Origin of the sequence: Vreelandella gomseomensis (genome assembly GCF_031451645.1) — a bacterium.
In the GTDB taxonomy this organism is placed as follows: Bacteria; Pseudomonadota; Gammaproteobacteria; order Pseudomonadales; family Halomonadaceae; genus Vreelandella; species Vreelandella gomseomensis.
In genome coordinates this window covers 1-115,343 of record NZ_JARWAI010000005.1, presented here as the reverse complement: position 1 = coordinate 115,343, position 115,343 = coordinate 1, and the positions used below count along the sequence as shown (strand labels likewise).

General features: G+C 58.2%; 105 protein-coding genes, 1 tRNA gene and 1 pseudogene (1 of these 107 running past the window's edge). 42 read left to right on the top strand and 65 right to left on the bottom strand.

The annotated features are described in order from the left end of the window. Nucleotides 1-805: the 3' portion of a diaminobutyrate--2-oxoglutarate transaminase gene (gene ectB / locus QC815_RS07980; protein WP_230448084.1), read on the top strand. 464 nt of this gene lie to the left of the window's left edge; 805 of the gene's 1,269 nt are visible here — the last part of the coding sequence; its start codon lies off the left edge, out of view; its stop codon occupies nt 803-805. 61 nt (nt 806-866) lie between these two features. After that, complete coding sequence (locus QC815_RS07975) at nt 867-1,259, top strand: ectoine synthase (protein ID WP_027335748.1); 393 nt, start codon at nt 867-869, stop codon at nt 1,257-1,259. A 104-nt stretch (nt 1,260-1,363) separates the two neighbouring features. Here QC815_RS07975 and QC815_RS07970 read toward each other — a convergent pair whose 3' ends face one another. Next, entirely contained in the window at nt 1,364-1,903 is a 540-nt protein-coding gene (locus QC815_RS07970; RefSeq protein WP_230448085.1) for a DUF3833 domain-containing protein, read from the bottom strand. Between the two features lie 225 nt (nt 1,904-2,128). Between QC815_RS07970 and QC815_RS07965 the strand changes: the two genes are divergently transcribed. From QC815_RS07965 to yidD, 6 genes are read left to right on the top strand one after another with little or no spacing between them, the layout of a single operon-like run. Then, a complete protein-coding gene (locus QC815_RS07965; protein ID WP_230448182.1) occupies nt 2,129-2,968 on the top strand; it encodes an ATP-dependent zinc protease family protein in 840 nt (279 codons plus the stop codon). Nucleotides 2,969-3,004: 36 nt separating this feature from the next. Beyond that, a complete protein-coding gene (locus QC815_RS07960) occupies nt 3,005-4,528 on the top strand; it encodes an inactive transglutaminase family protein (RefSeq protein ID WP_309767969.1) in 1,524 nt (507 codons plus the stop codon). After that, entirely contained in the window at nt 4,525-5,523 is a 999-nt protein-coding gene (locus QC815_RS07955) for an alpha-L-glutamate ligase-like protein (RefSeq protein WP_230448087.1), read from the top strand. The genes QC815_RS07960 and QC815_RS07955 overlap by 4 nt, the downstream gene beginning before the upstream one ends. 49 nt (nt 5,524-5,572) lie before the next feature. Then, entirely contained in the window at nt 5,573-6,022 is a 450-nt protein-coding gene (locus QC815_RS07950; RefSeq protein WP_230448088.1) for a transcriptional repressor, read from the top strand. A 1-nt stretch (nt 6,023) separates the two neighbouring features. Then, nucleotides 6,024-6,494, top strand: coding sequence for a phosphoribosyl-AMP cyclohydrolase (gene hisI, locus QC815_RS07945; protein WP_230448089.1), 471 nt, complete (start codon nt 6,024-6,026; stop codon nt 6,492-6,494). Next, nucleotides 6,491-6,832, top strand: coding sequence for a membrane protein insertion efficiency factor YidD (gene yidD / locus QC815_RS07940; protein ID WP_230448090.1), 342 nt, complete (start codon nt 6,491-6,493; stop codon nt 6,830-6,832). Before hisI ends, yidD begins: the two co-directional genes overlap by 4 nt. Here the strand turns inward: yidD and QC815_RS07935 are convergent. Together QC815_RS07935 and QC815_RS07930 are read right to left on the bottom strand one after the other, a co-directional pair. Next, nucleotides 6,829-7,248 (bottom strand): SufE family protein, encoded by a 420-nt coding sequence (locus tag QC815_RS07935; RefSeq protein WP_230448091.1) that lies wholly within the window; start codon nt 7,246-7,248, stop codon nt 6,829-6,831. The genes yidD and QC815_RS07935 overlap by 4 nt on opposite strands. Nucleotides 7,249-7,284: 36 nt before the next feature. Beyond that, nucleotides 7,285-8,442 (bottom strand): tyrosine-type recombinase/integrase, encoded by a 1,158-nt coding sequence (locus QC815_RS07930; protein ID WP_230448092.1) that lies wholly within the window; start codon nt 8,440-8,442, stop codon nt 7,285-7,287. 272 nt (nt 8,443-8,714) lie between these two features. On the opposite strand from QC815_RS07930, the gene QC815_RS07925 reads away from it, so the two are divergent. Further along, nucleotides 8,715-9,755, top strand: coding sequence for a DNA-binding protein (locus tag QC815_RS07925; RefSeq protein WP_309767964.1), 1,041 nt, complete (start codon nt 8,715-8,717; stop codon nt 9,753-9,755). An 89-nt stretch (nt 9,756-9,844) separates the two neighbouring features. Here the strand turns inward: QC815_RS07925 and nfuA are convergent, their stop codons facing one another. Continuing rightward, a complete protein-coding gene (gene nfuA / locus QC815_RS07920) occupies nt 9,845-10,468 on the bottom strand; it encodes a Fe-S biogenesis protein NfuA (protein ID WP_230448094.1) in 624 nt (207 codons plus the stop codon). A gap of 292 nt (nt 10,469-10,760) precedes the next feature. Between nfuA and metH the strand changes: the two genes are divergently transcribed. The 4 genes from metH to QC815_RS07900 all read left to right on the top strand — a co-directional run bounded on the left by metH (nt 10,761) and on the right by QC815_RS07900 (nt 18,093). Then, a complete protein-coding gene (gene metH, locus QC815_RS07915; RefSeq protein WP_230448095.1) occupies nt 10,761-14,456 on the top strand; it encodes a methionine synthase in 3,696 nt (1,231 codons plus the stop codon). A gap of 56 nt (nt 14,457-14,512) precedes the next feature. After that, nucleotides 14,513-15,781: an MATE family efflux transporter gene (locus QC815_RS07910; protein ID WP_422828686.1), complete on the top strand. Its 1,269-nt coding sequence runs from the start codon at nt 14,513-14,515 to the stop codon at nt 15,779-15,781. Between the two features lie 124 nt (nt 15,782-15,905). After that, entirely contained in the window at nt 15,906-17,561 is a 1,656-nt protein-coding gene (locus QC815_RS07905) for a nitrite/sulfite reductase (protein ID WP_309767957.1), read from the top strand. Beyond that, nucleotides 17,551-18,093 (top strand): DUF934 domain-containing protein, encoded by a 543-nt coding sequence (locus tag QC815_RS07900; protein ID WP_309767955.1) that lies wholly within the window; start codon nt 17,551-17,553, stop codon nt 18,091-18,093. The genes QC815_RS07905 and QC815_RS07900 overlap by 11 nt, the downstream gene beginning before the upstream one ends. Before the next feature lie 66 nt (nt 18,094-18,159). Here the strand turns inward: QC815_RS07900 and smrA are convergent, their stop codons facing one another. Next, nucleotides 18,160-18,750, bottom strand: a complete 591-nt coding sequence (gene smrA / locus QC815_RS07895; protein WP_230448099.1) for a DNA endonuclease SmrA — start codon at nt 18,748-18,750, stop codon at nt 18,160-18,162. A gap of 133 nt (nt 18,751-18,883) precedes the next feature. Here smrA and QC815_RS07890 point away from each other — a divergent pair, with 133 nt between their 5' ends. The 4 genes from QC815_RS07890 to pdxH all read left to right on the top strand — a co-directional run bounded on the left by QC815_RS07890 (nt 18,884) and on the right by pdxH (nt 21,272). Continuing rightward, complete coding sequence (locus QC815_RS07890; protein ID WP_309767953.1) at nt 18,884-19,354, top strand: gamma-glutamylcyclotransferase family protein; 471 nt, start codon at nt 18,884-18,886, stop codon at nt 19,352-19,354. A 38-nt stretch (nt 19,355-19,392) separates the two neighbouring features. Further along, on the top strand, nt 19,393-20,016 hold the full coding sequence (gene wrbA / locus QC815_RS07885) for an NAD(P)H:quinone oxidoreductase (protein WP_230448101.1): 624 nt from the start codon (nt 19,393-19,395) through the stop codon (nt 20,014-20,016). Further along, nucleotides 20,013-20,408 (top strand): DUF2069 domain-containing protein, encoded by a 396-nt coding sequence (locus QC815_RS07880; protein ID WP_230448102.1) that lies wholly within the window; start codon nt 20,013-20,015, stop codon nt 20,406-20,408. The genes wrbA and QC815_RS07880 overlap by 4 nt, the downstream gene beginning before the upstream one ends. A 219-nt stretch (nt 20,409-20,627) precedes the next feature. Next, nucleotides 20,628-21,272, top strand: coding sequence for a pyridoxamine 5'-phosphate oxidase (gene pdxH / locus QC815_RS07875; RefSeq protein ID WP_230448103.1), 645 nt, complete (start codon nt 20,628-20,630; stop codon nt 21,270-21,272). Between the two features lie 65 nt (nt 21,273-21,337). On the opposite strand, the gene QC815_RS07870 is transcribed toward pdxH, so the two are convergent. Next, the gene (locus QC815_RS07870) at nt 21,338-24,085 is read right to left on the bottom strand and encodes a bifunctional acetate--CoA ligase family protein/GNAT family N-acetyltransferase (protein WP_230448104.1); all 2,748 of its coding nucleotides are present in this window, start codon (nt 24,083-24,085) and stop codon (nt 21,338-21,340) included. Between the two features lie 104 nt (nt 24,086-24,189). On the opposite strand from QC815_RS07870, the gene QC815_RS07865 reads away from it, so the two are divergent. Then, the gene (locus QC815_RS07865) at nt 24,190-25,131 is read left to right on the top strand and encodes a histone deacetylase family protein (RefSeq protein ID WP_230448105.1); all 942 of its coding nucleotides are present in this window, start codon (nt 24,190-24,192) and stop codon (nt 25,129-25,131) included. Nucleotides 25,132-25,177: 46 nt separating this feature from the next. Here QC815_RS07865 and QC815_RS07860 read toward each other — a convergent pair whose 3' ends face one another. The 5 genes from QC815_RS07860 to QC815_RS07840 all read right to left on the bottom strand — a co-directional run bounded on the left by QC815_RS07860 (nt 25,178) and on the right by QC815_RS07840 (nt 27,467). Then, the gene (locus QC815_RS07860; protein ID WP_230448183.1) at nt 25,178-25,504 is read right to left on the bottom strand and encodes a TusE/DsrC/DsvC family sulfur relay protein; all 327 of its coding nucleotides are present in this window, start codon (nt 25,502-25,504) and stop codon (nt 25,178-25,180) included. An 88-nt stretch (nt 25,505-25,592) separates the two neighbouring features. Beyond that, nucleotides 25,593-25,883: a sulfurtransferase complex subunit TusB gene (gene tusB, locus QC815_RS07855; protein ID WP_309767949.1), complete on the bottom strand. Its 291-nt coding sequence runs from the start codon at nt 25,881-25,883 to the stop codon at nt 25,593-25,595. A gap of 8 nt (nt 25,884-25,891) precedes the next feature. Next, entirely contained in the window at nt 25,892-26,257 is a 366-nt protein-coding gene (locus QC815_RS07850; RefSeq protein WP_309767947.1) for a DsrE family protein, read from the bottom strand. Between the two features lie 8 nt (nt 26,258-26,265). Continuing rightward, entirely contained in the window at nt 26,266-26,658 is a 393-nt protein-coding gene (gene tusD / locus QC815_RS07845; protein ID WP_230448108.1) for a sulfurtransferase complex subunit TusD, read from the bottom strand. Nucleotides 26,659-26,786: 128 nt separating this feature from the next. Continuing rightward, on the bottom strand, nt 26,787-27,467 hold the full coding sequence (locus QC815_RS07840) for a Bax inhibitor-1/YccA family protein (protein ID WP_230448109.1): 681 nt from the start codon (nt 27,465-27,467) through the stop codon (nt 26,787-26,789). Between the two features lie 178 nt (nt 27,468-27,645). Between QC815_RS07840 and QC815_RS07835 the strand changes: the two genes are divergently transcribed. Then, nucleotides 27,646-28,404 carry a dienelactone hydrolase family protein gene (locus QC815_RS07835; protein WP_309767945.1) on the top strand — a complete coding sequence of 253 codons (759 nt, stop codon included), beginning with the start codon at nt 27,646-27,648 and terminating at the stop codon, nt 28,402-28,404. Here the strand turns inward: QC815_RS07835 and QC815_RS07830 are convergent. The 3 genes from QC815_RS07830 to QC815_RS07820 all read right to left on the bottom strand — a co-directional run bounded on the left by QC815_RS07830 (nt 28,376) and on the right by QC815_RS07820 (nt 30,957). Then, nucleotides 28,376-29,410 (bottom strand): hydrolase, encoded by a 1,035-nt coding sequence (locus QC815_RS07830; RefSeq protein ID WP_309767943.1) that lies wholly within the window; start codon nt 29,408-29,410, stop codon nt 28,376-28,378. The two genes, QC815_RS07835 and QC815_RS07830, sit on opposite strands and share 29 nt — an antisense overlap. 76 nt (nt 29,411-29,486) lie before the next feature. After that, nucleotides 29,487-30,173: a LuxR C-terminal-related transcriptional regulator gene (locus tag QC815_RS07825; protein WP_230448112.1), complete on the bottom strand. Its 687-nt coding sequence runs from the start codon at nt 30,171-30,173 to the stop codon at nt 29,487-29,489. Nucleotides 30,174-30,363: 190 nt separating this feature from the next. Then, nucleotides 30,364-30,957 carry a response regulator gene (locus QC815_RS07820; RefSeq protein WP_230448113.1) on the bottom strand — a complete coding sequence of 198 codons (594 nt, stop codon included), beginning with the start codon at nt 30,955-30,957 and terminating at the stop codon, nt 30,364-30,366. A gap of 240 nt (nt 30,958-31,197) precedes the next feature. Here QC815_RS07820 and QC815_RS07815 point away from each other — a divergent pair, with 240 nt between their 5' ends. Further along, nucleotides 31,198-33,009, top strand: coding sequence for a putative bifunctional diguanylate cyclase/phosphodiesterase (locus tag QC815_RS07815; RefSeq protein ID WP_230448114.1), 1,812 nt, complete (start codon nt 31,198-31,200; stop codon nt 33,007-33,009). Nucleotides 33,010-33,169: 160 nt separating this feature from the next. Then, nucleotides 33,170-34,885, top strand: a pseudogene (locus tag QC815_RS07810) (methyl-accepting chemotaxis protein). Between the two features lie 200 nt (nt 34,886-35,085). On the opposite strand, the gene QC815_RS07805 reads toward QC815_RS07810, so the two are convergent. From QC815_RS07805 to QC815_RS07795, 3 genes are all read right to left on the bottom strand, one after another. Beyond that, nucleotides 35,086-35,238 carry a hypothetical protein gene (locus QC815_RS07805; RefSeq protein WP_230448116.1) on the bottom strand — a complete coding sequence of 51 codons (153 nt, stop codon included), beginning with the start codon at nt 35,236-35,238 and terminating at the stop codon, nt 35,086-35,088. A gap of 502 nt (nt 35,239-35,740) precedes the next feature. After that, nucleotides 35,741-35,831 (bottom strand) — tRNA-Ser (locus QC815_RS07800). 48 nt (nt 35,832-35,879) lie between these two features. Continuing rightward, entirely contained in the window at nt 35,880-37,586 is a 1,707-nt protein-coding gene (locus QC815_RS07795; protein WP_230448117.1) for a potassium/proton antiporter, read from the bottom strand. 223 nt (nt 37,587-37,809) lie between these two features. Between QC815_RS07795 and QC815_RS07790 the strand changes: the two genes are divergently transcribed. Together QC815_RS07790 and QC815_RS07785 are read left to right on the top strand one after the other, a co-directional pair. Next, entirely contained in the window at nt 37,810-38,877 is a 1,068-nt protein-coding gene (locus QC815_RS07790; protein WP_230448118.1) for an ABC transporter substrate-binding protein, read from the top strand. 12 nt (nt 38,878-38,889) lie between these two features. Next, on the top strand, nt 38,890-40,278 hold the full coding sequence (locus QC815_RS07785) for a 3'-5' exonuclease family protein (protein WP_309767938.1): 1,389 nt from the start codon (nt 38,890-38,892) through the stop codon (nt 40,276-40,278). 4 nt (nt 40,279-40,282) lie between these two features. Here the strand turns inward: QC815_RS07785 and QC815_RS07780 are convergent, their stop codons facing one another. The 3 genes from QC815_RS07780 to QC815_RS07770 form a co-directional block, all read right to left on the bottom strand. Continuing rightward, entirely contained in the window at nt 40,283-41,089 is an 807-nt protein-coding gene (locus QC815_RS07780) for an alpha/beta fold hydrolase (RefSeq protein ID WP_230448120.1), read from the bottom strand. A 29-nt stretch (nt 41,090-41,118) separates the two neighbouring features. After that, nucleotides 41,119-41,787 (bottom strand): 7-cyano-7-deazaguanine/7-aminomethyl-7-deazaguanine transporter, encoded by a 669-nt coding sequence (locus QC815_RS07775; RefSeq protein ID WP_230448121.1) that lies wholly within the window; start codon nt 41,785-41,787, stop codon nt 41,119-41,121. A 120-nt stretch (nt 41,788-41,907) separates the two neighbouring features. Beyond that, nucleotides 41,908-43,821 (bottom strand): propionyl-CoA synthetase, encoded by a 1,914-nt coding sequence (locus QC815_RS07770; protein WP_230448122.1) that lies wholly within the window; start codon nt 43,819-43,821, stop codon nt 41,908-41,910. Nucleotides 43,822-44,109: 288 nt separating this feature from the next. On the opposite strand from QC815_RS07770, the gene QC815_RS07765 reads away from it, so the two are divergent. Continuing rightward, nucleotides 44,110-44,427: an ArsR/SmtB family transcription factor gene (locus QC815_RS07765; protein WP_230448123.1), complete on the top strand. Its 318-nt coding sequence runs from the start codon at nt 44,110-44,112 to the stop codon at nt 44,425-44,427. A gap of 65 nt (nt 44,428-44,492) precedes the next feature. Here QC815_RS07765 and sohB read toward each other — a convergent pair whose 3' ends face one another. Then, on the bottom strand, nt 44,493-45,524 hold the full coding sequence (gene sohB, locus QC815_RS07760) for a protease SohB (RefSeq protein WP_230448124.1): 1,032 nt from the start codon (nt 45,522-45,524) through the stop codon (nt 44,493-44,495). Between the two features lie 177 nt (nt 45,525-45,701). On the opposite strand from sohB, the gene QC815_RS07755 reads away from it, so the two are divergent. Continuing rightward, nucleotides 45,702-46,013: an SCP2 sterol-binding domain-containing protein gene (locus QC815_RS07755; RefSeq protein ID WP_230448125.1), complete on the top strand. Its 312-nt coding sequence runs from the start codon at nt 45,702-45,704 to the stop codon at nt 46,011-46,013. A 21-nt stretch (nt 46,014-46,034) separates the two neighbouring features. On the opposite strand, the gene nudC is transcribed toward QC815_RS07755, so the two are convergent. The 4 genes from nudC to QC815_RS07735 all read right to left on the bottom strand — a co-directional run bounded on the left by nudC (nt 46,035) and on the right by QC815_RS07735 (nt 48,823). Beyond that, nucleotides 46,035-46,814, bottom strand: a complete 780-nt coding sequence (gene nudC, locus QC815_RS07750) for an NAD(+) diphosphatase (protein WP_230448126.1) — start codon at nt 46,812-46,814, stop codon at nt 46,035-46,037. Next, the gene (gene dnaQ, locus QC815_RS07745) at nt 46,807-47,538 is read right to left on the bottom strand and encodes a DNA polymerase III subunit epsilon (protein ID WP_309767934.1); all 732 of its coding nucleotides are present in this window, start codon (nt 47,536-47,538) and stop codon (nt 46,807-46,809) included. The genes nudC and dnaQ overlap by 8 nt, the downstream gene beginning before the upstream one ends. Nucleotides 47,539-47,547: 9 nt before the next feature. Then, complete coding sequence (gene rnhA, locus QC815_RS07740; RefSeq protein WP_230448128.1) at nt 47,548-48,009, bottom strand: ribonuclease HI; 462 nt, start codon at nt 48,007-48,009, stop codon at nt 47,548-47,550. A 67-nt stretch (nt 48,010-48,076) separates the two neighbouring features. Then, complete coding sequence (locus QC815_RS07735; protein ID WP_230448129.1) at nt 48,077-48,823, bottom strand: methyltransferase domain-containing protein; 747 nt, start codon at nt 48,821-48,823, stop codon at nt 48,077-48,079. Nucleotides 48,824-48,925: 102 nt separating this feature from the next. On the opposite strand from QC815_RS07735, the gene gloB reads away from it, so the two are divergent. Genes gloB through QC815_RS07705 form a run of 6 tightly spaced genes read left to right on the top strand, consistent with a single transcriptional unit; the run spans nt 48,926 to nt 56,621 of the window. Continuing rightward, a complete protein-coding gene (gene gloB / locus QC815_RS07730; RefSeq protein ID WP_230448130.1) occupies nt 48,926-49,693 on the top strand; it encodes a hydroxyacylglutathione hydrolase in 768 nt (255 codons plus the stop codon). 26 nt (nt 49,694-49,719) lie between these two features. Continuing rightward, the gene (locus tag QC815_RS07725) at nt 49,720-50,934 is read left to right on the top strand and encodes a transglycosylase SLT domain-containing protein (protein WP_309767929.1); all 1,215 of its coding nucleotides are present in this window, start codon (nt 49,720-49,722) and stop codon (nt 50,932-50,934) included. A 33-nt stretch (nt 50,935-50,967) separates the two neighbouring features. Next, nucleotides 50,968-52,866, top strand: coding sequence for an extracellular solute-binding protein (locus QC815_RS07720; RefSeq protein ID WP_309767927.1), 1,899 nt, complete (start codon nt 50,968-50,970; stop codon nt 52,864-52,866). A 20-nt stretch (nt 52,867-52,886) separates the two neighbouring features. Next, complete coding sequence (locus QC815_RS07715) at nt 52,887-53,960, top strand: microcin C ABC transporter permease YejB (protein WP_309767925.1); 1,074 nt, start codon at nt 52,887-52,889, stop codon at nt 53,958-53,960. 2 nt (nt 53,961-53,962) lie between these two features. Continuing rightward, nucleotides 53,963-55,036 carry an ABC transporter permease gene (locus QC815_RS07710; protein WP_230448134.1) on the top strand — a complete coding sequence of 358 codons (1,074 nt, stop codon included), beginning with the start codon at nt 53,963-53,965 and terminating at the stop codon, nt 55,034-55,036. Continuing rightward, nucleotides 55,029-56,621, top strand: coding sequence for an ABC transporter ATP-binding protein (locus QC815_RS07705; RefSeq protein ID WP_309767923.1), 1,593 nt, complete (start codon nt 55,029-55,031; stop codon nt 56,619-56,621). The genes QC815_RS07710 and QC815_RS07705 overlap by 8 nt, the downstream gene beginning before the upstream one ends. Nucleotides 56,622-56,826: 205 nt before the next feature. Here QC815_RS07705 and QC815_RS07700 read toward each other — a convergent pair whose 3' ends face one another. Then, nucleotides 56,827-57,531, bottom strand: a complete 705-nt coding sequence (locus tag QC815_RS07700) for a pseudouridine synthase (RefSeq protein ID WP_230448136.1) — start codon at nt 57,529-57,531, stop codon at nt 56,827-56,829. Further along, nucleotides 57,531-58,346, bottom strand: a complete 816-nt coding sequence (locus QC815_RS07695) for an amidohydrolase (protein WP_230448137.1) — start codon at nt 58,344-58,346, stop codon at nt 57,531-57,533. The genes QC815_RS07700 and QC815_RS07695 overlap by 1 nt, the downstream gene beginning before the upstream one ends. Nucleotides 58,347-58,417: 71 nt before the next feature. On the opposite strand from QC815_RS07695, the gene rarD reads away from it, so the two are divergent. Then, complete coding sequence (gene rarD / locus QC815_RS07690; protein ID WP_230448138.1) at nt 58,418-59,326, top strand: EamA family transporter RarD; 909 nt, start codon at nt 58,418-58,420, stop codon at nt 59,324-59,326. Here rarD and QC815_RS07685 read toward each other — a convergent pair. Next, entirely contained in the window at nt 59,297-60,946 is a 1,650-nt protein-coding gene (locus QC815_RS07685; RefSeq protein ID WP_230448139.1) for a methyl-accepting chemotaxis protein, read from the bottom strand. The two genes, rarD and QC815_RS07685, sit on opposite strands and share 30 nt — an antisense overlap. Before the next feature lie 245 nt (nt 60,947-61,191). Here QC815_RS07685 and QC815_RS07680 point away from each other — a divergent pair, with 245 nt between their 5' ends. Then, nucleotides 61,192-62,895: a SulP family inorganic anion transporter gene (locus tag QC815_RS07680; protein ID WP_230448140.1), complete on the top strand. Its 1,704-nt coding sequence runs from the start codon at nt 61,192-61,194 to the stop codon at nt 62,893-62,895. An 18-nt stretch (nt 62,896-62,913) separates the two neighbouring features. Here QC815_RS07680 and QC815_RS07675 read toward each other — a convergent pair whose 3' ends face one another. The 10 genes from QC815_RS07675 to QC815_RS07630 all read right to left on the bottom strand — a co-directional run bounded on the left by QC815_RS07675 (nt 62,914) and on the right by QC815_RS07630 (nt 75,459). Continuing rightward, on the bottom strand, nt 62,914-64,779 hold the full coding sequence (locus QC815_RS07675) for a protein kinase domain-containing protein (protein WP_230448141.1): 1,866 nt from the start codon (nt 64,777-64,779) through the stop codon (nt 62,914-62,916). Nucleotides 64,780-64,791: 12 nt separating this feature from the next. Continuing rightward, nucleotides 64,792-66,060: a 2-oxo acid dehydrogenase subunit E2 gene (locus QC815_RS07670; RefSeq protein ID WP_230448142.1), complete on the bottom strand. Its 1,269-nt coding sequence runs from the start codon at nt 66,058-66,060 to the stop codon at nt 64,792-64,794. Nucleotides 66,061-66,098: 38 nt separating this feature from the next. Beyond that, nucleotides 66,099-67,076 (bottom strand): alpha-ketoacid dehydrogenase subunit beta, encoded by a 978-nt coding sequence (locus QC815_RS07665; RefSeq protein ID WP_230448143.1) that lies wholly within the window; start codon nt 67,074-67,076, stop codon nt 66,099-66,101. A 1-nt stretch (nt 67,077) separates the two neighbouring features. Then, nucleotides 67,078-68,280, bottom strand: coding sequence for a thiamine pyrophosphate-dependent dehydrogenase E1 component subunit alpha (locus QC815_RS07660; protein ID WP_230448144.1), 1,203 nt, complete (start codon nt 68,278-68,280; stop codon nt 67,078-67,080). Nucleotides 68,281-68,414: 134 nt separating this feature from the next. Continuing rightward, complete coding sequence (locus QC815_RS07655) at nt 68,415-69,191, bottom strand: ABC transporter permease (RefSeq protein WP_309767914.1); 777 nt, start codon at nt 69,189-69,191, stop codon at nt 68,415-68,417. Next, nucleotides 69,181-70,146 carry an ABC transporter ATP-binding protein gene (locus QC815_RS07650; RefSeq protein WP_309767912.1) on the bottom strand — a complete coding sequence of 322 codons (966 nt, stop codon included), beginning with the start codon at nt 70,144-70,146 and terminating at the stop codon, nt 69,181-69,183. The genes QC815_RS07655 and QC815_RS07650 overlap by 11 nt, the downstream gene beginning before the upstream one ends. Next, nucleotides 70,143-71,360, bottom strand: coding sequence for an ABC transporter permease (locus QC815_RS07645; RefSeq protein ID WP_309767910.1), 1,218 nt, complete (start codon nt 71,358-71,360; stop codon nt 70,143-70,145). Before QC815_RS07645 ends, QC815_RS07650 begins: the two co-directional genes overlap by 4 nt. Nucleotides 71,361-71,362: 2 nt before the next feature. Then, a complete protein-coding gene (gene osmF, locus QC815_RS07640) occupies nt 71,363-72,277 on the bottom strand; it encodes a glycine betaine ABC transporter substrate-binding protein OsmF (protein WP_309767907.1) in 915 nt (304 codons plus the stop codon). 89 nt (nt 72,278-72,366) lie between these two features. Further along, on the bottom strand, nt 72,367-73,767 hold the full coding sequence (gene cysS / locus QC815_RS07635; RefSeq protein WP_309767905.1) for a cysteine--tRNA ligase: 1,401 nt from the start codon (nt 73,765-73,767) through the stop codon (nt 72,367-72,369). Between the two features lie 12 nt (nt 73,768-73,779). Beyond that, complete coding sequence (locus QC815_RS07630) at nt 73,780-75,459, bottom strand: glutamine--tRNA ligase/YqeY domain fusion protein (RefSeq protein ID WP_230448150.1); 1,680 nt, start codon at nt 75,457-75,459, stop codon at nt 73,780-73,782. 155 nt (nt 75,460-75,614) lie between these two features. Here QC815_RS07630 and QC815_RS07625 point away from each other — a divergent pair, with 155 nt between their 5' ends. Both QC815_RS07625 and QC815_RS07620 read left to right on the top strand, forming a co-directional pair. Then, a complete protein-coding gene (locus QC815_RS07625) occupies nt 75,615-76,115 on the top strand; it encodes a peptidylprolyl isomerase (protein ID WP_309767902.1) in 501 nt (166 codons plus the stop codon). Nucleotides 76,116-76,129: 14 nt separating this feature from the next. Then, complete coding sequence (locus QC815_RS07620) at nt 76,130-76,903, top strand: UDP-2,3-diacylglucosamine diphosphatase (RefSeq protein ID WP_309767899.1); 774 nt, start codon at nt 76,130-76,132, stop codon at nt 76,901-76,903. Nucleotides 76,904-76,966: 63 nt separating this feature from the next. Here QC815_RS07620 and QC815_RS07615 read toward each other — a convergent pair whose 3' ends face one another. The 6 genes from QC815_RS07615 to tig form a co-directional block, all read right to left on the bottom strand. Beyond that, on the bottom strand, nt 76,967-78,787 hold the full coding sequence (locus tag QC815_RS07615) for a SurA N-terminal domain-containing protein (RefSeq protein ID WP_230448153.1): 1,821 nt from the start codon (nt 78,785-78,787) through the stop codon (nt 76,967-76,969). A 113-nt stretch (nt 78,788-78,900) separates the two neighbouring features. Then, nucleotides 78,901-79,173, bottom strand: coding sequence for a nucleoid-associated protein HU-beta (gene hupB, locus QC815_RS07610; RefSeq protein WP_230448154.1), 273 nt, complete (start codon nt 79,171-79,173; stop codon nt 78,901-78,903). A gap of 186 nt (nt 79,174-79,359) precedes the next feature. Beyond that, the gene (lon, locus tag QC815_RS07605; RefSeq protein ID WP_309767896.1) at nt 79,360-81,771 is read right to left on the bottom strand and encodes an endopeptidase La; all 2,412 of its coding nucleotides are present in this window, start codon (nt 81,769-81,771) and stop codon (nt 79,360-79,362) included. 175 nt (nt 81,772-81,946) lie between these two features. Next, a complete protein-coding gene (gene clpX / locus QC815_RS07600) occupies nt 81,947-83,227 on the bottom strand; it encodes an ATP-dependent Clp protease ATP-binding subunit ClpX (protein WP_230448156.1) in 1,281 nt (426 codons plus the stop codon). 74 nt (nt 83,228-83,301) lie between these two features. After that, nucleotides 83,302-83,919 carry an ATP-dependent Clp endopeptidase proteolytic subunit ClpP gene (clpP, locus tag QC815_RS07595; RefSeq protein ID WP_309767894.1) on the bottom strand — a complete coding sequence of 206 codons (618 nt, stop codon included), beginning with the start codon at nt 83,917-83,919 and terminating at the stop codon, nt 83,302-83,304. A 62-nt stretch (nt 83,920-83,981) separates the two neighbouring features. Beyond that, nucleotides 83,982-85,334: a trigger factor gene (gene tig / locus QC815_RS07590; RefSeq protein WP_309767892.1), complete on the bottom strand. Its 1,353-nt coding sequence runs from the start codon at nt 85,332-85,334 to the stop codon at nt 83,982-83,984. A 262-nt stretch (nt 85,335-85,596) separates the two neighbouring features. Here tig and QC815_RS07585 point away from each other — a divergent pair, with 262 nt between their 5' ends. Further along, nucleotides 85,597-88,089, top strand: a complete 2,493-nt coding sequence (locus QC815_RS07585; RefSeq protein ID WP_309767890.1) for an EAL domain-containing protein — start codon at nt 85,597-85,599, stop codon at nt 88,087-88,089. On the opposite strand, the gene QC815_RS07580 is transcribed toward QC815_RS07585, so the two are convergent. From QC815_RS07580 to QC815_RS07515, 14 genes are all read right to left on the bottom strand, one after another. After that, on the bottom strand, nt 88,076-88,453 hold the full coding sequence (locus tag QC815_RS07580; RefSeq protein WP_309767888.1) for a hypothetical protein: 378 nt from the start codon (nt 88,451-88,453) through the stop codon (nt 88,076-88,078). The two genes, QC815_RS07585 and QC815_RS07580, sit on opposite strands and share 14 nt — an antisense overlap. Before the next feature lie 11 nt (nt 88,454-88,464). Next, nucleotides 88,465-88,932 carry a flavodoxin domain-containing protein gene (locus tag QC815_RS07575; protein ID WP_230448160.1) on the bottom strand — a complete coding sequence of 156 codons (468 nt, stop codon included), beginning with the start codon at nt 88,930-88,932 and terminating at the stop codon, nt 88,465-88,467. Nucleotides 88,933-89,138: 206 nt separating this feature from the next. Next, nucleotides 89,139-89,441, bottom strand: a complete 303-nt coding sequence (locus QC815_RS07570; protein WP_230448161.1) for an integration host factor subunit alpha — start codon at nt 89,439-89,441, stop codon at nt 89,139-89,141. A 59-nt stretch (nt 89,442-89,500) separates the two neighbouring features. Beyond that, the gene (pheT, locus tag QC815_RS07565; protein WP_230448162.1) at nt 89,501-91,882 is read right to left on the bottom strand and encodes a phenylalanine--tRNA ligase subunit beta; all 2,382 of its coding nucleotides are present in this window, start codon (nt 91,880-91,882) and stop codon (nt 89,501-89,503) included. A 26-nt stretch (nt 91,883-91,908) separates the two neighbouring features. Beyond that, nucleotides 91,909-92,928: a phenylalanine--tRNA ligase subunit alpha gene (pheS, locus tag QC815_RS07560; protein WP_230448163.1), complete on the bottom strand. Its 1,020-nt coding sequence runs from the start codon at nt 92,926-92,928 to the stop codon at nt 91,909-91,911. A 158-nt stretch (nt 92,929-93,086) separates the two neighbouring features. Further along, complete coding sequence (gene rplT / locus QC815_RS07555; RefSeq protein WP_009097607.1) at nt 93,087-93,440, bottom strand: 50S ribosomal protein L20; 354 nt, start codon at nt 93,438-93,440, stop codon at nt 93,087-93,089. A 58-nt stretch (nt 93,441-93,498) separates the two neighbouring features. Then, nucleotides 93,499-93,693, bottom strand: coding sequence for a 50S ribosomal protein L35 (gene rpmI, locus QC815_RS07550; RefSeq protein ID WP_009724291.1), 195 nt, complete (start codon nt 93,691-93,693; stop codon nt 93,499-93,501). An 81-nt stretch (nt 93,694-93,774) separates the two neighbouring features. Next, a complete protein-coding gene (infC, locus tag QC815_RS07545) occupies nt 93,775-94,266 on the bottom strand; it encodes a translation initiation factor IF-3 (RefSeq protein ID WP_230448164.1) in 492 nt (163 codons plus the stop codon). A 60-nt stretch (nt 94,267-94,326) separates the two neighbouring features. After that, nucleotides 94,327-96,249, bottom strand: a complete 1,923-nt coding sequence (gene thrS / locus QC815_RS07540; RefSeq protein WP_230448185.1) for a threonine--tRNA ligase — start codon at nt 96,247-96,249, stop codon at nt 94,327-94,329. A 206-nt stretch (nt 96,250-96,455) separates the two neighbouring features. After that, nucleotides 96,456-97,334 carry an OmpA family protein gene (locus QC815_RS07535; RefSeq protein ID WP_230448165.1) on the bottom strand — a complete coding sequence of 293 codons (879 nt, stop codon included), beginning with the start codon at nt 97,332-97,334 and terminating at the stop codon, nt 96,456-96,458. A gap of 289 nt (nt 97,335-97,623) precedes the next feature. Next, a complete protein-coding gene (locus QC815_RS07530) occupies nt 97,624-98,091 on the bottom strand; it encodes a DUF2489 domain-containing protein (RefSeq protein WP_230448166.1) in 468 nt (155 codons plus the stop codon). A 130-nt stretch (nt 98,092-98,221) separates the two neighbouring features. After that, a complete protein-coding gene (locus QC815_RS07525) occupies nt 98,222-99,343 on the bottom strand; it encodes a COX15/CtaA family protein (protein WP_309767856.1) in 1,122 nt (373 codons plus the stop codon). A gap of 35 nt (nt 99,344-99,378) precedes the next feature. Beyond that, nucleotides 99,379-99,894, bottom strand: a complete 516-nt coding sequence (locus QC815_RS07520) for a hypothetical protein (protein ID WP_309767854.1) — start codon at nt 99,892-99,894, stop codon at nt 99,379-99,381. Beyond that, on the bottom strand, nt 99,881-100,636 hold the full coding sequence (locus tag QC815_RS07515) for an SURF1 family protein (protein WP_230448169.1): 756 nt from the start codon (nt 100,634-100,636) through the stop codon (nt 99,881-99,883). The genes QC815_RS07520 and QC815_RS07515 overlap by 14 nt, the downstream gene beginning before the upstream one ends. On the opposite strand from QC815_RS07515, the gene QC815_RS07510 reads away from it, so the two are divergent. After that, nucleotides 100,596-100,787 (top strand): DUF2909 domain-containing protein, encoded by a 192-nt coding sequence (locus tag QC815_RS07510; RefSeq protein ID WP_230448170.1) that lies wholly within the window; start codon nt 100,596-100,598, stop codon nt 100,785-100,787. The two genes, QC815_RS07515 and QC815_RS07510, sit on opposite strands and share 41 nt — an antisense overlap. Before the next feature lie 4 nt (nt 100,788-100,791). Here QC815_RS07510 and QC815_RS07505 read toward each other — a convergent pair whose 3' ends face one another. The 5 genes from QC815_RS07505 to QC815_RS07485 form a co-directional block, all read right to left on the bottom strand. Further along, entirely contained in the window at nt 100,792-101,652 is an 861-nt protein-coding gene (locus QC815_RS07505) for a cytochrome c oxidase subunit 3 (RefSeq protein ID WP_230448171.1), read from the bottom strand. A 1-nt stretch (nt 101,653) separates the two neighbouring features. After that, nucleotides 101,654-102,235, bottom strand: coding sequence for a cytochrome c oxidase assembly protein (locus QC815_RS07500; protein WP_230448172.1), 582 nt, complete (start codon nt 102,233-102,235; stop codon nt 101,654-101,656). A 39-nt stretch (nt 102,236-102,274) separates the two neighbouring features. Beyond that, nucleotides 102,275-103,909 carry a cytochrome c oxidase subunit I gene (ctaD, locus tag QC815_RS07495; RefSeq protein WP_230448173.1) on the bottom strand — a complete coding sequence of 545 codons (1,635 nt, stop codon included), beginning with the start codon at nt 103,907-103,909 and terminating at the stop codon, nt 102,275-102,277. 43 nt (nt 103,910-103,952) lie between these two features. Next, nucleotides 103,953-105,029: a cytochrome c oxidase subunit II gene (gene coxB / locus QC815_RS07490; RefSeq protein WP_309768073.1), complete on the bottom strand. Its 1,077-nt coding sequence runs from the start codon at nt 105,027-105,029 to the stop codon at nt 103,953-103,955. A gap of 242 nt (nt 105,030-105,271) precedes the next feature. Continuing rightward, entirely contained in the window at nt 105,272-105,445 is a 174-nt protein-coding gene (locus tag QC815_RS07485; RefSeq protein ID WP_081817462.1) for a DUF2970 domain-containing protein, read from the bottom strand. Nucleotides 105,446-105,615: 170 nt separating this feature from the next. Between QC815_RS07485 and QC815_RS07480 the strand changes: the two genes are divergently transcribed. Continuing rightward, a complete protein-coding gene (locus QC815_RS07480) occupies nt 105,616-105,825 on the top strand; it encodes a hypothetical protein (RefSeq protein WP_230448174.1) in 210 nt (69 codons plus the stop codon). Between the two features lie 5 nt (nt 105,826-105,830). On the opposite strand, the gene hrpB is transcribed toward QC815_RS07480, so the two are convergent. Together hrpB and QC815_RS07470 are read right to left on the bottom strand one after the other, a co-directional pair. Beyond that, nucleotides 105,831-108,275, bottom strand: a complete 2,445-nt coding sequence (gene hrpB / locus QC815_RS07475) for an ATP-dependent helicase HrpB (protein WP_309767848.1) — start codon at nt 108,273-108,275, stop codon at nt 105,831-105,833. A 12-nt stretch (nt 108,276-108,287) separates the two neighbouring features. Then, nucleotides 108,288-108,947 carry a TetR family transcriptional regulator C-terminal domain-containing protein gene (locus QC815_RS07470; protein ID WP_230448176.1) on the bottom strand — a complete coding sequence of 220 codons (660 nt, stop codon included), beginning with the start codon at nt 108,945-108,947 and terminating at the stop codon, nt 108,288-108,290. Between the two features lie 199 nt (nt 108,948-109,146). Between QC815_RS07470 and xdhA the strand changes: the two genes are divergently transcribed. The 4 genes from xdhA to guaD are packed head-to-tail and all read left to right on the top strand — an operon-like array spanning nt 109,147 to nt 115,195. Then, nucleotides 109,147-110,601, top strand: coding sequence for a xanthine dehydrogenase small subunit (gene xdhA, locus QC815_RS07465; RefSeq protein ID WP_309767845.1), 1,455 nt, complete (start codon nt 109,147-109,149; stop codon nt 110,599-110,601). Further along, the gene (gene xdhB, locus QC815_RS07460; RefSeq protein WP_230448178.1) at nt 110,585-113,008 is read left to right on the top strand and encodes a xanthine dehydrogenase molybdopterin binding subunit; all 2,424 of its coding nucleotides are present in this window, start codon (nt 110,585-110,587) and stop codon (nt 113,006-113,008) included. Before xdhA ends, xdhB begins: the two co-directional genes overlap by 17 nt. Continuing rightward, nucleotides 113,005-113,877 (top strand): xanthine dehydrogenase accessory protein XdhC, encoded by an 873-nt coding sequence (gene xdhC, locus QC815_RS07455; protein ID WP_309767842.1) that lies wholly within the window; start codon nt 113,005-113,007, stop codon nt 113,875-113,877. The genes xdhB and xdhC overlap by 4 nt, the downstream gene beginning before the upstream one ends. A gap of 1 nt (nt 113,878) precedes the next feature. After that, entirely contained in the window at nt 113,879-115,195 is a 1,317-nt protein-coding gene (guaD, locus tag QC815_RS07450; RefSeq protein ID WP_309767840.1) for a guanine deaminase, read from the top strand. The last annotated feature ends 148 nt before the right edge of the window (nt 115,196-115,343 follow it).

Sequence of the window (115,343 nt, the reverse complement as noted above, 5' to 3'; positions counted from 1 at the left end):
TGAAGCCACCGGCGGCATCCCGACCCAAGGCGCCAGCTTCCTGCCGTTTGATGGCTACATGGGTGAGCACGCCGACACCCTCGACTATTTCGAGAAGCTGCTGAATGACAAGTCGGGCGGCCTGGACGTGCCTGCAGGCGTCATCGTCGAAACGGTGCAAGGCGAGGGCGGTATCAACGTTGCCGGGCTGGAATGGCTCAAGCGGCTGGCCGATATCTGCAAGGCGCACGACATCCTGCTGATCATTGACGATATTCAGGCAGGCTGCGGACGCACCGGCAAGTTCTTCAGCTTTGAGCATGCAGGCATCAAGCCGGACATGATCACCAACTCAAAGTCGCTGTCAGGCTTCGGCATGCCGTTTGCCCACGTGCTGATGAAGCCCGAGCTTGATCAGTGGAAGCCAGGGCAATACAACGGCACTTTCCGTGGTTTCAACCTGGCCATGGTGACGGCCACCGCAGCCCTCAAGAAGTACTGGACCAACGATACCTTCGAGCGCGACGTGCAGCGTAAAGCACGCATCGTGGAAGAGCGCTTCAAGTCGTTAGCCACTATCCTGACAGAAAACGGCATGCCGGCGACCGAGCGTGGGCGAGGCCTGATGCGTGGCATCGACGTCGTTTCGGGCGATATTGCCGACAAGATTACCGGCATGGCGTTCGAGCATGGCTTGATCATCGAGACCAGCGGCCAGGATGGTGAAGTGATCAAATGCCTGTGTCCGCTTACCATCAGCGATGAAGACCTGCTGGAAGGGCTGGATATCCTGGAAAAATGTGTCAACGCTGTCGCTAGCCAGTAACAACGCGCTAGTATGTCATCATGGGTGGCCTGATGGAGGCCACTGCTAAAGGAGCTTGAATATGATCGTTCGCAACCTGGAAGAAGCACGCAAGTCAGACCGTCTAGTGACTGCCGAGAACGGCAACTGGGACAGCACGCGCCTGGTGCTGGCTAACGATGGCGGCAATTTCTCGTTTCACATCACCCGTATCTTTGAAGGCACCGAAACGCATATTCATTACAAGCACCACTATGAGTCCGTGTTCTGCATTGAAGGTGAAGGCGAGGTAGAAACCCTTGCCGACGGTAAAATCTGGCCGATCAAGCCGGGTGATATCTATATTCTGGACCAGCATGACGAACACCTGCTGCGTGCCCACAAGACCATGCATCTGGCATGTGTGTTCACGCCGCCGATCACGGGTAATGAAGTCCACCGTGAAGATGGCTCCTACGCGCCGGCTGACGAATAAAGCCGACGCTTGATGCCGTCAGTGTGCGAGATACAAAACAGCCTGCTGAGAAGCAGGCTGTTTTACATTGTCATCGAGCCAATCATAGGGATTGTCAGCGCTGATCAGGAATTGTCCTGTTCGAAGACTAGGGTAATCTCACCCAGGGTTAACCCAAATTTCTTCATGGCGGTTCGGTTGATCAGGCGTCCATCGGCCTGCAGGTACATCCAATCGTCCATGGTGAAGTTGATCGTTCTATCCCCGATTTCAACGTCCAGCGGGTAATTCATGTGGAAGACATGGCCATACTGGCGCGCCTCGACGGTGCCTTCAACGTCATTGGCGGTACCCACCCAGCGATGCTCGTCAACCCGCTCAAAGCGCCAGATGCGACGGTCGGTTTCGCCGTCGGCAAACGCGAAGGCTTCATCCAGCGTCAGCGTGTCGTCCTCGACGCTGCCTTCGATGGTAACGGTGAAGCGACGCTGAACCTCGCCGCTGTAATCCTGTACCATGCCCCAAGCGCGGGTCGTGCCAGAGAAATAGTCGGCGATATCCAGGCGCGGGTCGCTGTCGGCGTAATCTTCAACGTCGACACTTGAGCATCCCGCCACCAAAAGGAGTAAGAGGGCGGAGACAATCGCTAAAACAGGGGTTTTCATTGAGCATTTCCTTTATGGTCAAGTCGGCTCGTATAACCACTGTCGAGTTTATCCCAGGAGTGGCACCCGACGCCAATCGATATCTGCTGGCAATGCCTTAAGTTCGCATAATATATATTATGTTAAATAAAGGGTGTCGACAGTGAAATCATCAAGCGGTGTTGGACAATGGGTCTGACTACTCCTTATCATTCGTCTTCTTATTGTTGAAGGATATAGCGAATGATGCGCCCAGGTGTTGTATGGCTGCTGGCAGGTTTGGCGGTAATGGTGACTGGCTGTGCAGTACCAACCTCTGCGCCCGATGAGCCCCCTCCTCTTGATGAAGCCACTTTCGACATGCGGATGGACACGCTAGCGGCCCAGCTATCCCAGCAGTGCGGTGAAACCAGCGCCTTGCAGCAACGTCAACTGGATCAGCAACAGGTATTTACCGCCGATGTGCGCGAAGTGGGCAGCCTGCTTCGACACTTGCGAAGCGACGTCCAGGCGCTCGGCGCGCGCAGCGATGAGCCAGTGATTATTCGTGAGGAATGCCAGGCCGATAACGGCCTGCTGGAAGGCAAGACCCTGCTCGGTCGCAATGAATGGGTGGGCTTGCCGAGTATCGGCACCTACCTCCAGGCGCGCATCGACTCAGGCGCCAATACCTCCTCGCTGTCCGCCCGGGACATCACGCCCTTTGAGCGCGACGGAGAAGACTGGGTGCGCTTCAAGCTGGCCCTCAACGACGATGATGTGGTCGTCGACCATATCCGTGATGAGTGGATCGAGGCCCCCGTTGAACGCCGCGTGCGCATCTTGCAGGCGTCCGGGGACGACTCCCGGCCGGTGATTACACTGCTGCTGACGCTGGGGCCGCTGAGAGAAAACGTGGAATTCACTCTCAACGACCGCAGCCATCTGGATTATCCCGTTCTACTGGGGCGGCGCTTTCTGCTGGATATTGCCCTCATCGATGTGGCTGAAACCTACCGCTTTGAGCGCCCGGAGTTCCCCGGTGGCGAATCCGCTGATCAGGCCGCCGAGGACGAAGCGGCCGACGCGGACGACAGCGAAGAATAACGACGGCGACCGCCGTCACTTTTGAAAGGAATCTGAATGTCTCGGCTACCGTTTTATTTTATTGTCGGCCTTATGCTCGTCGCGGGTATCGCGATGAGCGTTCATCGCCACCTGCAGTTTGAAATACCCTGGCTGCCCGGTGAGCAACGCAAGGTCTGGGAAATCGAAGCCGTCATTACCTTCGATGCGCTGGGCGGCCCGATTCAGGTCGATCTTGCCCTGCCCACCCATCAGGCCGGTTATCGTGTGCTGACCGAGAATACCGCCTCTTCCGGCTATGGACTGGCTTATCAGGCCGGCGATACCGGACGGCGCGCCGAATGGACCATCCGCGAGGCGGAAGGCAGCCAGCAGCTCTACTACTCTGTGCAGATGCTGGTATCGCCCGATGCCCAGGCGCCGGTGCAAACGGCGCCCGAGCTGCCACCCGCCGTGGAGTGGGAAAGTCCTTTTGACTCCGCCGCTGAACAGCTTATTGACGAAGCCTGGGAGCGCAGCGCCAACAACGCCACCTTTGCCCGTGAGCTGATCCGTGATGTGAACGGCGAGCGGCAGGATGAAAATGCGCGTCTACTGCTTGGTGAGCTTGATCCGGCCCCGCTGATAATTCGCCTGCTCAATCAGGCCGAGGCAAAGGCCCGGGCGGTCAGTGGCCTATTGCTGGAAGATGGCCGCCGTCGGCAGACGCTGAGTAGCTGGATTCAGGTGTTCGACGAAAACGACGAAACCTGGTCGCTCTTCCATCCGATAACTGGCGCGCAAGGCAAGCCCGATAACCTGCTGCTCTGGGAAACCACCGGCGACGCCGTGCTCGAAGTCCAAGGCGGCACCAATTCGCGGGTCAGCTTCTCGATGTTGACGCATCACCAGCCCGCGTCGGCGGCGGTGCGTAACCACAACTCCAATGACACCCTGCTGAACTTCTCGATTCATAGTCTGCCACTTGAGGAACAGGCGCTGTTCCAGACCATCCTGCTCATCCCGATCGGCGCGCTGGTCGTGGTTTTCCTGCGGGTTTTCGTCGGCATCAAGACGTCGGGCACCTTCATGCCGGTGCTGATCGCCCTCGCCTTCATCCAGACCAGCCTGGCCACGGGGCTGATCGGCTTCCTGCTGATCGTGGCGGTGGGTCTGGTGATTCGCAACTATCTGTCGTATTTGAATTTGTTACTGGTGGCCAGGGTATCGGCGGTGATCATCACGGTGATAGGCATTATTTCGTTGTTTTCGGTACTGGCGTATCGGATGGGCTTGAATGCCGGGCTGACTATCACCTTCTTCCCGATGATCATTCTCGCCTGGACCATCGAACGGATGTCCATCCTGTGGGAGGAGGAAGGCCCCAAGCAGGTGCTGATTCAGGGCGGCGGCAGCCTGCTCACCGCGGTGATTGCCTACCTGGCCATGAACAGCCCGTGGGTGCGCCATATCACTTTCAACTTCCTGGGCGTTCAGTTCATCCTGATGGCGTTGATCCTGTTGCTGGGTAACTACACTGGCTACCGTTTGCTGGAGCTGCGTCGCTTCAAGCCCATTACCGAGGATGATAAGCCCTCATGAGCTGGCTGAGTGATTGGACATGGCCGTCACGGCTGCGCGACAAGGGCATCATCGGCATGAATCGTCGCAATATCCGCTACATTGGCCGCTATAATAGCCGGCGGCTTTACCCGCTGGTCGATGACAAACTCAAAACCAAGCTGCTCGCACAGCGCTACGGCATCACCACGCCGGCGCTGATCGGCACGGTGACCACCCAATTTGGCGTCAAGCACATCGGCGAGATGCTGGGCGGCCACCATGGCTTCGTCATCAAGCCGGCCAAGGGCAGCGGCGGAAAGGGTATTCTGGTGATTGAAAGCGTCGACGGCGACGAATTCATCAAGCCTAGCGGCGCCCGTCTCCTGGTCACCGATATTGAACGCCACGTGTCCAACATTCTGTCGGGGCTCTACTCTCTCGGCGGCTCGCCGGACGTGGCGGTGGTCGAAACGCTGATCAATTTCGATGAAAGCCTGATGGCCTACACCTACGAAGGCGTGCCCGACATCCGTGTCATTGTCTTCAAGGGGTATCCAGTCATGGCCATGATGCGGCTTTCCACGGCCGCCTCGGACGGCAAAGCCAATCTTCACCAGGGCGCTGTCGGTGTGGGGCTGAACATGGCAACGGGCGAGGCCCTGCGGGGCGTCCAGTTTGATCGCCCCTGCTATGCCCATCCGGATACCGGCCACGACCTGGCGAGCCTGAAGGTACCGCAGTGGAAAACCCTGCTGGATCTGGCGGCGGGCTGCTATGAAATGACGGGGTTGGGCTATCTGGGCACCGATATGGTGCTCGACCGTAAGCACGGCCCCATGCTGCTCGAGCTCAATGCCCGCCCTGGCCTGGCTATTCAGATGACCAACGGTGAAGGACTGCGGCGACGGCTGGACCTTATCGAACGGCAGCCCGACGGCGTCTCCGTGGAAAAGCGCGTGGCCTTTGCCCAGCACCACTTTGCTCGCACAAGCGAGTTGACGGACGCGCCTGACACGCCGCCAGCAACCGCGTAAACTTTATCTTTCAAGCGTTAACTGCGCTCACAATGTCAACGAGACCTCTATGACAAACGCCAATGCGCTGGTTCAGCAGGCTGAATCGCAATGCCATACGCGTGGCGTGCGGTTTACTCCCATCCGACGGCGGGTGCTGGAGCTGATTGCGCGGCATGGCGGCGGGCTGAAAGCCTATGACCTGCTTGATCAGCTTTCCACAGAGCACGCAGCGGCCCGGCCTCCCACGGTCTACCGCGCACTCGAGTTTCTAATCGAGCAGGGACTTGTCCATCGCATCGAGTCGCAAAATGCCTACGTTGCCTGTGCATGCCCGGAACACGCCCACGGGTTTCAACTGCTCATCTGCCGGCATTGCGGCTATGTAGAAGAACTCCACCTGGATGAAATAAGCGATCAACTGGCCGGACTGGCACAGCGCCAGGGCTTCAAGGTGGAAAGGCAAACGATCGAATTGCTGGGCCTCTGCCAGCGCTGCCAACCCCAAAGCGAGTCGTAACATGTCCTCAGTGAATCAGCAGGCGAATCAACAGCTCTTCAAGGACCTTGAAGCCGCCTCTCCATCCGACGCCCTGCCCGCATTAGCCACGGTACTCGACGCGGTGCAGTTCAATGCAGACGGCTTGCTTCCGGCCATTGCCCAGCAGCACGACACTGGCGAGGTGCTGATGATGGCGTGGATGAACCGCGAAGCGCTTGAAGAAACGCTACAAACGCATCGCGTATGTTACTACTCGCGCTCCCGGGACAAGCTGTGGCGCAAGGGAGAGTCTTCCGGCCAGCAGCAGCACCTGAAAGGCGCGTCGCTGGACTGTGACGGTGACACCCTGCTGCTCCAGGTCGAGCAGATCGGGCCTGCCTGTCACACCGGACGGCGAAGCTGCTTTTATCTGTCGCTGACGCAGGAAGACGTGTCGATCAACAGCGCACCGATCATCGATCCTGCCGATCTTTACGGCAAGCCGTCGTGAAAAGCCGCTGCCAGGCGCTGATTCGGTGGCCTCGCTGGTTGGCTAGCCACGTCTTGGTGGGGCTGGTGCGCGTCTATCAGTACACGCTAAGTCCGTTACTTGGGCCTCGCTGTCGCTTCTGGCCAAGCTGTTCGGCGTATGCCGTCGAGGCAATACAGGTTCACGGCCCGCTTAAAGGCACCTGGATGGCCATTAAACGCATACTGAAATGTCACCCCGGCAGTGAAGGCGGCATGGATCCGGTTCCCGGCGGGCGTAGCGAAGCACTTTGTCGGGAAGACGACGAAGGTGACCATCACGCTTGCCCTCGCCCCCCTTCTACGGCTACCCGCGACTAGGTCGACTGCTGAGCCACCTGGTAGATGCGCTCCAGCATCGCATTCAGCCCGTTGCTGCGCGTCGGCGAAAGGTGTTTATCCAGGCCCAGGTCCGCCATGAAATGCGGCTCGGTATGGCGGACTTCGTCCGGGGTTCGCTCGCTGTAGATACGCAGCAATACGGCAATCAACCCGGAGACAATCGCCGCATCGGACGTGGCCTTGAAGATCAGCTTGTCGCCCTGGGCTTCATGGTGCATCCAGACGTTGGACTGGCACCCCTGAATTTTCGTCTCTTCGGTTTTCCATTCGTCCGGGAAGTCGGGTAGCTGTTTGCCCATGTCGATAATGTATTGATAACGATCCATCCAGTTATCAAACATGTCGAATTCTTCGATCAGTTCCTGCTGGGCGAGTTCGGCACCTGACGTACTCATGGTAATTCCTTTAGCGTTAGGCGTGAAATATCGCCATTATAACGTGTCAGCGTCGTCTTGGGTGGCCTTGGGCGCAATCTGATGGCGCTGTTGTTCATGGTGCCACTCGATGGCTTCATTATGCAGATAGCGCGCAGTGGTATCCAGGCGCGAGTGGCGTGCGCTATCGGCCAGGTGTCGCAGGCTGATGCCCGCCTGGGCCTGATGGGTAATCGAGGTGTGGCGTAACCAATGCGGGGTGGCCTTGCGCAGCGCGGCGACATGCGCGGGATTGCCTTCGGCGGTTTGCAGCGCGTCGGCCGCCTCATTGAAGGTATCGCGTATCAGCCGGTAAAGCTGGTTGTGGCCAATGCCGCGCTGCCCGTCCAGCGCGCGAATAAGCGGTGTGTCGTCATGATGCGCGGGCATCCCATGATGACCCAGGGCGTGTCGCCACTCGATGAGACACGCTTGCATATCCGACGGTAGCGGAATGCGCGCGATCTTGCTTCCTTTGCCAACCACCGACCACCACCAACGCCCCTCGCTTTGCTGGAAATCGCCCATGCGTGCCTCGGCCATTTCACTCACTCGGGGGGCTAGCAGATAGGCAAAACCAAAGATAAACCGTCGCCGGCCGTGTTCGTAAGCTCCGCGTTCGCCCTGCCCTGCTGACTGGTTCAACCACTCCCAGAACCACTCCCACAGCTCGCGCTCCAGGTAGCGTTCAATTCGCTGTGTCTGATTGTTCAATCGGCGTGATTTATCGCGCATCAAGCGAAACGGGTTATGGCGTACCCAGCCGGCTTCGACCAGCCAGCTGTAAAGCCCCTGCAGAATAATCAGGCTTTGCCGGCGGCTGCTGGGCGAAAGCCCACCGCGAAACGGCCGCCATTGAGGATGCTGGCGTGGCTTGGTGGGCCCCACCCACTGGGCGCTTGGCTGAGGGTCGGCCAAAAACTGCTCGAAGTCGCGTAGTACCTCGCGATTGACCTGCCCAAGCGTCAACCCCTGGTGCGTCAGCCAGAGTAACAGCCGCTCGGCCTCCCGACGGTAGCATTTCCAGGTTTGTGGACTTTCCTGGTACTCGGCAAGCCACGCCGCCACCGCCTCCACGTCCGTGTTGGCGGTAATCTGTGGCAAAACCGGCGACTCGCTGAGGCTTTCCAGCGGCGATATCGCGTTGGCGATAGCTGTATGATCCCGTGTTCCCATTGGCGCCTTTCTCCTCTCTGCCTTCTGCTATTTTCCCTCTTCCCTCTTCCCTCTTTCCTCCTCCCTCATTTTCTACTTATTTATTCGATCCATTGGTTGGCGAGTGCGCTAAGTCTGCCTTGCACCACCAGTAAATTCAAGATAAGGCGGGTAATCTTGAATTTATATAGTTTAAGATAAATAAATTACATTTTACGTATTACGTAATATTGCCTCTTGAAGTGAATAGCGGCACAATCACCACCATCAACCCCCGCAACAGGAGCCTCTCCATGGCGCGCAGCGGCATTCAGTATTCCGATGTTCAGCAGGCCATCGATACGCTGCTCACCCGGGGCGATACCCCGAGCGTGCAGCGCATTCGGGAAGTGCTGGGTACCGGCAGCTACACCACCATCAGCGAGCATTTCCGCCAGTGGCGCATCGAGCGGGACAACAACCGGGACGTGCCGCCGCCCAAGGGCGTGCCCGAAGCCGTCGCCAGCCTGGCCGGCGAGCTCTGGAAAGAAGCCCTGGAGGCTGCCCAGCAGGCGCTACATCACTATCGCGAAGAAGCCGACCGACAGGTAGAGGTTGCCCGACGCGAGGCAAGCGACGCTGATCAGCGTGCCGCCAACGCGGAGCAGCGCGAATGCGCCCTGGCCGAACACCTGCGGCATACCGAAACCCGAGTGGAAGCGCTCAGCCGTGACCTTGCCGCCAGCCAATCGGACGGAGCCCACTGGCGGGCGCAGTCTGATGAAGCCCGTAGCGAAGCGGCCAAATCGCAAGAAGCCTATGAGCGGATCCAGCAGCAGCTGGCCGAACGTGAGGCAAGCCATGCCGAGCAGCTGAATCGCCAGCAGGCCGAGTGGGAGACGCGTCTGGCTCAGGAAGAGCAGCGCCACGAAGCTGCCGAAGATCGCCTGATGGGCTTGCTGGATAGTGCCCGACAGGAGCGCGCGCAGGAAGAAGCCGCTTATCAGCAGCGCTTGAAGCAGGCCGATAAGCGTAATGAGACGCTGGCTGGCGAGGTAAAAACCCTGGAGCGCACGTTGCATGAACAGCAGTTGGAGGCCCAAGCTCAACGTCAGGCGCAGACCCGCCTAGAAGAAACGCTGGAAACCCTACAGAAGCGCCTTGAGGAAGTTACCCAGCAACGCGAGGCAGCGGAAGCGTCGCTCGCCAGACAGGCACAGCAGCATGAAACACGGGAAAGCGCCTGGCAGGAACAGCTGTGGTCACGCATGGACGCCATGCAGCAACAATTGACGAACCTGCCCGCGTCGCTGTCGCATCAAAAGGAAGACGGTTCGGGCAATCAGCCGGACTAGAGGGGGGCATAAAGATAAGCTGCCAAAAGGGCTGATACAAAAAAGCCCAGCGTTTGCTGGGCTTTTTTGAGGTGTATAACCGGCAAGGATCAACGATAGTAGGCGTTGGTCGTATCCGAGTGATCGGTGACATCGCGGATGCCGGCCAGCTCGGGAATACGCTCCATCAGCGTTTTCTCGACGCCGTCCTTGAGGGTCAAGTCCACGGCCGCGCAGCCCTGACAGCCACCGCCGAAGGCAAGCACGGCCATTTTCTGCTCGGTGAGCTCAACCAGCTTGACTTCGCCGCCATGAGAGGCAAGGCCAGGATTGATTTCGCTGTACAGCACGTAGTTGACGCGGTCTTCCATCGGACTGTCGGCATTGACCTTGGGCATCTTGGCGTTGGGCGCCTTGATGGTCAGCTGGCCGCCCATACGATCGGCGTTGAAATCGACAACGGCTTCTTCCAGGAACGCCAGGCTATTCTTGTCCAGGAACACATTGATCTTGTCGAGTTCCAGCTTCTCGTCGGTGGGCTCTTCTTCCCCCGGACGGCAATAGGCCAGGCAGGTTTCCGCGTAGGGAGTCCCCGGCTGGGTAATGAAAATGCGCACGGCAATACCTTCGACGTTTTGCTTTTCCAGCAACTCTGCCAGGTAATCCTGTGCGCTATCTGTAATATCAATACCTTGGGTATCGACGTTGGTATCGGCTTCGGTAGTCTCGGTCATGAGGGGTATCTTCCTCCCGTGGCAGTGGCGTAGCCACTTCACATGTCATTTGTGTCTATGGTAAGCAAAACCGGCCGCCGACACAATCCCGACTGTTTTACTGGGCTATTCACCCTGTCTGGCCGATAATACTCCCTTTCTTTCGCCAATGCCGCCCTGCATTCGAGACAATACATTGCTGCCCCGCCTGAGTCGCTTTGTTATGATAGTGCGCCGCTGACCCGTTGGGACTTGAAGTAACGACGATAACAACCCCCCTTTTTGACTGAAACGCTGGAGAGCTTCCCCCGCCATGGCTGCTAGTGATTTGATTGCGACCCTGACCCAACGCCTGACTCAACGCATCCATATTCTGGATGGCGGCATGGGAACCATGTTGCAGAATGCCGAGCTCAGCGAGGAAGAGTTTCGTGGCGAGCGTTTCAGCGACTGGCCGTCGGATCTGAAAGGCAATAACGACCTGTTGGCGCTGACCTGCCCCGAGATCGTCAGCCGTATCCACCGGGACTATCTCGAAGCCGGTGCCGACATTATCGAGACCAACACCTTCAACAGCACGCGTCTCTCCCAGGCCGACTACGGCATGGAAGCCATCGTGGTCGAGCTCAACCGCGAGTCGGCCCGGCTGGCCCGGGACGTCTGCGATGCTGTCGCCAAGGAAACCGGCGTGCCCCGCTACGTCGCCGGGGTGCTGGGCCCCACGTCGCGCACGGCGTCGCTGTCGCCGGACGTCAACGACCCCTCCAAGCGTAACGTCACCTTTGATGAGCTGCGCGACAATTACTACGAAGCGGCCCAGGCGTTGATCGATGGCGGTGCCGATCTCATCATGATCGAAACCATCTTCGACACCCTCAATGCCAAAGCGGCGATCTACGCACTTGAAGAGCTGTTCGAGGATCTCGGTCAGCGGCTACCGGTGATGATCTCCGGCACCATCACGGATGCCTCCGGCCGCACGCTGTCGGGGCAAACCACGGAAGCCTTCTGGAACTCCATTCGCCACGCCCAGCCGTTTTCCGTGGGGCTTAACTGCGCCCTCGGCGCTGAAGAACTGCGCCCGTATCTGGAAGAGCTTTCCACCAAGGCGGATGCGTTCGTATCGGCGCACCCCAACGCCGGTCTGCCCAACGAATTTGGCGAATACGACCAGACGCCCGAGGAAATGGCGGCGATTGTCGGCGAGTTCGCCCAAAGCGGCCTGGTCAACATCATTGGCGGCTGCTGCGGCTCGACGCCGGAACATATTCGCGCCGTGGCGGACGCCGTTCACGGCCTGGCGCCCCGCAGCGTGCCCGAGCGCGCCCGCGCCTGCCGCTTATCCGGGCTCGAACCGTTCAACATCGAAGCCGACTCGCTGTTCGTCAACGTCGGGGAGCGTACCAATGTGACCGGGTCGGCACGTTTCAAGCGACTGATCGTCGAAGAAGATTTCACCACCGCCCTGGAAGTCGCCCTGGAACAGGTGGAAAACGGCGCCCAGATCATCGACATCAACATGGACGAAGGCATGTTGGAGTCTCAGGAAGCCATGGTGCGCTTTCTGAATCTTATCGCCGGTGAGCCCGATATCGCCCGCGTACCGATCATGATCGATTCCTCCAAGTGGGAGATCATCGAGGCGGGCCTCAAGTGCGTTCAGGGCAAGGCCGTGGTCAACTCCATCTCGCTCAAGGAAGGCGAAGCGGCCTTCCGCGAGCAGGCTACCAAATGCCGCCGCTTTGGCGCCGCCATTGTGGTCATGGCGTTCGACGAGGAAGGCCAGGCCGACACCTTCGCGCGCAAGACCGAGATCTGCGAGCGCGCCTACCGCCTGCTGGTCGATGAAATCGGCTTTCCGGCGGAAGATATCATCTTCGACCCCAACATCTTTGCCATTGCCACGGGGATCGAAGAGCACAACAACTACGCCGTCGACTTTATTGAAGCATCACAGTGGATTCGCGAGCACCTGCCCCATGCCATGCTTTCCGGCGGCGTATCCAACGTGTCGTTTTCCTTCCGGGGTAACAACCCGGTTCGCGAGGCGATTCACTCGGTCTTCCTGTATCACGCGATTCGTGCCGGCCTGACCATGGGCATCGTCAATGCCGGCCAGCTGGCGGTCTACGACGACCTCCCTGCCGAGCTGCGCGAGGCCGTGGAAGACGTGGTGCTCAACCGCCGCGACGACAGTACCGAACGGCTGCTGGAGCTTGCCGACAAGTACAAGGGCGACGGCAGTGGCGCAGCAAAGAAGGAAGACCTGGAGTGGCGCAGCTGGCCGGTCAAAAAGCGTATCGAACACGCGCTGGTCAAGGGCATTACCGCCTACATCGAGGACGATACCGAACTGGCCCGCGCTGAAGCGGAACGCCCTATCGAAGTCATCGAAGGGCCGTTGATGGACGGCATGAACGTAGTGGGCGACCTGTTCGGGGCGGGCAAGATGTTCCTGCCCCAGGTGGTCAAGTCCGCCCGGGTCATGAAACAGGCGGTCGCCTACCTGATTCCCTATATCGAAGCGGAAAAGAGCGAAGATACCCAGGCCAAGGGCAAGATCGTCATGGCGACGGTGAAGGGCGACGTGCACGATATCGGCAAGAATATTGTCGGCGTGGTTCTGCAGTGCAACAACTACGAGGTCATCGACCTTGGGGTCATGGTGCCCACCGACAAGATCCTTCAGGCCGCCCGGGATCACAACGCGGACATCATCGGACTGTCCGGCCTGATTACGCCGTCGCTGGATGAAATGGTTCACGTCGCCAAGGAAATGAAGCGCCAGGGTATGGAGCTGCCCTTGCTGATTGGCGGTGCGACCACGTCGAAAGCGCACACGGCGGTCAAGATCGAGCCGCAATACGACCACCCTGTTATTTATGTTACCGATGCTTCCCGGGCCGTTGGGGTCGCGGGCCGGCTGCTGACGCCGGCGCTCAAGACGCCTTACGTCGCCGAGATTCGCGAAGAGTACGAGAAGGTTCGCGAGCGCAACGCCAAGCGACGCCCCAAAGCTGCCGACCTGGACTATACCCAGGCGCGCAAACGGCGCTTCCGCACGGACTGGGCCAGCTATACGCCGGCCAAGCCTCACCAACTGGGGCTCACGACCTTCGACAACTACGACCTCGACGAGCTGGTCGAGCGCATCGACTGGACGCCGTTTTTCATGAGCTGGCAGCTGGCGGGCAAATACCCCAAGATTCTTGACGATCACGTGGTCGGCGAAGCAGCCCGCAACCTGTTTGAAGATGCTAAGCAGATGCTTGGCAAGCTGGTCGATGAAAAGCGCATTCAGGCCCGTGGCGTGATCGGCCTGTGGCCCGCCAATACCGTCGATGATGACGTCATTGAAGTATACGCCGACGAGTCGCGCAGCGAAGTGGTCGAACGGCTGCACCATATTCGCCAGCAGACCACCAAGGGACGCGATGGCATCTGCTACAGTCTGGCGGACTTCATTGCCCCCAAGGACAGCGGCAAAGCCGACTGGATTGGCGGCTTTGCGGTGACCACCGGGCACGGCGTCGACCAGCTGACCAAGGCCTATGAAGCCGCCGGCGATGACTATAACGCCATCATGGTTCAGGCGCTGACGGATCGCCTGGCTGAAGCCTTCGCCGAGCGCATGCACGAACGTGTGCGCAAGGAATTCTGGGGCTATGTACCCCAGGAATCCCTCGACAACGAGGCGCTGATCGCCGAAAAATACCAGGGCATCCGCCCGGCGCCGGGCTACCCGGCGTGCCCCGACCACACCGAGAAAACCACCCTGTTCCGGATGCTCGATGCCACCGCTAACACCGGGCTTGCGCTGACCGAGAACTTTGCCATGTGGCCGGCCGCTGCGGTATCGGGTTGGTATTTTTCGCACCCCCAATCCAAGTATTTCTCAACCGGCAAGATCACCCAGGACCAGGTCAAGGTATTGGCAGAGCGCAAACAGATGCCGCTTGAAGAAATGGAACGCTGGCTGTCTCCGGTGCTGTCTTACGACCCGAGCTAACGGTGTCGTACGTCGCCCGCCGCCACGGTAAAGTGGTTCGTCTGGCCTGGCCCATCATGCTGGGCATGCTGTCGCAGAGCATGCTCAACCTGGTCGATGCGGCAATGGTCGGCCGCCTGGGTGAGACCGCCTTGGCGGGCGTCGGACTTGGCGGCTACGCCATGTTCATGATGACGGCATTGGTGTTCGGTCTTTCTTCCAGCGTTCAGTCGCAAACCGCGCAACGCCAGGGGGCCAGCGCTTCCCTCACCTCCCCGCTTTATGCCGGGCTATGGCTCGGTTTGCTAAGCGGGATGCTGGTGACCTTGCTGGCTTGGTGGCAGGCGCCCTGGCTTATGCAGTGGCTATCGCCGGCGCCGGACGTGCATGACGTGGCCATCGACTACTTTCGCTGGCGCGTGCTTGCGCTGACGGCCATCGCCCTTACCCTGTGTTTCAGAGGGTATTGGAACGGCCGTCAGCATACCCAACTGTATTTGCGTATTATCGTCGCCGTGCATCTGCTCAACGTACTACTCAGCGCCGGCTTGATTTTTGGCCTCGCAGGGCTTCCTCGATTGGGCGCTACGGGCGCGGGAGTAGGCACCACGCTGTCGATCATGGTCGGGCTTCTGCTTTGGGTATGGGTGACCCTGCGCCGTGACGCTTATGCGCGGTGGCGTCAATTACGCCCCGACAGTCAGATACTACGCGCCACCGCCCGGCTAGCGCTGCCGCATTCGGCCCAGCAGCTCTGGTTCGCGGCCGGCTACGCGGTGCTGTTCTGGCTGTTGAGCCAGCTCGGCACGGCAAGCGTTGCCGTGGGGCACGTCTTGATCAACCTGTCGTTATTATTGATCCTTCCTGGCGTTGGCGTCGGGGTGGCGGCCATGAGCCTGGTCGGCGAAGCGCTTGGCCGAGACGCCGAACAAGAAGCCCACCGCTGGGGAATGGACGCGCTGTGGGTGGCGTGGCTACTGCTCGCCGTGTTGGCGCTGCCGATGCTGTGGGTGCCTGAATGGGTGCTGGCGCTGTTTTTCAGCAGCCCTGAACTGATTGACCTGGGGACGCTGCCGCTGCAGTTGACCGGCCTGATGATGATAATCGACGCGGCGGCGCTGGTGCTGGCCCAAGCGCTGATGGGTGCGGGTGCTCAACGCACCGTGATGATCGTCACGCTTGGCATGCAGTGGCTGGTCTTTTTACCGCTGGCATGGTGGGTCGGGTTGAAGCTTGGCCATGGCCTGCTCGGCATTTGGCTGATGCAGCTGCTTTACCGGCTCATCAATTCAACTGGTTTTTTGTGGATATGGCAACGCCGCCAATGGGCGTCGTCGCCGGCTTAAATGCTATTTTGAGATAAAAAGATAATTATATATTCTTTTGTAGAATATGACGCCCGCGTTAAGGTGGCGACACTGATTCGTCCCGTTGCAACGTGACAACTTCGCTTTAGCAGGACCGTGCCCCATGTACCGTTATGATATTCACGACCAAACGCTGGTAGATGAGCGTGTCGCTCAGTTCCGCGATCAGATGGATCGTTACCGCGCCGGGCGTTTGGGAGAGGAAGAATTTCGTCCACTGCGTCTGCAGAATGGACTCTATATCCAACGACATGCGCCGATGCTGCGCATCGCGATTCCCTATGGCATGCTCGCCGGCTATCAGCTGCGCGCACTGGGCGACATCACCCGCCGCTATGATCGCGGCTATGGTCACTTCACGACGCGCCAGAATCTGCAGCTTAACTGGCCGGCGATCGAAGACGTGCCGGACATCCTGGCAGACCTTGCCAAGGTGGAGATGCATGCCATCCAGACCAGCGGTAACTGCATCCGCAACACGACCAGTGACCAGTTTGCCGGTATCGCCAACGACGAAGTCGAAGACCCGCGCCCCTGGTGCGAGCTGATTCGTCAATGGTCGACCCTGCACCCGGAGTTTGCTTACCTGCCGCGCAAGTTCAAGATTGCCGTGAGCGGCGCCGCGCAGGATCGTGCGGCCATTCAGGTTCACGATATCGGCCTGCGGCTGTGGTACAACGACGCAGGCGAATTGCGCGTCAGGGTACTCGCCGGTGGTGGCCTGGGCCGCACGCCGATGATCGGCGATGTGGTTCGCGACGACCTGCCCTGGCAGCACCTGCTGACCTACCTGGAAGCCTGTGTGCGGGTGTACAACCAGTTTGGCCGCCGTGACAACAAGTTCAAGGCGCGGATCAAGATCCTGGTCAAGGCGCTGGGTATCGAAGAATATCGCCGCCGCGTCGAGGAAGAGTGGGCGCACTTGAAAGACGGCCCGCAAACGCTCAATCAGGCCGCCGTGGATGCGGCGAAAGCCCACTTCCTCGAGCCTGAGCGTCGCGAGGTGGGCGAAGCTGCCGTGGCGGCGTTCGAGCGCCTACGCCAGGATGATCGTGGCTTCGCGCGTTTCGTGACCAATAACGTCACCGACCACAAGGTGTACGGCTACAAGGCCGTGACGCTGTCGCTGAAACGCCGCGAACACGCCCCGGGGGATGTCACGGCCGACCAGATGGATGCGATTGCCGACCTCGCCGACCGCTACAGCTTTGGCGAAGTCCGCGTGACCCACGAACAGAACCTGGTTCTTTCGGACGTACCGGTGGATGAACTCAAAGCGCTCTGGAAGGAGCTAGACGCCCTGGGGATGGCCAATCCGACGGTGGGCACGCTCAACGATATTATCTGCTGCCCCGGCGGCGACTACTGCAGTCTGGCCAATGCCGTGTCGATCCCCATCGCTCAGGCTCTGCAGGAACGTTTTGAAGACCTCGACTTCCTCTACGACCTGGGGCCTGTGGATCTCAATATTTCCGGCTGCATGAATGCCTGTGGCCACCACCACGTGGGCCATATCGGCATCCTGGGCGTCGACAAGAAGGGCGAGGAGTACTACCAGGTATCGATTGGCGGCAACGCCACCGACGACGCCTCATTGGGTAAAATCCTTGGCCCGTCGTTCTTCCGTGAAGACGTCCCCGGTGTGGTCGAGAAAGTCCTCCAGGTATATGTATCACAGCGTCACGAAGACGAGCGCTTCCTGGATACCTATCGCCGCATTGGCCTGAAACCCTTTAAGGAGCACGTTTATGCCAAGTAATGCCACGGCGGGCGATGCGCCATCAATGGCTCCGGTGCACGTCGACCATCTGATCGCCGACGGTGAACTGGCGGCGGAAAACGCCTGGTGCGTGTCCTACGATGCAGAGGCGCTCCCCGAGCAGCGCCCGGCGTTTGTCCCCCTGGCGCTCTGGGAGGCCAATCAGGAGGATACCGAGCTGGCACCGCTGCTGCCCAGCGACTGCGAATTGACCGCCGAACTGGTCAAGAGCATCAGCGCGGCCCCGGCGATCGCGATTGATTTTCCGGCGTTCACCGACGGCCGTGGCTACTCCATCGCGCGCCTGCTGCGCGAGCGGTTTGGCTATCGCGGTGAAATCCGCGCGGTGGGTGATGTGCTGGTCGACCAGTTGAATTACATGCAGCGCTGCGGTTTCAATGCCATGGCCCTGCGCGACGACCAGCACCCTGACGATGCCCTGCGCGCACTTAATGCCTTCAGCGTGCGCTATCAGCCTGATGTCGAAGAGCGCCAGGCGCTGTTTGAAAAGCGCCTGAACGCCGACAGCTAAGCAGCGCAACCGTGGTCATTCCCCCCAAAAAGGGCCGCCTAAATGGCGGCCCTTTTGCGTCAGCGGTCAGCCCCGACGTTTCTGCTGGCGTTCGCGGTTATTGGCTTTGGCTCGGTCGCTCTTGCGCAACATGACCCAAGTCGCGCCCAGCCCGCCGTCAGAGGGCTGGGCGGAAATGTAGGCCTGCACCTCATCAAACTGAAGGAGCCATTTGGCAACGTAGGAGCGCAGCACATTGGGCGGGCTGTCGATATCACGCCCGCGCCCGTGAACGATGAGTACCGAACGCAAGTCGTTGGCGTAAGCATCCTGAATGAAAGGGAAAATCAGCCCTCGGCATTCTGCAAGGGGACGCCGCAGCAGATGCAGCTGAGCCTGAACCGGGTAGCCGCCGTGCTTTAATTTATCGACCACCCCCTGTTGAATGCCTTCGCGGCGAAATTCGATGGGATCGAAGGCCGGCACGAGATCGACAAAATCATCGGACAGAAAATTACGCTCTTCAACTGCCGATTCGGCGCGCTCGCGTCTGGCCAGTTGCGCCTCGGAGGGTTGCTGGCGCCGGGGGCCTGTATCCGCACGATTATGCCGGGGGAGCGGCTTAACGTCGCCGACGAGCGCGCTAAAATCCATCTCATCACGAAGTTGCTGATTCATGGCAGGCTCTCCGATTGGATAGGCAATACATCGTAACAAACCCATATCGATTGCTTAAGCATATTGTTACGCTTGTCTTCCACGCAATGTCACGCCACGCTAGTCGCCTTACGAGTCGCATAAGGACATCACCATGGCTTGGGCCAAACGCCTGTTAGCACTTTGTGCAATACTGCTGCTGGGACTCGCGGGCTGGCTGTGGCTGACCATGCTCAGCCCCTGGTTTTATGAGCGACCCGACGAGCTTGCCGATATCGAGCAGCGCGAACACCAAGTGTTTGTCTATGGCACGCTGCGTTATGCGCCGGTTCGTTGGGTGGTGATGGGCAGCTCGGGCGACCCCCAGTCGGCCACGCTTGAAGACCATCAGCGCAACGGGCTCGATTTATCGCCTTCGCCTGGCAGCCAGGTGGAAGGCCTTCGCCTGAGCGTCACCGCCGACCAGCTCGCCCGCCTCGACCGTTACGAGCGCCTGGGTATTCGCTACGAGCGCGTCGAAAAGCAACTGGCTGACGGCAGCCGCGCCTGGGTATATCAGCGGTTGCCTAATGCACAAGGCCTGCGCGTGCCATTACCGGCTGCCTACGTTGCTCTGGTACCCTAAGGCCATCTCTCGTTTGGCGTTACTATTTTGGAGCTACTATGTCCGGTTCATTACCTTATGTGTTGATACTCTATTATTCGCGCTCGGGTGCCACCGCCACCATGGCGCAGCAGATGGCCGCGGGTGTCGAACAGGTAGCCGGCATGGAAGCTCGCCTGCGTACCGTTCCATCGGTGTCGCCCACCAGCGAGGCGACAACGCCCGAGATTCCCGACGAGGGGGCGATTTACGCCGAGCTTGACGACCTGCGTCACTGCAGCGGCCTTGCGCTGGGCAGCCCCACTCGGTTTGGCAACATGGCCGCGCCGCTGAAGTATTTTCTCGACACCACCAGCAGCCTCTGGGTCAACGGCGCCCTGATCGACAAACCAGCGAGCGCCTTCACCTCCAGCTCCAGCCTGCACGGCGGTCAGGAAAGCACGCTGCTGACCATGCTGGTCCCCCTGCTCCACCATGGCATGGTGTATGCAGGTGTTCCCTACAGCGCGACGGAACTGCTTGCCACGCAAAGCGGCGGCACGCCCTACGGCTCAAGTCACCTTGCCGGGCCGCGCAGCGACCGCTCGGTGGATGAACACGAACGTGCCCTGTGCGTTGCCCAGGGCAAACGACTGGCCAAGCTCGCGTTGGCCATGCAGAAGATGCGCGAGGAGGCGTCATGAGGCAGTGGCTGGAGCGCTTTGAGCAACGCCACGGTATCGACCTGCTGACGCTGAGGGCCAGGCAATGGGTGCTGACTAGTTTTGGCCTGTTGCTGGTGATGATGTTGCTTCGCGGATTCATGGTGCAGGGCGACGTCTTCAACTGGCGGCCGATGATTGCGTTTGTGCTGCCGCTGGTGCTGTTTCTACCGTCCATTCTTGGCAAACGCCCGCGCGGGCATGCATGGCTGGCCTTTGTCAGCCTGTTGTATTTTAGCCAGGGCGTGATGGTGGCCACGCTGCCCACACAGGTCATGCGCGGGGTTGCCGAAGCGCTGCTGTCGCTTGCCTTGTTTACTGGCTGCATGGCGTACGCGCGATTTCGCAGTCGCCAGCTTCGCGCGCCGCAGTGATGTGTATCAACCAGCGCCGAGAAATAGCCACAACAAACACCAGGATCGACAGCGCGACCCACTGATTTCCATTATGATGAGAGGTAGGCACTGGCATAACGTTTTGGTTGGCTGGGTGTATAACGCATTGAAACGTTATGTTTTATTGCAATGCTTGCTACTTGAGCTTTGTCAGCACACCCGCCACCATGGTAAAAATTCTTGACGGAGAGCCTAGCAATGGCACGCGACATAGCGGATATCAGGCGTGATTATGAAGGAGGTCGGCTCGACGAGTCCCAGGCCCCTGATGATCCATTAGACCTGTTTGATGAGTGGTTCACCCTGGCACTCGAGCAGGAAGGCAAAGACGGCAACGCCATGACGCTGGCGACGGTGGATAGCCAAGGCCGTCCCCATGCGCGTGTGGTCTTGCTGAAAGGGTTCGACGAGCACGGCATGGTCTTTTTCACCAACTACCATAGCCACAAGGGCAGCGAGCTCAGCAACGTACCCTATGCAGCCCTCACCTTCTGGTGGCCTTCCATCTCCAGGCAGGTACGCATCGAAGGGTCGGTGGAACAAGTCGCTGGAGAAGAGTCCGATGACTATTTCGCCAGCCGCCCCCGGGGTAGTCAGCTGGGCGCCTGGATTGCCACCCAAAGCGTGGTAATACCCAACCGCAACTGGATCGAAGAGCGTCAGAAACGCTTCGAGCAGGCCTACGAGGGGCAGGATATCCCACGCCCTATTCATTGGGGCGGCTACCGCGTCTCGCCTGACATGATCGAATTCTGGCAGGGCCAGCCCAGCCGCCTCCACGACCGCATCCGCTACGAACGTCGCGACGGCGGTGAATGGAGTTCTTTCCGCCTGGCTCCCTGACGCGCTGCCCGCCGCTTGTGCTTCATTGCTGGTTCTATCAATGGCCAGCGGCGGGCAAAACGGCTTCAGTCAGGCAGGCTTTCCAGGCGATGGCGTTGCCATTCGCTCTCGGGCTCGTTGAGCCGCATGATGGCATCGATCACCTGTTCTTCCATGTTATAGCGGCAGGTGAAGCCCAGGTGCTTCATCAATGCCCGCATGGGGTGATTGTCCGCCATGATCTTGCCCACCATTTCCAGCGTACCGATGCTGGTGCAGTAGTCGATCATTTTCTTCATCAATAGACTGCCGATCCCCAACCCCTGAAGGTCGTCGCGGATGATCACCGAAAACTCCGTGCGGATGTTATCCGGATCGTTCCACACCCGCACCACGCCCAGCATCTCCTTACTGCCATCGTCGCGCTGGTGTTCTGCAATGAAGGCCATCTGGCGGTCGTAATTGATATGCGACAGCACCGATAGATCGCGCTGGGTTAGATTCGACTTGTTATGAAAATAGCGAAAACGGATGCTTTCTTCAGACAGCTGGCGGTGGAAATTGGTGATCAACGGCGCGTCCTCGGCGCGGATGGGACGTACCTCCACCTGCCAGCCGTTCTTCAGCGTGACCCATTCGCGCAGCTCTTCCGGATAGGGCATGATGGCAAACCGCGCCGGCGGCCCCAAGTCCATGGCGAAGTCGACCGCGACGATGCCGTCCCGGTTGAGCAGCAAGGGGTTGAGCTCCAGCCCGCGCAGCTCGCCAAGGTCCGAGGCCATTTGCGAGAGTTTCACCAGCAGTTGGCATAAATGTTGGGTATCACGGTCAGGGTCTGACGAATGCTCGCGTATCAATGAAGCTGCATGGGTGCGATTGACCACGTCGGCGGCCAGTCCCATGTTGAGCGGTGGTAATGCCACCTGCCGGTCAGCAAGAATGTTAACCTTGTAACCCCCGATACCAAACACGATCAGCGGCCCGAATACCGGATCCCTCGTGATGCCCGCGCATACCTGCATGGAATGCTTGCCGCGCTGCATGGGCTGCAAGCAATACTCATGAATGGCATTTTCAGGGAATTTTTCGTTGACTTTTTCGCCCAGCCGGCGTACTCCATCTGCCACCTGCTCGGGGGTTTCCAGATCCTGGAGCAGCCCTGCCGATATTTTATGCGGGTGCTTGCGATAGCGATAAGGCCGACAATTTCCTTCGTGAACGACCTTCAACGCTTTGGGGCCTTCAATCCGAGTGGCCGCCTCCAGCGCCTGTTCGGGACGGGTAAGGTAAATGCTCGTGGCGGCTGGAATGCCGTAGGCCTCGAGCACCTGGGCGGTTTCCGAGTGGCTTAACGTCTGCCGCCCCTCGGCCTTGGCGTCACTGATGAGCGTACGGCATTGAGCGCGGATTGTGGCGCTGGTGGTAAATGGCAGGCTGGGGGGCGTTTCCTGGAGCAATTGCTGCACGCGCTGGTAATCCACCATGTGCATGAAGGCTTTGACCGCCTTTTCGGGCGAAATATAGGTAGGAATGCCCGCCAGGTTGCATTCGTGGCGGGCATTCAACGCCTCCTTCAATCCCATCCAACTGGTCAACAGGTTACGCCGGAACGACTTGCGGTTGGCTATCAGCGCCTGGGCGGTCACCAGCGAAGGGGCGAGTCGCGTCGGCGCATGCACCACCAGAACCGCATCCACATTGGTGTCGGCGGCCACGATTCGCAGCGCTTCGACAAATCGCTCAGGGGTGGCATTGCCGCCGAGATCAACGGGATTTTCCCCCGGTTTGCTGACCTCGATCTCGCTCTTGCGCAGTGCCTGCTGAGTATCGTCGCTGAACTCCGCCAGTTTGCCCCCGGCGCTGATCAGTTTGTCGATCGCCAGCATGGCTGGGCCTAAACCGTTGGACACCACCGCCAGCCGATCGCCGCGCAGCGGTTTCATGCGCGACAGCGTTTCCAGGGCGTCGAGCAGCTCGTCGGAGTCGTCGACGCGCACCACGCCAGCGCGGGAGAAGGCCGCATCAAACACCACGTCGCGATTGGCGATGCCGGGGGTCGGTGCCATCCCGGAGATGTCCGAGGCAAAGGTACGCCCGCTTTTAATGGCCAGCACGAGCCGATTTCGGGAAGCGTCTCGCACCGCTGTCATGAAATGCTGCGCGTCGGATATTCGCTCAAGGTGGAGCAGTATTGCCTGGGCCGGCGAAAATTGGTTCACGTAATCGATCATATCCGGCAGCAGGACATCAACGCTGTTGCCCACGGTAATCAGGTGGGAAAACCCCACATCGCGCCCGGCGGCCCAATCGATCATGGCATTGGCGAGCATGCCCGACTGCCCTAGATACGCCACCCGTCCTGCCTTGACCGGCTGGCTGGCATAGGAGGCGTTGAGTTTCTTGGCGGGCACGATCAAGCCCATGCATTCAGGGCCCAGCACCCGGATGCCGGATTCGCGGGCCGCGCTCAGCATGCGCTCGCGGATCGATCCCTTGTTGCCCTTGTCGCGATCCAGGTAGGCACCGCCGGACAGTACCAGCGCCGCTTTCACACCAAACTTGCCAAGCTGTTGAATCAACTTGGGCACGCCCTCGATGGGCGAACAGATGATGGCAAGGTCGGGAATCTCGGGAAGGTCGTCGACGCGTTTGACACAGGGGTCACCAAATACCTGATCATAGCCTTTCAGGTTGACCGCCCAACGCTGTCCCTTGAAGCCACCTTCATGGATGTTGCGCAGCACCAGGCCGCCTAGCGAGGCCGGATTCTCCGACGCGCCGATAACGGCCAGCGAGCGGGGTTCAAAAAAATGGTGCAAGAAACGTGTGCTCACGTTTGCCTCTCCTTGAGCGGTGCCGCGCGATGTAAGACTTATGGACACTGTCGCGCATCAGCGTGTCGCGATTAAGGTGATGCTACCCATCCTGGAGCGCTTGAATGATCACTGCCTACCTTACCCATCCAGACTGCTTATTACATCACATGGGACCGGATCACCCCGAAAACCCTCAGCGACTGGAGGCCATTCGCGCGCGTCTGTCGTTGTCAGGCCTATTACAGCAAACCATGCAGGCCGATGCCAAGGAAGCGGATGAGGCCTCGCTTGGCCGGGTTCACGCCAAGCGGCATCTCAACGCCCTGACTAAATGCCTGCCTGACGAAGGGATTGTGCCGCTGGATAACGACACCTTCATGAATCCTGACAGCCTGAAGGCCGCACGGCTAGCCGCCGGTGCGGTTATCAAAGGCATTGATCAGGTATTCAAGCGCCAGGCGGACAACGTATTCTGCGCGATTCGGCCACCCGGACATCATGCTGAAGCGGCTGAAGCCATGGGGTTTTGCTTCTACAACAACATTGCCGTGGGGGCGGCTTACGCCAAGGAGCGCTACGGTGCCCAGCGGATTGCCGTGCTGGATTTTGACGTACACCAGTGCAATGGCACCATCGATATCTTCAAGAATGACCCCAGCGTGCTGATATGCACAAGCTTCCAATACCCGTTCTATCCGTGGCGGTATTTGCGCAGCGAATGGCAGAACGTGGTCAACACGCCGCTGGAAGTCGGCACTGAGGGGCCCGAATTCCGCCGCCTGATCGAAAATCAATGGCTGCCGGCGCTGCACCGCTTCAAGCCTGACCTGGTGCTGATATCCGCGGGCTTTGACGCTCACCGCGACGACCCCATGGGCGATATCTGCCTGACCGACGAGGATTTTTACTGGATCACCCACATGGCAATGGAAATTGCCACGCTCTACGCCGATAACCGGCTGGTATCGTCACTTGAGGGCGGCTACAACCCTACCTCGCTGGCCAGTGGCGTAGAGGCCCATCTGAAAGCACTGCTTGGCCTACCTTATGCGGTGGCATCATAACCCGGGTACAGCATATGGTGCCAAACCACAGCGATGCCTGGCGCCGTCAAAGGCAGTTGGTCGGTTTGGGCAGGCCGGCAACTCGGGCCACGACTTTGGCAGTACTGCCTGGAAATAGCTGCATCAAATAAATCGAGCGCCCTTTTTCACTGCCCAGCGCCTGCTGTGTGGCTTTGACGAGGGGGCGCATGGCGGGCGCCATTTCGTAGCGTGCGTAAAAGTCTCGCACCAGGCGGATGATTTCCCAGTGGTCGGGCGTCAGCTCGACCCCTTCATCATCGGCGAGCTGTTCGGCAACGGCTTCAGACCAGTCATTCAGGTCGGCAAGATACCCTTCCGGATCAAGTGGTACCTGTACGTCGGCGTTTTCCATCGGTGTATTCACGGGTTAGCCCTTTCTTTCATGACGATAGGTTCATGTCGATCGGTACACCAAGGTCTTTTTGACTGGCACAGGTGGCTCAATACCAGGTGACCGACTGTTCATGCTGCTCGGTCAAGGCGACAAACCCGTCCATGTTGACGGTCGCCAATTGATGCTTCTTGGCAATGTTCCCAAGGCCTCGGGCCACCAGATCTTCCTCAAGCAACCATACCGTATACGCAGGTTGTGTCCAGCAGTTCAACTGGGGGTCGAGTGCGGCGGTGACGGCTGCTTCGATCAGCAGCAGGGTATCGCCTGCATTGAGAGCCTGTTCGACCTGCCGGGCGGGGTCGCTGTTGGGCGCAGTTGTCAGAATATGCAGGGTCATGAGGCTCTCTAGAAGTTGAGTATCGGACGGTTCTGGCTGAACAGCGCATTAACCTGGGCGTCGGTCAGCGTTGAGACGCCATCCACCAGCGATTCCAGCCCGATGTTCAGCTCGTCGAGCGTTCGCTCGGGGACATTCAATTGATCGATATCGTACATCTCAAGCATGTCGATTGTCGGCAGACTGGCTTTTTGCCCCGGCGCGCCGGCCTGCTGTGCCTTGCACAGCGCCAGTGCGCCCTCGCCCATGAACAAAAGCCTGACGGATTGCCCGAAGGCGGCGGCCACCAGGGCGGCGTCCAGGCCTTCGCGGAGCCAGCTGGCGTTATGCGGCGCGTGGCGGATGATTACCAGAAAATCTTCGGATGCGTGCATGGGCGGCCTCAACTGGCAAAGGTAATCAAGCGGTCACAGCGCTGCTGTAGCGTTAACAGCTGCCCTAATCCGGTTAGCTCAAACGGCGCTTCCAGATTATAGGCGCTGTGCCCGTGACGCGCTGCTTCGGCCTCGCTGACGATACCACGCCGCAACGCGGCGGCAATACATACATCCAGCGGTACGCCGTGGCGTTCGTTAAGCGCCTTCCAGGCTTTGCGCAGGTTGAGCTCGTCCTGCGGCGGGGTCATAAGCGACGATGCGTTATGCACGCCGTCATGATAAAAGAAAACGCCTGTCAGTCGATGCCCTCTTGCCAGCACTGCCTCGGCAAACCGCAACGCCGAATGAGGTGCCGGGTCGCTATAGGGGGCGCCCATTACTAATAGTCCATAGTCCATCTTGCTCACCTATCGCTGATCAGTGGTTACCTGCCTGGTGACCCTGCCCTGACGCCCAGAATAAAAAAAGCAGACCCTAAATGAATAGGGTCTGCCGCGATATTACGTTTTGTCAGCACATCAAGCCATTAGTCGCTGCTCATGAACCCGAGCAGCGATAGCAAGCTGATGAACAGGTTATAGATGGACACAAACAATGTGATGGTGGCCAAGATATAGTTGGTCTCACCCTGGCGGTGAATGATTTCGCTGGTTTGATAAAGAATCGCCGCAGACGAAAACAGTACAAAGCCAGCTGACACCATCAGCGACAGCGCGGGGATATTAAAGATCAACCCTGCGACCATCGCGAGCACCAGCACAATCGCACCGGCCACCATGAAGTTGGCCAGGAAGCCAAAATCTTTCTTGGTTATCAAGGCAACAGCAGAAAGGCCGATGAAGGTGACGCCGGTCATTGCCAGGGCATTCATGATCAACGCGCCGCCGTTGGGCAACGCCAGGTAGGCAGAAAGTATCGGCCCCAGCGTGAAGCCCATAAAGCCTGTGAAGGCAAAAGTGGCCAGCAGACCCATCGCTGAATTGGCGGTTTTATGGACCAGGAACATCAACCCATAGGCACCAATGAAGAACACGAAGATGTTCATTTGCTGAACGCCCATCGCGACGGCGGCCCCTGCAGCGGCTGCAGAGAACAGTAGCGTCATCGCCAGCAACGCGTAGGTGTTACGCAGCACTTTGTTGGTGCTAACCGAATTGGCTACACCGCCAGAGGCTGATTGCGCAATATGTGAGTCGTTGTAACTCATGTGTTCATGCTCCGTAATGATCTGTCGAACAGTGGACAAGCATGCCGTTAGCGAGTTCCAGACGCAAGCTTTTGTCTTCTACGCTGATACAATTTCAACGTTGTATCACTCTTGCAACGCTGTATCAGTTTATCAAGAGTGACTATGCTTGCTGGACACCCTATAGGACAACAATACCATGAAAAAGATTCTGCTCCCCACCAGCACTATCGCCATGCTATCCCTCGCCCAGGCGGCGCTGGCGTTTTCTCCCGCCGGGCAAGATATTGCGTACAACGTGTATGACGAAGATTTCCTGGGTTATTTTGTTTCAGGTGGTGGCGACGCCAAAGGCAGTGTGCTGATTGTTCACGATTGGGACGGATTGGATGATTACGAGCGTGAACGCGCCGATATGCTGGCCGATGTAGGCTACGATGTGTTTGCTGTTGACCTGTTTGGCGAAGGTAACCGCCCCCAGGCGGTTGAGGATAAGCGCGCCGCCACCCACCGTCTCTATGAAGATCGCGAACGCATGCGCGCCCTCACTCTCGGTGGCCTGGCGCAAGCCAGGAAAGAAGGTGCAGCCGAACAGACGGTCATTGCGGGTTACTGCTTTGGCGGTGCGGTCGCGCTGGAAATCGCCCGTTCCGGCGAAGCAGACGGCATTGCCGCCTATACCAGCTTCCATGGCGGATTGACGACGCCCGACGGCCAGACTTATTCAAGCGATACCGCGCCTATCCTGATCGCCCATGGTGGAGCCGACACGTCAGTGAGCCTTGAGGATGTGGCCACGCTGGCTGAAGAGCTTGAAAGCGCTGACGTTACCTACGAAGTCGGTATTTATTCCGGCGCGCCCCATGCCTTCAGCGTGTTTGGAAGCGATGCCTACCATGAGCGTGCCGACGAACGCTCTTGGGCAGCGTTCACCGCCTGGCTGGAAGAGAGGCTCTAGGCGCAGGTTCTCCATTTTTTGCGGTCAACGGCGACGCTGACAGCCACGCGGGCAGCCGCTTTTCCAGGTAGTACCCGGGCGACCAAGGTGCGCCTTCAATGAAGCCCACATGCCCCCCTTTGGGGTGATATTCCAGGGTTACATCGTCTGGTAAATCCGAGGGCTTAGGGGCACTGTGCGGGTACACAAACGGATCGTCCTGGGACTGGACGATCAGCGTCGGCACACGAATCGAAAACAGGAAATACAGGCTGCTGCAGCGCTGATAGTAATCGCTGGCGCTGGCATAGCCATGCAGCGGCGCGGTTACCCGGTCATCGAAATCCCACAGGGTTGTCATCCCCTTGAGCGCCCCCAATTCAAGCAGTTTTGTGTACTCGTCGGGGTCGCCGTTAATGGCGAACTGGTGACGCTTGTTGGCCATATAATGTCGTAGGTCACGCAGGAAGCGTGCCTGATAGAGTCGCGACATCCCCTGGCTGATGCGTTCGGCGCTGTGGTCGAGACGAAACGGCACCGATACCGCAGCAGCCGCCATCAATGGCGTAGCACCGCCCTGTTCACCCAGATATTTCAACAGCACATTGCCACCCAGCGAATAACCAATGGCCGCCAGGGGTTGGGCGGGTCGGCGTGCGGCCAGCACGTCGACCACTTCGGCTAGATCTTCACTCACCCCTGAGTGATAGCCTCTGGCCAGACGATTAGGCGTGCCAGAACAGCCACGCCAATTGACCGCGACGCTCTGCCACCCCTGCAAGGTCAACGCTTGCTGCTGACCCAGAATATAACGCGAGGACGAGCTGCCGGTGAGGCCGTGCAGCAGTATCACGCATGGCGTGTCGTCATTGGCCTCGCCCAGCCAGTCGAGATCCAGAAAGTCGCCATCCTGGAGCGTCAACCTCTCGCGTTGCCGCGGCAGGGAGAGCGCAGGTCGAAGAAGCGGGCTATACAGCGTTTGAAGATGGCCGCCGGAGAGCCCGTGCGCAACGTGAAATGAAGGCATTAATAACAGTCATGATCATGAAGAAGTGGATACGATATCAATACATTGCATTGGGGAGATATACAAAGGCATTCGCTCACTCAGCTTCATCTTTTTCGTTCGGTGAAACCATCAAGCCAAGCCGAAGAGCTTCGTGAACAAGCCCTGCCGTATGCCGAACCCCCAGACGGTGCATGATATCGGCGCGGTGGGTTTCGATGGTTTTTATACTGACATTTAGCTGATCGGCAATGGCCTTGCTTCTGAAGCCTTTGGCCACCAGTTCCAGAACCTCACTTTGACGGGGTGTAAGGGGATTATCTCGAATGATCGAGCTCTCCTTGGCGGGGGCTGCTGCGACAAACGGCTCAGGCTCCATAGGAGTAAGCACAAAACGCTCCCCCGATGCCGCTTTCTGAATGGCCATTTCGAGTGCATCAACGTCTGCATTTTTATGAAGGAAACCAGCGACGCCCTCTTCGAAAAGTCGTCGGATGAAAGAGTCGCTGGAGTAATCCGACAGAACCACGATGCGACCTTTGGGGAGCAGGTTTCTTATCCGGCTTAAAGACGACATACCCTCCAGAGAAATCACCATGGCATCAATCAGTGCCACATCGACATCGTTATATACCCCGTCGGCGTCCAGGAGATGCCGCTCAGAAACCACTTCAGCGATAACGGTCATGCCGTCGAAGGTTTCGATCAGGGAACTAATGGCAGAGAGAATCAGCTGATGTTCATCCGCCAACAGTACCTGAATGGTGTTATCTTTATATTTCATGGGATTATGCTGTAAACTTTGACAGGGTGCAGCCTAAAATCGGCCTTCTCTCTTGAGGACGGGCCCGATCGTGCACAATGGAGTCATTAGGCGCTTCGCTTCGTTCCTGGGAAAGTCGTAAATCCAGAAGCACACTCGATGCCGCAAGGTAACTCACTGAATGACAAAGCAGTATACGTAAAAACCCTGATCAATAATCTTGATGCAGGATACCCAAGCGCAGTGCCTCGAGAAGCAGATCATCGATCGAATCGCGGTTCTGCGGCATACGGGTATAAGTGTTGACGTCTTTCAGAAAACCGTCGGCATCATGCAGACGTTTAATTAGGGTTGGGCACAGGAATATTTCACTCTCCGCCGCTGCGTACAGCGCTAATTCAAGGTCGCTGATGCCAGCGTCCCGCAGCAGGAAACCGCTTGCTCCCGCCTGGAACGCTCGCCTTACATCCGCCAAACTGGGGTTCACCGATAAGATGACGACCCTTACCTCAACACCACTTTCGTGAAGGCTTCGAGCGGCATGAAACCCCGTTTGGCTGGGGTATTGTGAGTCGATCAGAGCAACATCGACCCGCAGATCTTCCGCGATCTCTATCAGGTCATGAGCGAAACAGGTGCCTCCAACGACCTCGACTCTCCAGAAACGCTCGATGACCCTGCAAAGCCCCTCGCGGATGAAGCCGCTTTCATTGATGACCAGCACCCTTATCGTTGAGCCGGAAACGTCTTGTGGATCCACTTCGCGCACCTCTGCTAATGCCTGTGTATCGGTATATTCGGTCAATGGTGGGCGCGGCTCTTTGTCAACGGGTATCTTAGGACTTTTTAATGAGAATGATCATCGCTTATGTTAACGCCAGCATGATTTTACGCGCCGCCATGAGCTAGCATATACAAAGAAACCACTAGACGTTGTTTGAAAGATATCAGCAGAAATGATTAGATCATTCCACATTGTTTAAAACACGACTGGCGACGCCCTTCCAGCTGTTTTTTACGTGCTCAACATTATCAGGCACGCCTTATGGAAGAAGACCGTCATCCTCTGGACCCTTTGCAAGAGGACACGACCCAGCTCGCCGCGTCTCGCTCGTGCTCGACCCAGAAGGCTGCTCCCGCTGCACATTTCGACTGTTACATCCGCCTGGTTTCACAGGTCTTCAACACTTCCATCGTTTTCATCTCGTTATTCGATGATGGAAGCCAGCGAATAGTATCGTCCGTCGGGCTGGACGGCATGGAACTCCCATATGAATGCCCCTGCGGGACAAAAGATTTAGAGCAAGATTATTTTGAGGTGTCCGACACGCAGGAAATTGATCTGCTCGATACCTGCCAAAGCTTGATTTCATGTTCCTGTAATCGTTTCTACGCGGGGATCGTGTTGCGAGATCCTTGCCATAATGCTATTGGCACCCTCTGCATAAGCGATACGGCACCAAGATCGCTCAACGAGGTCGAGCGATCTTGGCTGAAAGCGTTTGGCAATATTGTTGAAGAGCAGCTCAACCTCAATTCGCAACTTCTTGATATGCGACATCGTGCCAGCCGTGTCCACCAGCGGGATACACGGACGGGGCTTCCCGATGAGACCCTCCTGGGAGAAACTCTGGACAATCTCGTCCAGCTTGCTGAGACAGAGTCATACCACCTGGTGGTCTTGCATCTTCGAGTGAACAACCTCGATGAAATTAGTCGCCTACATGGACGTCGATACCGCAACGCGATTCTCAAATGCCTCGCCGAGCGACTTACAGCCCCTGACGTCGGTATTCTGACCGCTGGCAATATCGATATTGATCGCTTTGGCGCGGTGGTTTCCATCTTCTCATTGCGCGACCTCTTTGGCGTCATCAAGCCCGTCATCAACAAGCTGAATGCTCCCATCGATCTTCATGGTCACACTATTAATCCGAACATTGATGTCGGGGTGAGCGTGTCGCCCGATGACGGGGTCAACCCTGATGACTTGCTGGAGAGGGCTAGAACGGCTCTGAAAGCCCCCAAGACCTACGACAGCATTCATGTCTTCACTCAGCGTACAGAAGAAAGCGCGTTACGCCGGCACAAGGTCGAGCAGCGCCTGGACGCGGCGCTTTCTGCTAACCAGCTGTATCAACACTATCAGCCGCTGGTGCTTGCCGACGGCAGCAAGGTCACAGGTTTTGAAGCACTAGCACGCTGGCAAGACAGCGAGCTGGGTATCATCAGCCCTGGCGAGTTTGTTCCCATTGCCGAAAAAAATGCTCGGCTGTCACGATTACTTACCGAGTGGTCGCTTGGGTGTGTATGTGAAAAAGCGTTTCATTGGCCCATCAAGCCTAGCGACCCTCCGTTTAAAATCGGGATCAACATTCCCGCTAACCAGTTTTATCAACCCAATTTTGTTGATCAGATTCTTCATACGCTTGATGAGCACAGCTTGCCTCCAGAGCGATTGACGCTAGAGCTTACTGAAGAGAGCCTGCTGACCGATATCGATCAGGCTATTTTGACCATGGAAAAGCTGCGAGAGCGCGGCATTTCTCTGGCATTGGACGATTTTGGTACTGGCTATTCTTCGCTGAATTATCTCAAACGCCTGCCGGTTGACATGCTTAAAATCGACAAGAGCTTTATCGATGATCTGCCTCATGATGAAAAAGCCATAAACTTGGTGAGCGGCATTATTCGGATTGCTCACGGCCTCGGCCTGACGGTGGTAGGCGAAGGCGTCGAATACCAGGAACAACAAAAGCTACTTTACATGCTTGGCTGCGATGTTCTCCAAGGCTACCTGTTCAGCCGTCCAGTTGATGCCTACCAAGCACTACATTTTTTAGAGACGTGGCCTTAGAGGCCTCGCCCCGCAGTGATATGGCAACCAGACACTTCAGCATAGCAACCAGCCTGTAAATCAGTACCCTCGGCATACCCTCAATATATGTGGCATGCCAGTCTAGTACATGAGTACTGCTTAAAACGGCATTGACACACCAAACGATAAAGCGCCTGACATGGCGCTTAAGGAAAACATAGTGGCATCTTCATTCAAGGCCAATGCGAAAATTAGTACTCGATTGGCGATTGGCTTTTCCACCCTGCTCACTCTGCTAGTGGGTCTGGTCGTGGTCGGGATTTATCAGGTGAATCAAATTGACCGTGATTTAACCATGATTAATGACGTGAACGGCAGCAAGCTGGGTTTTGCGGTAAATATGCGCGGTAGCGTGCATGATCGCGCCATCGCCCTGCGCGATATTGTGCTTACCCAAAACGAGGATCGGTTGGGCAGCTTACTTGCAGAGATGGATCGTCTGGAAAGTGATTATACGGTTGCGTCCGAAGGTGAGCACCAGGTGGCTGAGGAATACTCGTCCGGCCAAGATGAGCAGACCCTACTTGCCAACATCGACGACCAGGCCGCAACGGCTCTATCACTAACACAGCAAGTGATTAGTGACCGCCAAGCGGGTCGATTGGACGATGCTGAAACCTTGCTCCGTGAACAAGCGGGCCCTGCCTACGCCGAGTGGCTCAATCGCATCAATCAATTCATTGGCCTTCAGGAGCAATTGAATGATGTGACCACCGCTGACGCACGTGACACGGCGTCAGGTTTCCAGATGCAAATGCTGGGACTCACGCTCTTCGCCCTGCTCCTTGGGGGTGGCATCGCCTACTGGTTAACCCGCCAACTACTGAGGGAGCTAGGCGCCGAGCCCTACGAAGTCAAAGCCTTTGCCGAGGCCATCGGCCGTGGAGAGCTAGCCATTCAGGGACGCCTCAAAAAGGGCGATACCCAAAGTATCATGGCGTCGCAGGTGGCCATGGCTTGCCAGTTACAGGACATCGTCGCAAAAGTGCGCGCATCGGCCGATGCTGTTGCCAGCAACAGCGAGCAAATCGTTGAAGGCAATAACGACCTCTCTTCGCGCACTGAGCAACAAGCCAGCGCGCTTGCCGAAACTGCTTCGGCAATGGAAGAGCTTAACAGCACGGTTAAACTCAACGCAGAAAACTCCGAGCAGGCCAGCCAGGAAGCTTCACGGGCATCTAAAACGGCCACTCAGGGCGGTGAAGCAGTTCATCAAGTCGTCGCCACAATGAACGATCTCAACACTAGTTCGAAAGAAATTTCCGGCATCATATCAACCATTGATTCCATTGCTTTCCAAACTAATATTCTAGCGCTTAATGCCTCTGTTGAGGCTGCTCGCGCTGGCGAACACGGCTGAGGCTTTGCGGTGGTAGCTGAAGAGGTGCGTAAGCTGGCCCAACGAAGCGCCGATGCGGCAAGCGAGATTAATAAACTAATTTCCAGTAACTTAGAGCGTGTCAATCACGGCAACGAGCGTGCTGAAGAAGCAAGTAAATCAACCGAAGACATTGTTGCCGCTATTTCAAGCGTTACCAACATTATGAAGGAAATTAGCCACGCCAGCGCTGAGCAGAGCGCGGGCGTGCAAGAAGTCGGTCAGGCGGTGACTGAGATGGATCAGGTGACCCAGCAAAATGCCAGCCTGGTACACGAAAGCGCGGAATCGGCGGGAAACCTACAATTAAATGCCAAGCGTCTGCTAGAAGCGATGGAAGTCTTCAAGCTGCCCGATGCTGGTCAAAATCGACAACAGGCACAGCCCGTATCAACGCCAGCTTCAGCACGCTTATCCAAGCCGCAAAGCCCTTCTCAATCTATGACGCAGTCTCAACCGGAGTGGGAAAGCTTTTAAGTTAAACTCGCAAGTGCTTACGTGGCTACATCTCCAAGTCTTCCGACACCATAGGAGTTGTTCGCCTATCACGCCAAGGTGCCAGTGACACTCGTGTTTCGCTGTAAGCAGCCCTGACCCTGAACGCGGTTTGATTCACCGGCGTCGAGCGCTGAATGTGTTCCGGGTTGGCTTTCTCAGCTAGCGGTGCCAGGGTACCTTCACCTCCCCCGCGCAGACCCGGGACTCAGCGCCACCGCATACAATGCGATGCCGACTGCAGACAGAAGAAATCTTGCAATGAGGAAATCCTGAGTGGTGATGGCCAGCAACAGGGCAATCGTTCCCAGTATCAGGACAAAGACGGATTTCATAACGGTTTCCTTGCAGAGGAATCGAGGGACTGCTGAATATGTATGTCGTTTAGAGGGTAAAATTGGCGACGCCGCTTACTTCCAGCGCGCTGGCCAATACGTAATAAAAGTCGATGGCTCATACAGTCGACAACTGTCAGGCGAATCATTGAGAACAGCGGGTCTTCAACGCCCGGAACAAAACGCGAAGCGAATAACGAGATATTATTAAACCAGCGGTCTACTATCAGAAAGGGGCGCTGCAGTCCTTGCAGCGCATAGCGCAACGTCCCTGTTCAGGCATTTCCTTTGCCACGCTCACCGACAGTATGGTCATTAGTGCGAGCCCTCATCGTTCGCTGGCGAACGTAGCGTTGAGCTATGGTCTTAATGATGCATCAGTGGTTTTTATATGCTGGCGTTTTTAACACAACCGCCGGAAAGATCGACTGGCGATTATTGGATAAATTAACTCCCAGACAATAAAAAAGCCCCTGACGAATCAGGGGCTTTTTTATTGAGGTGGCGGAGGGACAGGGATTCGAACCCTGGAAAGGCTATTAACCTTTGCCGGTTTTCAAGACCGGTGCATTCAACCGCTCTGCCATCCCTCCGGCTTACGGATGCATATACTACCAGCTTTTCCTTGGAAGTCAACGCCTTTAGTATAATCTTAGCCCGACGCGTGTAATCTTGCCGCCTTCCATATTACTGACCACCCAGTGGATGCCGTGCCAATCAACGTCGTCACCCACCACAGGGTGCCCGCCTACCCGTAGCGACACGAAATCGGCCAGGGTCATTTCCTTTTCGCCAGGGCTCAAGGTCAAGCCGTAGGCCTGGGCAATATCTTGCATCTGCGCACTGCCATCAAGCGTAAAGGTACCAAAGAAGGCCCGTTCCCGCTTGAGCTTGGAATCGCCGTTGAATAACCGGTTGAGCGCGTTGAGGTCTTCCGAGCGACCAATGACGCAGATCACATCGCCAAGCTTGAGGCGCGTGCTGCCTTTGGGGTGCAGCATGGCGTGTTCGCGGAACAGCGCGGAAATCAGCGCCCCGGATGGAAACCGCAGCAGACGGATCGGCACGTCCTCCAGATCCTTGTTTTCAACCGAGTAGACGAACATCTCGTAGTCGTTTTCGGGCAGTATACCGAGCGGCCCGCGCCGGTCGGGTGTCGTACCTGCTGGCACCTCAACCTTGAGCCACCGAGCCATCAGGGTGAGTGAACCGCCCTGGATGAGCAGCGACATCAGCACCACCGCGAAGGCCACGTTGAAATAAAGCGACGCGTCCTCTACCCCGCCAATCAGCGGAAAAATGGCCAGTACGATCGGCACTGCCCCGCGCAGCCCCACCCAGGCAATGAACCAGGTTTCCCGCCAGCGAAACTTGAAAAACGGCTTGATGGTAATCAGCACGGCCAATGGCCGGGCGATAAAGATCAGCGCAAGTGCCACTAGCCCTGCGGGCAGCGCCACTTCCCAGAGTTCACTGGGGGTAACCAGAAGCCCCAGCACCAGGAAGAGCCCGATCTGGCTGAGCCATGCCAGGCCATCGTGTACCGGCAATATAAAGTTGAGGTGACGCCCGGGTTGATTGCCGATCATCAGGCCCGCCAGGTAGATGGCGAGGAAGCCGCTGCCGCCCAGCACGCTGGTCAGGCCGAACACGCTGAAGCCCAGCGCAAGGGCCAGCATGGCGTACAACCCCGGCGCCAGGTCTAGCCAGCGCAGCAGCTTGCCGCTCAGCCAGCCCCCGCCGATACCGACTACCAGGCCTATACCGAACTGGCTGAGGAAAAACAACAGCGTCTCGAGCGGGCCGCCAATATCGCCGACCAGAATATCGACCAGCATCAAGGTCAGGAAAATGGCCATCGGATCGTTGGTACCCGACTCGATTTCTAGCGTCGCCCCCACCCGCTCGTTGAGGTTGACACCACGCCCGCTGAGCATCGAAAACACCGCTGCCGCATCGGTAGAGCCCACAATGGCACCGACCAGCAAGCCTTCCACCAGGGTTAAGTCGAACACCAGCATCGCGATGCCGCCGACAATGGCGCTGGTAATGAACACCCCGAAGGTGGAAAGCGAAAGCGCCGGCCTGAAACCGACGCGGAAGGTTTTGAGGCGTGTGCGAAGACCGCCATCGAGCAGGATCATCGCCAGGGCGAGATGGCCGATCGTGAAGGCCATGAAGTAGTCGTCGAACTCGAGTCCCAGCAGCCCTTCTTCGCCGGCCACCATTCCCAGCCCCAGGAAGATAAGAAGAAGTGGCACGCCCATCATGGCGGACAGGCGACTCCCCAGAATGCTGAGCGCCATCAACGAACCGCCGATCAAAAAAAACGTATAGATTGCGTCCATGTCTCTCCGTCTCTTCTCAAAGCGTTTCCATTATTGCATGGCACCGTTGAATTTACTGCGTTATGGCCGTGCACAAGTCGCAACAGAAGGCTAGTCAGATGCTTTGCGTGCCAGATACACTTCGATGTCTGTATACGGGGAGTTATTGACGATGCTGACTTGTTTGTGCCGCGCTCGGTATTTTTCATTGCTGGTAATGGTTGCATTATTATTTGTAACATCAATGGCCTATGCAAATGAGTCGGCGGCACAGGAAAATACCAGCGCCGACCCGCTGGAACTGAACAGCGAGGTGATGGTGCCTCCTGCCTGGTGGGCCTCGGATGCAGAATCGGAAGCGCCCGAACAGGAAGCGCCTACCACTGCCGTGACCCCTCCGCCGCCTCTTGAGCCACCGCCGCTTCAGCAGATCAGTATCATGCTGGACTGGTTTTTGAGTCCGCAGCACGCGGGCTTGATCATCGCACAGCAACGCGGTCTGTTTGCTGCCCAGGAAATACAGGTCGAGTTCCAGACGCCGGCAGAACCCAGCGTGGCGGTGAAGTTGCTCGCGGCAGATGAAATCGACTTTGCCCTGAGTCGCCAGCCGACGCTGCACCTTTATGTACACGATGGCGCCCCTATCGTGCGCATCGCGACACTGATCGAAACCCCATTGACCGCGCTAGTCATTAAGGGCGAACAGGAAGAACCTGCTCATGACAAGCTGGCAAGACTGCGCTATGGCTATTCGACCCGCGAGGGCCGCGAGGTATTTATTCCTTACCTGATACCTGAGTCACTGACGCAAGCAGGCAATGTGGCTCCCCCGGTCAATCTCAATTTTGATACCCGGCGAGGCTTCGCTGAGGATCAGGTCGACGCGGTGGTCGATGCTCCCTTTCGTTCATTTCCCGAACGGATGGCCAGCGAAGGGATCAAGACTCAGGTAATTCGCCATGAGACGCTGGGCATTCCCCGTTACGATGGCCTGGTGCTACTTGCCAACCGGGATGGGGCGGCACGCCGTGCCAGCACCTGGGTGCACGTGGTGGCTGCGCTGGAAGAGGCGCATCACTGGATGCTGGAAAACCCCGATGCGGCGTGGGAGCTCATGGTCAGCGCCGAGCCGGTACTCGACAACCCCATCAACAAGGCCAACTGGCCGGATTTGCTCAGGCGAATTGCGTTGTCACCTGGCGCAGTGGATCATCGCCGCTATCAGGCCTTTGAGGAATTTCTACTCAAGCAAGGAATCAGCAAGGCGGTGTTACCGGTCTCGCGTCTGGCCGTTGATCCCCATGCTCTGTAGCAAGGCCACTGCATGAGTCAGACGACGTACGTCATCATGGATGTCGAAACCACGGGAACACGCGCAACGCGGGACCGGATTACCGAAGTCGCCGCGATCAAGATCGTTGAGGGTCGGCCCACCGATCGCTGGTCGAGCCTGATTTACCCTGAGTGCCGTATCCCCTTTCCCGTGACCCAATTGACCGGCATCGATGACGACATGGTGCGCGAAGCGCCGCCTTTCGCGGAGATGGCCGAGTCGCTTCACGCCTGGCTTGGCGATGCGGTTCTTGTCGCCCATAACGCGCGCTTCGACGAAAGCTTTCTGCGTCATGAATTTCAGCGCTGTGGTATCGATTACCGTCCCTCCCAGCTGTGTACGCTGCGTTTATCGCGACGCATCGAGCCCGGTGCGCAGCACCATCATCTGGGCGCCCTGCTGGATCGCTACCAGATCGAAACGCCGGGCCTGCACCGCGCCGAGCACGACGTGGCCGCGCTGTGGCAGGTCTGGCAGACCTGGCAGCAGCGGTTTACCGCCAACGTGTGGCAAACCCTGCTGGATGAAGAGCGCAAACGTGGCCAGCTGCCCAGCCATCTCGATAACAACATACTCAACCAGCTGCCGACGGGGCCTGGCGTTTATCTCTTTTACGGTCATAACCGGCTGCCCCTTTACGTGGGCAAAAGCGTCCGGCTGCGCGACCGGGTGCGTGACCATTTCCAGCGCGCCCGCCAGGATGACAGGGAAATGCGCCTGACCGAGCAGATACAGCACGTTGAATGGGAAGAAACCGCAGGCGACCTGGGCGCCCAGCTGCGGGAAGCACAGTTGGTAAAGACGTTGCTGCCGATCATGAATCGCCAGTTGCGCAAGCAGCGCAAGCTGACGACCTGGCACTGGCCGGATGACGGCACAAAGCCCGAACTGCTGAGTGGTGCCGCCCTCGATCAGCCAGCGTCAGGCGCTTTCTACGGGCTGTTTCGCAATGCCCGGGATGCCAGGCAGGCGCTACGCACGCTGGCCGAGACGCACCAGCTTTGCCCTCGGGTACTAGGCCTTGAAAACGGCAAGGGCCGCTGTTTCAGCAGTCAGGTAGGCAAGTGTCGTGGCGCTTGCTGGGGGAATGAAACGCTGTCCGAACATACCCGGCGAGCACAGGCGGCGTTGCATCCGCAGCAGGTGAACACTTGGCCGTGGCCGGGGCGTATTGCCATCCGGGAAGCATCAAAAACCGGCGAAAAAGTCGCCTGGCATGTGGTGCATCAATGGTGCTATCAGGGCAGTGCCGCAACGCTTGATGAAGCGCAACGCCTTGATCCAACAGCGACGAGCTTCGATATCGACAGCTATCGCATCCTGCAACGCTTTTTGCGCGATCCGGACGCTCACGGTCTGTCGATAACGCCCCTCGACTGAGTTGTCAGGTACGTTGCGCGCTGAGGAACACATCCACCGACTGCTGAAAGGCAGCGGGCTGGTCGGCGTGCAGCCAGTGACCGGCCTGTTTTAACGTCACCACGCGCGCGCTGGGCAGTATCTCGCGCAGCGTCGGTAGCATCGCATCGCTGACGTAGGGCGATTCATCACCGCGTAATACCAGCGTGGGCCCCTGGTACGCAGCGTCCCCCGACGGCAGACCGATGATCGCGTCGTAGTCGTTACGGATCTGATCCAGCCCGACACGTAACGTCAGACCGCCCTGCTCGCTGCGCACCAGGTTGGTGGCGAGAAACAGCCGGGTCGGCCGCGAATCGACATGTTCCGCCAGCAGGTCATCGGCTTCACGGCGGTTAGCCGGTTGGCCTTCCTTCACCCGCGCAAGAGCCGCAAACACGTCATCGTGGCCGTGCTCGTAGGCTACCGGGGCAATATCGGCCACCACCAGTGACGCCACCCGCTCGGGGTTTTGCCGGGCCAGGCTGATCGCCACCTTCCCGCCCATGGAGTGTCCCAGTAGGTGGACACGGGAAAGCGATAGCTTGTCCATCAGCGCAAGCACGTCAGCACTCATTTGCGCGTAACTCATGCCTTCGGCATGGGGCGAGCGGCCATGATTGCGCAAATCGATGGCGATCACCCGGCGCGAGGTTTGCCACACTTTAAGATGGGAGCGCCAGTTGTCGGCGCTACCCAGCAGCCCATGGATCACCACCAGGGGAATGGCGTCGGGGTGCTCATCCGATGGCTGGTCCAGGTACTGCAATTCGACCGGTGCGGGATCTGTCATCTGGTCTCCTCGTCACTCAAAGTGGGGAATTAGGCGGTCCGCGGTTCAGCGTCGGACTGATCCGTCCAGACCACCAGTCGACGCGTCAACCAGGCTAGCAGCAAGCCATAAAGCGGCAGGAAAAACATCAGGCTGATGGCCAGCTTGATGGCATAATCAACGGCGGCGATTTCCACCCAGTGGGTGGCCATGAACGGATCCGGGCTTTGATAGAACGCCACCGAGAAAAACGCAAAAGTATCCGCCAGGTTGCCCAGCACCGTGGAAAATACCGGCGCGACCCACCAGACCCATTGGCGCAAGCGGTCGAACACCTGGACATCGAGTAACTGACCAATGACGTAGGCCAGAAAGCTCGCCAGCGCAATCCGCGCGACAAACAGATTGCCCTCGCCGAGCGCTTCGAGCCCGGCATAGCGTCCCTGAGGAAAGACCACCGACACGACGTAGGAAACCACCAGCGCGGGCAGCATTACCCGCAGCACGATGGCACGCGCGGGCTCCTTGCCAAACAGCCGGACGGTCAGGTCGGTGGCCAAGAAGATGAACGGAAAGCTGAAGGCGCCCCAGGTAGTATGGAAACCAAACAGGGTAAACGGGAGCTGAACGAGGTAGTTGCTGGCAGCAATGATGCCGATATGAAACGCCACCATGACGGTGAGACAACGGCGGTGCTGAGCATCGCTTAAAACAAACATGCGGCTGGCCTTTTTATGTTGACGAGGGGTTAGGGAACCCTCAACGCATGGCGCACCCAGGTGCGGTGAGAGGCGCATTATACGCCTTCTCGACCGCATTGAAAGTGGTTGCGCCATCGCCTAGATCACCGGCGGCGCCTTGTTGGCACTGCCGATCTGGTGCTCGCACATGGCGCGATGCACGTCATCCACGCTGGTCGGGTCATCGATGGTGGAGGGTATGCCCACTTCTTGACCGTCGGCGAGATTGCGCAGCAGCTTGCGCAATATTTTCCCCGAGCGCGTCTTGGGCAGGCGATCGACCACAATAACCTGCTTGAAGCAGGCTATCGGGCCGATTGTCTCCCGCACCCGGGCAATCAATTCGGCCTCAAGGGTTTCAGGCGCCTCGCGATAGCCATCCTTGGGGATCACCAGGCCGACGGGTAACTGTCCCTTTAAGTCGTCGTGAATGCCAATCACCGCACACTCGGCAACCGCCGGATGCCCGCCGAGCACTTCCTCCATTTCCCCGGTTGAAAGCCGATGACCCGCCACATTGATGACGTCATCCGTGCGACCCATGATGAATAGATAACCCTGCTCGTCAAAATAGCCGCCATCGCCGGTCAGATAGTAGCCAGGGAACGCCGCCATGTAGGCTGAGTGAAAACGCTGGGGATCACCCCAGACGCCGGTCAGGCAGCCCGGCGGCATCGGCTGCTTGATGACCACGCTGCCCTGCTCCAGCGGGCCTGCCTGTTCGCCGTTACGATCAAGCACCTGCACATTGAAGCCGGGCACGGGCACGGTGGCCGAACCGGCCTTGGTGGGCATGGGCTCAATGCCCGGCAGATTGGCCGCGATAGGCCAGCCGGTTTCGGTTTGCCACCAATGGTCGATCACCGGTACGTCGAGCAGGTCGTCCAGCCAATGGTAGGTTGGCGGATCGAGCCGCTCACCGGCCACATAAAGGTGCTTGAGGCTGCTGATGTCGTACCTTTCAAGGCACGTTGCTTCCGGGTCTTCTTTCTTGATGGCCCGGAACGCCGTGGGCGCCGTGAAGAAGCTGGTCACGCGGTACTGTTCGATAATCCGCCAGAAGCTCCCCGCATCGGGGGTTTTAACCGGCTTGCCTTCATAGAGGACGGTGCTGCACCCATGCAGCAACGGGCCATAAACGATGTAAGAATGCCCCACTACCCAGCCGACATCCGAGGCGGTAAAGAACACATCGCCAGGTGCCAGGGCGTAAATGGCCTCCATCGAGTACGCCAGCGCCACGGCGTAGCCGGCGGTATCACGCACGATGCCTTTGGGTTTTCCCGTGGTGCCCGACGTGTAAAGGATATATAGCGGGTCGGTGCCTTTGACGGCGACGCACTCGGCGGGTGACGCCTGGCTGACCAGCGTTTCCCAGTCGTATTCCCGCTCGTTGAACTCAACCGTGCATTCGGGGCGCACCTTGATCACGCAGGCATCGGGACGGTGTGGGCTTTGCGCAAGCGCTTGTTCAATAATGGGCTTATAAGGCACCACCTTGCCAGCTTCGATGCCACAGGAAGCCGCCACGACCACCTTGGGGGCTGCGTCTTCAATCCGAGCGGCAAGTTCGTGGGGTGCAAAGCCACCGAAAACCACGGAATGTATCGCCCCAAGCCGCGCGCAGGCGTACATGGCGACCACCGCTTCCGGGATCATCGGCATATAGATGACGACCCGGTCGCCCTTTTCAACGCCTAGCTGCTGGAGCGCGCCGGCAAAGGTCGCCACTCGCACCAATAGCTGGCGGTAGGTAATGGTCTGCTGTGTCTGGGTAACCGGCGAGTCCCAGTAAATCGCGGCCTGTTCGCCACGACCCTGTTCCACGTGGTAATCCAGCGCGGCATGACACAGGTTCATCTCGCCATCTGAAAACCATCGCGCATGCTGTTGGTCGTCGTAGCTCAAGATGGTTGTAGGTGGCGTCAGCCAGGGAATTCGCCTGGCCTGTTCGGCCCAGAATGCTTCAGGTTGGTCAATCGACTGGTGGTATGTCTGCTGATAAGGGCGCATGGGAGACCTATCGTTATTGTGATTGGGTAAGGCTTCAACGATTGTTGACACTGTAAGCGTAAAGCAAGCGAATTTCCCTCATACCATGGGCTAAATATGCCATTAATCCGCATTTCCTCGAATTTATTGTCAACAAAGCGCGCTGATTACCATTGACTAACCGTTAAACAATGACTTGGACAAACCCCACTAAATTACTGATCATTAAATAACCAGACCCTACAGCGCAACAATGCCTTCAATAACCGATAACAACGCTACCCCAACAAGGTAGGCCAGGAGACCTCCATGACCGTTTCTACCAGTGCTGCACGCCTGCTTGACCACAACGGTCGCGCAATTGAGGCGGGAACGAACTTGTTAAAAGCCTTGGCCAATGAAAAGCGATTGCAGATTTTGTGCTTGCTTGCAGGGAATGAGCTGTCGGTCACTCAAATCAACCAGCAGCTGGCGCTAAGCCAGTCGGCGCTGTCACAGCACCTGGCGATTTTGCGGCGTGACCAGCTCGTCGAGACACGGCGGGAATCACAAACGATTTATTATTCGTTGAGCAGTGACAGCGCCAAGGCGATCATTACTACCCTGGCAGCGCACTTTGCCGCATGACAGCGTCTGCTGCATGCGGCTGACAATCCATATGACAACGCTAAGGGGCTGAAGCCTGCACGCGATCAGCGGCGGTGCCAACCAGAGGCTTCCAGCATGCTCAACCCCTTCAGCACGGCGTTTTCCACGCCGCTTGCAGCGGCCAGGCCGAACTTGCGGCCCATTGTTTTCGGCGGTTCCAGCTTTACCCGGTAGACGTGGGTCTGGGCAATGCGCTCCATCAGGTAGGCCTCGCTGGTGCCGACGCTATCCACCAGCTTGCGAGCCACCGCTTCACTGCCGTACCAGATCTCGCCGGTGGCCAGGGCGTCAATGTCCATATCCGGGCGACGCTCACCCACGTACTGCTTGAATAGCCGATGGGTGTTCTCGAGATCTTCGAGGAATTTATCACGTCCCTCCTCGGTATTTTCCCCTAAGACGGTCAGCGTGCGCTTGTACTTGCCTGCGGTCAGCATCTCGACATCGATATCGTTGCGCTTGAGTAAGCGGTGGATGTTCGGCACCTGCGCGACAACCCCGATAGAGCCAATGACCGCAAATGGCGCCGCCTTGATGTGATGCGCCGTGCAGGCCATCAGATAACCGCCACTCGCGGCCACCTTATCCACGCAGACAGTCGTCGTCAGGCCGGCGTCTCTCAGGCGGTCGAGCTGAGCGGCGGCGAGCCCATAGGCGTGCACCAGACCGCCAGGGGATTCGAGACAGATCACCACCTCGTCGTCGGGCTTGGCCACTTCGATAAGCGCTGAAATTTCCTGGGCGAAATGCTCGGTCGCCGAGGCTTTCATGTCGCCCTTGAACGTCAGCACCCAGACATTGGGCGTTTCGGCTGCCGAAGTCTGCTTGCTGCGGTGCTTATCCTCCTTGCGGAAGGTCTTGAGAAGTTTTTTGCGAATGCCTGCAGGGGTGGCGGCCAGCTTCAAACGTCGCGCACGGCGACGGCGGCGCTCGTGAAGCGGTTCCACCTGCAGGGTCAAGTCGCGATCACCGTCTGATTTCGCACGTGCAATCAGTAGAATACCAATCCCTATGACCGCCACGACGATGAACACCTGTACAATAAAGGTACCTATCTCTACTACCCATTCGTTCATCTGCATCTCCTTGAATCGATTGGCGTCTGGCAGGCACCGTTGATGCATGCATTAAAAACGGCGCTTGATGTGATACATGCGTTTGAAATATTCTTCCACCAAGGGCGAGAAATTGTACAATGGTACGATGTTCCACGCCTTCCCTTTATTCCATACCGCATTTAACGGAACGCTATTATGTCAACGAACACCCTTGAAAAGCTGCAGGCCCGCTTCGACCCCCAGGCGGCCCAGGGAATGAACGAGATTTTCCAGTTCCACTTTTCGGATGCCGGTAGTCACTACCTGGACATTCAGGATGGGACGCTGGGCATTCATGAGGGTGAGCATGATGATCCGTCTGTAAGCCTGAGCATGAGCACCGATACCCTGAAAGGCATCATGACCGGCGATATCAACGGCATGACGGCGTTCATGACGGGCAAGCTGAAAGCCACCGGCAACGTCATGCTGGCCACCAAGCTGACCAGTCTCTTCCCCGGCGAGTAGATCGCAATCCCGCCCGACGGATTATCGCCAGCGCGCGAGATGGGTTTCGATCAGCTCGCGGGAAATCGAATAAACCGGTGGGAGTACGGGTAGCTGGCGTGGCGAGAACCACGCCGCATCGCTGATTTCCACGCCATCAATGCGTATACGACGGGTGGTGGCTTCGGCGAAAAAGCCCAGCATCAACGAGTGCGGGAACGGCCACGCCTGGCTCTGGTAGTACTTGAGCTGACTGACATGCACCCCCACCTCCTCGAAGACCTCCCGATGTACCGCCTCCTCTGCCGTTTCTCCCGGCTCGATGAACCCGGCGAGAGTGGAATAGCGACCCGGTGGAAAGCGCGGGCTGCGCCCCAGCAGCATGGCTTCGCCGCTGGTGACCAGGGTAATGATACACGGTGAAATCCGCGGGTAGTTGCGGTGTCCACAAGCGTGGCAATGCATGGCAAATTCAGTGGAAAGCTTGGTCGCTTCAGCACCACAACGGCCGCAGAAACGGTGATTCTCCAGCCAGGCGCCTACCTGCAGGGCCGTGGACAGTAGCGAGTACCAGTCCACCGGCAACTCCCCCATCCACTGGCGACCGTCTATCCACTCATCACCAGGGGTGCTGGCCAGTTGCAACGCGACCGGCTCATCGTGCCAGTAACATAGCGGCTGCATATCGCGGGTCCACGGCTGCCAGGGGTGAAGCGGTGTCAGCGCCTGCTCATCTGACAGCGGTGCGGGCGCCAGGCGGCTACGTGAAATGTAAAGAACACGCCCTTCGCGCGCCTGATGAGGAATCTCGCGTTTAAGCATCGTGCGCGGCTTCCTCGAACCAGCGCAGCTGATGCGTGGCGCATTTTGCCTGATGCGCCTGGCGCTCTTGCTCGTTGGGCGCAATGACCCTTAGCTGCCCTGGCGTGAGCGTCATGCGCTGGATGGACAGTCCGGAGGTTTCCTGGGTATCGCTGCGCTGGTTCTGGCTCGCGTCGGCATCGAGGGTCAGCGCGGTTTGCCCGCCGGTCATGGCCAGGTAGACATCGGCCAGAATTTCGGCGTCCAGCAGGGCGCCGTGGAGAACCCGGTGGCCGTTATCGATAGCGTAGCGCTTGCACAGCGCGTCAAGGCTGTTGCGCTGGCCCGGATGCATTTTTCTGGCCATGACCAGCGTATCGAGGATGCGGCAGTGATCGGCGACAGGGCCAAGCGGCTGCGCACGCCCCTTGAGCATTTTCAGCTCGTGATCAATGAACCCCACATCGAAAGGCGCGTTGTGAATGACCAGTTCCGCGCCTTCGATGAACGCCCAGAAGTCATCGGCTACCTGGGCAAACACCGGCTCATTGGCCACTTTAGCGTCATCAATCCCGTGAACCGCGACCACTTCTGCATCGATGTGGCGCTCGGGATTGATGTATTGATGGTAGGTGCGGCCGGTAAAACGCCGATTGACCATTTCCACGGCGCCGATTTCAACCAGCCGGTGGCCGTCTCTGGGGTCGATGCCCGTCGTTTCCGTATCCAATATGACTTGGCGCATCCTGGTCTCCTATGCGTTCTGCACTGCTTCGTCTATGGCCTGATTGGCAAGCGCATCGGCCCGTTCATTACCGGGGTGTCCGCTGTGGCCTTTCACCCAATGCCACTCGACCTGGTGCCGCTGGGCTTCGGCATCCAGCTGCTTCCACAGCTCGGCGTTCTTGACGGGCTGCTTAGCCGCCGTTTTCCATTGACGTTTCCGCCAGTTATGGATCCACTGGGTGATCCCCTGCCGGACGTATTGGGAATCTGTCCAGATGGCCACCTGGCAGGGCGTATTGAGGGTGCGCAGCGCCATGATGGCGGCCATCAGCTCCATCCGGTTGTTGGTCGTCTGGGCTTCGTACCCGTACAGCGTTTTCTCATGCTGCCCGCTTGCCAACACAACGCCCCACCCTCCAGGGCCAGGATTGCCCCGGCAGGCGCCATCGGTATACACGGTTACTTTTGGCAACCGGTCAGTGTCTGTCACGTCGTGAATCCTTGAATCAATGATGTGGCGTCATTCTCGTCGGTTACGCTTGCCCCCAATACGGCGTTTAATCGCTTTCGTTGCGCGTGGCGCCAAGCGAGTTTGCCGTGACGGGCGCCTTGAGGCCAAACTTGATACGCTGCGTGGGCGCACGGCGCTGGCGGCGCTTGGCCACGATCATATAGCTTTCCCCCAACGGGCAGTTATAGCGCCGCCCCAGGGACTCCCAGCGTTCGACGCAGTGCCCGCTCGGCCAGCTTCTGAAGCAGCAATAGTCTACTCGCTCGACCTCAAAGTCGACAAATGCCAGCCAGTCCTCCATTCGCCTGGCCGTGCGCCACTGGCCGTCCCATGGGTACTGGCCCTGACGTTTGCGCCATTGTTTCAACATTCCGCTGACGCCGACGGGATTAAAGCCGAACAGTACCAGAAGGCCGCTGTCGGACGTGACCCGCGCGGCGTCCTGCAGCACATGATGGGCATCGGGCATCTGTTCGAGCCAGTGATGCACCACGACCACATCCAGACACCGATCAGGCAGCGCCAATCGCTCAGCCGGGCACACCAGCGTCTGCTCGTGAGGGGAGCTGGCACGGGTGGGCGCCCATTGCAGAGTGTGGGCAATCCCCGACATCGACATCATGGCGGGCCCCATACCGATCTCGAGGCTGTGGCCACCCGAACGCGCATCGACCAGAGGCCCGAGGCAGGCCCGCTGGGATTCCCACAGCGACCTGCCTGCCTCGGATGCCCAGTAGGCGCGACTCGCATACAGCTTCTTGGCGAGTGTCTCTGCCGCTGTTGAATTTGACATGTACCGCTCGACCCTCCAGAGTAACGGCTTTTTGACGTCTTGAATCAAATCCGAAAGCGCCATTAATGATGAGCGCCCCTTCATCGTTAAAGGATTTCGCCTATGCTGAGCGTGACACCGATTCCCGCCTTAAGCGACAACTATATTTGGCTGCTCCGCCAGGACACCAGCCAGGAAGTATGCGTTGTGGATCCTGGTGAAGCGCTTCCGGTTATCGAGTTCCTTGAGCGCGAATCGCTGTCTCTCGGCACCATCCTGATCACCCACCATCACCCTGACCATACTGACGGGTTGGGAGAATTGATCAAGCGCTACGCGCCTCGGGTGATTGGTCCTGACAACCCTTCCATTTCGGGCGTGGACGAACGAGTGGGCGATGGCGACGAAATCCGCGTGATGGGACGTCTCTTTGAGGTCTTCGAAACCCCCGGCCACACGTTAGACCACATCAGCTACTTTACACCAGGGATTCCCCCGCTGTTGTTCTGTGGGGATACCTTGTTCTGCGCCGGCTGCGGTCGCCTTTTCGAAGGCACGCCCGCGCAGATGCACACGGCCTTGCAGCGCCTGGCTACACTGCCCGAAGAAACCTTCGTATTTGCCGCCCACGAATACACGCAGGCCAATCTTCGCTTTGCCAGTGACGCTGACCCTGACAATGACGACGTCAAACACGCCTTGTCGGAATGTGAAAAGGCACGGGCGCTAGACCGCCCCACCCTACCCAGCACGATAGGACGCGAGCTGAAGATCAACCCCTACCTGCGCGTGGATACCGAAAGTGTCCGCGCCGCAGCGAGCCAGCAGGGATCGGTTGATGATGACCTCGCAACGTTCGCCACTCTTCGCGAGTGGAAGAACCGTTACTAAACGCTATCGCAATGACGTAAACCATTATGACCTATCGCACGATTCGCCAACGCTTTTTATTGAGCGCCGGCAGCACGGTGATCATGAGTCTGTTATTGGCCGCCGCCGCCAACTCGCAGGCGTCGACCACCGACTACGGTTCGTCGCCGCGTGCGGCTTCCAGCGCTAACGCAGCGCCTGGCAGCAACCGTGATACCGACGTCCAGATGCATTTCTGGGAACAACTGACGCTCGAACCCAAGGACGCTTGGAGCCAACTGCGTGACAGCTTCCAGTGGCGCGAGCAATCACTTTCCGCCAAGGCTCAGGCGCGCGTGGACGAGTGGATCGATTACTACCTGGAAAGTCCCGAGAATATTGCCGCCATTACCCGGAGAGCCACCCCCTGGCTGGCCTGGATCACCCAAAAGGTGACGGAACGTCGTTTGCCTGGTGAACTGGCCTTGATTCCGTTTGTAGAAAGCTCTTTCGACCCCGGGGCGCGCAGCCACCGGGGCGCGGCTGGCCTTTGGCAATTCATGCCCCGAACGGGTGATGCTCTTGGCCTGGTACGCAACGGCCACTACGATGGTAGGCTCGATGTCATTACTTCGACCAAAGCCGCGCTCGACTACCTCGAAATGCAGGCCGACCAGTGGTATGAGGGTGACCTGGAGCTATCCCTGGCGGCCTATAATGCGGGCGCCGGCACAGTGAACAAAGCCAAACGGCGCGCCGAACGCCAGGGACTGAAAGGCGAATACTGGGATTTAAGCCTGCCCCAGGAAACCATGCAGTATCTGCCCAAGCTGCTTGCCATCGCCACCATCATCGACACGCCGGAACGCTACGGCGTCAGTCTGCCGGACATCCATTCAGAGCCCGCCTTTGCCAAGGTGAAGCTCGATCATTCGGTCACCCTTGCCGAGGCCTCCCGCCTGCTGGAGGTCGACAGGTCGGCGTTGGCCGAGCTCAATCCCGGTCTGCTTAATGGCACCCTTAATGCCCCAAGCGCCCAGACATTGCTGGTGCCTGAAGACGTCGATCAACAGGTGCTCGCGGAACTGTCAAACGGTGGCAATGACCGCCGGACGGTTGCCGACGGCAGCGCACCGGCCACCTATCGCGTCGAAAGTGGTGATAGCCTGTCCGTCATTGCCAGCCGTTATGATCTCAGCGCGCAAGAACTGATGCGGTTGAATGCCATCGAGCGTCCGGAGGCTTTACAAGCGGGTCAACTCCTGACACTTTCAGAGCGTTAATATTAACCGCCTTGTTAACAGGAAAACTGCCCCATGCACTGTGGCGTTATCGCGCGTCCCGTTCTAAGCATTGCCCGTCACGCACTGCTTGTGCTGTCGTCACTGGCAAGCCCTTTCGCCAACAGCGGTACAGATATTGCCCCAACGGCCACGGACGGCACGTCGCCTATCGAAACGGTTCATGCACTTTCGCTTTACGGCTCCCCGGCGCTGGATGACGATTTCGAGCACTTTTCGCACGTCAACCCAGACGCGCCCAAAGGGGGCAGTATCAAGCACACAGCCGTGGGCAGCAGTTTTGACTCGACAAACCCTTTCATTATTCGCGGCACGCCGGCAACGGGCGTGTCACGGATTTATGACACCTTGATGGCGAGTAACCCCAACGAGCCTTTCAGCCTTTACGGCCTGCTTGCAGAAGGCGTGCGCCTTGACCCCGATCGCGAATGGATCGAGTTCGATATGCGCCCGGAAGCGCGTTTCCAGGACGGCGAACCGGTCACCGCCCACGATGTGGTGTTTTCGCTGAACCTGTTGCGCGAGAAAGGCAACCCCTTCTACAGCAGCTATTATGCGGGGGTAGATGAGGCCATCGCGCTCAATGATCATCAGGTACGCTTCACGCTGAACGACACCGAATCCCGGGAGCTGCCGCTCATCGTGGCCCAGTTGCCCATCCTGCCGCGACACTACTGGGAGCAGCACGACTTCAGCGCTCCCACACTGGCCGCTCACCCCGGCTCCGGCCCCTACAAGATCGGCGAAGTGGATCCAGGGCGGCGAATCGTCTATCAGCGCGACGCCAACTACTGGGCAAAAGATCTGCCGGTCAACGTGGGTCGCCACAATATCGATCGGGTGATCTATGATTACTATAGAGACCGGGATATCGCCTGGGAAGCTTTCAAGGCCGGGCTGACGGATTTTCGCACCGATGCCCGCGCCGCCACCTGGGCCGTTGGCTACGACTTTCCTGCCTATGAAGAGGGTCTGGTCAAGCGCATCACGGTACCCGACGTGAATCCTTCCATGATGCAGGCATTCGTGTTCAACCTGCGCAAGGAGAAGTTCCAGGATCCTCGGGTGCGCGAGGCGCTTAGCCTGACGTTTGACTTCCCCTGGCTGAATACCAATATTTTCTACGATACCTACCAGCGAACCGAGAGCTTTTTCCAGAACTCCGAGATGGAAGCCAAGGGCCCACCCAGTGAGGCCGCCCTCGAGCTACTCGAGCCCCATCGCGAAGCACTGCTGGAGGCCTTTCAATCCGACCGCCTGTTCACCGAGCCCTTGCCGATCGATCATCCCAATGACCTTCGCGAACGGCTACGGCTTGCGCTCGATCTACTTCGCGAGGCAGGTTATCGAGTGGAAGACGGCGTGCTGGTGCATCAGGACACTCAGCAGCCACTGAGTCTGGAGGTTCTGCTCTACGATTCGGGGCTTGAACGGGTGGTGCAGCCGATGCTGCGCAACATGGCCCGCCTGGGTGTGCAGACATCGTTACGCATTGTCGATATCAATCAGTACCTCAACCGTCAGCGCAATTTCGACTTCGATATGGTGATCAGCCATTTCCCGCAGTCCAATAACCCCGGTAACGAGCAGCGCGACTTCTGGACCAGCCAGGCGGCTGAATCGCCCCAGAGTCGCAACCGTATGGGGCTGGCAAACCCGGCGGTCGATGACCTGGTCGAGCAGCTTATCCGCGCCGACGACCGTGAATCGCTCAATACTATCGCCCGGACGCTGGATCGGGTGCTGCGCTGGGGATTCTATGTCATTCCCCACTATCATTCAGGCGAGACGCGGATCGCCATCTGGGATAAATTTGGTTACCCCGAGCCCTTCCCTGAGTACGCCATGGATCTGGACGCGTGGTGGGTAGATCCCGAACGTGAGGCCGCACTGCAGCGTCAATCCCGACGCTGAACGGCTGCAAGGAGAACGCTGTGGCGCGCTATACCCTACGTCGACTGCTGCTGATGATACCGACACTGATCGGTATCATGCTGCTCAATTTCATCATCGTTCAGGCCGCCCCTGGCGGCCCCATCGACCAGATGCTGGCGCGCTTCGAAGGCGCCGATGCCATGGCCAGTACGCGCCTGGATATGGGCGGCGCGGACGTCCAGGTTAACGACGAGTCGCGGGGTGCCCGGGGGATCGACCCTCGCTTCATCGAGCAGCTCGAGCAGCAGTTCGGCTTTGACAAGCCGGCCCATGAGCGCTTTCTGGGCATGATGGGCGACTATCTGACGTTCGACTTTGGCACCAGTTTCTTCCGCGACCGCCCCGTCACCGAGCTGATGATCGAGCGTCTTCCGGTATCGATATCACTGGGACTCTGGACGACGCTGCTGGTGTACGTGATCTCGATTCCACTCGGCATTCGTAAAGCGTTACGCCACGGCTCGCGCTTTGACGTCTGGACCTCTGGCCTGGTGGTCGTCGGCTATGCCATTCCCGGGTTTTTATTCGCCATTTTGCTGATTGTGCTGTTTGCCGGGGGCACGTACCTGGACTGGTTTCCGCTCAGGGGGCTGACATCGCCGGATTTCGACCAGCTTTCCAACTGGGGCAAGATCAAGGATTATTTCTGGCATATCACCCTCCCCGTGATTGCCGCGGCGATCGGCAGCTTTGCCACCCTCACCATGCTCACCAAGAACAGCTTTCTGGATGAAATCCATAAGCAGTACGTACTGACTGCCCGTGCCAAGGGCGCCGACGAGCAACGGATTCTTTACGGTCATGTGTTCCGTAATGCCATGCTGATCATTATCGCCGGCCTGCCCTCCGCCCTGATCGGCATCTTCTTTACCGGCTCGCTACTGATCGAGGTAATATTCTCCCTCGACGGCCTTGGCCTGCTGGGGTTTGAAGCGGTCATGCAGCGGGACTATCCGGTCATCTTTGGCACTTTGTTTCTCTATACGGTGATTGGGTTGCTGCTCAAACTGGTGTCGGATCTGACGTATGTGTGGGTAGATCCACGCATCGACTTTGCAACACGGGAATCGTGAACATGGCTGCCTTTTCGTCTCGATTTTCACCCATCACGAAGCGTCGTCTGGCGGCATTCAGGTCGAACCGGCGTGCCCGGGTATCGCTATGGGTATTTGGCGTACTGTTTGTGCTGAGCCTGTTTGCCGACCTGATCGCCAACGACAAGCCGATCATCATGCAGTACGACGGCCAGTGGTACGTGCCGCTGCTGGTCGACTACCCGGAAACCGAGTTCGACGGCTTTCTGCCCACTCGCACCGATTACCTGGATCCCTTTGTCCAGCAGCAGATCGCGGATAACGGCTGGGCGCTGTGGCCGCTGATCCCGTTTTCCTACCAGACCCTCGACATGCAGATGACCAGGCCTTCCCCCGCGCCCCCTGACGGCCGTCACTGGCTGGGCACCGATGACCAGGGGCGCGATGTGCTTGCCCGGGTTATCTATGGGTTTCGCCTCTCGGTGGCCTTTGCCCTGGTGTTAACCGCCGGCTCGCTGGTCTTGGGGGTGGTCATAGGCGGCGTTCAAGGCTACTTCGGCGGCAAAGTCGATCTGGTAGGCCAGCGAATCACCGAAATCTGGTCGGGGCTTCCGGTGTTGTTTTTATTGATTATTTTAGCCAGCTTCGTGCAGCCCGGTTTCTGGTGGCTGCTGGGCATCATGCTGCTGTTTTCATGGCTCGGGCTTGTTGATATCGTCCGCGCAGAGTTTCTGCGGGCGCGGAATCTTGAGTATGTACGTGCCGCCAAGGCAATGGGGCTGCCGTCTCGGCTGATCATGTGGCGGCACGTCCTGCCCAACGCCATGGTCGCCACCCTGACCTTCATTCCGTTTCTGTTCACCGGGGCGATTGGCACCTTGACCGCGCTGGACTTTCTCGGCTTTGGTCTGCCACCGGGGGCGCCCTCGCTGGGCGAGCTTGCGGCACAGGGCAAGAATAACCTGCATGCGCCCTGGCTGGGGATAACCGCTTTCATGACGCTAGCCATCATGCTGTCGCTGCTGGTATTCATCGGCGAAGGACTGCGAGACGCCTTTGACCCCCGTCACGTTCAGCAGCACGCCTCTCCTGCCAAGGACATTCCCCATGCATGAGCCGCTACTTCGCGTCGACAACCTGAGCGTCGCCTTTGACGGCAGCCCGGTGGTCGAGTCGCTTTCTCTGTCACTTCACGCGGGCGAAACCCTGGCGATTGTCGGTGAATCAGGTTCGGGTAAATCCGTCTCGGCATTGGGGCTGGTGAATCTGCTCCCTGCCAACGCTCAGGTCAGCGGCGAGCGTCGCTTGAACGGCACGCTGCTTAACACGCTCAGCAAGGCCGAGTGGAATGGTTTGCGCGGCAATACCGTGGGGGTTGTCTTTCAGGAACCCATGACGTCGCTCAACCCGCTCCACCGCATTGGCAAACAGATTGGTGAGTCGCTGCGCCTGCATCAGGGGCTCCGCGGCAAAGCCGCACGGGCGCGAGCCAAAATCCTGCTCGAGCAGGTGAAGCTGCCCCGTGCAGAAGAGCTACTCGATGTGTGGCCCCATCAGCTGTCGGGCGGGCAGCGTCAGCGGGTCATGATTGCCATGGCCATCGCCAACCACCCATCGCTGTTGATTGCCGATGAGCCCACTACGGCACTCGATGTCACCGTTCAGCAGGAAATCCTGGCCTTGCTCAAGGATCTGCGCGACGAACACGGCATGGGCCTGTTGCTAATCAGCCACGACCTGAATCTGGTGCGCCGGCACGCCGACCGGGTGTGCGTCATGTTCCAGGGCAAGATTCAGGAAACCGGACCTGTCGATCGCGTCTTCGCGCAGCCCCAGAGTGACTATACCCAACGGCTATTGGCGGCTGAACCTGAAGGTCGACCGTCACCGGTCACCGCAAGCCCGCCGCTGTTGACGGTCAAGCAGCTGAAAGTCAGCTTCAAGCGTCCCAAAGCAGGCTTATTCAAGCGACAGCCGCCAGCGTTCGAAGCTGTCAAGGCCACCGATTTAAGCATCGCCCCGGGTGAAACCTTGGGCATCGTGGGCGAATCGGGCTCGGGGAAAACCACCCTTGCCTCCGCCATCATGCGGATGGTCGCTAGCCAGGGGGATATCACCCTGGGCGACGCACCGTTGAGCCAACTGAGCGGTAACGATTTACGCCGCCAGCGCCATCGGCTGCAAATGGTGTTCCAGGATCCTTACGGCGCGCTGTCACCGCGCATGCCGGTGTTTGATATCGTCAGCGAAGGCTTACGCTTCCACTACCCCCACTTGTCCGCTGACGAGGTTACCCAACGCGTGCATCAGACGCTAAGCGAAGTCGGCCTGCCGGAAAGCTGTGCGGCGCGCTACCCGCACGAATTTTCCGGCGGCCAGCGCCAGCGGATCGCGGTGGCGCGAGCGATCATCCTGGAGCCTGAACTCCTGGTGCTCGACGAGCCGACCTCGGCGCTGGATCGCACGGTTCAAAAACAGCTGGTGACGTTGTTGCGTGAGTTACAGGCGAGGCGCCAGCTGAGCTATCTGTTCATCAGCCATGATCTCGCCGTTGTGCGCGCCATGGCCCATCGCATCATGGTGCTCAAGGACGGCGAGGTCGTCGAGCAAGGCCCGTGTCTGGACGTGCTTGCCTCCCCTCAACACCCGTATACCAAGGCACTGATTGCCGCTGCGTATCTAAAGAAATTTGCAGGCTAGCTCTTTTTTATCTCAATTCAGGAGCTTGATCTGATGTGCAAGGTAAAAAAGATAACGGTATAAATATTTAGCCATGTGAAATAGTAAAACGGAAGCATGGCAGAGCAGTTGAATGAGCCGGTCTTGAAAACCGGCAAAGGTTAATAGTCCTAGTAATCCCGAGGTGACTGCAGGACATGCCACCTCGGTAGATCATTATCTCTAATTAGAAACTGGCGATTTCGTCAGGAGTAAGTTCGCGCCATTCGCCGGGCGCCAGCGCTTCGGTCAGCACCACATCGCCAATGGAACGTCGATGCAGCGAGACAACGTGGTTGCCGAGTGCCACGAACATGCGCTTGACCTGATGGTAACGACCTTCGGTGATGGTCAGCTCGGCCTGCTGGGGTGACAGGAAGCGCAACGTAGCGGGCTGTGTCGGCGTTTCTTCGCCGTCGAGCGTGATGCCTTCGGCGACTTGATTGATCGCCCATTGAGCCGCTTCACCTTCCATGGGCTCGTCCAGCTCGGCGATATACACCTTTGCGCATCGATGGCGTGGCGACGTGACGCGATGCGACCACTGGCCGTCGTCGGTCAACAGCAACAAGCCCGTGGTATCGACATCCAGCCGCCCGACGGGTTGCAATCGCTCCGCCTTGGGCAGGTCGATCAAGTCAACCACTCGCGGGTAGAGGCCGCGCCGAGCGGTGCACTCTACATCGGCCGGCTTGTGCAGCATGATATAGCGAAGCCCGACCAGCGCCAGCTGTGCGCCGTTGAGCACCACCACATCAGTATCGGTATCGATGTGCGTGGCGGGCTGTTTAATCGGCTCGCCGTTCAAGGTGACCTCGCCATTTTTCAGCGCGCGTTTCGCCAGGCTACGCGTCAACGGGGTCGTTTCACTTAAAAAGCGGTCAAGACGCATTATTGGCCGACTCCTGGCTGCAGCGAAAAACGATCGGCATCTTGCCAGGCTGGGAATTTTTCTCGAAAAGCATCTAAGTCCGTTTTATTGAGGCATCCCGTTTCAACGAACGGCGTATGCGCTGAATGATCGATAAGTGGCTCGCCCTTGAAGTCCACCAGCATGGAGTCGCCGCTGTAGGCCAGCCCTTTGGCATCTTCGCCGACACGGTTGACGCCAATCACATAGGTGAGGTTTTCAATCGCGCGGGCCTGCAGTAGCGTCCGCCAGGGTTGACGACGAGGTGCCGGCCAGTTGGCCACGCACAGCAGCGCATCATACTCGAAATGTTCGTCCTGTGCCGGCTGCTGACGCAGCCAGACCGGAAAACGCAGGTCGTAGCAGACCGTCAGCAGAATCTTGAAACCGTTCAGCTCGACGATCTCGCGGCGCTCGCCCATGCCATAGCGTTCGTGCTCGCCGGCCATGCGGAAAAGATGCCGTTTATCGTAGTAAATGAGTTCGCCTCGAGGGGTCACCCAGATTAGTCGATTGTAGAACTCACCGTCTTGCTTGATAGCAACGCTGCCGGTAATCACGCAGTCACGGGACCGCGCCTGATCCAGCAGCCACGCCACACTTTCGCTTTCCTCCATGGGCTGCGCCATTTCACGCGAGTTCATCGTGAAACCGGTGGCAAACATCTCAGGCAGTACGATCAGATCGGTATCTCGGCTATCAAGCTCACCGAGGAAGTGCGCCAGATGCTCGTGATTGGCCTGGGGGTTTTCCCAGCGCAGATCGCATTGCACCAGGCTTGTTCTGAGTTGGCTCATGGAATCACTCCTTACGCCGCTCTCGTTGTCGCGGTTGTGTTAGATTAACCTTTTTAAATAATGAGGCTGCCATGCTTCCTACTTCACCACGCGATCCAGAAGCCGTCAAAGGGGTAGGCTTTGGTTTGACGGCCTACATCATGTGGGGCTGTTTTCCGCTTTTTTTTGCACTGTTTGATGGCGTCCCCGCCATCGAGGTGCTTGTTCACCGTATTCTCTGGTCGTGCCTGTTTCTGGTAGGCCTGATCAGCCTGTTACGGCGTTGGCCACCGGTCGTCGCCGCGCTGGTGGAGCCCAGGCGTCTTGGCCGTGTGTTGGCCTGCGCCGTGCTGATTGGCTTCAACTGGGGGTTGTACATTTATGCGGTGGAAACCCAACAGGTACTGCAGGCCAGTTTAGGCTATTTCTTGACGCCGCTGGTGAACATAGCGCTGGGCATGCTGGTGTTACGCGAAGTCATGGCGCGGCTGCAGCTGGTGGCGCTAGGGTTGGCCAGCCTTGCCATTGCCATCCAGTTTTTCATGTTGGGAGAGTTGCCATGGATAAGCCTGGCGCTGGCATTGAGTTTCGGCAGCTACGGGCTGTTCAGGAAACAGGTGCCACTTGATGGTCTTTCCGGGCTCTTCGTGGAAACCCTGCTGCTATTTCCGATAGCGCTGATCGCGCTGGCAGGCTTCAGCTGGTATGGCGCCTCGCACTTCCTGGGCGATACGCAAACAACGGCCTTGCTGGTGGCCAGTGGCGTTATCACCGCCCTGCCCCTCATGGCCTTTGCGGGTGCCGCACGGCGTCTGCGTCTCGCCACGCTGGGGTTCTTGATGTACATCAACCCAAGCATCCAGTTTCTGATTGCCCTGACGGTGTTCAACGAGCCGCTAAGCCCCATTCAGCTGACCACCTTCGTGATGATCTGGACAGGGCTTGCGCTTTACTCCTGGTCGGCCTGGCAGTCACGTCCTCGCCAGTTGGCCGCCGGGTAGCGACAGCGCTGCCTGATCGTCCGGCAGCGGTTCTGGCGACGCTTCTCGCTCGGGCTGATAGCCGATACGGAAGCCACCCCAGTGCCGACCATTGATATAGATGGGGACGGACAGGTCATGCATGATTTCGCCGGTATCGCGCTTGTAGGTTTGCAGCAGCAAGGGCTTTTCGTGGGCACCGCAGCGACGCCCGGTGGGATCATCGAAGATGCGTTTGCTGCGGCAGAATTTTAGATCGTGATCGTAATCACCGGTGGGCGGGCGGCTGACGGCCTTATTATGCGTCGGCACGTAGCCTTTCCGATCACAGGTGATCGCATAGCCCAGATCGAACCGCGTCAGCAGCGGTTCCTGGAGGTCGGGCAGGTACTTGTCGGTGAAACCGTCAAAGGACGTTCGGTAAAGCGGCGGGCGGGTATCGGGAACCTGCTGATAGTCGGGCTGAAATAGCGCGGCCTCGCTCAGCTCGCCTCTCTTGAGCGCGCTTTCAAACAGCTTGCCGATCCGATCCGCCGTTTGCCGCGCCGCATGAAACACCTGCTGATGACGGCCGTTGAGCCGCTGCTGCGCCAGCTCACCGTCGACGCCTTCGGCCGCGTCCATCAGGGCGCGCGCCTGGTTGGCCAGATCGTGCATGTCGCGATTGCCCTCATCCACGTCGGCTTCCAGCTGATCCAAGGTGTCGGCAACGGTCTGGCTATGCTCCCGGGTGTTGTCGATGGCCTGGGCGACGCTACTGATTTCGCTTTGTACCTGGTCGAACTCCTGGGTGATGGTGCCAAGACTCTCGCCTACTTGCTGCATATCTGTCGAACGATGGCTGATACGGCTCATCAGGATGCCCATTGAGGACACCACATTCTGACCGCTCTGGTGCATGTCCTTGACCAGCTCATCGACGCTTTGGGTCGCCGTCGAGGTCTTGTGCGCCAGATTACGCACCTCGCCCGCCACCACGGCAAACCCGCGCCCGTGTTCACCCGCACGAGCGGCCTCGATGGACGCATTGAGCGACAGCAGGTGCGTCTGCTCGGCGATGTCCTCGATCATCGACGTGACGTTACGCACGCGCTCGATCTTGTCGTTGAGCGCGGTCAGCATCTCGAGCGACTGCTGGGATTGCGCAGACACCTCGCTCATCTCGTTGATGATGTCGGTCAGGGCTGCCTGGTTATGGTGACTGGATTCCCGCGCGCTTTCCGCAAGCGCGGCCACCTGGGAAGCACTGGCGCTGACCTGCATGATGGCCGTGTTGATCGCGCCCATGCTCGCCGACGAATCGCGGGCCATCTTCTCCTGCTTGCTCAGGCGCTGATCCATCAGGTCGGCATAGTGAGAGACTTCAGCCGAGGCGATGGCGGTGCTGCTGGCGCGACGCATCAGCCGGAACGCCATGGCCCTCAGTGAGGCATAGTCCGCCATCAGACGAAGGCCTGTGCGCCTGCCCTCGAGCTGCTGCTGATCAGCCTGGTAAAGCGACCACCACGGGTTCAAGACACACAGCGCGCCCGCCAGCGCCGCCAGGCCAATTGCGATATACCCTCCCAGCGTGCTGTAGGACACCAGCCACCCGGCAAGTGCCAGCAGCACTACGGGAACTAACCATCGAAGGACACGCATCATCATTACTCTTGTTATTGACGTGATAAAAAGCTCCCAAGCCATTGATCAGGCTCAAGGTTAGCTTACCCGTTCATTAGCGTTAAATAAGTAACACTTTGGGAGAAGACCATGAGAACAGATGAAATCAGTGTCAGGTGCCGTAATTTTGCTTATAACACGTTAATATAATGACTTGCGTTCGTGTTAGGCCATTGCCCTAGCTCATCGACCTGCTGATTGACGGCGAATCGCCACGGGAGCCCATGCTAAAGCGCTATTTGCCTATCCTGTCCTGGCTGCCTTACTACCATAAACGGTTACTCGGCGCGGATTTACTTGCAGGCCTGATTGTCACCGTCATGGTAATCCCGCAGTCGCTCGCCTACGCGCTCCTCGCTGGACTGCCCGCAGTGGTGGGATTGTACGCCAGTATCCTGCCGCAGCTGGTGTACACCCTGTTTGGCACCAGCCGCACCCTGGCCGTCGGCCCGGTGGCCATCATTGCCCTGATGACCGGAGCCGCCCTTTCCTCGGTGGCCGCTCCCGGCTCAGAAACTTATCTGCAAGCGGCCCTCGTGCTGTCGCTGCTTTCCGGGCTCATGCTGGTGGCCATGGGGCTGCTGAAAATGGGCTTTTTCAGCAATTTCCTGAGCCATCCGGTCATATCCGGCTTTTTAACCGCCTCGGGGATTCTGATTGCCGTCAGCCAGCTCGGCAGCCTGCTGGGCATCGAGAGCAGCGGATTTACGCTCGTCGAGCGCCTGGTGTCACTCGTTCCCAACCTGTCCGCTGCCAACCTGCCTACCTGTATGCTAGGCGTCGGTACGCTGGCGTTTCTGGTCTGGCTGCGCCGGCATGGCAAATCGACGTTGCGGCGGCTGGGGCTGCCCAGCAGCATCGCTGACCTGGTCGCCAAGGCAGGGCCGGTGATCGCAGTGGTAGCCACGACCCTGACTACTTGGCATTGGGGGCTCGCCGACCAGGGTGTCAACGTCGTGGGCGATGTTCCCGCCGGGCTGCCTGCTTTTAGCCTGCCCTGGGCGGACGCCTCGTTATGGCGGGCGCTGTTCATCCCCGCCTTGCTTATCAGCCTGGTCGGTTTTGTGGAGTCTGTTTCCATGGGGCAAATGCTGGCGGCGAAACGCCGTCAGCGTATTTCACCCAACCAGGAACTGATTGGCCTGGGCGCTACCAACCTGGCGGCCGCCGTATCCCATGGCATGCCGGTCACCGGCGGTCTTTCGCGCACCGTGATCAATTACGATGCGGGAGCGCAAACGCCGGCGGCAGGCGCCTTTGCCGCACTGGGGATTGCGCTGGTCACCATGGCCTTTACCGGCTGGCTTTATTACCTGCCGATTGCCACCCTGGCGGCCACCATCACGGTATCTATCCTCACCCTGGTGGATATCCCCATGCTGCGCCAGACGTGGCGCTACTCGCGCAGCGATTTCTCGGCCATGGCGTTGACCATCGTGCTCACGCTCGTCGAGGGAATAGAGGCAGGCATCCTGGGGGGGGTCACCCTGTCGATTGCGCTTTATCTTTACCGCACCAGCCGTCCGCATAGCGCGCTGGTCGGCCGAGTGCCTGAGACCGAGCATTTTCGCAACGTCGAACGTCACGATGTCGAAACCGTCAGCCGCGTGGCGCTCCTGCGGATCGATGAAAGCCTTTACTTTGCCAATGCGCGCTACCTGGAAGATACGCTGTACAACCTGGTGGCCAGCCGCCCCGAACTCGAGCACGTGGTGCTGATCTGCTCGGCGGTCAACCTGATCGACGCCTCGGCGCTGGAAAGCCTGGATGCCATCAATGCCCGCCTCAAGGATTCAAGCGTCAAGCTGCACCTTGCCGAAGTCAAAGGGCCGGTGATGGACCAGCTCAAGAAAAGCGACTTTCTTGACGCCCTCACCGGGCGCGTGTTTCTCAGCACCTATGCCGCGTGGCGTGAGTTTGCCCAGTGAACTCACGCAAGATGGCGCCTACTGGCGTGATTGCCTGATGTGTTCCCGCGGGTCGCGGGGATAGTAGCGCTCGGGCTGCCGTTCAAGATGGGTGAAGTAACGCGTGTCCTTGTAAGGCATTTTCATGAAGCCCGACACCCCCAGCCCTTCGATCTCGCATACCGAGGCCAGCATCTGTGCCAGCAAACGGCGAAATTCCTGCTCCCGGGAAGGGTCTAGCAGGCGGTAGTAGCTATGGATCTTGAGATGTTCGGGAAGCGCTTCAAAAATGATCATGCCGGTGTGGTGAATCTCGTTAAGCTGCTGCAGCACCTGCATGATCGAATCCGGCAGGGCCAGCAGCTCCTCGGGGTCGGGGCCGTCTTCAAAATAGCTGTGTTGCCGGGTGCGATCCTCGAGCTCTGGAACGGCGCTCATTTCATAGCTGATGGCCATGCCGGGAGCGCAGTAAAACGACGCCTCGGCGGAACGACGCTCAAGGTGCAGCGTTTGGCGGGCGTTGAACAGACAGCTTTTGAAGACGCCCTGACGATGGATCGCCCGCGCCAGGTGCACCATATTGTTGACCGCTTCGATAAAGGCGGGCTTGAGCAACGGGTCGTGCAGGTTCAGGGAGGAGTCGATGTACACCCCTTCCCGCTCCCAGCGCACGGCCAGGCCGCCCACTACGGGATACTTACCGAGTCGACTCACCGACGCCAGAAAGGCCTTTTCCGTCTCGCCCATGCCCTGCATGAACTGCTTGTAGTAACGGTCGAGTTGCACATCGTTGACGTCGTTCAGGGTCTCGGGCGCATTGGCTTCGCGCAGGAAGGCCTTGCGCGAACTGTACACCACCGTATCGATTTCCTGCTCGGCAGGACGAACCCACACCGGCACCAGCGGTGATTGAGCGTGGCCGGGCAGATCAAGCATCACGACCTTGGCCATGCGCGGCATCGCCTGTAGGAAGTAGTCACCGGCCCGGCGGCGCAAGTGCGGGTCGGGATCCAGCATGCCGTCGAGGGTGCGCGCAAACTCCATGGGCAACCCCAACGAACTGGCCGGAATCGCACGGTGGCCAAAACGGCAGGATTGCGCCGAGGCCAGTGCATAAAGCGTGCCCGCCACGCCCTGCTCATCGAACCGCGGCGAGGAAAGCGCGCCGTTCAGCTGTTCCTCGCCGATAAAGTACACATCGCCCAGGCGGGCGTTGGTTTGCTGAAGATTATCCGACATCAGCTCCATCACGTTAGCGCCGACGAACTGCAGCTGGGCATCGAGCTGGGCAAACACCGCCGAGCCCCAGTCGATCAGCGCGATGGATTCATGGTTCGGATCGAACACCAGGTTGGAGGGCTTGATATCGCCGTGCACCACCGGCCGCGCCTGGGGGCCCGACTCGCAGCGCAGGGCGGTGAGGATATCCGCAAGCTGAGCGGCAATGCGCATGATCAGGCGGGGCGACAATCGCCCTTCCCTGAGAGAGATCTGCTCCAGATTCCAGCCGGGCGCGCGTTCCATGACCAAAATGGACTGCCCGCGGGACCGCTGGTAGGTGATCAGCTTGGGGATACGCGGATGCGCGACCTGATCGAGCATGAACGCCTCTTCTTCAAGACGCTCCTGCAGATGGGTCGGCAAGGTAATACGGGAAAATTTAAACACATAATGCACGTTCGGCCCCGGGCCGCGGGTGTCGCCACCCACCGCTGGCGCGCTGCCGGCGAACACGAATCCGTAGGCCCCCTTGCCGATCAATTCGATGTCCTGATAGCCAAGCTGGGCGAGCTGCGCCTGGCACAGCGCCACCCAGTCCTTGAGTTTTCGGGCATCGTGATGGCTCAGCAGATAGACCGACTGTTCTTCGGGGATATAGAACTGCTGAAGCGGTGCCTGGGCCATAGGTTGCCTGCGTTAGCCTAGATGGAGAAGCATGGTCTCCGGGGCTTCGAGGAACGCTTTCCAGGCGTTGCAGAACCGCGCGATGGTGCCGCCATCGATAAACCGGTGGTCTCCCGCCCAGGTGATGGTCATGATCGCGCGACGCTGCACGTCGCCCCGTTCATCAAAGCGGGGCAGCCACTGGGTTTTGCCAATGGCGACGATGGCCGCTTCCGGCGCATTGATGATGGGCGCGGCGTAAGTGCCACCCAGCGCGCCGATATTGGAAATACTGATGGTGCCACCCTTGAGATCGGACTGATCGACCCGTCCCTCGCGAGCGGCGTTGGTCAAGCGGCCGACTTCCCGGGCAATCTCCAACAGCGTCAGGCGTTCGACGCCTTTAACATTGGGCACCATCAACCCCGCCTTGCTATCCACCGCCATGCCAATATTGCACTGCGGGTAGTAATGCAGCTCATCGCCGGCCTTATTCAGCTGCGCGTTGACGATTGGCTGCTCCGCCACAGCCAGCGCCATGGCCTTCATGAAAAACGGCATCAAGGTTAAACGCTCGCCCTGGGCCTCGGCCAAGGGCTTCAGGCGCTCGCGCATTGCCAGCAGTGCCGTCACGTCGATCTCGTCGCCGTAGTGAAAATGCGGAATGGTGGTCGCCGCCTCCACCATGCGCTTGGCCATGACCGCCCGCATGCCGCGTAGCGGCTCAACCCTGGGCACATTCTCGCCTACCTTGGCCCCCTCGATTCTCGGTGTCTGCTGGCCCACCTCGGCAGGCTGATCAAGGTGTGCCAGAACGTCTTCCTTGAGTATCCGGCCGTCTTTGCCGCTGCCGTCAATATCCGTCAGGTTAAGGTGATGCTCGCGCACCAGCCTTCTCACGGCGGGGCTGGCGGGCACTTTACCTTGCCCTTTTGCGGACGCTGGTGCTGGCGACGTTACCTCCGACGGCGCCGCGGTTGTTTCGGTGCCGGAGGCGCGAGCGGCCTGTGAATCGCCGCCACCCTCCCGCGAGGCGCTGGTTTCGCCTGCTTCGCTGGTCGCTTCGCCTTCGGCCTGGTAGGCGTAAAGCGGCGCGTGCACTTTGGCAATCTGCCCCTGCTCGACATACAGCTTGGTCACCACCCCCGCTTCAGGGGCGGTAATTTCTACCAGCGCCTTGTCGGTCATCACCTCGACAATGGGCTGATCTTCCTCGATGCGATCGCCTTCCACGACGCGCCACTCGACCACTTCACACTCGACAATGCCTTCGCCGATATCCGGCAGCATAAAATCGCTCATTGTTCTTCTCCCCGTGCGTGCTTGGGCGTTATACGCCGCTAGAAATTGACGCTTTCGCGAATCGCTTCAAAGATTTTGAGATGATCGGGCAGATACTCTTTTTCCAGCACCAGCGGGAAAGGCGTATCCAGCCCGGTCACCCGTGCAATGGGCGATTCCAGGTAGAGAAAACAACGTTCCTGTATCGTCGCGGCGATTTCACCGGCAAAGCCACCGGTCAGCGGTGCTTCATGGCTGACCACCAGGCGGCCGGTCTTGAATACCGATTCAGCCACCGTATCGGCGTCCCAGGGCAGCAGCGAACGCAGGTCGATCACCTCACAGTTGATGCCCTGTTCTTCCGCCAGCTCCACCGCCTTGCCGATCACTTCCATCTGCGCGCCCCAACCCACCAGGGTAACGTCGCTACCTTCCTTGATGATCTCGGCGTCGCCAATGGGTAGCTGGTAATCGTCTTCCGGCACCTCACCCACTGCCGCGCGGTAAAGCCGCTTGGGTTCGAGAAACAGCACCGGATCGGGATCGCGAATCGCCGCCAGCAACAAGCCCTTGGCCTGATAGGGATTACGCGGCACGACGACTTTCAGTCCCGGCGTGTGGGTGAAATACGCCTCGGGGGATTGCGAGTGATAAAGCCCGCCGGAGATACCGCCGCCATAGGGAGTGCGGATGGTCAGACCGCCGACGTTGAACAGATCGCCCGAGCGATACCGGAATTTGGCGGTCTCATTTACGATCTGGTCGAAGGCGGGAAAAATATAGTCGGCGAACTGAATTTCAGCGACAGGTACCGAACCTTGAGCCGCCAGGCCGTTGGCAAAGCCAATGATGCCCTGCTCAACCAGCGGCGTATTGAAACAGCGGGCTTTGCCGTATTTTTCCTGGAGATGGCTCGTGGCACGAAAGACACCGCCAAAGATCCCCACGTCTTCCCCAAAGCAGATGACTTTCTCGTCTTCCGCCATGGCAATGTCGAGGGCGTTATTGATCGCCTGGAGCATATTCATTGTAGCCATGTTACGCCTCCCTTTGTGAGTCGCTGTCCGTGCTTACGCCAAGGTCCAACGACTTGGCGCCTCGGGGATAGGCTTCCGGGTAACGGCGAATATGCTGCTTGAGCTGATCGAATTGACGCTGCAGTGCCGGCGTGACATCCGCATAGACATCGCTGATCAAGGAATCGAGCGGCGGTGGCGAGCGTTTTTCAGCGCGCTTCATGGTATCCAGCACGTCGCGACGCAGGCTTTCCTGCTCGCGGGTTTCCTCGTCCTCGCTCCACCAGCCTTTGGCCAGCAACCACTTCTGCATGCGCAACAGCGGATCCTTGATGCGCCAGGCTTCTTCCTCATTTTTGGAACGATAGCCTGACGGGTCATCGGAGGAAGAGTGCGCAGCCAGCCGATAGGTCATGGCTTCAATGAGTACCGGTTGATTATGCTCTACCGCTAACTTGCGTGCCTGACGGGTGGCTTCATAGACCGCCAGCACGTCGTTGCCGTCGACCCGAATGACATGCATATGATAGCCAAACGCCCGCGGCGCAATGCCGTCGGCGGCAAATTGCTCAACCGCCGGGGTCGAAATCGCGTAGCCGTTGTTGCGGCAGAAGAAAATCACCGGCACCTGATGCACCGAGGCCATATTGAGCGCCGCGTGAAAATCGCCTTCCGACGCGGCGCCCTCGCCAAAGAAAGTCAGCGTGCAGTGGCCGTCTCCGGCCATTTTCTGGCCGTAGGCATAGCCAGTGGCCTGAGGAATCTGGGTGGCGAGCGGCGATGAGATCGTCATGTAGTGGAGCTTGCGCGAGCCATAATGAATCGGCATCTGCCGGCCCTTGCCGTAATCCAGCTCGTTGCCGAACAGCTGATTCATGAACTCGTCGATGGAGAACCCCCGGTACATCAACGCGCCCTGTTCACGGTACTGGGCCATGATCATGTCGGCATCGTCGAGTGCGGCAGTCGCGCCCACGACGGCGGCTTCTTCACCGGTGCACTGCATGTAGAAACTCAGCCGCCCCTGCCGCTGGGCCGCCAGCATGCGTTCATCGAGGATACGCGTGGCCAGCATGGCGTGGTAGATACGCCGGGCATGGTCATGTTCCAGGTGCGGCGCATCCGCCTCGCTGTAGAGCTCGCCCTCGGGGCTTAACAAACTAAAGGTAGGGATCGAGAATTCATCACCTGTCAGAAAAACAGGCTGGTGCGATTGCTGTGTCATCATTATTGTCCTTGTCGTACCCCTTTTGAGGGCAGTGTTGTCGGTGATGACCTTTTATGCCAGTGGATTTATCTGGCAATGGTCAACGCAACACCTGCGACAGTAACGCAGCCGGGACACATTAGGCATTCGACTTAAGATGTAAACAGACGCGAGCGCAGACGTTCCTGAAGCCGCTCGAACAGACTGTCGACGGTCAGCGCCAGCAGCGCAATCGTCAGTGCCCCCTGGATGATATATGCCATATTGCCGTTCACGATGCCGGCGATGATGGGGTCGCCCAGATTGCGCGCCCCCACCGTCGCGCCGATGGCGGCCGTCGAAATATTGATGGTGATGGAAGTGCGTATGCCCGCCAGAATTATCGGCGCTGCAAGCGGCAGCTCTACCTGACGGAGCACTTGCCAGGGCGTCATGCCCATGGCGGTGGCCGCGCTTTTGATGTCTTTATCGACATCCTGCAGCCCGCCCAGGGTGTTACGCACGATGGGAAGCATGCCATACAGCACCAGCGCGACAATGATCGGCAAGGTGCCAAAGCCTAGCGCCGGTACCGCCAGCGCAAGCACGGCCACCGGTGGAAAGGTCTGCCCCAGCGAGGCCACCTGCGCGACCATGGGTAAAAAGTCGCGGCCCCATTCGCGGGTCACCGCAATAGCCGCGAGAACGCCCCCCACGATGGTCACCACGGCGGCCACGCTGACCACGAAGAGATGCTTTAGCAATAGCGAGGCCAGACTCGCCCGCTGGTAAACCACCTGGTTGGCGTCGGGTTCGAGCACCCGCAGCAAACCGTCGGCGTAGGGGAAACCCCATACGCATAGCATCAAGAGTACAAACCATGTTGCTGGCCATATCGCGCGGCTGGCACCCCGCGATGCAAGGGAGCGACGCACGGCGCTAGGACTCACGCACTTTTCCTTGTTCGGGCTGGGCTTCCTTGACGATCTTGCGCAGCGTCAGCTCGCCCACGGGCACATCGTGCTGATCCACCACGGTAAGACGATCGGTGTGATCACGGAGCATCATGGAAAGCGCCTGTCGCAGCGAGAAAGCAGCCGGGATACGCGAGTGGGCAGGAAGCGTTGGCCCCATGGGGGACATATGGTCTTTGATCCGCGTCAGTGCCGCCTGCTTGAGCCCACGCTCGAGGCCACCGAGCAACGACTCGACGAACGAATCGTTGGGGTGCTGCAGAAGCGAAAGGGGCGAGCCCTGCTGAACGATGCGTCCGTCGCGCATCACCACGAGGTGGTCCGCCAGCCTCAGCGCTTCATCCATGTCGTGGGTCACGAACACCACGGTTTTATGCAGCCGGGCCTGTAGCCTGGAAAGCTCATCCTGGAGCTTTTCCCGGGTGATAGGGTCCAACGCGCCGAAAGGCTCGTCCATCAACAGAATATCCGGGTCGGCGGCCAGCGCCCGGGCCACGCCAACGCGCTGCGCCTGGCCGCCCGAAAGCTGGTGAGGGTATTTGGTAGCAAACTCGCCCACCGGAAGTCCCAACAGCGTCATCAGCTCCTCGACCTTGGCCTGAATATCCGCCGACGACCATTTAAGCAGGCGCGGCACCAGGCCAATATTGCGCGCCACGGTCCAGTGCGGAAACAGCCCTGTATGTTGAATGACGTAGCCGATACGCCGACGCAGCTTGACCGGGTCGTAGGCGGCCACCGGCTGGCCGTCGAGGATGATGTCACCGTCGCTGTGCTCGATAAGCCGATTGATCATGCGCAGCGTCGTCGATTTACCACAGCCCGAGGTGCCCACCAGCGCACAAAAGTTGCCTTTTGGAATATGCAGCGAAATGTCATCCACTGCCGCAACGTCACCGAACCGTTTGGTCACGTGGGCAAGTTCGATCATGGGGAGTCTCCAGACTGCACGCTATCGTTAGGCCGCAGAATATCCGCCAGGGCACCGAGACCGGCGTCGGCAATGAGCGCCAGTATCAGAATCGGCAACGCCCCCAGCAATACCATGTCCATGGCCGCCTGCCCCAGGCCCTGAAAGATAAACGCTCCCAGACCACCCGCCCCGATCAAGGCGGCGACAGCGGTCAGGCCGATCGCCTGAACGGTGGTGATGCGGATTCCTTCGAGCAGCACCGGCAGCGCCAGTGGCAAGCGAACCTGGATGAAACGCTGGCGGTTGCGCATCCCCATGCCCCGCGCCGCTTCCAGGGTTTCCGGGCTCACCTGCTCGAGTGCAATATAGGTATTGCGCACCATCGGCAGCAGGCTGTAGGCGACCAGCGCGAGCAAGGCCGGGGCCCAGCCAATCCCGCTGACACCTAACTGTGACAGCAGCGGCCACTTTGCGGCAAGCCACGCCAAGGGGCCCAGCATCAGGCCAAACAGGGCAATACTGGGGATGGTTTGCAGGAAGTTGAGCACGCCAAAGGCAATTTTCTGGCATCTTGTATAGCGTCGCATCAGCATGGTCAGCGAGAGCCCCAGCACGATACTAATGGCCACTGATGCACTGACAAGGGTGACATGCTGATGCAGGGCACGCCAGAACTCGTCGTCCCGGGCGCGAAACTCTTGCCCCAGGGCAAGCGATTCGAGCCCCAGCATGACGCACAGCCCCCAGACAACCGTCACGCCCGCCAGCATCAGTAGTAAGCGTCGCCGTGACAGCGCCAGGCGTAGCCGCAGCTCGATCCAGCCAAGCAACAGCAGCGAGAGCATCAGCCAATAGGCCATGCCCATATTGAGGCGTGCCATGGGCGTATCACTGCTGATCAGCCTGTGGCTGGCGACCATTAGGCCAACGGGCAGCAACAGCAGCAGCAGCGATACACCGACCAGAACGACCTGATAGCCTTGTCGGCTGGGCTGAAGCGACAACGCCAGGAGGGTGAGTATCATCGCACTTACCAACGAAGCCCCCATCCAACCCATGGCCTCGATCAGCCCGACCCCTTCCCCGCTGACAATCCGGTTGGGGGCGACACTGACCACATCCAGAAGCCAGACAGCCGCCAGCATGGCACTGAAAAGGACAAACAGGACGCGATTCGGCCGCCACTGCCGCCAAGACACCTGCGGGGTAGGCAGTGCATCCAATAACGACATGCTCAGTCGTTATCCAGGCTATCGAGGTAATCGCCGGCGACCTTATTGGGTGACATGCCGTTCACTGCCACATCGGCATTGAGCTTTTGCAGCGTCTCGAGATCCAGGGTGTTGAAGACCTCCTCGAGAAGCCCGTCGATATCCGGATAGGTTGCCAGCACGCTTTCACGCACCACCGGTGCCGGTTGATAGACAGGCTGAACGCCCCTTGAGTCCTCAAGCACGACCAGCCCCAGGGCATTCAGCCCGCCGTCGGTACCGTAAGTCATCGCCGCATTGACACCGCTGGTCTGTTCCGCTGCCGCGCGCATCGTCGCTGCGGTATTGCCGCCGGAAAGAACCAGCAACTGATCTTCACTCAGCTCGAACCCGTAGGCCTGCTGAAAGGCGGGCAACGCCTGCGCGGACTCGACGAACTCGGCGCTTGCGGCAAACTTGAACTCGCCGCCGTCCTCAAGGTAAGCGGCAAGGTCGTCAAGCGTTTCAAGGTCATGCGCGTCGGCCACATCGCGACGCACGCTCATCGCCCAGGTGTTGTTGGCGCTGGCGGGGGTCAACCAGACCAGGCCCTGCTCGGCATCGCGCTCGCGGACGGTCTCGTAGGCTTGTTCGGCATCCTTCCACACGTCGCTGTCGGCCATGTCGAAGAAAAAGGCCCCGTTACCGGTATATTCGGGATAAAGGTCTATTTCTCCGGCTTCCAGCGCGCTACGCACCACGCTGGTGCCGCCTAGCTGCAGCCGGTCTTCGGTGGGAATATCATGGCGCTCCAGCGTTTGCATGATCAGCTCACCCAATACCGAGCCTTCCGTGTCGATCTTGGACGACACCACCACGGCATCGTCGGCGTTGACCGAAGCAAACGGCAGCAAGTTAAGACAGCCCAGGGCAATGGTTGATTTCGTGGCAAAGCGCATTGTTATCATCCTTTTGGCAAAAACTCATTAAAGTATATGCCCGTCGTGCGTTGAAGTCAGATTCCTTGCCATCCCTTGATAGCCTATCCCTAGACAGACTCGATCACCCAGGTGGTTCCTTCGCGGGAATCTTTCAGAATAATTCCCTGTGCTGCCAGCTCATCGCGGATAGCATCGGCCTGGGCAAAATCCTTGTTGGCCTTGGCGGCCTGACGCTCGGCAATCTTGGCCTCGATGGCCGATTCGCTGATCGCCGGGGCATGCTGCTGAGTGCCTTTCAGGAAGACATCGGGGGCCTGTTGCAGCAGGCCGAGCACGCCGCCAAGATGCTTCAACTCGCCGGCCAGCGGCGCTGCTTTTTCCGGCGCCTCCTGTTTGGCACGGTTGAGATCACGCGCCAGGTCAAACAGCGCGGCCAACGCATCAGGTGTGTTGAAGTCGTCGTCCATCGCGGCGGTGAAGCGTTCGCGATGGGCAGTCGACGCCTTAGTATCCATTGCGCTGTCGTCACCGTTGACGCCATCCAGCGCGGTGTAAAAACGCGTCAGTGACTTCCTGGCCTCGACCAGCGAATCCAGCGAGTAGTTGATGGCACTGCGATAATGGCTGGCAACCAGCAGATAGCGCACAACCTCCGGGTCGTGCTCGGCGAGCACCTCTCGTATGGTGAAGAAGTTGCCCAGGGACTTGGACATCTTTTCCTGATCCACCCGCACGGCCCCAGCGTGCATCCAGGTATTGACATAGGTCTTGCCGGTGGCGGCTTCCGACTGCGCAATCTCGTTTTCGTGGTGAGGAAAGGTCAAGTCAGGCCCACCGCCGTGGATATCGAAGGTCTCTCCAAGGCAGCAGGTCGACATCGCCGAGCATTCGATATGCCAGCCCGGTCGTCCGTCGCCCCAGGGTGACGGCCAGCTTGCTTCGCCGGGCTTGGCGGCTTTCCACAGCACGAAATCGAGCGGGTCTTCCTTGTGCACATCAACGCCGACGCGGGCGCCGGCGCGCATGTCATCCAGCTGGCGATTATTGAGCTTGCCGTAGTCGGCAAAACGGCGAACGCGATAGTAGACATCGCCGTTATCTGCCGGGTAGGCATAGCCTTTTTCCACCAGCGTCTCAATCATCGCGATGATATCGCCCACGTGTCCCGTCGCTCGGGGTTCGTGGCTGGGCGGCAGCACATTGAGCCGCGCTTCGTCCTCGTGCATGGCAGCGATCATGCGCTCGGTCAACGCGGTGATCGTCTCGTCATTTTCGTCGGCACGCTTGAGAATCTTGTCGTCTATGTCGGTAATGTTGCGCACATAATTGACGTCGTAGCCGCGTTCGCGCAGGTAACGGGTAATCACGTCAAACGCCACCATGACCCGTGCATGGCCCAGGTGGCAGTAGTCATACACCGTCATGCCGCAGACATACATGCTGACCTTGCCCGCCTCCAGCGGGGTGAAAGGCTCTTTGCGACGCGTCAGCGTATTGTAGATTTGCATTGGCCGAATTCCTTAACCTTTCTGTTTGATTTTCGCCCAGCTATCCTTGAGCCCGACGGTGCGGTTGAAGACCGGACGACCCGGCGTCGACACGTGACGATCCGCACAGAAATAGCCTACCCGCTCGAACTGATAGCGCGCTTCGGGGCCCGCCTCCGCCAGGCTGGGTTCACCAATTGCCTGACAGACGGTCAGGGACTCGGGATTCAAATGGTCAAGGAAGTCGACGTCCTTGTCGCGATCCGGCTGTTCGACCATGAACAGGTTATCGTACAGCCGCACTTCGAGCGGAATACCGTGCTCGGCACTGACCCAGTGAATGACCCCCTTCACCTTGCGACCTTCCGGGTTTTTACCCAGGGTGTCAAAATCCACCGAGCAATGCAGTTCCGTGACGTCGCCTGCCTCGTTCTTGATCACCTCATCGCACCGGATGACGTAGCTGTTACGCAGACGCACCTCTTTACCCGGCGCAAGACGGAAGAATTTTTTCGGCGCGTCTTCCATGAAGTCGTCCTGATCGATATACACCTCTCGGGTCAGGGGCACCTTGCGCACCGACATATCGTCACGCGCAGGGTGGCCGGCCACCTCGTATACTTCTTCATGGTCGTCAGGCACGTTGGTAAGCACCACTTTGAGCGGCTTGAGCACGCACATCGCCCGCGGGGCATTGTCTTCCAGGTCCGAGCGAATCGCGTGGGTCAACATGGCAATATCGACCAGGCCGCCGTCGGCGCGGGTCACCCCGATCATGTCGCAGAACTTGCGGATCGACGCGGGCGTGTAGCCCCGCCGACGCATCCCCGAGATCGTGGGCATGCGCGGGTCGTCCCAGCCGTCCACGATCTGTTCGTCGACCAGCATCTTCAATTTGCGCTTGGACGTCAGCGTGTAGTTGAGGTTTAACCGCGCAAACTCGATCTGGCGGGGCTTGGCAGGTACCGGCAAATTATCCAGGAACCACTCGTAAAGCGGACGGTGGTCTTCAAACTCCAGGGTGCAAATGGAGTGAGTCACGCCTTCGAGGGCGTCAGACTGGCCATGGGTGAAATCGTAGGACGGATAGATTTTCCATTTATCGCCGGTCTGATGATGGCTGGCGTGGCGGATACGGTAGAGTATCGGATCGCGTAGATTGATGTTCGGCGATGCCATGTCGATCTTGGCGCGCAGCACTTTCTCGCCCTCGGCAAACTCCCCATTGCGCATACGTTCCAGGAGGTCCAGGTTTTCGTCGGCGCTACGCTCGCGATAGGGACTCGGCTGGCCGGGCTCGGTCAGCGTGCCGCGGTATTCCCGGATCTCGTCGGGCGTCAGGTCATCGACGTAGGCCTTGTCCTCACGGATCAAGTGCTGCGCCCAGGCGTAGAGCTGATCAAAGTAGTCCGAGGCAAACCGCACAGGACCCGTCCATTCAAACCCCAGCCAGCTGACGTCATCCTTGATCGCGTCAATATAGGCCTGTTCTTCCTTGGCCGGGTTGGTGTCGTCAAAGCGCAAGTGACACTCACCACCCATCTGCTCCGCCAACCCGAAGTTGAGACAGATCGACTTGGCATGGCCGATATGCAGGAAACCATTGGGCTCCGGGGGAAAGCGCGTCACGATTTTTGTGACCTGGCCGCCCTCGATCTCGTCGCGTACTTGGTTGCGAATGAAGTTCGGCGCTGGGGTGGTCTCGTTGGTCATGGTGGTGTTGAAAACCTCGTGGTGGATGGCGTGCCCGGTATCGTCTGTCTACGCTAACGGTATAGCGCTTCGCGGTGCCGGGCAAAACCGTTATTATAACGTGACGCCGATGCACAGCGCCAAGGCGAACGCCTTTATTGAACAGGAATTTATCTATGATCGTATTACAGACGAACCACGGTGACATCACGATTGCGCTTAATCACGAAAAAGCGCCCGAGACGGCCGCCAACTTTGAACAATACGTTCGCGATGGCTTTTACGACGGCACACTGTTTCATCGGGTCATTGATGGCTTCATGGTACAGGGCGGCGGCTTTGACCAGGATTTCAATCAAAAACCTACCCGCGACCCGATCCAGAACGAAGCGGATAACGGCCTGAAAAACACCCTGGGCACCCTGGCCATGGCCCGCACCCAGGATCCGCATTCAGCCACCGCCCAGTTTTTCATCAACGTCGGCAATAACAGCTTCCTGGATCACAGCGGTAAAAACCTCCAGGGCTGGGGCTATGCTGTCTTTGGCGAAGTGGTCGACGGCATGGACGTTGTCAACGCCATTAAAAACGTCAGCACCACCCGCCGCGGCATGCACGCCGACGTGCCCGCCGAGGACGTGATTATTGAGCGCGCCTTTATCAAGGAATCTGAATAAGCCTCGGGAGCGCTATGCGTACTCTACTAGTAGCGGATATGCACCTGAGTCATGATACCCCTGAGCTTAATCAGGGGTTCTATGATTATCTGGCGCAAACCGCCAACGGCGCCGACGCCCTGTACATTCTGGGCGATCTGTTCGACGCCTGGATCGGCGACGATCTCCTCGATTCGCCTCACCCATTGGGCGCCGTGGGACGCGAGGTCGTTGCGCGCCTGCATCAATTGAGCAGCGATGGCACCGCTGTGTACCTGCTTCATGGCAACCGCGACTTCCTGATCGGCGAGCGCTTCATTGCAGCCTGCCAGGCGACGCTGCTCGCCGACATTGAAGAAGTCGAGCTCCAGGGCATGCCTGCCGTCATTCTCCACGGTGACAGCCTGTGTACCCGGGATAACGCCTACATGGCTTTCCGGCAGCAGTCCCGCCACCCGGAATGGCAGGCGCAGATACTCGCCCTGCCCCTGGATCAGCGACTGGAGCTAGCCTCAAGCCTGCGTATGCAGTCGGGGGATGCCAACGCCACGAAGGAAGACGCCATCATGGACGTGACCCATGACGAGGTGGTCAGCCTGATGGAAAGCTACGGTGTCACCACCATGATTCATGGGCACACGCACCGTCCCAAGGTTCACGACCTGACGGTGGAAGACGTCCCGGCAAAACGCTATGTATTGGGTGACTGGGATGCCCAGCACGGCTGGGATATCGTGATCGAGAAGGCCGATCACAAAACGGCCCCAAGGCTGCGCCAATTCGCTCTCAGCGACCCACCGTCAGCCTGATGATCACGCATGAAAAAGCCGATCGCAAGGATCGGCTTTTTTGTGGACAACAGCGCCTGACGGTTAACGCTCTATCTCGGCATCGCTGCGCAGGTCGTCGATGAGCCCTTGGATGATGGCCTGGGCGCGAAGCTGCTCGGCCATTCGGGCCACAAAACGCTCGCGCTCTTCATCCACATCACCACTTGTCACTTCATCGAGGGCAATCAGGGCAACGCCACTGGGCATCATGGCCGTTTGATAGGTGGTCTCTCCCTCGTCGGGGTGCGGCATCCGGAAGGCTTCCTGGACAATCAGCTGCGACGCCGTTACGTCATCCTGGCGACGTACCTCGTCGGCTTCCAGCCATTCCACATCGACGGACTCGCCGTCTTGCAGCCGGGCGATCATTTCCTGTGCCTGCGCCTCCAGTCGCTCGCGCTGACGCTGGTCACGCACGGCCGCCTCCACCTCATCACGAACGGCGTCGAGGGGTAGCTGGGTCTGCTCGCGATGTTCGGCAACGCGTACCACCAGCCGGCGATCTTCATCGAGTTCGATCACGTCACTGTTGTAGCCTTCTTCCAGGACGTCGTCGCTGAAGGCCTGCTCCATCACGCCTGGTTCGAACAGGACACCATCGCCGTCGGCATCCCGCGCCAGCCAATCGCTTTCCTGCAGGGTCAGCGACAGATCATTCGCCACGCTTTCAAGATCATCCGCCGCAAAGCTCTCGTCGATCAGCTGCTGGGCCTTGTCGTTGAACACGTCGCTGACTTCATCCAGCGCTACCTGTTCACGGAGGCTGTCGCGCTGCTCGTCGAAGGTCGGGCGATCGATATCGGTCACCTGAATGATATGCAGGGCGTTGTCCATCTCGACGATTGACGACGTTTGACCTTCATCAAGCGAAAAGGCTGCTTCATCAAAGGCCTCACCGAAGAAACCGCGACTGATCGTGCCCAGATCGCCGCCTTCTTCGGCGCTTGCGGTATCATCGGAATAGCGCAAGGCGGTATCGGCGAACGACTCGCCTTCTTCCAGCGCCTGGAGCGCCTCTTCGGCTTGCTGCTGGGCGGCTTCCCGGTCACGCTCATCACCAAAGGTGATCATGATGTGAGAAACGCGGCGATCGGCATCGGCGTTTCGCTCATGCCAGGCATCGCGTAGCGCCTCTTCGTCCACATCAGCATCGCTGGCCATGTCTCGACGATCCAGCAGCACGTACTCGAGACGTACCTGTTCAGGACGCTCGAATCGATCGGCGTTATCTTCGTAGTAGGCTTCGAGCTCGCCTTCGCTGATCTCGATATCCCCTTCGAGGTCATCGGTATCCAGCATTACATAACGAAAGCTGCGCTGTTGGCGCTGAAGCTCGGCCAGTCGCTGACGCTCGCTTTCCAGCGTGAAATCACTGAACGCAAGTCCTTGCTGAAGCTGCTGACGCTTGACGTCCACTGCCAGTTCTTCACGGAATGACAGCGGCGTATAGCCGGCACCGGATAACCGGCTGCGGAACACATCGGGCGAGAAGCGTCCGTCCTCGTCCTGAAACTCGGGGATCCCGACAATCAGTTGATCGACCTGATCTTCCGATACGTACAGGCCGCCCCCTTCGGCGTACTGGGTAACCAGCGCTTGGGTGATCAGGTCATCCAGCACGTCTTTGCGTAGCTGCCGCTCCTGCTCAGGCGGCACCTGCCCCGAACGCATGGCACGCTGAACGTTCATCTCGATCTGCTGACGCATGATCGGCTGGCCGTTTACGCTGGCTTCCTGATTCGGGTCGTCACCGAACAGGCCAAACAAGGATTCCACACCAAAAAGCGCCATGGCGGCCACCATGACACCAATAATAATCTTGGCTCCCCAGCTTCGGGATCCATCTCGAATACTTTGCAGCATGTTGGCCTCAGGTAGTCACAGCTAAACGGGTCGCCCCTGATGAGTGGGCTAGAAAATAACATGGGCGCATCGCGGTTGCGATGCGCCCATAGATGACATCAAACGCGTACAAATTAGTTAACGGCGTCTTTCAATGCTTTGCCGGCCTTGAAGCTAGGCACTTTTGCCGCGCTGATCTCGATCGGTTCACCCGTTTGCGGGTTGCGCCCGGTACGTGCAGCACGCTCTTTGATCGCGAAGGTACCAAAGCCCACCAGTGAAACACTGTCGCCTTTCTTGAGGCTATCGGTGACAGACTCCACCATGGCATCCAATGCGCGTGTTGCCGCTGCTTTTGGAATATCGGCAGACGCGGCAATGGCTTCAATCAGCTCAGACTTATTCACACTTCACCCCTTGACTGTTTCTAAAAATGGCTCTGACGGCATGGTCACCGATGTAATCGACGATCAAGGCATAGCAGCGTTTTATAGCAATGCCTTGAAACGACTGTCAAGCAACCCTGCCTGGATGTGCCCGCCATGACGGCATTGGGCAGTAATACAAATAAACGTTAGCGGACAGCCGACCCTCTAGTGGGTATTGGCGACAGCGGTACTGCTGAACGTATTATCCGTTTTGGGTAGCGGCGCGCCCTCCAGGGGCTCATCCGCTAGCGCGACGGCGAGTACATCGTCAATCCAGCGCACCGGACGAATATCCAGTGCATCCTTGATATTGTCAGGTACTTCCTTGAGATCACGACGGTTTTCTTCCGGAATCAGGACTATCTTTATACCACCCCGGCGGGCCGCCAGCAATTTCTCCTTTAGGCCGCCGATCGGCATGACCTCACCGCGCAGGTTCACTTCGCCGGTCATCGCCACATCGCATTTTACCGGCCGCTGGGTATAGGCCGAGACAATCGCCGTGACCATCGCGACACCGGCGCTGGGCCCGTCCTTGGGGGTCGCCCCTTCTGGCACGTGGATATGCAGGTCTTCTTTCTCGAAACGCTCAGCATCGATGCCGTACGCCTCTGCCCTGGCACGCACCACCGTTTGCGCGGCGCTGACCGACTCTTTCATGACGTCGCCCAGCGAACCGGTCTTGTTGATACGCCCCTTACCCGGCGTGACCACCGACTCGATATTGAGCAGTTCGCCACCGACTGACGTCCACGCCAGCCCGGTCACCCGACCGACCTGATCATCTTCCTCGGCAAGCCCGTAGCTATAGCGCCGCACGCCGGCATAGTGTTCGATGTGCGTGGCAGCCAGCACGCCCGGCGGCAGCTCGCCGTCGCTTTCCGCCGACGGCTCTATCCGCTCGCGCAGTACCTTGCGGCAGACCTTGGCGATCTGACGTTCCAGTTCGCGCACGCCCGCCTCACGGGTGTAGTAGCGAATGAGCTCCAGCAACGCCTCGTCCTCGAGCGCCAGCTCGTCGGTTTTCAAGCCGTTGGCCTTGAGCTGCTTGGGAAGCAGGTAACGCTTGGCAATCGCCAGTTTTTCGTCCTCGGTGTAGCCCGGCAGGCGAATGATCTCCATGCGATCCAGCAGCGGCCCCGGGATATTCATCGAGTTTGCCGTGCAGATAAACAGCGTTTCCGACAGATCGTAATCCAATTCAAGATAATGATCGCTGAAGCTGTTGTTCTGCTCGGGATCCAGCACCTCAAGCAGCGCCGACGACGGGTCACCCCGGTGATCCATGCCCAGCTTGTCCACTTCATCCAGCAGAAACAACGGGTTCTTGACCCCGGCCCGACTCATGCGCTGCATCAGCTTGCCTGGCAGCGAGCCGATATAGGTCCGGCGGTGACCGCGGATCTCCGACTCATCGCGAACGCCGCCCAGGGCAAGGCGCACATACTTGCGGTTTGTCGCTCGGGCGATGGATTGCCCCAGCGAGGTTTTACCAACGCCGGGCGGGCCCACCAGGCACAGCACCGGGCCTTTCATCTTGCGTACGCGCTTCTGAACCGCCAGGTACTCCAGGATGCGCGCCTTGACCTCTTTGAGCCCGTAATGGTCTTCGTCGAGCACTTGCTGGGCTTTCTGCAAATCGTGCTTGACCCGCGTACGTTTTTTCCAGGGCACAGCGATCAGCCAGTCCAGATAGGAACGCACCACGCTGGCTTCGGCGGAATTGGCTGCCATCATCTTGAGCTTGTTGAGCTCTTGAGTGGCTTTGTCGGCGGCTTCCTTGGGCATGCCTGAGGAGGCAATCGCCTGCTCATATTTTTCCGCCTCATTGGGCACGTCATCGAGCTCGCCCATCTCTTTCTGGATGGCCTTCATCTGCTCGTTGAGATAGTACTCACGCTGGGTCTTTTCCATCTGCTCCTTGACGCGTGAGCGAATCCGTTTCTCGACCTGCAACAGGTCGATCTCAGACTCGATAAGCGCCATCAGATGCTCGATACGGTCGCGTACGCGATCCATCTCCAGCAGCTCCTGCTTGTCGCCAATCTTGAGCGACAAGTGCGCGCAGATGGTATCGACCAGGCGGCTAGGGTCTTCAATGCCCGACAGCGAGTTGAGCACCTCATTGGGTACTTTTTTCGACAGCTTGACATACTGTTCGAACTGGTTGAGCAGCACGCGCACCAGTGCTTCCTGCTCGCGGGCAGTCAGAGGCTGGCTGTCGCGGGCGGTCAGGTAGGCCTGGGTATAGCCATCGGCATGCTCTTCGATGCGGGTGACGTCCGCACGATAGTTGCCTTCGATGAGCACCTTGACCGTTCCATCGGGCAGCTTCAACAGCTGCATGATGTCGGCCACCGTCCCCATGGCATACAGATCGGCGTTGTCAGGCTCGTCTTGGGAGGCCTCACGCTGGGCTACCAGCAAGACGCGCTTATCAGTCTCCATAGCCGCTTCGAGGGCCTGGATCGACTTTTCACGCCCCACAAAAAGGGGAATGACCATCTGCGGATAAACCACCACATCGCGCAATGGTAAAAGGGGGAGACACTGTGTCTGTTCGGCGCTCTGCTGCATCGCAGACGTTCCTCGATATATCAGATGAGTTCTGGGAAGAGAACTGACTACGTTAAGGGCGCGGTCAGGGCACAAGGGTGCGCTGCGCTACGAATGACAAGGGGTCGCATGAGCGACCCCTTGACTGGCGCTGACCAAGAAACCGATAGAAAGCTTGCCATCTCAGGCGACAATGTTAGCCGTCAGTCCCGTCAACGCGCGCCTCTTCTTGCTGGGAGTAAATCAGCAGCGGTTCGCTTTCACCGTTGATCACCGAGGCTTCGATCACCACCTTGCTGACACCTTCCAGAGAAGGAATTTCATACATGGTGTCGAGCAGTACGGATTCCAGAATCGACCTCAAGCCACGCGCACCGGTCTTGCGCTCCATGGCTTTATGGGCCACGGCCTGCAGCGCGTCATCGCGGAACTCAAGCGCCACGTTTTCCATTTCAAACAGCTTGGCATACTGTTTGACGAGCGAGTTCTTGGGTTCGGTAAGAATCTCGATTAGCGCTTCTTCGGTCAGCTCCGTGAGGGTTGCAATCACTGGTAGACGCCCAACGAACTCGGGGATCAGGCCGAACTTGACCAGATCATCCGGCTCGACGTCGGCCAGCAGCTCACCCACACCGCGCGAAGATTCCTTGCTCTTCACGTTGGCGTTGAAACCGATACCGCCCTTTTCGCAACGATCCCTTATCACCTTGTCGAGGCCGGCAAAAGCACCGCCCACGATGAACAGCATATTGGCCGTGTTGACCTGCACGAACTCCTGCTGAGGATGCTTACGACCACCCTGGGGGGGTACAGAGGCGGTGGTGCCCTCGATCAGCTTGAGCAACGCCTGCTGCACGCCTTCACCGGAGACATCCCGGGTAATGGACGGATTGTCGGATTTGCGCGAAATCTTGTCGATTTCGTCGATGTAGACAATGCCGCGCTCCGCCTTTTCGACGTCGTAGTCGCACTTCTGCAGCAGCTTCTGGATGATGTTTTCAACATCTTCACCCACATAGCCTGCTTCCGTCAGCGTGGTCGCATCAGCAATGGTGAACGGCACATTCAACAGCCGCGCCATGGTTTCGGCAAGCAGCGTTTTACCGCTACCGGTCGGGCCAATCAGCAGGATGTTGGACTTGCTCAGCTCGACGTCAGTTTCACGCACTTGGGATTTAAGTCGCTTGTAATGGTTATACACAGCGACAGACAAGACCATCTTGGCACGGTCTTGTCCGATGACGTAGTCGTCAAGCGTGTAACGAATTTCGCGAGGCGTCGGTAGCCGCTCTTCATCGCTCTCGGCATCGGCTTCGAGAACTTCCTCGCGAATGATGTCGTTACATAGATCGACACACTCATCGCAGATATAGACGGACGGGCCGGCAATCAGCTTTCTTACCTCGTTTTGATTCTTTCCGCAAAACGAGCAGTAAAGCAGCTTGCCACCCTCGTCTTTGCCTTTGCCGTCGGCCATTCGCGTACCTCTTTCACTGCGGCGGTGAACACCGCCTTGTAAGCTTGCTGGAAATGCAGTATCCCGTCACGCTATCAGGATGTCGGCCGCTTATCCAGCACTGCATCAATCAAGCCGTACTCCTGAGCCTGGTTGGCGCTCATGAAGTTGTCGCGATCGGTATCCCGCGCAACGTCCTCGAAATCCTGGCCCGTGTGATGGGCAAGAATGTGATTCAGCTTTTCACGGATACCCAGTATTTCCCGGGTGTGGATTTCAATATCCGATGCCTGCCCCTGGTAGCCACCCAGCGGCTGATGAATCATGACGCGCGAGTTAGGCAGGCAATAGCGCTTGCCCTCGGCACCTGCGGTCAGCAACAGCGCGCCCATGCTGGCGGCTTGCCCGATACACACGGTAGAGACATCGGGTTTGACGAACTGCATGGTGTCATAGATCGACATGCCAGCCGTCACCGAACCACCCGGCGAATTGATATACAGATGGATGTCTTTGTCGGGATTCTCTGACTCGAGAAACAGCAACTGAGCCACTACCAGGTTGGCCGTGTAATCTTCAACGGGGCCTACCAGAAAGATGACGCGTTCTTTGAGCAGCCGCGAATAGATGTCGTAAGACCGTTCCCCTTTGGCGCTTTGCTCCACCACCATGGGCACTAAACCGCCGGCGTTTTGAATATCAAACTCACTCATTTCGGTGATTCCTTGCGTCCGATAAGGGATGGCGCACCCGAAGGTGCGCCTGCGTCGTGATGTTAGGCGCTGGCTGTTTCGTCTTCCTCCGCGCCCTCACCTGCTTCAGCCTGTTGCTGAGCCGCCGCCAGCACTTGCTGGTAGGACATCTCGACATCGTTGACGGTGGTCTGCTCGAGCAGCGTGTCGACCGCCTTTTCTTCGAGAATGGCCGATTTGACCTGGGTCTTCATCTGGTCATTGCCCATGTAGTAGTCAACGACTTCGGAAGGATCCTGATACTGCTCGGCAAGCTCCTCGACCTTCGCCTTGATTTCATCGTCGGAAGCGTCAAGCTCGTTAGCCTTGATGACTTCGGCCAGCAGCAGGCCGACCTGAACGCGGCCCTTGGCCTGCTCTTCAAACAGCTCGTTGGGCAGCTGGCTGACATCAAAATCTTCGCCAAGCCCGAACTGCTGAGCGGCCTGCCGCTTCATGCCATCGGTCTCTTGTTGGACAAGGGCACTGGGCACGGGGATGTCGTTGGCATGCTTCAGCGCATCTAGCACCTGCTGCTTGACGCGGTTGTCGACCGCCTGGGCCGCTTCACGGGTCATGTTCTTCTTGATTTCGGCACGGAACTGGGCTTCATCACCGCCTTCAACGCCAAAACGCTCGATGAATTCAGCGTCGACTTCCGGCAGCGTCTGACGGCTGACCTTGTGCACCTTGACCTTGAAGGTGGCTTCTTTACCCGCCAGATGCTCGGCCTGATAGTCCTCAGGGAACGTCACCGTGATGGTCTTGTCGTCACCGGCCTTGGCGCCGATGAGCTGCTCTTCAAAGCCGGGAATGAAGCTGTTCGACCCAATCACCAGTTCGTGGCCCTCGGCGCTGCCGCCTTCGAAAGGCTCATCGCCAAGGTAGCCCTGAAAATCGATCGTCACTTGATCACCGTCTTCCGCTGCGGCATCGACCTCTTCCCATGCCGCGTTCTGCTTGCGCAGCGTGTCGATCATTTCATCAACGTCGGCATCGGTCACCTCGACGACAGGGCGCTCGACCTCGGTACCTTCGATCGAGGCCAGCTCGACTTCCGGGTAAACTTCCATGGTCGCCACAAACTCGAAGTCTTTACCGGCTTCGTTGACGAGCGGCTCGATCTGCGGGTAACCCGCCGGGTTGAAGCCTTCATCGGTAATTGCGCGCACATAACTCTCGCGCATCACTTCGCCAACCACTTCGTCACGCACGCTTTGACCGTAACGCTGACGAACCACGGCCATCGGCACTCGCCCTTGGCGGAAACCATTCAAGCGAACATTTTTCGCCGTTTCTTTTAAGCGAGTATTGACAGCCTCATCGATTTCGCCGGCAGGCACTTGAATCGTGATGCGGCGCTCAATCTGGGAGGTCGTCTCGACGGAAACTTGCATGAATTGTCCTCTAACGGCTGGGCGTTGTGTTGATTGCTGTAAATAAATCCAAGGGCTGATTTTAAGAACCCTGGCGCACGCTGGCAAGCGCCATGCTCGCAAGATGGGGGCATCAATGTGAATTACAAGGGAATCGCGGGGCTGAAAGCGGGCAAAATCATACCGGCCACCGTCAGTAATGCGAAATGACGACGCATTTACGTTATGCTGTGCGCTTTTTCCTGACGCTCATTTGAAGGTCAAGCACACGAGTTTTTCGATAATGAACGTACATGATCTACCGCTTTCCCACGTGATGCAAACTGGGCTGCTTCACTGCGCTCCCGCGACCCCTCTCCGGGAAGCCGCCCAGCGCATGACCGAGCGCCAGTGCAGCTGCATCCTGGTCATCGAAAATCAGCAGGCACTCGGCATCTGGACGGAACACGACGCCCTGGGCATCGATTTCTTTAACCAGCAGACACGTCAGGAACCCATCGAACGGCACATGAGCAGCCCCGTGGCAACAGCGCCCATGCACATGCGGGTTGATGAAGCCGCGCGGCTGCTGAGCTCACGGGGCCACCGTCATCTACTGGTCACCGATGCCGATGACTTGCCAGTGGGCATCGTGTCGCAGACAGACATTGCGCTCCACCAGGGGCTGGAACCTTACCTTCGCCTGCGCGAAGTGCATACGGCCATGCAGTCCCACCCACTCGTGCTTGACGGCGAACTGCTGTTGAACGATGTGTCGGAAAAGATGCGTCTAAACCAGCATGATGCCGCGATAGTTAATACCAGTGACGGCCTCGGGATCGTCACCGAGCGCGACTTCATCGGCTTTGTGGCACTCCACCCCGGCACCACGTCCATCGGCCAATTGGCCAGTCGACCACTCCACACCATCGCCGAGAACGCCCCGCTGATCCAGGCACGGGAATTGCTCATCCACCACGGTATACGCCACCTGGCCGTGCTGGACGGGCGCCACCAGGTGTCGGGGTTGATAGGCTTCAGAGATATTCTGATGACCGCCGACCACCATTACCTCGACGAATTGCGCGACGCTCTGGAACAGCGCGATAGCGCCCTGGCCAAGTCACGCCAGAATCTTGAGCTTGCCGAACGCGTCATCGAATCTTCACTGGAGGGCATCATCATCACCGATGCCCAGACGCGCATCGAGTTCGTCAACCCCGCCTTTACTCACATGACAGGGTATACGCTGGAAGAAGTCACCGGGAAAACGCCGAGCGTCCTGGCCTCCGGCCGCCAGGATGAACGCTTTTATCAGCAGATGTGGGCATGCCTGCAGGAAAACGGCTATTGGCGCGGCGAGGTCTGGAATCGCCGCAAATCCGGCGAGCTTTACCTGGAGCTGCTGACGATTACCGCCATCACCGACCAGGATGGCATCACTCAGCATTACGCGGGCCTGTTTACCGACATCACGCACATGCGCGAAAACGAAGAACAGATTCGCCACCTCGCCTATTACGACCCGCTGACGCGGCTGCCCAACCGACGGCTGCTGGAAGACCGGCTCAAGCTCGCCATGCACCACGCCCATCGCGCCCACGAACCCCTTGCCCTGATCTTCATCGACCTCGACCACTTCAAGCAGGTCAACGATACTCTTGGGCATGCCGTGGGCGACGAGCTACTGATGCATGCCGCCGACCGCATGCGCGGCCAGCTGCGTGAAGACGACACCCTGGCCCGCCTGGGCGGCGACGAGTTCATTATCCTGCTGTCGAGCATTCGCGACTTCGGCGATGCCACGGGCGTAGCGCAGCGCATTATTTCAACCATCAGCGCCCCCTATGCTATCGACGGTCATGAGTTCCGCGTTGGCTGCAGCCTGGGCATCAGCGTTTATCCCGACGACGGCGAAACCCCGACGGCCTTGATGCATAGCGCGGATGCCGCCATGTATCGCGCCAAGCAGGAGGGACGCAACACCTATCGACTATACCGCGCGGAAATGGACAGGCAGGCGCAGCAGCATCTGTCGCTGGAAACGGCTCTGCGCAATACCTTGGAAGGGCATAACGGCATTGAGATGCACTACCAGCCGATTTACAACCGCAACACGGGCGCCATTGCGTCGGCGGAGAGCCTCGCCAGGTGGTATCATCCGGATCACGGCTGGGTGTCACCCGGCACCTTCATCCCCCTGGCAGAACGCTCTGGGCTCATTCTGCCGCTTGGCGAACACATCATCGACCGAGTGCTCAGCGACATCAATCATTGGCGGAAGGCTGGGATCACCCCGCCACCTATCGCCATCAACCTATCGGCGGCGCAATTCTGGCAGGCAGATTTCATTGCCAAGGTCGAAAAGAAACTCAAGGATGCCAACATCGACCCGACGCTGATCACCTTTGAGCTTACCGAAAGCATGCTGTTCGAGCGACGCGAGCAAGGCATGGACGTACTCAGCCAGTTGAGTGCCCTGGGCTGCCGGATTGCACTGGATGATTTCGGCACGGGCTACTCGTCGCTCAGCTATCTGCACAAAATGGCCGCGAACAGCCTCAAGATTGACCAGAGTTTCATTGCCGCGCTTGACGACAAGACCCACGACAGCCGCCCCATCGTCGCCGCCATCAGTAGCCTGGCGGAACAGCTCGGCTTGAGTGTCGTCGCGGAAGGCGTCGAAACCGAGCAGCAATTAGCGCTGCTGAGCCAGTATCCGATTGACGCCATTCAGGGTTTCTACCTGAGTCGGCCGTTGACGCCTGCCGATTTCCAGGCGCTTATCGCGACGTAGCGCTTCCCTTGCCTGTCGCCCACCACAGACTGATGACGTGGGCGACAAGCCCAAAGGTTGCGGCATGGGAAATGAACACCTGCCAGCTGATCCAGTCGGTGAAAAGTGCGTGCCACCCCCCCATCACCAGGACGCCAAGCCCCATCATGGCGGCGAGCCGCTTGAACATGCCCGGAAGCCGGTGACGTTCCGCGGCGGACAACATTCGCCACTGGACGACAACGGCCACCAGCACAATGACAAGGGCTATGATGATAAGGGAGAGTCGCGTCTCGTTGCCCCCCGCCATATAGCGCGGCAGTGTCGCCAGCATCACGATGCAAAGGCCGAAAGCACTGCTCACTCGCTGTGCGGAGGTAGGCACACCGGACGCCACTAGCTGCCTACCGCCAGCTGTTCGGATTCGAGCCAGGACTCGACCCAGGGCAAGGCCGCATCATCCGCCATGAACGTTTCCATGGCATCGATTTCCAGGCGCTCGCCGAGACGAACCGCACCGTGGTCGGCCAGCAGTTCGTCCAGACGGCGTCCCGCGCCGCAGAAGGTATCTCCGTATGAGCTGTCGCCCAGTGCGATCAGGCCGTAGGTCAACGAATCAAGCGAGGGGCTCTTGGCCTGCAATTCGCGCACGAAAGGCACAAAGCTGCCCGGAAAATCACCGCTCCCCGTCGTGGACACGCAGAATAATGCAAGATCAGGCGCTGCATCGGTGATGTCTGCAAGCACCGGCTGTTCGAGCACATCGACGGTGTAACCCGCCTCTTCAAACAGGGGTTTGACCTGCTCTGCGACATCCAACGCACCGCCGTACATGGTACCCACTACGATACTTAGCCGAGGCATTATGGCTCCTCAATGTTGACTGATGGACTGCCGACAGCATGCCGACGAATACTTGATGAATTTACTCAAATATTAACACGCCCCATCCGCCAACACACCCTTGGGCAGCTTCTACAAAGGGCGCAAACAAAACCCCGTGAACATTGATCAAATGTCCACGGGGGTACGTCAGCCTGATGGTTTGAAGGCACGGCTAAAGGCGCTAGCTAAGCAGCCGGCCCTCGATGATGCTCAACCTGCTGCTTGAGCTTCTGACCGGGGCGAAACGTCACCACGCGGCGCGCCGAAATAGGAATCTCCTCGCCTGTCTTGGGATTACGCCCGGGTCGCTCACGCTTGTCGCGCAAATCGAAGTTTCCAAACCCCGACAGCTTGACCTGCTCGTTTTCACGTAGGCAGGCCCGTATCTCCTCGAAGAACGCTTCGACCATGGCCTTCGCTTCACGCTTGGAAAACGATAGCTCGGTGTGTAAATGCTCCGCCAACTCTGCCTTGGTCAACGCACCCATAGGACTCCTCCATGTAGCAAACGCCGTCAAGCATGCGAACAGCTCGCACCCTGGCTCTGTTAGCCGCGCAGCTCGGCACCTAACTCGGCGTGTACCTGCGCCACTATCGACTCGACCAACTGATTGATTTCTTCATCATTAAGCGTGCGCGATGGGTGCTGCCAGGTCAACCCCAGCGCAATACTCTTATGGCCCTCGGCAACGCCTTTACCAGCATAGACATCAAATAGCGTTATGTCTTTCAGGTATTCACCTGCTTCCACGCGGGCACTGTCCAGCAACGCCTGAACAGGACGCTCATCGGCCAGCGTGAAGGCAAGGTCGCGGCGCACTTCTGGAAAGCGCGATAACGGCTCGAATGCGGGCACGCTCCCCTGGCTCAAATGATCGAGGCGCACCTCAAAGACGATGGCATCGACTTTCAGGCCTAGCGTCGCTCTGACCTGAGGGTGCAAGGTACCCACCCAGCCCGCTGGCTGGCCTTCAAACAATACCTGGGCGCTCTGACCGGGATGCAGGGCAGGATGCTCAGCGGGTTCAAAGCGCCAGGCATCCCGATTACCACCCAGCGCCAGCAAGCTTTCCAGGTCACCTTTGAGGTCATAAAAATCAACGCCTGCCTTGCCCGCGCTCCACCCTTCCGGGTCGCGTGCGCCGCAGACAAGCGCCCCCATCATCGGCACCTGGGATAAGGCATCCAGCTCGCCGTTGAAGACCAGCCCGGTCTCGAACAGTCGTACGCGGTTTTGCTGACGATTCAGGTTATGCTCCATCGCTCGCACCAACCCCGGCAGCAGGCTGGCGCGCATCACTGACAGATCTGCGGAAATGGGGTTGGCAAGCACGGGAGAAACCGCGTCAGGCAAGAGCGCAGACTGCAGCTCAGGGGCAACAAAGCTATAGGTAATCGCTTCCTGGAACCCTCGCGCCACCATCTGGCGGCGCAGCTGCTTCAGCGAAAGTACGGCTTCGTCCTCGGCACGCAGCGACAGACGCGCGGCCGGCCGACGCACCGGCAGGTTGTTGTAGCCATGGATGCGCGCAACCTCTTCAACAAGGTCTTCCTCGATAGCAACATCGAATCGCCAGCTGGGCACGTCAACCTGCCAGTCGCCATCACCGACCACCACGCCAAAGCCCAGACGCTCGAGGATATCGGTCACATCGTCCTTGCCCAGGCGCTTTGAAAGCGCCTTTTCAAGCCGCGCTTCCCGCAGGACGACTCGACGCGGTGCGGGCATGGCCGCATCACTCTTCGCTTCCACAACGGGCCCTGCCTGACCGCCGCAAATATCGAGCAGCAGCTGGGTGGCACGCTCAACCGCCTGCGGCGTCAGCAGCGGGTCGACACCGCGCTCAAAGCGGTGTGACGCATCGGTATGCAGTCCATAGGAGCGTGCCTGGCCGGCAATCGCCAGCGGGCTGAAAAAGGCTGACTCGAGAAAGATCGTCCGGGTGGTCTCGCTCACTCCGGATAACTCGCCCCCCATAATGCCGGCCATGGCAAGCGGGCCAGCCTGGTCGGCAATCACCAGCGTTTCAGGGCGCAGGGCAACCTGCTGGCCATCGAGCAGCGTAAGCGTCTCTTCCGGGCGCGCCATGCGGATCACCATGCTCCCCGTCAGGTTATCCCGATCAAAGGCATGCATCGGCTGACCAAGCTCCAGCATCACGTAGTTGGTGACATCAACGACCGGATCGATCGAGCGCACGCCGCTGCGCCGCAAGCGCTCCACCATCCAGAGCGGCGTTTCCGCAGTGACATCGACGTTGCTGATCACACGACCCAGATACCGGGGGCACTGCTCCGTCGCCTCGATATCGACGGCAAACGTCTCGTCAGTCGTAGCAGGTACCGGTGTTATTTCCGGGCCCGTCACTGCCATGCGATTGAGCACCCCCACTTCCCGCGCCATTCCTTTGATACTGAGGCAGTCGCCACGGTTAGGCGTGAGATCGACCTCAACGGTCATGTCGTTAAGGTTCATGAAGGCACGAAAGTCTATCCCGACGGGCGCGTCACCAGGCAGCTCGAGGATACCAGCTGACGTTTCTTCCTCAAGGCCAAGCTCCGAGGCGGAGCAGATCATGCCCCGGGACTCGACGCCACGCAGCTTGGCTTTCTTGATCTTGAAATCGCCGGGCAAGAGACCGCCTACTTGGGCAAAAGGCACTTTCTGACCCACGCCAACATTGGGTGCACCACACACGACCTGAACCGGTGCGCCACTGCCGTCATCCACCGTACACACGTTTAACTTATCGGCGTCTGGGTGCTTATCCTTGGTCAGCACCTCGGCCACTACCACGGCACTGAACGAAGCCGACACTGGCTCGACAGCGTCGACTTCCAGGCCCGCCATGGTGATCTGATCGGCTACCGCTTGGGTATCCAGCTGCGGTGAAACCCATTCACGCAGCCACTGTTCTGAAAATTTCATGCTCGTTCCTGTGTTGGGCCGTGGTGTTAAGCAAACTGGCGCAAGAAGCGCAGATCGTTCTCAAAGAACAGACGCAGATCGTTAACGCCATATCGGAGCATTGCCAGGCGCTCAGCCCCCATACCGAACGCAAAACCCGTAAAACGCTCGGCATCGATACCCGAATGCCGAAAGACTTCGGGATGCACCATGCCGCAACCCATGACTTCCAGCCAACCACTGTGCGAACACACCCGGCAGCCATCGCCGCTGCACATGACGCACTGGATATCCACTTCCGCCGAGGGCTCTGTAAACGGAAAATACGACGGGCGGAAGCGAACCGACAGGTCATCGCGCTCAAAAAACGCCTGCAGGAAATCTTCGATGGTGCCTTTCAGATCCGCAAAGCTGATGTCCTCGTCAACCAGCAGTCCCTCGACCTGATGAAACATGGGCGTATGGGTCAGATCCGAGTCGCTACGATAGACACGCCCCGGGCAGACAATACGAATGGGCGGCTCAGTCGTTTTCATGGTGCGCACCTGAACAGGCGAGGTGTGCGTGCGCAGCAGACGCGTGGCATCAAAGTAAAACGTATCGGCCATTCCCCGTGCGGGATGATGCGCGGGAATGTTGAGCGCCTCGAAGTTATGATAGTCGTCTTCGATTTCGGGCCCCACCGCGACGTCAAAGCCAATTCGTGTAAACAGCCCTTCAATTCGCTCAAGCGTGCGCGTCACTGGGTGCAAGCCACCTGGCGACTGGGTGCGGCCGGGAAGCGTGACATCGATACGCTCCGCCGCCAGACGTGCGTCGAGTGCTTCGCGCTCGAGCGCCTGACGCTTGACGTCGATTTCCTGCGCCAGCGTTTGCTTGGCGTGGTTAATCCGCTCACCCGCAGCAGGACGCTCTTCGGCTGACAGCTTCCCCAGGCCTTTCAGCAACGCCGTCATTTCGCCTTTTTTACCCAGATAGCGTACGCGCACTTCATCCAGTTCAGCGACGTTCTGCGCGGCTTGAATGGCATCGCGCGCTTCAGATACCAGCGCCGGAAGGTGGTCCATCCTGTTTACTCCGAATTAAGCGGTTCCCATCCTGGCGATGGGTCACATTTGACTGAAGAGCGTGACATAAAAACAGGGGAAGAGCGGCTGCTCTTCCCCTGTATGGGTCACACTAAATGACCTTGGCATCCACGGGCGCCATCAGCGCCGGGTGAAGCTTATTGGGCAGCCTTGGCTTTTTCCACGATAGCCGCAAAGGCCGCTTTCTCATGGACAGCCAGATCCGCCAATACCTTGCGGTCGATTTCGATACCGGCTTTCTTGAGGCCGCCAACAAAGCGGCTGTAAGACATGCCGTTGATGCGAGCACCCGCATTGATACGCTGGATCCACAGCGCGCGGAACTGACGCTTACGATTACGACGGTCGCGATAGGCGTACTGGCCGGCTTTGATTACCGCCTGTTTGGCGACACGGAAAACACGCGAACGCGCACCGTAATAACCTTTGGCCTGCTTCAATACTTTTTTATGGCGACGACGGGCAACTACGCCACGCTTGACTCGAGTCATAACACACTCCTGACATTAGGCCTGAGGCAAAAAGCACTCAGAATAAGAAAATTCGACGTTACAGATTCGGCAGCATGCGCTGAATCAGCGCCTTGTCTGACGCGTGAATCTGCTTCATGCCGCGCAGCTGACGCTTACGCTTGGTCGACTTCTTGGTCAGGATGTGGCTACGAAAAGACTGCTTGTGCTTGAAGCCATTGGCGGTCTTTTTGAAGCGCTTTGCAGCACCACTGTTGCTTTTGATTTTCGGCATGAGGATAACTCCGCTCGATGTTTTTTAGAAAATCCAGGGCCTGCTACCTGTAGAAGGCAGCCCGTTAACTTCGCCGTTGGATCACTTCTTTTTCGGGGCAAGGATCATGATCATCTGGCGGCCTTCCATTTTTGGAAATGCTTCCACCGTTCCGATCTCTTCCAGGTCTGCCGCGATCCGTTCCATCAGCTTTCGGCCGATATCTTGGTGCGCCATTTCACGACCACGGAAGCGCAATGTGACCTTACCCTTGTCACCACCTTCCAAAAAGCGCGTCAGGTTTTTAAGCTTGACCTGATAGTCGCCTTCGTCGGTGCCAGGCCGGAATTTGACTTCCTTGACCTGGATTTGCTTCTGCTTTTTCTTTTGAGCCGCTTTTTGCTTCTTCTGCTCAAAAACGAATTTGCCGTAATCCATGATCTTGCAGACGATGGGATCGGCATTCGAGATTTGTACGAGATCCAAACCGGCGGTTTGAGCACGCTCCAACGCTTCGGTGGTGGGCACAACGCCCAACTGCTCACCTTCGCTGTCGATAAGACGTACTTCTTCTTCGGTAATTCGCTCGTTCATTGGTGGGCGCTTATCTGCTGGACGCCCTCGCTGATTGCTTCGCTTGATCGGTCCGTCTCCTTAGGCAATTGACGATGTCGCCAGGGCTGCTCGCTCTGCGCCAAAACGTTCGATGAATGCATCGACCGTCATGGTGCCGAGATCTTCGCCGCTGCGAGTTCGCACGGCCACTGAGTCAGCGTCGACTTCCTTATCTCCTACCACCAGGAGATAGGGAACTTTCTGTAACGTATGTTCGCGGATTTTAAAGCCGATTTTCTCGTTCCTCAAGTCCGCTTTTGCTCGCATGCCATTTTTTTGCAAACGCTGCTCTAAAGCAAGCGCATAATCACGCTGCGAATCGGTGATCGTCATGATAACGACCTGTTGCGGCGCGAGCCATAATGGCATTGCCCCCGCATAATGCTCAATCAGGATCCCCAAGAAACGCTCGAAGGAACCAAGAATCGCACGATGCAGCATGACCGGGGTCTTGCGGGCCCCGTCTTCGGCAACGTATTGCGCGCCGAGTCGCCCTGGCAAATTGAAATCGAGTTGTAGCGTACCACATTGCCACACGCGATTCAGGCAATCACGCAGGGCAAATTCGATTTTCGGGCCATAAAAGGCGCCCTCACCCGGCTGCAGATCCCATTCAAGCCCCGTGGCATTGAGCGCCGCCTCCAGCCCCTGTTCGGCCTGATCCCACATCGCTGCCTCACCCAGAAAGTCTTCAGGACGCGTTGACAGCTTGAGTTCCACATCGTCAAAACCGAGCGTCTTGTATACCTGCAGCGTCAGCGCAATAAAAGCTTCTGCTTCCGCCTGAATCTGGCTTTCGGTACAAAAGATGTGCGCGTCGTCCTGGGTAAAGCCTCGTACGCGCATCAGGCCATGCAGCGAACCGGACGGCTCGTTGCGGTGACAGCTGCCGAACTCTGCCAGACGCAGCGGTAAATCACGGTAGCTCTTGAGTCCCTGATTAAACACCTGCACATGGCACGGGCAGTTCATCGGCTTGACGGCATATTCGCGTTTTTCTGACTCCGTGGTAAACATCAGTTCATTGTAGTGCCCCCAATGACCCGACTTTTTCCATAGCGAAAGATCCACGACCTGGGGCGTCTTGATTTCCTGGTACCCATGCTCGCGCTGAATCTGGCGCATGTAATCTTCCAGCGCCTGGTACATCGTCCAACCATTGGGGTGCCAGAACACCATCCCCGGGGCTTCTTCCTGAAGATGAAACAGATCCATCTTGCGTGCCAGCTTGCGATGGTCGCGCTTTTCAGCCTCTTCGAGACGTTTCAGATACGCCTTGAGCTGCTTCTTGTCACCCCACGCCGTACCATAGATGCGCGTCAACATCGGGTTGGCGGCGTCACCGCGCCAGTAGGCACCAGCCAGCTTGGTCAGTTTGAATGCCTTGAGATGGCGGGTATTGGGCACATGCGGGCCACGACACATGTCCGTGTATTCTTCGTGGTGATACAACCGGATAGTGGCCCCTTCCGGAATATCCCGAACGATCTCTTGCTTGTAGGGTTCGTCGCGATGAAGAAAGGTTAGCATCGCTTGATCACGGTCGACATATTCGCGGACGACGTCATATTCGTGATCAATAAGCGCCTTCATGCGTGCTTCGATCGCCTCCAGATCATCGGAAGATACCGAGTCGCCAAATTCAATATCGTAATAGAAGCCATCTTCAATCACCGGCCCAATCGCCATCTTGGCATTGGGGTACAGCTGCTTGACGGCGTGGCCGATCAGGTGGGCACAGGAATGCCTGATGATCTCCAGACCTTCCTGATCCCGAGCCGTCAGGATGGCAACGTCGGCGTCTTGCTCGATGAGATCGGCGGCATCCACCAGCACATCGTCAATCTTTCCTGCCACGCAGGCCTTGGCCAAACCAGGGCCAATGGACTCTGCCAGCTGCATGATGGAAAGCGGCGATTCGAACGTTCTCTGGCTGCCATCCGGCAGTGTCACAATGGGCATGCAAATTGTCCTTGAGCGCAGTGGTGATCCATACCAAGGATCACATATCGCTATCAATGAGATAGAAATGGGTGAAAAACAGTAACGGGCTGCAAGGCTAACAGATGACTGCTTGCGTATAAATAAAAAACGGAGGGCACAAGCCCTCCGTTTCATCATGGTTAACGCGTTTTAAAACCGTAAGATAAGCGCGTTAATTGCTTGCCTTAGTTCCACTCATCCAGCTCTACGCGACGGTTTTCCGCACGGCCTTCTGCTGTTTCGTTGGTGGCGATGGGCTGCTCTTCGCCAAAGCCTTGCGCCATCATGCGATCAGAATCGACACCGCGCGAGGCAAGGTATTCCGTCACGGATTCAGCACGCGCCTGGGAAAGATCCATGTTGTACTGGTTAGAACCCACTGAATCGGTGTGACCTTCAATGCGTACACGCACGTCGGGATTATTCACCAGGCGTTCTGCAACGCCGTTGAGCACATTGCGAGCTTCAGAGGTCAGTTGCGCTGAGTCGAACTCGAAGTTTACTTCACGAAGCACGACGCTATCCGGGCAGCCAAGTGAATTGACTTCTACGCCAGCAGGCGTGTTCGGACACTGATCGCGGTAGTTCGGAACGCCATCGTTGTCTGAATCTAGTGGGCAGCCATCTGCGTCAACGGCTACACCAGCAGGTGTACCGGGGCACTGGTCACGGAAGTCAGGCACGCCGTCGTTATCTGAATCCAACGGGCAACCTTCAGCATCGACCGCAGCGCCTGCCGGGATGTCGCCGCCAAAGCTGGGGCATTGCGGCTCTTCGGGCTCAGGGCGATTATCAGCGCACAGCATAGCACCAATGGTGGCACCGGCGGTTGCACCAACAGCGGCACCTGTATCCTCGTCGGAGCTGCTGCTGGTTGCGTAACCGACGCTTCCGCCGATCACACTACCTGCCAGGCCACACACGAAGGGGTGCTGGTACCAGCTACGATCCCCACTAGCGCTCGCTTGGCTTTGCCCAGAAGATTGGGAGGCAGAGCTGGCACAGCCTGAAAGGCCAACTACCAATGCAGAACCGATTAGTAGGCCAGTCGTTGATTTTTTCATGCAAGACTCCTTCTTGATCCAATGCTGAAATGGCCATTAGTGACCAAATCTATCCAATGCTTCTTTTTTTGAGCGAGAGCATCCATTTTTCGCCTGCCTAACATCGTATACGCTGGGCTTTTGCGATGTTAAGCGTTGACCGCAGTACTGAACCTGTATCCGCAGCAACTTGCCGATTTATCAACTTCTTGCTGACAACGACACCTTACAGCATAGCAAAATGAGTGCAGAGCGCACTAAATACCAACGGCTATGCTTAAAAAAAATGGCCGCGTGCGTTCCGAACAGTTCAATGCAACCCCTGCCCGCCTTTCTTGCGCCAGGCGATTACTGCCTGCGCGGCCGCTAACACGTCGCTGCGCATCTGTCTTTCGGCCTCAAGACGCTCGCGGTCTTCCTGCATGCGCTCGCGAGGCGTGAGCTGCTGCCTGGCCGAATGCGTCTTCAGATGCTTCGTCTGTTCATAGAGCTGCGCAAACGCTTGAAAATCAGCCCGCTCGGTCAAACTTGGATCAATGATCTCCAGCAACACCTTGCAACGCCAGGCGCCTTCCGTCACGTCTACTTGCTCCTGTACCAGCGCCGCGGTGACCCAATCAAGGTTTTCCAGACTTTTCAGCTGGGCCTGCTGGTCTTCGGCGACGCGAAACGCATCGCGACGCTTGACTTCCTGACGTAAACGATAGGCATAGACAGCCAGACCAGCGATCACGACCACCGCCAGCAACAAAAGTAAAAGTGCGCTCGTCAGACTCATGATACTCCTTACCCAAGCTTGGCAAATGCTTTACGGGAATTGTACACCTTGCCATGGCGACCTTACACCATCCAGCCCAATCCTGCTAACCATACGGCAGGACAAACGTGTCGAGGGCGCCCCCAGCCGGTTAGTCGCATTGAGGAGGACGGTGGTCGCTTTGCGTCACTGCCACTCGGGCATGCACGTTATCCGACGACGCCCCAAGCGCCCAGATACGCGGCCATCTGATGTTGCGACCGTACACGCGCACAGACCTGCCTGTCAGGGGACCATGGCGCCACCGCCACCAGGCAATTAAAAAGCTGACGGTCAGCGCCATCGCGCCGGCGGTGTGCAGCAATGCCAACCAGAGCGGCAGCCAGAAGATGACGCTTGCAATGCCAAGCATGACCTGGAAACAGTAAATACTTAAAACACCTACCAGACCTCGAGCCGCCGTCTCGACACGCTGCCGCCACCACAGCAGCAGAATCGCGACCCCCAACAGCCCACCCCAGACACGATGGGCGACGTGAATCGCCGTACGGGCATCTGCGTGCAGCTGTCCGTGCAGATAGTTCGGCCCCACTGTCTGGGTTAAATGGAAGCCTTCACCCAGGTCCATCTGAGGCCACCACTGGCCATTGCAGGACGGAAACCCCTGGCACGACAGACCCGCATAGTTGCTAGACACCCAGCCACCCAAGGCTAACTGGCCTGCCAGCAGGGCAGCGACCAGCCACCAGCAGGCCGTGGCCTGGCGCGGGCTCGACGTCACACCTCGCGGGAATGTCCTGAGACGGCAATAAAGCCATACAAAAAGTAGAAGAATCCCCATCCCCCCTAGTAAATGAAGGGTCACTACCTGAGGCCATAAGGAGAGCGTTACCGTTAACGCCCCAAACATCCCCTGAACCAGAACGGCCAACATCAAGAAAAGACTAACCCGCCATGGGTATCCCGACATTTTTCTCAACGGCCAGCCCAGCCAGAGGAGCAGCAAGACGGTCGCCCCCAGCACCGTGGCGATATAACGATGCAGCATTTCAAGCCAGGCTTTTGACGTCTCAAGCGGGAAAGCGGGAAATCTGACCGCTGCGTCGTCAGCGCTGGGTACCACCCACTGGCCATAGCACCCTGGCCAATCCGGGCATCCCAGCCCGGCGTCAGACAAGCGGGTCCATGCCCCCACCAGCATCACCAATGCCGTCAAGGCAACGCCCACAAACGAAAGCCCTCTTACAATGGCCACACGCTGATAATCCACCATTGAGCAACCCTCCGTGACCGAGCACAAGCAACCGCCTACCTGGCATTCACCTTGAACAAATGCTGGGTATCATCGAGTATGTCCGCCGCCGGCACTGACGCCGAAAACGCCAGCGCCGGCCGCCCTTCAGGGTCAATCAACCACACCTTATTTGGCTGGCTCCAGCGAGGCGTTTCACGCCACGCCACCAACGCCTCGCCAGGCAGAGGCTCTCCCTCACCGCCTATGCTCATGCGCGTCAAACGATTGGCGTCGCGCCCCAGGGCGCGGTGCATGCGCCAAAGGAGATCGCGTCTTTCCGGACACTGCAGTGAACAATCGAACGCCAATATCCAGCGTCCTTCAGAAACTGGGGCGTCTGACATCGGCGCAATGGGCCAGAGTTCAAAGCTTGGCACCTGATCGGTGGGTGACCCATGCGCCGTTGTTTCGTCAGGAACGCCGATACGCCACTCGACCATGCCCCAGGCGGTAACGATGGGCGCTGCAAAAATGATGAAGATGAGCAGGAGCTTGATCCGCTGACGTGCAACATGATTAACGACTGCCATGGTTATTCTCCCGGTCAGTTTCACGGCTGGAATGGAAATAGCGCCTGCCCACCCACATCGTAATCAACGCCACCAACGCCAGCCCCCACCATTGAAATGCGTAGGCAAGGTGCCTGCTGGCGGGCATCACGTTGGCCTGCCACCAGGTCGAAAAGACACCGTCACCGGCTTGCGCATGCACCCAGCCCTGGTAACGAAACTCGGGCACGACGTCTTGCCAGGGCGCTAGGCTGATAGTTTGAAGCCGCGTCCCTTCAACGTTAGGCCCGAACAGCAAGCCATCATCGTTGGCAGGCTGCCATTCGCCCGTTAATGTCACCGCCTGTTCTGGCGTTGAGACACTGGGAGGTGCACGGGTCGTACCGGTTTCGACAAAACCACGCTGGATCAACCAATAGTGGCCAAACTTGTCTTTGAGAGGGGTGAGAACAGCAACCCCCAAGCGGCCATCAAGAATACGGTTATCTAAAAAAAAGCTATGCTCCGACATATACTCACCGTTGAGGGTGAGCTCTGCCCCCTCAGCAGGCGCGATCCGGGGGTTGACCAGTGCAGGGGCATTGTCTCTCAACGCCGCCGCTACCTGCTTGGTGTCGGCCCGCTCCCACTGCCATGCGCCAAGGAAAGCCCCAAGCAACGCCAGGAGCAACCAGAACACATACCAGCCGTAACGACGCCAGCGAGATAGGGAATGTTTATTTATGCTACTTAAATCACTCATTATCATTGTTTTTATCGCCATGTTGCTCAGTTTAGCGGTGGGCGCTGGCTACCTGTTACGCGATGACACGTCCTCCAAGCGACTGCTAACCTCTTTGAAATGGCGCATAGGCTTCGCCATCCTGCTGTTAGTACTGATTAGCTATGGCTTTCTCAGCGGCCAGCTCACCTGACCCTTCACACCACATACACGAAAATAAATAACCCAAGCCATACAACATCGACAAAATGCCAATACCAGCAGGAGGCCTCGAACGCAAAATGCTGCGAATCCGAGAAATGTCCCCGTATAATTCGCACCAGCATGGCAACGAGTATCAAGGTGCCAATAATCACGTGAACACCATGGAACCCCGTTAATATAAAGAACGTAGAGCCAAAAATACCCGCTTCCAGTGTAATGCCATAGTGCTGATAGGCTTCGTAGTACTCGACGCCTTGAATAAAGATAAAGCAGGTGCCCAGCACTACCGTCCCCGCCAGCCAGTTTCTGCACAGCTTGCGATACCCTGACTTCAAAGCCTCGTGGGAAATCGTCAATGTAATACTGGACGTCACTAGCAATAAGGTATTAACCAACGGTAGTTGCCATGGGCTAAATACGTTATCGGGGCCTGACACTGAACTATCGGGCGGGTTTAACAAAGGCCATTGGGCAATAAAGTCGGGCCACAAAAGCGCAGAAACGCCTTTGGCGCCTTCACCCCCTAACCAGGGAATCGCAAAGGTTCTTACGTAAAAAAGCGCGCCAAAAAAAGCGGCAAAAAACATGATTTCAGAAAATATGAACCACCCCATCCCCCACCGGAATGAGCGATCCATCTGACTGTCGTAGAGACCCAACTGAGATTCATTTATGACGTCGCGAAACCAAAAACCCATCACCGCTAAAATGGACAGGAAGCCTATTGCGATCAACAATGTCGCAGAGCCATAAACCAGTTGATACCCCAGCCCCACCATCAGTAAACCAACGGCGACAGAGCCCAGAATCGGCCAATGGCTTTTGGCCGGAACATAGTAGCTTGCATTACTCATATCAAAGCCCCCCGTTCTTGTTATTGAGATACGTCACGGTTTGACGATCATCATTTTCCTGCAGGGGATACAGCGTATAGACCAGCGTGACGGTGGCTATATCCTTGGGTAGTGAATTATCCAGTTGAAATACAAGCGGTATGGTGAGGTTTTCGTTTGCACCAAGCCGCTGTTCCTGGAAACAGAAACAACTGACCTTGCGCACATGAGCCGTTGCCGTGGAAGGGCTGACGCTGGGAACGGCTCGGCCCCATGTGGCCATATCGCTACGATTGGAAAAGGTGAAATCTATCTCCGTCATTTGCCCAGGGTGAACCTGCACCTGATGGGTTTCGACGCCCAGCTTCCAGGGAAGGCCGGCACCCGTGCGCGTAATAAACTGAACCGTCACATACCGATCGCTATTCACCCCATCATTGAGGATGCTTTTAGCCGTGGTATCAACTTTGCCGTTAATCCCCGTTATGTCGCAAAAAACGTCATAGAGAGGCACCAGCGCAAACGCAAAGGCAAACATACCCACCAACGCAAACACCGTCCTGGTAACTGTCTTTTTAACACCATCGGCCTGGTATGAGTGCATATTCCTCTCCATGTGATGTCACATAGCGGGACTGAATGCTTACTTGTCCACGGGACGAAACTCAGGGGGTGTCTCAAACGTGTGCAAGGGTGCCGGGCTAGGTACCGTCCACTCTAGATCCACGGCCCCTTCCCATGCTTTTGCGGGGGCTTTTTTTCCGCCGCGCACACACAGCACAATGACCAGGACAAAGAGTAATTGCGACGTGCCAAAAAAGAAGGCGCCAATACTGGAGACCAGATTGAAATCGGCAAACTGAAGTGCGTAATCCGGTATTCGCCTGGGCATGCCGGCGAGCCCGGCAAAATGCATGGGGAAAAACGTCAGGTTGACGCCAATAACGGAAAACCAGAAATGCCATTTGGCAAGGGTTTCGTTGGGATAGTGGCCGGTCCACTTGGGTAGCCAGTAATAGACGCCGGCCATGATGGCAAAGATAGCGCCAGGCACCAGGACATAGTGAAAATGGGCAACCACAAAGTAGGTGTCATGGTACTGAAAATCAGCCGGAGCAATTGCCAGCATCAACCCGGAAAACCCGCCGATGGTAAATAGCACCACAAACGCAAGCGCAAACAGCATGGGCGACTCAAAGCTGATCGACCCTCTAAACAGCGTCGTCACCCAATTGAAGACTTTGACTCCGGTGGGCACTGCTATCAGCATCGTCGAATACATGAAGAACAACTCGGCGACCAGCGGCAAGCCGACGACAAACATGTGGTGCGCCCAGACAAGAAAAGAGAGCAGCGCAATCGCCGCGGTGGCGTAGACCATCGAGGCGTAGCCAAACAGCGGCTTTCGGGCAAAGGTAGGAATGATGGCGGAAACGATACCGAAGGCGGGCAAAATCATGATGTAGACTTCGGGATGACCAAAAAACCAGAAAAGATGCTGGAAGAGGACAGGGTCTCCGCCGCCGCCGGCATCAAAGAAACTGGTTCCGAAGTTGATATCCATCAGCATCATCGTTATCACGCCAGCCAGAACCGGCATGACCGCAATGAGCAGGAAGGCGGTAATCAGCCATGTCCATACAAATAACGGCATGTCCATCAATCGCATGCCTGGCGCTCGCATGTTCAGAATAGTGGCAATGATGTTGATGGCGCCCAAAATCGAGCTGATCCCGGCAATATGCAATGACAATATAAAAAAGGTGGTCGACGCGGGCGCATAGGTCGTCGATAGCGGTGCATAGAATGTCCAGCCAAAATTGGGACCGCCACCAGGCATCAACAAGGTAGATAGCAATAGCGCAAATGCCACAGGCAACAGCCAGAAACTGAAATTGTTTAACCTGGGCAACGCCATGTCCGGGGCACCGATCTGTAACGGGATCATCCAGTTGGCAAGCCCCGTAAAAGCAGGCATCACGGCAGCGAAGACCATGATCAGGCCGTGCATGGTGGTCATCTGGTTAAAGAACTCGGGTTTGACCAGCTGCAAGCCCGGCTGAAAAAGCTCAGCGCGAACGACAAGCGCAAAAATCCCTCCGACAAAAAACATGGTCAGGGAAAAGATCAGATAAAGCGTGCCTATCTCTTTGTGATTGGTGGTTAAAAGCCAACGACGCCATCCCGTCGGGTGCAAAGCATGATGGGCAATACCACCCGCCGTTGCCACCGTATCGCTGTGCTGTATCGTCGACTGCAAAGGTATCCTGGGGGCCATATTCGTCTCCAATTATTATTGTCAGCGTTGCGCCTGCCGTACGCTATGGATCGACTTGTTCGGCTACGCGCGCCGGCTGAACCTGCGCGTCGGTATCGTTACCCCAGGCGTTCTGCGTGTAGGTAACCACTGCGGCGATTTCAACCGGGTTGAGCGTATTACGGAACGCAGGCATCGCGGCGCCCGATACCCCGTTGATGACTTTATCCAAATGCCAGTCGAGATCGTCGATCAGCTGTTGGTTGCCGGCAAGCGCCGGGAAGGCAGGCGGCGAGCCCTCGCCTCCCGATTGATGGCATGAGGCGCAAATGGACTCGTAAACGGTCTCGCCCCTTTCCATCAGCTCTGCCATGGCCCACTCACGATCTACCCCTTGGGCCTCTTGTTCGGCCATACGTCTGCGTTCTGCGAGCCATTCATCGAAAGCTTCTTCCTCCATTGCATGGACAACCACGGGCATGAAACCGTGATCGATACCGCACAGCTCGGCACACTGGCCACGGTAAATACCCGGCTGATTAATCTTTACCCAGTTCTCGTTGATGAACCCTGGAATGGTGTCTTGCTTGACGGCCAGGTCAGGTACCCACCATGAATGAATGACGTCGTCGGAGGTCATTAAAAAACGGATTTTACGATTAATGGGGAGCACGAGAGGTTCATCCACTTCGAGCAGATAATGCTCACCTCGGGTCTCCTCGCCGCCTATCTGGCTTCTTGGCGTACTAAGATTGGAATTGAAGGCAACCTCTTCGCCCAGATATTCGTAGCGCCAGCGCCACTGTTGGCCGGTGACCATGACGTCCAGCTCCGCATCGGAGGCGTCATACATATTTTTCAACGTCGCCGTTGCAGGAACGGCCATGCCCACCAATATAAGAACGGGAATTACTGTCCAGAGTATCTCGACCTTGGTGTTCTCATGAAAGTGGGCCGCTTTTACGCCCCGTGAATGGCGATAGCGAAAAAGCGAATAGAACATGGCGCCAAAGACCACCACCCCGATAACCACACATATCCAAAAAATGGTCATGTGCAGACCGTAGATGTCGCTGCTCACATCGGTAACGCCTATCGGCATGTTCCACGATTGGGCAAAGCTGGCACTGCTGCTGACCATGCCTGCAGCAAATACTGATGGTGGCCACCCTAAGCGCATTGAAGCCCCCTTGTCTTATTGTTGTTGTCTGTAAATGCAACGATGCCCCAAGGCGAGAAGATGAGACAGTCGATGACCAGCTTTCCAAAAAAGCCGGCACAAGTGCCAAGCTTTCAGACAGAGCCTAATAAAACGCTATCAACTGCAGTATAGAAAAGCCCCGGCAATGTTCACGTGATTTGGCAAAAATAAAACGATGGCTATTACCCCGCCATATAAGAAGCCACTGCCCACAGTGCCAAAACGAATAGTAATGTGATGATTATAAAAGTGATAATGAAGGCAGCGGGATGCTTAGCGCTAAAATCCTCTCGCCGTTGGCGGTCATTCTGCACGCCAATGAGTGCGGCAAGCACCGATTTGATTACCGACCACATACACGCCCCCTTCGCTGTGACATGATTATTGACGATAGCTCATGGTCAGCGACATGCCGCAAGGTATATTCAACGGTTGTCTGTCTAGCGGCTTTCGGATTTACTTTTTTCACTGCTCGCTTCTATAATCAATTGATAATATTGATCTTCAAAACCTCAGGAGACCACTGATGGACACACGTCTGTTAAAGACACCCACCCTCGCCGTCTTTGTCGTCTGCCTGATGGTCACGATGCTGGGGGGATGCACCACCTACACATGGGAAGATGGCTCAAAGGAAACCGTTTTGGGCGTACCGGCTGAGGACGAAAGGCTGACGCAGGAAGAGCGTCGCGCTCAGGGTGTCCAATACCGCAAACCTGGCGAAATCCCCGAATAAAGGAGTTAGGGCGCCTTGGTTTGTCCACGCTTGGTTCTGGCCGTGGCTGGCGCCGTAAATGGGTCTTCGGGCCAGGGATGCTTTGGATACCGGCCACGCATCTCTTTGCGTACCGCCGGATAGCCGTTTGTCCAGAAGCTGCATAGATCCTGGGTGACCTGAAGCGGCCGCCTGGCCGGTGAAAGCAGGTGCATCATCACCGCCACACGCCCCTCGGCAATGGTGGGCGTTGCCTGCCAGCCAAACGCCTCCTGCAGTTTAATGGCCAGCACTGGCGGCCTTCCTTCAAGGCAAGGGGCATAATCCAGCGTCGCCTGCCGACCGCTGGGCACCGTTAAAGAGACAGGCGTTAAACGCTCCAATAACGTCTGCTCATCCCAACTCAGCGCATTGAGCATGAAGGTGTGAAAGGGCATTTTCTCAAGCTGACTCATGCGCGTGACGCCGGCCATGTAAGGGCCCAGCCAAGTATCAAGCGTGTCTATCAGCTGCTGTGCTGACCAGTCCGGCCAGGAGTCACCCACCACCTCTCGCAGCAGCGCCATGCGCCCCTGTAGTTGCTGAACATGCGAATTGAATATGACCTCCGAGCGCTGAGTGAGCGCGGTCAACAGCGCCTGGGTGACGTCCTCGGCCGGCAACTCATTCAGCGGTTGGCTGGCCAGCACCAGCTCGCCAAGGCACTGCACACGCTCCCCTACCAACCTGCCCTGGGCGTCTGACCAGGTGATGCGATTTACCCATTGCTGAGTAACCGGATAAAGACTAGCGAGACAGTCATGCGCGAGCGGTTCGGCCTGATAGATCGTCGCCTCACTGGCGATGCTTTCAAGGTTGACGGCAACAATATAGGGCTCACTGGCCAACATATGGCGGAGCGGCAAGGTGGCGGTCTTGCCATTGGCCAGCTTGAAACGACCGGGGCTGAGGCACTGGCCAATACGCTCCGGATACGCCAGGGCCAATAGTACCCCCAATGGCAAATCGTTAACGTGGCGAGGCAGTGGCGTATCGGCAATGCGAGCCAGACGTTGCGCTTCGCGGTGCCAATCGGCAAAACGGGCGGGTTGATTAAAGCGCTGCACCAATGCCTCACGGAGTGACCCGTCAACGCGTTCCCGACCCTCAAGAAGCGCTGCTAGTCCGCACGCCGTTGCGGATGCATTCAGGTCAGCGGATTTGATCAGCATCACGGCAAGGCGAGGCTCTAACGGCCAGTCAGCACTTTGCCTGCCCAGTGGGGTCAGAGTGCCCGCTCGATCAATGACGCCCAGCTTCCGCAGCAGCGCTTGGCCGCTCTTCCACGCCCCCTGAGGCGGTGGCGTCATCCAGGTCAATTGATCGGGAGATGTCACGCCCCAGGCCGCCAGCTCGAGGATCAGCCTGGCGAGATCGGCCTGCTGGATTTCCGGTTCGCCGAAAGCGACCAGCGGCTGCTCCCGAGACCATAACCGGAAGCATCGGCCAGCGCCCTGACGCCCGGCTCGCCCTCGCCGCTGGTCGGCGCTGGCACGATTGACCCGCCGCGTGGTCAAGCGCGTGAGCCCGGTGCGCGGCTGGAATAGCGGCACCCGCTCCAAGCCAGCATCGATAACCACATTGACCCCGTCCACCGTGACGCTGGATTCTGCGATGGCCGTGGACACAATCACCCGTCGACCCGAGGCATTCCGTTCAAGCACCGCCTGCTGTGCCGCAAGTGTCATGCGGCCGTGTAGCGCACGAACGTCGACGTCGCGCGAATCATCTTCCAGCGCGCTCACCAGCTGATGAATTTCTGCCACTCCAGGCATGATGACCAGCACATCGCGCGTATCCGGCTGGGCCAACGCTTCGCGCACTACACGACATGCCTGTGTATGCAATGAAGCCTCGTGCGGCGCAGGACGATAGAGCGTCTCCACCGGGTACTGACGCCCTTCGCTTTCAATGACCGGCACCTCTGGGCCGAGCACTTTTTGCAACGCAACGACATCGATGGTGGCTGACATCACGATAAGGCGTAAGTCGTCACGAATGCTTTGCTGAATATCCAGCGCCAGCGCAAGCCCCAGGTCAGCTTCCAGGCTTCGCTCATGAAACTCGTCAAAGATGATACCCCCCACCCCTTCAAGCAGCGGGTCATCCTGTAGCATGCGCGTCAGCACGCCCTGGGTGACAACCTCCAAACGGGTGTCTGCGCTTACCCGGGCATCCCCGCGCATCCGGTAGCCCACCGTGCGGCCGAGCGGTTCGTTTAGCTGTTGCGCCATGAAACTTGCGGCCAGGCGGGCGGCAACGCGGCGAGGCTCCAATAGCAATAGCTTTTGACCTTGCGCCCATTGGCTATTCAGAAGCGTTAACGGCACGCGGGTGGTTTTGCCAGCCCCCGGTTGGGCGACCAGAATTAGCCGGTTGTGTGCGCTTAACGCTTCTTGCAGCGAAACTAAATGTGGCTCAATGGGCAGCATGGGCAAGCCAGATCACGGTGACAGCGGGCGCGGCTCAGAAGACAGCTGAACGCCGCAGCCTTTTAGAATCACGTGTTCAAGAAACCGGCAGATGGCATCGATATCGTCGTTATCAAGCATCTCTTTACCTAGAATACCGGTGACCTGAGCGCTATATTCAGTGTAATGCTGAGTCGCCGACCAGATCAGAAAGATCAGCAAGCGCGGGTCAACGTCGTCCATCTTGCCCTGACGTGACCACTGCCCAATGATTGCCGCCCGGGAAGCGACCCATTCACGCAGTTCACCGGCTAGATAGCCGCTGAGAAAAGGCGCGCCGGCTAGAATTTCAGCGGCAAACAATTTTGAGCCATCGGGATAGCGCTGCCCAAGCACCATTTTGGTGCGTATAAAGTCGCTGAGCACGCGACCTGGATCGCTTTCCGGCGTGATGTCTTCCAGCACCGCGTTCCATCGGCTCATCATGCGATTGAGCAACCGGACATAAAGCGTCTGCTTGCTGCCCATGTAATACAAAATGTTGGCTTTAGGCAGGCCAGCCTGATCGGCAATCGCCTGAAGGCTGGCTCCCCGATAGCCATACTGCGCAAACACCTGCTCCGCAGCACGCAATATGGTGTGTTCAATATGCGCTCGACCGGCATTTTCCTGGTTAGCTATGTCTGCCGTCATTCGCTGGGTTCCTTTAATAGGTGCAGAAGGCGTGAATTTCCAAGATGGCAACGTCGCGTATCCAGTGATCCAAAACCAGGCATTTGCCGCTTTCTTGCACCAAACGCATGCAGCCACCAAAGCCTTGCAAGACACGCTATTTTGTTTCAAGCTCACGCTATATTGACCGATTGGTCAAAACAATGACAACGGAGTTGGCATGGCGACAATTGAGTTTTTGCTCAATGGCACCCCCAAGCAGTGTGACGTGTCACCGGACACCAGCATTTTAACGCTATTGCGCGACCATTTGGGGATGACAGGCACCAAAGAAGGCTGCGCATCCGGGGACTGCGGTGCTTGCACGGTCGCCATTCGGCATCCGACGGAGGTCGCATCAGCTTTTGAAAGCGTCAATGCCTGCATTACACCGGCGCATCAGCTCAAGGGCCGGCATTTAGTCACCGTTGAAGGCTTGGCCCAGGGCGAGCAGCTGCATCCAGCGCAACAGGCCATGGTGGAGTGCCACGCTAGTCAGTGCGGTTTCTGCACACCGGGTATCGTCATGTCGCTGTTTACGCTGCATACGGCTCAGCAGCAGCACCCCTTTGCGTTGACGCCTGAACGACTGGAAGCCGTATTGGGGGGAAACCTGTGTCGTTGTACCGGCTATCGCCCGATTCGCGATGCCGCCTTGAGCATGGCACAACAGCCCTGGCAAGCGCCCGCGTGGTTTGACGCCTCGCCACCTCTGTCAGCAGCAGACAAGACAGCGCCGCCCGCAGACAGTGCACCGCTATTCGCCCAGCCGTCCACACTTACCGAGCTTACCAAGGCGCGTCGGCGCTATCCAGACGCCCGTCTGGTCGCCGGCGCAACAGACCTATGGTTGGAAACCACCCAGCGGCTTGAAGCCCTGGATCAGTTGATCGATGTCTCCCGCGTCAATGAACTGCAACAGATTGCAGAAACGACCTTTCAACATCAGCCAGGCTGGTGGGTAGGCGCCGGCGTGACCTATCGCCAGCTTGAGCCATTGTTCGAGCAGCACTTTCCCACCTTTGCGCATTTGTTGCATCGGCTGGGCTCCCAACAGATACGCAATCGCGGCACCCTGGGCGGCAACATTGCCAACGCCTCGCCCATTGGTGACACGCCGCCGGTCTTGATGGCGCTCAACGCCTGGGTCGAAGTGGCCAATGATGACGGTGTCCGTCAACTGCCCCTGGATCGCTTCTTTATCGACTACAAGCAAACCGCCCTGGCAGCCGATGAAGTCATCAGCAAGGTGTTCATTCCGGCGCTCAAGGATCACGCATTACTGCGGATTTGGAAGCTTTCAAAGCGGCGTGAAGACGATATATCCGCTGTGCTGGGTGCGTTCTGCTACCGATGGGAAGACGGCATTATGCGCGACGTTCGCATTGCCTTTGGGGGCATGGCGGCGACGCCTAAACGAGCGCTTAACACGGAAGCAGTCCTGGAGGGCCAGCCACTATCCAAAAGCGGTTTCCAGGCGGCACAGCAGGCCCTGGACGATGAATTTCAGCCGATGAGCGATGTGCGGGGTAGTCAGCATTATCGACAGCAAGCGGCTCGCAATCTGCTGGAGCGCCTATACCTGACACTCTCCGCGCCCAACCAGGAGGTGATGCTCCATGCGTACGCTCACTAAACTCGATGGCGACAGCCACCGCGCGCGGCGCGAATTAACAGATCATATACAAGGGTCTGGCCCCCTTGCCCGGCATACCGTCGATAGCCAAAGCCAACGTCAGGCAGGAAGCGCTAGCTTTCACGAAAGCGCGCAAAAGCATGTCACCGGCAAAGCCGCTTACATTGATGATTTGAAAACACCGGCAGACGCCCTGCACGTGGCGCTGGGATTATCCCCCGTTGCCCATGGCAGGTTAACCTCACTTGATCTTGAGGCCGTCAGGCAAGCGCCTGGCATTGTCGATGTGATTGCGTTTGGCGATGTGCCGGGCCATACGGATATTGGTCCGGTATTTCCAGGTGACCCGATTTTTGTCGACCGGGAAATCAGCTATGCGGGCCAGTGCCTGTTTGCCGTCGCCGCCACCTCGTTAACGGCTGCCCGGCGCGCCGTGAAGCTTGCCAAGCTGGACATCGATGAGCAGCCTGCAAGTCTCGATGCCGTTGCGGCGGTCGAGCGTGAAGAGTTTGTTCGCCCGACCCACATTCAAGAACGCGGTGATTGGCAGTCGGCCCTGGAACAAGCTCCGCAGCTTATTGAGGGCAACCTCTTCGTGGGCGGACAGGAACACTTCTACCTCGAAGGTCAAGCGTGCATCGTCGCGCCGACCGAGGATGAGGGGGTCGTAGTCCATACCTCCAACCAGCATCCCAGCGAGACACAAAAACTCGTGGCTGAGGTGCTGGGTATCCCCTTCCATGCGGTCACCGTTGAAGTTCGCCGAATGGGGGGTGGGTTTGGTGGCAAGGAGACCCAGGCCTCCCCTTGGGCGTGTATTGCAGCGCTTATTGCCCGCCGAACGGGTCAAGCTACCCGGTTGCGCTTGCCACGCAGCGAGGACATGCGCGCGACGGGGAAACGACACCCTTTTTATAACCGCTACCGGCTCGCCGTCGATCATGAAGGCGTGATTCAGGGCGGTGATATTACCGTGATTGGCGACTGTGGCTATTCACCCGACCTGTCCGATGCCATTGTCGACCGCGCCATGTTCCATGCGGACAACGCCTATTCATTAGGTAACGCGCGCGTAACGGGCCATCGTGCAAGAACCCATACCGCTTCCAACACCGCTTTTCGCGGTTTTGGCGGCCCTCAGGGCATGATGATCATCGAAGCCGCGATGGATGATATTGCCCGTCGCGTCGGGGAAGACCCGCTCACGATACGTAAGCGGAATTTGTACCGCGAGGGGCATGATGTCACGCATTACGGCCAGCAAGTCGACCAGATAAAGCTGCTTCATACCCTGGTGGAAACACTCGAAAGCAGCAGCGAGTACTGGACGCGCCGCCGCGCCATCACGGCGTTCAATGAAGCAAGCCCAATTATCAAAAAGGGCCTCGCCCTGACACCGGTCAAATTCGGCATTTCGTTTACCGCTCAGCATCTGAACCAGGCCGGCGCACTGCTTCACGTATACACCGATGGCAGCATCATGATCAATCATGGCGGCACGGAAATGGGCCAGGGGCTGCACACCAAGATCTGCCAAGTAGTCGCCCGTGAGCTAGGACTGGATCTGGACAGCGTGCGCATCAGCGCAACACGCACCGATAAAGTGCCCAATACGTCCCCAACCGCCGCCTCAAGCGGGGCCGACCTGAACGGCATGGCGGCCCGCGATGCTGCCAGCAAGCTACGCGAGCGGTTGTTCGACTTTGCCGCCGTGCATTTTGAGGACGGGCTCGATCGTGAAGGCATGCGACTTGAAGACGGCATGCTCATCGCGGGCCGCGGTGAAAGTGAGCGACGTATACCCTGGGGAGAGCTCGTCCAGACCGCCTACCTCAACCGCATTTCACTGTCCGAAAAAGGCTTTTATGCCACACCGCTGATTTACTACAACCGTGCCAGCGGCCAGGGGCGCCCTTTCTATTACTATGCCTTTGGCGCCGCCGTCAGCGAAGTCAGCGTGGATACGCTGAGCGGCGAGTATCAGGTCGATCGCGTGGATATCCTTCATGATGTCGGGGATTCGCTCAACCCGGCCATCGACATGGGACAAGTGGAGGGCGGCTTTATACAGGGCATGGGCTGGCTGACCAGCGAAGAACTCAAGTGGAACGATAAAGGCATGCTGATCAGCGATGGACCTGCGACCTATAAGATCCCCACTTTCGGCGACCTTCCTCCGGTCTTCAACGTCAGCCTGCTGGAAGGTCATCCCAATTCCATGGCGAGCCTCTACCGCTCGAAGGCCGTCGGCGAGCCGCCTTTCATGCTCTGCATCAGCGTATGGTCCGCACTGCGCGACGCGCTTTCTAGCCTGACGGGCTACCAGTCGTCACCGCACCTCGATACGCCGGCCACCCCCGAGCACGTCATGTTGGCCGCTAATGCGGTCAGGCAGAAAGCACTATGACGCCAGCCGCTCCCGATACCTGGCATGCCGCACTGGATCGCCTACAACGCAGCGCCGTGCCCCATGTGCTAGCGACCCAAGTGACGAGCGCCGGCTCAACGCCTCGTGAACCCGGCGCGCGGATGGTCATTACCCGCGACAGCATTTTTGACACCCTGGGGGGCGGCACATTCGAGTGGCAAACCATCAGCGCCGCGCGGGACTACCTCCAGCAGCAGCGCTATGGCTTTCACCTGGAAGCGTTCTCACTGGGCGGTCGCAGCGGACAGTGCTGTGGTGGCTTCGTCAACATTCTGCTTGAAGTCTTTGCCGGCGTAGACGCCCATGTCGCCATCTTTGGTGCCGGTCATGTGGGGCGCGAAATCGTCAACCTCAGCGCCCCACTGCCCTGGCAACGGCTGTGGTTCGATAGCCGCCCCAACATCTTCAGCGATCAGGATCAGCAACAGCCACGGACTAGCTTCCACAAGCTTGACGACGCACGCATCCAAGTCGCCGATTTGCCACCCAACTCCCATGTGCTTGTGCTAACCCACAGCCACGACGAGGATTACGCTCTCATTGCCGCCCTCATCGAGCGCGATGATATTGCCTCGATCGGGCTCATTGGCTCCGATAGCAAATGGGCGAGCTTTAAAGGGCGTCTAAAACGCGCAGGGTACGCTGCTGACACGATCGAGCGTGTGCGCTGCCCTATTGGTCGCATCCATGATGCGAAGCTGCATAACAAGACCCCTTACGCCATTGCGCTAACCGCGGTCACCGAGCTGCTTTGGCTTGCGGACACCCCTCCCGGTCCGGATACCCGCGGCCTTGCGCCCCAAGCGCTGCAACGGCTCCTTGACGAATCCTCTGCGACCTCGAGTTGATATGACATCCCCTACCGATACGTTTATCCGTGCCGAACTGGTCAGCTTTGCGCGTGACCCCGGTGATGGCGATAGCCCTGAGCCGGGGAGCCTGGCACATTACCCGGACGGTCTACTCTGGTTGAAAGGGCAGCATATTCATGCAGCGGGTCGTTACGCTGACCTGTCGCCCTCGCTTCCCTATGGTGCCGACGTTGTCGATTACCGTGACAAGCTGATCATGCCGGGGTTCATCGATACCCACGTGCACTATGTACAGTTGGACATCATGGCATCATACGGCCGTCAACTGCTTGACTGGCTTAACGACTACACCTTTCCCGAAGAATGTCGCTTCGCCAATCATGCCCACGCCGAGGCGTTGTCCAACGCCTTTCTGGATGAAATGTTGCGTGCGGGCACCACCACCGCTCAGGTGTTTGGCTCAAGCCACCCCGGTTCAGTGAACGCCTTTTTTAGCGCCTGTCAAAAGCGGCAGCTGCGGATGCTGGCCGGCAAGGTGTTGATGGATCGCAATGCGCCCGAAGGATTGCTGGACGGGGCCGCAGGGATTGCCGACAGCGAACGCCTCATTGAAGACTGGCATGGCCAGGGTCGACTGGGCTATAGCGTCACACCGCGCTTTGCGCCGACATCCACCCAGATACAAATGGACGCCGCCGGCGCCCTGCTCCGCAATGACCCAAGCCTTTGGTTACAAACGCACCTGGCAGAAAACAGCGGCGAGCTTGACTGGGTCGCTGAGCTTTTTCCCGGTAGCCAGGACTATTTAGCGGTGTATGAAGCAGCCGGTCTGGTGGGGCCCCGCAGTACCTTCGCACACGGCATTCACCTGGATCACGGCATGCGCAAACGCTTGGCGGAACGCGGCGCCAACATTGCCTTTTGCCCTAGCTCCAACCTATTTCTCGGCAGCGGACTTTTTGATCGAGAGGCCGCCAAGGAGACCGGCATGGCGTTTACCTACGCCAGCGACATTGGTGCAGGCACCGACCTATCCGGGTTTGGCACGTTAAAAAGCGCCTACCAGGTTGGTCAGCTACGCGGGCAGCCGCTCACCGCCTGGCAAGGCTTTTATGGCTTGACCCGCGGCAATGCGAAAGCGCTCTCACTCGAACACCATATTGGCCAGCTTGCCTCTTCTTACGAGGCGGACTTTGTGGTCATCGATCCGCAGGCAACGTCGCTGCTTTCCAGACGCATCCAGCACTGCACCACCCTCGGCGAGCGACTCTTTGCGTTAATGATGCTGGCGGATGACCGCGCCATTTATGAAACCTGGGCAGGCGGGCAGTGCCAGCACCGTAGAGACGGTTAATCGCAATATTCGAAGCCGCCCAATGGGCGGCTTTTTTACTCATGTTTCTTTTTTTTCCGCACAATAAAAAACCCCGAACACGCTGTGTTCGGGGTTTTGGTATAGGTGCCTGACGACTCGGCCGGCGCTCCGGGGGGCGGCCTTCCGC

Bases quoted from the DNA above. Each gene is read 5' to 3' on its own strand.
- QC815_RS07525 (WP_309767856.1), bottom strand. From the start codon at position 99,343: ATGGTGGATTATCAGCGTGTGGCCATTGTAAGAGGGCTTTCGTTTGTG.
- rpmI (WP_009724291.1), bottom strand. From the start codon at position 93,693: ATGCCGAAAATCAAAAGCAACAGTGGTGCTGCAAAGCGCTTCAAAAAG.
- QC815_RS07705 (WP_309767923.1), top strand. From the start codon at position 55,029: ATGCATGAGCCGCTACTTCGCGTCGACAACCTGAGCGTCGCCTTTGAC.
- QC815_RS07960 (WP_309767969.1), top strand. From the start codon at position 3,005: ATGTCTCGGCTACCGTTTTATTTTATTGTCGGCCTTATGCTCGTCGCG.
- lon (WP_309767896.1), bottom strand. From the start codon at position 81,771: ATGCAGCAGAGCGCCGAACAGACACAGTGTCTCCCCCTTTTACCATTG.
- QC815_RS07710 (WP_230448134.1), top strand. From the start codon at position 53,963: ATGGCTGCCTTTTCGTCTCGATTTTCACCCATCACGAAGCGTCGTCTG.
- guaD (WP_309767840.1), top strand. From the start codon at position 113,879: ATGACATCCCCTACCGATACGTTTATCCGTGCCGAACTGGTCAGCTTT.
- QC815_RS07775 (WP_230448121.1), bottom strand. From the start codon at position 41,787: ATGTTTGTTTTAAGCGATGCTCAGCACCGCCGTTGTCTCACCGTCATG.
- QC815_RS07765 (WP_230448123.1), top strand. From the start codon at position 44,110: ATGACCGTTTCTACCAGTGCTGCACGCCTGCTTGACCACAACGGTCGC.
- QC815_RS07645 (WP_309767910.1), bottom strand. From the start codon at position 71,360: ATGTCGTTATTGGATGCACTGCCTACCCCGCAGGTGTCTTGGCGGCAG.
- sohB (WP_230448124.1), bottom strand. From the start codon at position 45,524: ATGAACGAATGGGTAGTAGAGATAGGTACCTTTATTGTACAGGTGTTC.
- QC815_RS07795 (WP_230448117.1), bottom strand. From the start codon at position 37,586: ATGGACGCAATCTATACGTTTTTTTTGATCGGCGGTTCGTTGATGGCG.
- pheT (WP_230448162.1), bottom strand. From the start codon at position 91,882: ATGAAATTTTCAGAACAGTGGCTGCGTGAATGGGTTTCACCGCAGCTG.
- QC815_RS07625 (WP_309767902.1), top strand. From the start codon at position 75,615: ATGATCGTATTACAGACGAACCACGGTGACATCACGATTGCGCTTAAT.
- QC815_RS07910 (WP_422828686.1), top strand. From the start codon at position 14,513: ATGCTGGGCATGCTGTCGCAGAGCATGCTCAACCTGGTCGATGCGGCA.
- QC815_RS07505 (WP_230448171.1), bottom strand. From the start codon at position 101,652: ATGAGTAATGCAAGCTACTATGTTCCGGCCAAAAGCCATTGGCCGATT.
- QC815_RS07935 (WP_230448091.1), bottom strand. From the start codon at position 7,248: ATGAGTACGTCAGGTGCCGAACTCGCCCAGCAGGAACTGATCGAAGAA.
- QC815_RS07470 (WP_230448176.1), bottom strand. From the start codon at position 108,947: ATGACGGCAGACATAGCTAACCAGGAAAATGCCGGTCGAGCGCATATT.
- QC815_RS07785 (WP_309767938.1), top strand. From the start codon at position 38,890: ATGAGTCAGACGACGTACGTCATCATGGATGTCGAAACCACGGGAACA.
- osmF (WP_309767907.1), bottom strand. From the start codon at position 72,277: ATGCGCTTTGCCACGAAATCAACCATTGCCCTGGGCTGTCTTAACTTG.
- QC815_RS07530 (WP_230448166.1), bottom strand. From the start codon at position 98,091: ATGAGTCTGACGAGCGCACTTTTACTTTTGTTGCTGGCGGTGGTCGTG.
- QC815_RS07790 (WP_230448118.1), top strand. From the start codon at position 37,810: ATGGCCTATGCAAATGAGTCGGCGGCACAGGAAAATACCAGCGCCGAC.
- QC815_RS07660 (WP_230448144.1), bottom strand. From the start codon at position 68,280: ATGACACAGCAATCGCACCAGCCTGTTTTTCTGACAGGTGATGAATTC.
- QC815_RS07805 (WP_230448116.1), bottom strand. From the start codon at position 35,238: ATGAAATCCGTCTTTGTCCTGATACTGGGAACGATTGCCCTGTTGCTG.
- thrS (WP_230448185.1), bottom strand. From the start codon at position 96,249: ATGCCCATTGTGACACTGCCGGATGGCAGCCAGAGAACGTTCGAATCG.
- QC815_RS07890 (WP_309767953.1), top strand. From the start codon at position 18,884: ATGGCTTGGGCCAAACGCCTGTTAGCACTTTGTGCAATACTGCTGCTG.
- QC815_RS07925 (WP_309767964.1), top strand. From the start codon at position 8,715: ATGGCGCGCAGCGGCATTCAGTATTCCGATGTTCAGCAGGCCATCGAT.
- wrbA (WP_230448101.1), top strand. From the start codon at position 19,393: ATGTCCGGTTCATTACCTTATGTGTTGATACTCTATTATTCGCGCTCG.
- QC815_RS07950 (WP_230448088.1), top strand. From the start codon at position 5,573: ATGACAAACGCCAATGCGCTGGTTCAGCAGGCTGAATCGCAATGCCAT.
- hrpB (WP_309767848.1), bottom strand. From the start codon at position 108,275: ATGCTGCCCATTGAGCCACATTTAGTTTCGCTGCAAGAAGCGTTAAGC.
- QC815_RS07840 (WP_230448109.1), bottom strand. From the start codon at position 27,467: ATGAGTTACAACGACTCACATATTGCGCAATCAGCCTCTGGCGGTGTA.
- QC815_RS07615 (WP_230448153.1), bottom strand. From the start codon at position 78,787: ATGCTGCAAAGTATTCGAGATGGATCCCGAAGCTGGGGAGCCAAGATT.
- tig (WP_309767892.1), bottom strand. From the start codon at position 85,334: ATGCAAGTTTCCGTCGAGACGACCTCCCAGATTGAGCGCCGCATCACG.
- QC815_RS07680 (WP_230448140.1), top strand. From the start codon at position 61,192: ATGCTAAAGCGCTATTTGCCTATCCTGTCCTGGCTGCCTTACTACCAT.
- QC815_RS07650 (WP_309767912.1), bottom strand. From the start codon at position 70,146: ATGATCGAACTTGCCCACGTGACCAAACGGTTCGGTGACGTTGCGGCA.
- QC815_RS07770 (WP_230448122.1), bottom strand. From the start codon at position 43,821: ATGCGCCCTTATCAGCAGACATACCACCAGTCGATTGACCAACCTGAA.
- QC815_RS07755 (WP_230448125.1), top strand. From the start codon at position 45,702: ATGTCAACGAACACCCTTGAAAAGCTGCAGGCCCGCTTCGACCCCCAG.
- QC815_RS07575 (WP_230448160.1), bottom strand. From the start codon at position 88,932: ATGCCTCGGCTAAGTATCGTAGTGGGTACCATGTACGGCGGTGCGTTG.
- QC815_RS07500 (WP_230448172.1), bottom strand. From the start codon at position 102,235: ATGCACTCATACCAGGCCGATGGTGTTAAAAAGACAGTTACCAGGACG.
- cysS (WP_309767905.1), bottom strand. From the start codon at position 73,767: ATGCAAATCTACAATACGCTGACGCGTCGCAAAGAGCCTTTCACCCCG.
- pdxH (WP_230448103.1), top strand. From the start codon at position 20,628: ATGGCACGCGACATAGCGGATATCAGGCGTGATTATGAAGGAGGTCGG.
- ctaD (WP_230448173.1), bottom strand. From the start codon at position 103,909: ATGGCCCCCAGGATACCTTTGCAGTCGACGATACAGCACAGCGATACG.
- QC815_RS07815 (WP_230448114.1), top strand. From the start codon at position 31,198: ATGGAAGAAGACCGTCATCCTCTGGACCCTTTGCAAGAGGACACGACC.
- coxB (WP_309768073.1), bottom strand. From the start codon at position 105,029: ATGGTCAGCAGCAGTGCCAGCTTTGCCCAATCGTGGAACATGCCGATA.
- tusB (WP_309767949.1), bottom strand. From the start codon at position 25,883: ATGACCCTGCATATTCTGACAACTGCGCCCAACAGCGACCCCGCCCGG.
- nudC (WP_230448126.1), bottom strand. From the start codon at position 46,814: ATGCTTAAACGCGAGATTCCTCATCAGGCGCGCGAAGGGCGTGTTCTT.
- QC815_RS07620 (WP_309767899.1), top strand. From the start codon at position 76,130: ATGCGTACTCTACTAGTAGCGGATATGCACCTGAGTCATGATACCCCT.
- QC815_RS07905 (WP_309767957.1), top strand. From the start codon at position 15,906: ATGTACCGTTATGATATTCACGACCAAACGCTGGTAGATGAGCGTGTC.
- QC815_RS07955 (WP_230448087.1), top strand. From the start codon at position 4,525: ATGAGCTGGCTGAGTGATTGGACATGGCCGTCACGGCTGCGCGACAAG.
- QC815_RS07860 (WP_230448183.1), bottom strand. From the start codon at position 25,504: ATGGAAAACGCCGACGTACAGGTACCACTTGATCCGGAAGGGTATCTT.
- hisI (WP_230448089.1), top strand. From the start codon at position 6,024: ATGTCCTCAGTGAATCAGCAGGCGAATCAACAGCTCTTCAAGGACCTT.
- QC815_RS07780 (WP_230448120.1), bottom strand. From the start codon at position 41,089: ATGACAGATCCCGCACCGGTCGAATTGCAGTACCTGGACCAGCCATCG.
- QC815_RS07735 (WP_230448129.1), bottom strand. From the start codon at position 48,823: ATGTCAAATTCAACAGCGGCAGAGACACTCGCCAAGAAGCTGTATGCG.
- nfuA (WP_230448094.1), bottom strand. From the start codon at position 10,468: ATGACCGAGACTACCGAAGCCGATACCAACGTCGATACCCAAGGTATT.
- QC815_RS07865 (WP_230448105.1), top strand. From the start codon at position 24,190: ATGATCACTGCCTACCTTACCCATCCAGACTGCTTATTACATCACATG.
- QC815_RS07685 (WP_230448139.1), bottom strand. From the start codon at position 60,946: ATGCGTGTCCTTCGATGGTTAGTTCCCGTAGTGCTGCTGGCACTTGCC.
- QC815_RS07485 (WP_081817462.1), bottom strand. From the start codon at position 105,445: ATGTGGTCGGTAATCAAATCGGTGCTTGCCGCACTCATTGGCGTGCAG.
- pheS (WP_230448163.1), bottom strand. From the start codon at position 92,928: ATGGACCACCTTCCGGCGCTGGTATCTGAAGCGCGCGATGCCATTCAA.
- QC815_RS07695 (WP_230448137.1), bottom strand. From the start codon at position 58,346: ATGAGCCAACTCAGAACAAGCCTGGTGCAATGCGATCTGCGCTGGGAA.
- QC815_RS07835 (WP_309767945.1), top strand. From the start codon at position 27,646: ATGAAAAAGATTCTGCTCCCCACCAGCACTATCGCCATGCTATCCCTC.
- QC815_RS07880 (WP_230448102.1), top strand. From the start codon at position 20,013: ATGAGGCAGTGGCTGGAGCGCTTTGAGCAACGCCACGGTATCGACCTG.
- clpP (WP_309767894.1), bottom strand. From the start codon at position 83,919: ATGAGTGAGTTTGATATTCAAAACGCCGGCGGTTTAGTGCCCATGGTG.
- rarD (WP_230448138.1), top strand. From the start codon at position 58,418: ATGCTTCCTACTTCACCACGCGATCCAGAAGCCGTCAAAGGGGTAGGC.
- clpX (WP_230448156.1), bottom strand. From the start codon at position 83,227: ATGGCCGACGGCAAAGGCAAAGACGAGGGTGGCAAGCTGCTTTACTGC.
- QC815_RS07570 (WP_230448161.1), bottom strand. From the start codon at position 89,441: ATGGGTGCGTTGACCAAGGCAGAGTTGGCGGAGCATTTACACACCGAG.
- QC815_RS07965 (WP_230448182.1), top strand. From the start codon at position 2,129: ATGCGCCCAGGTGTTGTATGGCTGCTGGCAGGTTTGGCGGTAATGGTG.
- QC815_RS07720 (WP_309767927.1), top strand. From the start codon at position 50,968: ATGCACTGTGGCGTTATCGCGCGTCCCGTTCTAAGCATTGCCCGTCAC.
- xdhB (WP_230448178.1), top strand. From the start codon at position 110,585: ATGCGTACGCTCACTAAACTCGATGGCGACAGCCACCGCGCGCGGCGC.
- QC815_RS07665 (WP_230448143.1), bottom strand. From the start codon at position 67,076: ATGGCTACAATGAATATGCTCCAGGCGATCAATAACGCCCTCGACATT.
- QC815_RS07975 (WP_027335748.1), top strand. From the start codon at position 867: ATGATCGTTCGCAACCTGGAAGAAGCACGCAAGTCAGACCGTCTAGTG.
- QC815_RS07900 (WP_309767955.1), top strand. From the start codon at position 17,551: ATGCCAAGTAATGCCACGGCGGGCGATGCGCCATCAATGGCTCCGGTG.
- QC815_RS07585 (WP_309767890.1), top strand. From the start codon at position 85,597: ATGAACGTACATGATCTACCGCTTTCCCACGTGATGCAAACTGGGCTG.
- tusD (WP_230448108.1), bottom strand. From the start codon at position 26,658: ATGGACTATGGACTATTAGTAATGGGCGCCCCCTATAGCGACCCGGCA.
- dnaQ (WP_309767934.1), bottom strand. From the start codon at position 47,538: ATGCGCCAAGTCATATTGGATACGGAAACGACGGGCATCGACCCCAGA.
- rplT (WP_009097607.1), bottom strand. From the start codon at position 93,440: ATGACTCGAGTCAAGCGTGGCGTAGTTGCCCGTCGTCGCCATAAAAAA.
- QC815_RS07825 (WP_230448112.1), bottom strand. From the start codon at position 30,173: ATGAAATATAAAGATAACACCATTCAGGTACTGTTGGCGGATGAACAT.
- gloB (WP_230448130.1), top strand. From the start codon at position 48,926: ATGCTGAGCGTGACACCGATTCCCGCCTTAAGCGACAACTATATTTGG.
- infC (WP_230448164.1), bottom strand. From the start codon at position 94,266: ATGAACGAGCGAATTACCGAAGAAGAAGTACGTCTTATCGACAGCGAA.
- QC815_RS07520 (WP_309767854.1), bottom strand. From the start codon at position 99,894: ATGGCAGTCGTTAATCATGTTGCACGTCAGCGGATCAAGCTCCTGCTC.
- QC815_RS07480 (WP_230448174.1), top strand. From the start codon at position 105,616: ATGGACACACGTCTGTTAAAGACACCCACCCTCGCCGTCTTTGTCGTC.
- smrA (WP_230448099.1), bottom strand. From the start codon at position 18,750: ATGAATCAGCAACTTCGTGATGAGATGGATTTTAGCGCGCTCGTCGGC.
- QC815_RS07630 (WP_230448150.1), bottom strand. From the start codon at position 75,459: ATGACCAACGAGACCACCCCAGCGCCGAACTTCATTCGCAACCAAGTA.
- QC815_RS07515 (WP_230448169.1), bottom strand. From the start codon at position 100,636: ATGGCGATAAAAACAATGATAATGAGTGATTTAAGTAGCATAAATAAA.
- QC815_RS07670 (WP_230448142.1), bottom strand. From the start codon at position 66,060: ATGAGCGATTTTATGCTGCCGGATATCGGCGAAGGCATTGTCGAGTGT.
- QC815_RS07510 (WP_230448170.1), top strand. From the start codon at position 100,596: ATGCTACTTAAATCACTCATTATCATTGTTTTTATCGCCATGTTGCTC.
- QC815_RS07675 (WP_230448141.1), bottom strand. From the start codon at position 64,779: ATGGCCCAGGCACCGCTTCAGCAGTTCTATATCCCCGAAGAACAGTCG.
- xdhC (WP_309767842.1), top strand. From the start codon at position 113,005: ATGACGCCAGCCGCTCCCGATACCTGGCATGCCGCACTGGATCGCCTA.
- QC815_RS07535 (WP_230448165.1), bottom strand. From the start codon at position 97,334: ATGAAAAAATCAACGACTGGCCTACTAATCGGTTCTGCATTGGTAGTT.
- xdhA (WP_309767845.1), top strand. From the start codon at position 109,147: ATGGCGACAATTGAGTTTTTGCTCAATGGCACCCCCAAGCAGTGTGAC.
- metH (WP_230448095.1), top strand. From the start codon at position 10,761: ATGGCTGCTAGTGATTTGATTGCGACCCTGACCCAACGCCTGACTCAA.
- QC815_RS07850 (WP_309767947.1), bottom strand. From the start codon at position 26,257: ATGCACGCATCCGAAGATTTTCTGGTAATCATCCGCCACGCGCCGCAT.
- QC815_RS07830 (WP_309767943.1), bottom strand. From the start codon at position 29,410: ATGCCTTCATTTCACGTTGCGCACGGGCTCTCCGGCGGCCATCTTCAA.
- QC815_RS07930 (WP_230448092.1), bottom strand. From the start codon at position 8,442: ATGGGAACACGGGATCATACAGCTATCGCCAACGCGATATCGCCGCTG.
- QC815_RS07700 (WP_230448136.1), bottom strand. From the start codon at position 57,531: ATGCGTCTTGACCGCTTTTTAAGTGAAACGACCCCGTTGACGCGTAGC.
- QC815_RS07970 (WP_230448085.1), bottom strand. From the start codon at position 1,903: ATGAAAACCCCTGTTTTAGCGATTGTCTCCGCCCTCTTACTCCTTTTG.
- QC815_RS07725 (WP_309767929.1), top strand. From the start codon at position 49,720: ATGACCTATCGCACGATTCGCCAACGCTTTTTATTGAGCGCCGGCAGC.